The following is a 112,938-nucleotide window of genomic DNA, read 5'->3' as shown; positions in this document are numbered from 1 at the left end:
TGGATCGCATGCAGCAGCAGCGCGAGCAGCATGCCGCCCAGGCCCGCGCCAAGACCGGTCAGGACCGTGACGACGGCCATCCGCGCGAACGGGCTGGCAGGCGGCGGAGAGGATGCGGGAGCGGACGGCAGATCGAGGCGCATGAGGTCGGCGAACGGGATCGAAAGGACGGCGCGCAACACGCGCACCGTCGTCAGGACCGCATCGTAGGCCCGCACCGATCATGAGACAAACGTATTTTTAGCATCGACTCATGCATCTGATGAATACATGAGATCGGACGAGGCCGTGCGCCCCGCCTTCCGCGTCAGTCCGGATACGTCACGCGCTCCGGTTCGCGCCGCATGATCACCTTCCCGTGGCGAACCGACAGCGTGGCCTTCGCCTGCCGGCGCACGGCTTCGTAGTCGCTGTCCGCGTCGAGCACCACGAGATTCGCCGGACGCCCGGCCGCGATGCCGTAGCCGTCGCCGAGATGCAGCGCCGTCGCGCTGTGGTCGGTCACGAAGTCGAGGCACCGCTGCAGGTCCTCGTAACCCATCATGTGGCAGATATGGAGGCCCGCGTCGAGCACGCGCAGGATGTTGCCGTTGCCGAGCGGATACCACGGATCCTTGATCGAATCCTGCCCGAAGCACACGTTGAGCCCGGCGCGGTCGAGTTCGGCGACGCGCGTGACGCCGCGCCGCTTCGGAAACGTATCGAAGCGTCCTTGCAGGTGGATGCTCTCGGTCGGGCACGAGATGAAGTTCAGGCCCGCGCGCTTCAGCAGCCGGAACAGCTTCGAGCAGTACGCGTTGTCGTACGAGCCCATCGCGGTCGTGTGGCTCGCGGTCACGCGGGCGCCCATCCCGCGCACGCGCGCGGCTTCGGCGAGCACTTCCAGAAAGCGCGAATGCGGGTCGTCGGTCTCGTCGCAATGCACGTCGACGAGGCAGCCGGTGCGTTCCGCGAGGTCCATCAGGAAGCCGATCGAGCTGACGCCCTGCTCGCGCGTGTTCTCGAAATGCGGAATGCCGCCGACGACATCCGCGCCGAGGTCGATCGCCTGCTCCATCAACGCGCGGCCGCCGTCGAACGATTCGATGCCCTCCTGCGGAAACGCGACGATCTGCAGGTCGATCAGCCCGCGCGCCTCGTCCTTCACTTCCAGCATCGCCTTCAGCGCGGCGAGCGTCGGATCGGTCACGTCGACGTGCGTGCGCACGTGCTGGATTCCATGGTCGCGCAGCATGCCGATCGCCGCATGCGCGCGCGCTTTCGTGTCCTCGTGCGTGATCGTCGCCTTGCGTTCGGCCCAGCGCTCGATGCCCTCGAACAGCGTGCCGCTCATGTTCCATGCCGGCTCGCCGGCCGTCAGCACCGCATCGAGGTGGATATGCGGCTCGACGAGCGGCGGAATCGCGAGCCGGCCGCCGCCGTCGATATCGCCGGGGTTCGCCGGCGCGATCGGCGCGGATTGCGCATCGATCCGCGCGATCGTGCCGCCGTCGATGCCGATCGTGAACAGGCCGTCGCGGCCGCGCAAGCGTACGTTGAACAGATTCATGTGGAGGCCCCTTGTTGTATGCATGACGCGCGCCGCGCGATTGGCGCCGGCGGCCGTGCGATCCCGGTGACCAGTATGGATGAAAAACATCGATGCGCGCACGCGCCGCGCATGTTGCGTCGGCACGACAGCCGGCCACGGCCGGACGGAAGCCCGGCGTCGGCGATCACGTGAAAACCGCCGGCCTCGCGCGCACGCCGCGCGACATGTCGGTTTTGTGAAGGACTCTTGCCGGATCCGGAAAGGTGCGCTCGCCGCGCCGGCGGCCGCGCGCGCGCAGCGCGTTCCTATACTTGCGCCGAACTTTGGTTTCCCCTCCCACACGCAGGAGCTTCACCATGAAAAAAACCCTGATCGCCGGTGCATGCGCGGCCGCCCTGTTCGCGCCGCTCGCCCATGCGCAGAGCTCGGTCACGCTGTACGGCCTGATCGACGCCGGCATCGCCTATACCAACAACGTGAACGGCGCGTCGCAGTGGCGCATGGCCAGCGGCACGGTCAACGGCAGCCGTTTCGGCCTGCGCGGCACCGAGGATCTCGGCGGCGGCCTGAAGGCGCTGTTCGTGCTCGAGAACGGCTTCAACGTGAACAACGGCGGCCTCGGCCAGGACGGCAAGCTGTTCGGCCGTCACGCGTACGTCGGCCTGAGCCAGGCCGGCTACGGCACGCTGACGCTCGGCCGCCAGTACGACACGATGGTCGACTTCGTCGCGCCGCTGTCCGCGACGGCCGGCGATTTCGGCGATGCGGGCTTCGCGCATCCGTTCGACAACGACAACCTGAACCACTCGCTGCGCATCAACAACGCGGTCAAGTACACGAGCGATTCGCTCGCCGGTTTCAAGGTCGGCGCGATGTACGCGTTCTCGAACTCGACGAACTTCAGCGCCAACCGCGCGTACAGCGTCGCGGCGAGTTACACGAACGGCCCGCTCAAGCTGGCCGGCGCGTACCTGCAGATGAACGGCACGAAGGGCTCGACGAGCGCGAGCCCCGGCGCGACCGATTCGGCCGAGGCAAAGAGCGTGAACCAGGGCGGCTGGTCGATCGGTTCGGACCGCATGCGCGCCTACGGCGGCGGCGTCGGCTACGTGTTCGGCCCGGCGACGGTCGGCTTCGTCTACACGCGCTCGCAGTACGACAACACGGGCTCGTTCGGCGCCACCGGCCAGGTCGCATTCAACAACTACGACGTGAACGTGCGCTACGCGGTCACCCCGGCGGTCAGCCTCGGCGTCGCCTACGTGTACACGGACGCCAGCGTGTCGAATCCCGACAGCAAGCACGGCTCGGATCCGAAGTGGCACCAGGTCGACCTGCAGGCCGTGTACAAGCTGTCGCGCCGCACCGACCTGTACGCGGAAGCGATGTTTCAGCACGCGTCGGGCCGCGGCTACCAGGCGTTCATCAACACGTCGGGCGGCGCATCGAGCACGGCGAACCAGGTCGTCGGCACGATCGGCATGCGCACGCGCTTCTGAACGGCGTGATGCCGCGTCGCGCGTGGCGCACGGAACGTCGGTTCGTGCGCCGCGCGCGACGCGCCGCCAATGTTGTTCCATCTGGAAGGCAGCCTGCCGGGAATCGGGGTTTTTGTGCGTGCGACCGCTACGTAGACTGGCGTCGAAGGCTCGGGTCATGCATCACGCATCGATCCGTCCACCTACCCCGTATTCAGGAGAACCCCGTGAAATCGCTCGTCGTTACCGCCGCCGCTGCCGTCCTGCTTGCCGCACCGGCCCTGTCGTTCGCCCAGCAGGCACAGGCGCCCGTCACGCGCGCGCAGGTGCTGCAGGAACTGATCGATCTGGAATCGGTCGGCTACAACCCGGCGCGCGGTGAAGCCGACAACTATCCGGACGACATCATGGCCGCGCAGCAACGGCTGCAGGCGAAGCGCCTCGCGGAACACAAGGCCGCGCAGGCCGCGTACGGCCCGGCCGGCCAGCCGGCCACCGAATCCGGCGCGGCGGCGAAGCCCGCGCCGTGACGACGTGACGACGCGCCTCGCCCGCGAGAGGGATGTTCCGCGGGCAACGCGCGTCTCGCGCATGCGTGAAGAAGCCGGACAGGACACGGCGCCCCCGTGTGCGCCCGGCGTGCAGGCCTTCAGGCAGCCTGCGGTTCGCGGTCGATCGCGTTCAGCATCTCGACGTCGCGCGCGATCATGCCCGGCACCTGCGCACGCAGCATCTCGACCCAGGTCCGCACCTTCGCATCGACGAAACGGCGCGACGGATACAGCGCGTACACGTTCATCTTCTGCAGGATGTGCGCGGGCAGCACGCGCACGAGCGTGCCGTCGCGCAGTGCGTCGATCGCCGCGTACAGCGGCAGCATGCCGATCCCGATGCCGTCGCGGATCGCCAGTGCGAGCGATTCGGCCGTATTGGTCTGCACCGGCCCCGAGACGTGGATCTGCTCGACGCCTTCGGGGCCCTCGAGCACCCACTCGTGCGTCGGGAACGCGGGCGTGCACAGCGTCAGGCACGCATGCGCGGCGAGATCCTGCGGACGGGCCGGCGCACCGTGCCGTTTCACATAGTCGGGCGACGCGCACAGGATGCTGAACGTGGAGCCGAGCAGGTGCGACACGAGTTCCGAATCGGGCAGTGACGACGCGGTCACGACGGCCATGTCGCTGGTGCCGTCGAACAGGTCGGGCATGCGCTGCGACAGCGACAGCTCGATCGACACGTCCGGGAACTGCGCGTGATAACGCGTCAGCGCGGGCAATACGTAGTGGTGACCGACGCTCGCGAAGCTGTGCATGCGCAACACGCCGGCCGGCCGTTCGTGCGCGCAACTCGCTTCTTCTTCCGCACGGTCGACGTCGGCGAGGATCTGGCGGCAGCGCCGCAGATAGCTTTCGCCGGCCGACGTGAGCGCGAGACGGCGTGTCGAGCGATTCATCAGACGGGTGCGCAGCCGCGCCTCGAGTTCCGACACCGCGCGCGACATCGCGCCCGTCGTCGAATTCAGCGATTGCGCCGCGGCCGTGAAGCTGCCCGTCTCGACGACGCGCGAAAACACCCGCATGTTTTGTAGGGTATCCATTCCTGTGAGCAACCTGTAGCGGAACCGCTATTTTCCTCCACTGGATGCGACAGATTGTTACTCCGGCTGCAACTATCGTTTCCCCGGAGCTGCGTTAATGCGCACGCGCCGCACTCCTACAATCGGCGCCTCACCAGTCGAACGGACCCGTTCGGATGCGCCGCGGCCCCGCCCCGGCCCCGCCTCGGCCCCCTCTTTTCATGAAGCCACCACCTGCGATCGAGCAATCTTCCATCGAACCCGCGCGATGGAGGGCCTGGCTCGAACCGCTCGGCGACGCCGCGCGCGACTGGGCAACCCGCGACGGGCTGATCTGGCTGCATCTCGCGAAAACCGTGCTTGCGGCACTGCTGGCGATGGGCATCGCGATGCGCCTCGAGATGTCCCAGCCGCGCACTGCGATGACGACCGTGTTCGTGCTGATGCAGCCGCTCTCGGGCATGGTGTTCGCGAAGAGCTTCTATCGCGTGCTCGGCACGGCGGCCGGCCTCGTCGCCGCGCTCGCGCTCGGCGGACTGTTCGCGCAGCAGCCCGAGCTGTACATGGCCGGCATCACGCTGTGGATCGGCGGCTGTATCGCGCTCGCGGTACGCAACCGCCACTTCCGCTGGTACGGCTTCGTGCTCGCCGGCTACACGGCCGCGCTGATCGGCCTGCCGGCCGTGATGACGCCGCAGACGCTGTTCCAGTCCGCGCTCACCCGCGCCGCGGAAGTCGCGCTCGGCATCGCCTGCTCGGGCGCGGTCAGCGCGCTGATCCTGCCGCTGAGTTCCGCGAAGGCGCTGATGCGCTCGCTGAGCGCGCGCCATGCGACATTCGCGGCGTTCGCCGCCGGTGCGCTGGCTGGCGACGTCGCGCGCGGCGATTTCGAGCGGCGCTTCGCCGATTTCGTCGACGACATCGTCGGTTTCGAGGCCAACCGCGCGTTCGCGTCGTTCGAGGATCCGCACATTCGCGCGCGCAGCCGCCGCCTTGCGCGGCTGAACAGCGAGTTCATGAATGCCTGCACGCGGCTGCATGCGCTGCACCAACTCGTCAAGCGCCTGCGCGCGAACCAGTCGGACGCGGTGCTCGCTGCGCTCGCGCCGCACGTCGACGCGCTCGCCCTGCGCTTCGCGGCACTGCGCGACGAGCGGCCGCGCGGCATCACGCCGGCCACCGGCGCGCTGCTCGAACTGCGCCGCTTCCACGGTGCATTGCCGAAGGCCGCGCGCGCGTCGCGCCGAACCATCGAGGAACATGCCGCGGGCGGCCTGCTCGACTTCGATACCGCGATCGAGCTGATGTACCGCTTCATCGGCGAATACCTCGGCTACGCCGATACCTACGCGTCGCTCGACCAGGACGATCACGCGTTCGAGCGCTCCGTCACGCATTACGCAGTGAAGACCAATGCGTTCTTCGTCGGCTTCGCGTTCCTGCGCACGGTAGTGGCCGTCGGCGCGATGAGTGCGTTCTGGATCGCGTCCGAATGGCCGAGCGGCTCGCTCGCCGTGATCGCCACCGCGATCGCGTGCGCGCTCAGCTCGACGTCGCCGCGCGCGCCGAAGTTCGTCGCGCAGATGAGCGTCGGCGCGGCGTTCGCGACCGCCGTCGGCTACGTGTTCCTGTGCTACGTGTATCCGAACATCGACGGCTTCCCGCTGCTGTGCGCAACACTCGCGCCGGTGCTCGGCCTCGGCGCGTTCCTGGCCATGCGGCCCGGCCTGTCCGGCTACGGGATCGGCTTCGCGGTGTTCTTCTGCCTGCTCGCCGGCCCCGACAACGCGATCGCGTATACGCCCGAAGTGCTGATCAACAACGGGCTGGCGATCGTCGTCGCGATGCTCGCGTGCTCGCTCGTGTTCGCGGTCGTCTTCCCGACCCACATGCCGTGGCTCACCGGCCGCATCGCCCACGACCTGCGCCGCCAGGTCACGCTCGCGTGCGAAGGCGCGCCGGTCGGCCTCGCGCAGCGTTTCCAGTCGAGTACGCACGACCTGATGGCGCAACTGCGCACGCTGCTCGTGCGGCGTACCCGGCAGCACCGCGACGCCATGCGCTGGATGCTGTCGACGCTCGAGGTCGGCCACGCCGTGATCGACCTGCGCGACGAGCTGCGCGCGTTCAGTGCCTCGAAACCGCCGCAGACGCTGCGCTGGACCAACTCGATCGACGCGGTGCTGCACGAGCTGCCGCGCTTCTTCGACGACCCGACGCCCGGCCATCACGCACGCACGCTGAAATCGGTGAATCTCGCGATCCGCGCGGCGCAGCACACGCTGCAGGCCTGGTACGCGGTGCCCGATGCGCGCCGGAGCATGCAGCGGATCGTCGGCTGCCTGCACTTCATGCGCACCGCGCTGCTCGACAAGGATGCGCCGTTCAACCGGCGCCGCCATTGAGGATCGATGCGTGCGCAACGGGATCCTTGTTCCGGATGGAAATAAGCTCTACAGCCCCGGTGATTAATCTTTAAGCAGTGCGAGCCTATAGTTTCCTCACTGCCAGCGCGACTGGCACTCACCCAGGAGAACCCAAAATGAAGCCGCTGCACCTCGCCCTCGTTGCCCTGTCGCTCACCGCCGCTGTCGCCCACGCACAGCCTGCGCCGGCGGACGCCGCACCGCAACAGGCGAACCGCGCCGAAGCCGTCAAGGCCGCGGGCCGTGTCGATCGTTCGCAATCGAAGCAGGCAGACCCGAACGCCTGTGTCGGCCCGGTCAGCTTCTGCAACATCTACTTCGGCAGCTGAGCATGACGCCGCGTCGTCACGGCCAGGCCCGCATCGCCCGCACGGCATGCATCGCATGCGCGGGCGGACGGCGGTCCGGCCGATCGCCGCATCGCCGCCCCGTTCCACGCCGCTTCGATTGAAGCGGCGCTCGCCGTTTCAGGCGCCGCGCCCCGGCCGCCACCCCACTTCGCGCAACGCATCGAGCAGGCGCGCCTGCCCGAGCCCCTCGACCCGCGCACCGCGCGATTCGACGTCGCCGCCCGCGACCAGCGCATTCACGATCGCTTCCTCCACCGCTTCCGCCGCCGCGACGAACAGCGCGGAAATGTGGTCGTTGTTGACCATCTTCAGATCGGTGGTCGGCGCGCCCTTGCTGCCGTAGTTCGCCGCGGGCAGGCCGTCGTTGCCCGTTGCGAATGCCAGGAAGACGTCGCCGCTCGAATCCTCGGTACCGCCGCCGACGCGTGCGAGTCCGACGCTCGCGCGCTGCGCGAGGCGCGTGCACTGATGCGGCAGAAGCGGCGCATCGGTCGCGAGCGTCACGACGATCGATCCCATGCCCGGCTCGCCTTTGGCGCCCTGGTCGCGGAACGGCGAATGCACGTGCCGCAGCACTTCGCCGACCGGGTAGCCGGCCACCCGCAGCATTTCGCGCACGCCGTAGTTTGCCTGGACGAGCGCGCCGACGGTCCAGCCGCCCGCATCGTTCGCGAGCACGCGCGAGGCGGTGCCGATGCCGCCCTTGAACTCGTGGCAGATCATCCCCGTGCCGCCGCCGACGCCGCCTTCCGCGACCGGCCCCGACTGCGCGGCGGCCAGCGCGCGCTGCAGGTGCGCGGCGCTCACATGCTGCCCCCAGATGTCGTTCAGCAGCCCGTCGTAGGTTTCCATCACGACCGGCATGCACCAGTACACGCGGCCGGCCGCCGCTGCACGCTCGTTCGCGACGAGCGCGTCGCGCACCGTGCCGACGCTGTGCGTGTTCGTATAGGCGATCGGCGTCGTCAGCAGGCCGGCCTCGCGGATCCATTCGAGCCCCGTCGCGTCACCGTTGCCGTTCAGCACGTGCACGCCCGCGAAGCACGGCGAATCGTGCGCGGCGCCCGCGCGCGGCTCGATGACGGTCACGCCGGTGCGGATCGATGCGTCGCCGTTCTCGACGTTCAGCGTGCAATGTCCGACCCGCACGCCCGGTACGTCCGTGATCGCGTTGAAGCGGCCCGGCGTGCCGAGCCCGATGCGGATGCCGAGATCCCTCGTGCGCATGATGCAGTTCCTCCAGTCTTTCCGTGGTTCGGTATGTCGATGCTGCAAGGTGTCGATCCGCCGCTCAGAGCGCGCGGAACGCTTCGCTGTGGCGCGCCCATACCCCGTACATCACGAGTGCGGCGGCCAGCAATCCCGCGATGATGATCAGGTCGGTCGACTTCGTCGCGGTCGCCAGCGTCGTGTACAGCGTGTAGGCCGCGCCGGCCACCGCGACGAGCGGCGTCACGGGCCACAGCGGCATCCGGTAATGATGCTCGACGTCGCGACGCACGAACCGGCTCGCGAGCGCGGCCAGCCCGACGACCAGGTAGATCAGCAGCAGCAGGTCGACCGTGAACGCGGTCAGTTCGTCGAGGCTCGACACGAACACGAGCCCGGCCGACGGCACCGCCAGCGCGAGCGTCGCGAGCCACGGCGATTGGAGGCGCGGATGGATCGTCGAGAATGCGCGGTTGCAGGCGCGCGACCAGAGTGCATGCCGGCCGCTGCTGTACAGCAGGCGGCCCATCGTGATCACGATCGCGATGATCGCGTTGAACACCGACAGGAAGATCCCGCCGCTGACCACGCGCGACACGGCCGGGTTGCTCAGCGAACGCACCACATAGCCGATCGGGTCGGCACTCTTCGTCAGTTCCGTGAGCGACGGCGCGCCGAGCACGATCGCGGTGAGCGGCACCAGTTCGACGACGAGGATCACGAGCAGCGAATAGATCACCGCCTTCGCGACGTTGCGGTTGCCGCCGCGCAGGTCTTCCGCGAGATACGCGGCCGAGCCGAAGCCGTTGTAGCAGAAGATCGCTGTGCCGATCGCCGGCACGATGGCCGCGAGCGTCGCCGGCACGAGCGCGTTGCCGCTCGCGACGACCGGCGCGATCAGCACGTCGGCGCCGCGATGCGGCGAACCGAAGCCGAGCCCCGCGATCAGCATCAGCACGCCGATCTCGACGACCAGGAACGCGCCGGTGATCCACGCGTTCGTCTTGATGTTCAGCATGCCGAGCAGGTAGCTGAGCAGCACGATCGTCAGCGCGACCGACTGGTTGCCGAAGTGCGTGCCGAGCGCGTTGTTCAGGTAGGGCGCGGCGCCGCTCGCGAGCACGGCCGGGATGAACACGCTGACGGACAGCACCGTGATGAAGGTCAGGTAGCCGGGCAGCGTGCCGAATACGCGCTTGGCCATCACGTATTCGCCGCCCGCGCTGCGGTGCGCGGCGCTGAGCTCCGCGTAGCAAAGCGCGAACGCCAGTGCAAGCACGCCGCCGAGCACGAACGACAGCACGGCACCGCTGCCGGCCTGCTGGATCGCGAACGGCGCGATCACGAAGATCGAGCTGGCAGGCGTCACGCCCGATACGGTGATCATCACCGCGTCGCGCACGCTGAGCGTCTGCGACAGCGCGCGCGGCGCGTCTTCCGTTGCAGGCGCCGCTTGCAGGCTACCCGTCGATTCCGACATCATCGCCATTTCGTTCTCCTGTGCTCCTTTGCTGCCAATTTTTGAACACCCATACTCGGGCCCGATTGATTGCGTGGCAGTCTAGGAAGCCAATTTCAGGACCGCTATTCCCCCTTCGTGTTACGCCCTTCCGGTGGTGGTATGGATCGTCTCTTTTCCGAAATCGCGATGCATCAGGCGCTTGGCCGCGCGATCGATCATCTCGGCCAGCCGCGCTTCTGGCGGTTCCTGGTGCTGCTGCTCAACGAAATGGTGCCGTTCGACAACGCGCTCGCGACCGCGGTCGGCCGCGACGGCGTGCCGCTCGTGCTCGACGAATACGACACCGGCGGCACCGACAACGCATCGCCCGTGCCGCTCTACCTGAACGGCGTGTATCTGCTCGACCCGTTCCTGCAGGCCGCGCACGACGGGCTCGCCGACGGCTGCTACCGGCTCGAGGAAGTCGCGCCCGACCTGTTCCGGCAAAGCGAATATTTCCTCAGCTATTTCCGCGATGCGGTCGGCGACGACGAGATCCAGATTCTCGTGCGGCCGAACGCCGATACGCTGCTGTCGCTGTCGCTCGGCGCGGCCGCGCGCTTCGACGTCGAGCCGCTCGGCAAGCTGACGGCCGCGATGCCGTGGGTGCTCGCGGCGATGCGGCAGCACTGGCGGCTGGTGGGCGACGCCGCACGCGCGACGCCCGACGCCGATCTCGGCGCGCGCGTCGAGCAGGCGCTCGCGCGCTTCGGCGCTGGCGTGCTGACCGACCGCGAGATGTCGATCGCGCGCATGGTGCTGCGCGGCAATTCGTCGAAGGCGATCGCCGAGCGGCTGGCGATATCACCCGAAACGGTGAAGGTGCATCGGCGCCATCTGTACGCGAAGCTCGGGATTTCATCGCAGCCCGAGCTGTTTTCGCGGTTCATCCGGGCGCTCGGGGAAGATGCGGCCGGGTGAGCGCCCCGATCGCGGCGGATGGCAACGGGCGCGGAATCGGGCACTATCCGTGCATCGACTCGCGCCGTGATCGGCCGGTGAAGCAGGCACGGAGGTTTCGCCGACCACGCGGCCGCCCCGATACAGGAGACCCGATTCATGTCGCTCGTTCCGCTCATCGGACTTGGCTGGCTGCTGCTGTGTGCCGTCAGCGCCGCTTCGATCGTGCTCGTGCCGCCCGTGGTGCTGGCCGCCTGCCTGATGGGCAAGGACGTCTGGTCGATCCTGACGCGCGGCCGGCTGCAGTTCGCATTCCTCGCCTACCTGGGCTCCGCGCCGGTGCCGGCGGTCTTCACGTTCCTGCTCGAAGCCGGCACCACGGCCGGAAATGCCGGCGGCGTGGCATCCGACAGCCTGAACGCATGGAACGCGCGGTGCTTTTTCGTTTTCCTCGGCGCGGCGGCGCTGAGCGGGCTGCTGTTGCTGTGCCGGCCGAAAGACCGGCCGGCGGCACACGTCGAGCCGTCGCGGCCTGCGCGATAGTCGGCACGCGAACGCCGCGCCATGCCTCCCGCCCCGTTGTCGGGCAGGGGCACGGCCATGCGCGGCATCCTGCTACCGCCACTTCGCGCCGAGTTGCGCGAGCCCGGCGTTCCGCAGATCGTCCGGCAGCATCACCACGCGGAACTCGCAGTCCGCATTCAACATCAGGAACCACGGCTCCGCGAGCGCCGGGATTTGCGACGGGTCGTCCAGATTGACGATCACGACCGCGCCGCGCCCGCCGCTCTGCTCCGTGAAATACACGGCCTCCGGCTTGACCGCCTCGAGTATTCGCGAGATCACGTCGCCGACGCTGCCGTCGCGCACCAGCGTATTGAACGGCTCGTGAGGAATTCGTATGTTGAGAAGCATGCGCATGACCGTCCTCCGTTGGGTCCGCCCGGCCTGGGCCCTTCAAGCATAGGTGCTGCGCGACGCCGCGCCAGGACGCCGAACACCGTTGCCGGCATGCATTCACGTTCCGACGATTCGACGACACGGCATCGCTCGCACGGTCGTCACTCGCGCGATGCGCGCGTGACCGGCTCGGTCACGCCGGCCCTTGTGCCGAGGCCGCCTCGGCCGTCAGCCCCGGCGACGCGATCGCCAGATGCAACGCCTGCCGCGGCCGCAGCGTCACGTTCAACACCGGTCGCGGCGGCGCCATGCCGGGCGGAACCGACAGCACGTAGCGCTGCAGGAGCATCGCGGCCACCACGGTCATCTCCGTCATCGCCAGATACTGCCCGAGGCACACGCGCGGGCCGGTGCCGAACGGCATGTACGCGCCGCGCGGCAGCGGCGGCGCGTCGTCGGCGAAGCGCGCCGGCCGGAACGCATGCGGCTCGGGAAACCAGCGTTCGTCGAGATGCATCAACTGCAACGGCAGCATGAACAGCGTCCGCGCGGGAAACTGCCAGGCGCCCAGCGCAACCGGCCGCGATGCGCGACGGCTGATCAGGATCGGCGCCGCCGGGTACAGCCGCATCGTTTCCTCTAGCGTCTGCGTCAGGTAGCGCAATGCCGGGCGCGTGTCGGCGCTCGGCGCGCGGCCGTCCAGCACGCGCACGACCTCGTCCCGCGCGGCAGCCTGCACGTCCGGATGCGCCGCCATGCTCCACGCCCACCAGGTCAGCGTGGCAGCGGCCGTCTCGTGTCCGGCCAGGAACACCGTCATGCATTCGTCGCGCACGGCCTGCAGCGGCCAGACGCGCGCGTCGGCGCGATGCAGCCGCAGCAGGCGCGACAGCAGATCGTCGGGCCAGCCGTGCTCGGGCCGGTCGAGACGCGCATGCAGTTGCCGGTCGATCAGCCCGTTCAGCACCGCGAGCGCCCGCGCCTTGCCGCGCTTCCACGGCATCCAGTCCGGTGCGCTCACCGGCTGGTAGAACTCGGCATTGGACACGGCGCTCACCGTGCGCACGGCGGCCTCGGCCACGCGCGCATCCTCGCCGATCGCATCGGAAAACATCGCGCGCATGATCACGTCCATCGCGAGCGACGTCAGGGCGCTTTCGATCGGCCAACGCGCGTCGTGCGCGGGCCATTGCGCGAGCGCATGGCCGGCCGTCGCGGCGATCGCCGGAACGAACGCCTGTACCGGCTTCGGCATGAAATTCGGCTGCAACGCGTGCCGCTTGTCGCGCCATGCGTCGCCTTCGGCCATCAGCACGCTGTGCCCGTGTACCTGCGAGAACACGCGGATGCCGCGCTCCCAGCGCACGAGCGCATCGTGATGCGTGACCAGCAGTTCGCGCACGAGCGCGGGATCGGTCACGGCCACCACGTGCTCGGGCCACATGCGCAAGTGCACGACGTCGCCATGCTCGCGCTGCCAGCCCGCGAGCGTGCCGAGCAGGTCGCGCGACATCGCGCGCAGCAATGACCACCCCGTCAGGCCGGCGCGCGGCCCCGGCGGCCATACGCCGGGCGGGTGAAGCACGGGCGCCGGTGCTGCGGCGCCCGCATGGAAGGGACATGGGGAGGAGGTTCGCGGGTTCATGCGGCGGATTGTCCGCGGCGACGCGGCGGCGGTCTTGAACGCAAACGACATCGACACGCATGCAGGCCGTCCCTATACTCCGGCGTCATGTGCTCCGGCCCGCCCCCGATCCTGCCGCCATGCCCCGATCCGCTCGCGCGCGCGCCGCGCGTGCTGCGCGGCGGCCGCGCGCCGCATGCGCGGCTGTATCCGGCGCCGGCCGCGTTGCAAGGCGCGGTGGTCGCGATCATCTGCCGCGACACGCGCGGCTTCGCGCTGGACGCAGCGCAGCGGCTGACGCACTTCCCGGCGTCACCGCTCGTCTGTCTCGCGTGGTATCGCGCTCTCGACGCGGGGCTCGTCGAGAGCGCGCCCGACGGCCCGCGCTGGCGCGCGTTCGGCGCGTCGGCGACGCTGTCCGGCAGCCAGTCGGCGCCGACCGTCAGCTGGGCGCCGACCACCGGTCAGGGCGGCATCGTCTGCTTCCATGCCGACGCGGCCCGCGTGCTGTTCGGAATCGGGCTGCCCGAGATTCACGACCGCTTCGTCGATGCGCGTGTCGCGCTCGACGACGGCTGGCGGCCGCTGCTCGACGCATTGGCCGAGGCGGACGGCGACGCCGCGGCGCTGGCCGCGCTCGACCGCCACCTGGCGCCGCGCTGGCGCGCGCTGCGCGGCGGCACGACGCCGCTGTCGTCGCTGCGCGACGCGGGCCGCAGCTGGGCCGAACGGCTCGCGCTGCAGGCACGCGAATGGCGGCACACGCACAGCGCGCGCCAGGTCGAGCGGCGCATCAAGGCGTACAGCGGGCGTTCGTTGCGCGACTGGCATACGCTGGTGCGCAGCGAAGGCGCGTTCTTTGCCGCGCGGGCGCGGCAGGAAGCCGGCGAGCCGGTCGACTGGGCGGCGCTGGCGCTGGATGAAGGCTTTGCCGACCAGGCCCACCTGAGCCGCGCGACGCGGCGCATCACGGGCTTTGCGCCGACCGAATTCGTGCGGCGCTTCGCCGACGACGAATCGTTCTGGATGTACCGGCTGTGGGTGTAGCCCGCGCCGCCGTGTTCACGAACCGGGTGCCCGTGTTCGGCGTACTGCTGTCGGTCGCGCTGCTCGGCGAACCGCTGTCGCCGTCGATGCCGGCCGGCGGCGTGCTCGTGATCACGGGCGTCGCGCTGACCAATCGCGCCAGACGCTGACGCGCCGGCGTGCGCCGCGCGTTCGGGGACGGAATACCGGCGCGCCGGCAATCGCCGCGCCGTTGCGCGATGCCTACGCGCGGCCGATATGCCCCCCGATCTTCTCGCAGCCCCGCGCAAAACCGCCTATCGTGAAGAAGGCGCCCCGTTTGCCGCCATGCGATCCCGCGTCAAGCTCGCGAACGGCAACGGCATCGCGTTCCGGCACCATTCATCGCGATCGTCGCGCACGCTTGCCCGTGCGCGCGGTTGCGGCCGCCCACCGGACTATCAGGAGGCACACATGAAAGCCGTGCTGCTCGTCAGCTCCGCTCTGCTCGCCATTGCATCCGCTTCGGCTACGGCCCAGGGTTCCATCACGAAGGAAGAAAACGGCGCGCTCGTCGCCGCCAACGGGATGACCGTCTACACGTTCGACCACGACAAACCCAATGCCGGCACCAGCGCCTGCACGGGCCAGTGCGAATCCTTCTGGCCGCCCTACAAGGCCAGCGCGACCGACGTCCCGGTCGGCCCCTACACGATCGTCAAGCGCGACGACGGCAGCCCGCAATGGGCCTACAAGGGCAAGCCGCTGTACTTCTTCTCGAAGGACATGAAACAGGGCGACCGCAACGGCGACAACTTCAAGAACATGTGGCACGTGGTTGCGCCGTAAGCGTCCTTCCGCCGCCTTCCGCCCGATCCGTGCACAAGCAAAAAAGCCTGCCCCGATCGTCGACCGGGGCAGGCTTCGGCACGTCGCGCCGGCTGCGTGCAGCCGGCTTGCGCGTCAGCGGCTCGACGGGAAGCTGAATACCGTCCCTTCGCGCACGCCGGCCGACGGCCAGCGCTGCGTGATCGTCTTGCGTTTCGTGTAGAAACGCACGGCGTCCGGGCCGTATGCGTGCAGGTCGCCGAACAGCGAACGCTTCCAGCCGCCGAACGAGTGGTACGCGACCGGCACCGGCAGCGGCACGTTGATGCCGACCATGCCGATCTGGATGTTGTCGCTGAAGTAACGCGCGGCCTCGCCGTCGCGCGTGAACAGGCACGTGCCGTTGCCGTATTCGTGCGCGTCGATCAGCGCCATCGCCTCGTCGAGGGACTTCAGGCGGATCACGCCGAGCACGGGCCCGAAGATCTCGTGCTGGTAGATCGGCATGCCGGGCTTCACGTTGTCGAACAGGCACGGGCCGAGATAGTAGCCGCCGTCGTGGCCGTCGACCTTCACGCCGCGGCCGTCGACGACGAGCGTCGCGCCCGCCGCGACGCCCGCATCGACGAAGCCGGTGACCTTCTCGAAGTGCTGCCGCGTCACGAGCGGGCCCATGTCGACACCCGCGCCGTTGCCCGGGCCGACCTTCATCTTCTCGATCTCGGCCTTCAACCCCGCGACGACCTGGTCGCCCGTCTCGTCGCCGATCGCGACGACGAGCGGAATCGCCATGCAGCGCTCGCCGCACGAGCCGTACGCGGCGCCCATCAGCGCGTTCACCGCATTGCCGATGTCGGCGTCCGGCATCACGACCGCGAAGTTCTTCGCGCCGCCGAGCGCCTGCACGCGCTTGCCGTGCGCGCAGCCGGTCGAGTAGATGTATTCGGCGATCGGCGTCGAGCCGACGAAGCTCACGGCCTTCACGCGCGGGTCGGTCAGGATCGTGTCGACCGCTTCCTTGTCGCCGTTCACGACGTTCAGCACGCCCGGCGGCAGGCCGGCCTCGAGCGCGAGCTCGGCCATGCGCAGCGTCGACGACGGCGTGCGCTCGGACGGCTTCAGCACGAACGTGTTGCCGCACGCGACGGCCATCGGCCACATCCACAGCGGCACCATCACCGGGAAGTTGAACGGCGTGATGCCGGAGACGACGCCGAGCGCCTGGAACTCGCTCCACGAATCGATCGCGGGGCCGACGTTCTTGCTGTGCTCGCCCTTCAGCAGCTCGGGCACGTACGTCGCGTATTCGACGTTCTCGATCCCGCGCTGCAGTTCGCCCATCGCGTCGGCGAGCACCTTGCCGTGCTCGGCCGTGATCAGCGCGCACAGCTCGTCGGCATGCTCTTCGAGCAGCGTCTTGAAGCGGCTCATCACGCGCGCGCGCTTCAGCGGCGGCGTGTTGCGCCACGCCGGGAACGCGGCCTGCGCGGACGCGATCGCGGCTTCGACGGTCGGCTTGTCGGCGAGCGCGACGCTCTTGTCCGATTCGCCGGTGGCCGGGTCGAACACCGGCTGGACGCGGTGGCCGCCGTCGACGCGCTTGCCGTCGATCAGGTGGCCGATGGTGGAGGTGACGTTGCTGTCGTGTTTCATCGTTGAGGCTCTTTCGTGAATGCGGTTGTCGCGGGGGCGAGCCGCGGCTCAGTCCACTTCGTTCAGTGCGTCGGACAGCGCGTTGACCAGGTTGTCGATCTCGCGCTTCTCGGCGATGAACGGCGGCGCGAGCTGGATCGTGTCGCCGCCGTAGCGCACGTAGAAGCCCTTCGCCCAGCAGCGCATCGCGATCTCGTACGGACGTCGTGCCGGCTCGCCCGGCAGTGCCGCGATCGTCAGGCCGGCCGCCAGCCCGTAGTTGCGGATGTCCGCGATGTGGCGCTGGCCCTTCAGCCCGTGCACGGCCGCCTCGAAATGCGGCGCGAGATCGCGCACGCGGGCCACCGCGTCCTCCTTCACCAGCAGGTCCAGCGCCGCGACGCCGGCCGCGCACGCGACCGGGTGCGCCGAATACGTGTAGCCGTGCGGGAACTCGAGCATGTACTCGGGGCCGCCCGCGGCCATGAACGTGTCGTAGATCTCCTTCGTCGCGATCACGCCGCCGAGCGGCTGCGCGCCGTTCGTCACCTGCTTCGCGAAGTTCATGATGTCCGGCACCACGCCGAATGCGTCGGCGCCCGTCATCGCGCCGGCACGGCCGAAGCCCGTGATGACCTCGTCGAAGATCAGCAGGATGTCGTGCGCGGTACAGATGTCGCGCAGGCGCTTCAGATAGCCCTTCGGCGGCACGACCACGCCCGCCGAACCGGAAAACGGCTCGACGATCACGGCCGCGATGTTCGACGCGTCGTGCAGCGCGATCAGCTCGAGCAGGCGGTCGGCCAGCTCGGCGCCGTGCTCGGGCATCCCGCGCGAGAACTTGTTCTCGGCGAGTTGCGTGTGCGGCAGGAAATCGGCGTCGAGGCCCTGGCCGAACAGCTTGCGGTTCGGCCCGATCCCGCCGACCGAGATGCCGCCGAAGTTCACGCCGTGGTAGCCCTTCTCGCGGCCGATCAGGCGCGTCTTCGTGCCCTTGCCCTTCGCGCGCCAGTATGCGCGGGCCAGCTTCAGCGACGTGTCGGCGGCTTCCGAACCCGAGCCCGTGAAGAACACGTAGTCGAGGCCGGCCGGCGTCAGTTCCTTGATCTTGTTCGCGAGTTCGAACGATTTCGGGTGGCCGAACTGGAATGCCGGCGCGTAGTCGAGCTGCGCGATCTGGCGGCTCACGGCCTCGACGATCTCCGTGCGGCCGTGACCGAGGCCCGTGCACCAGAGGCCCGACAGGCCGTCGAAGATCTTGCGGCCTTCGGCGTCCGTGTAATACGCGCCCTTGCCCGACACGATCATGCGCGGATCGGCCTTGAACTGGCGATTGGCCGTGAACGGCATCCAGTGCGCGTCGAGCCACGCGGCGTCGGTGCGCAGGTTCGTGTCGTCGTGCTGGGCGGTGGTGATGTCGGTCATGTCGGTCGGCGCGGCGCGCCCCTCTTCCTTGTGATGATGTTGCACATTGTCGGGACGCCAATTAGTCTTTTGAATATCGCAATATCAATGTTCACTTGCTCAACTATGCAAGCAAAGAAACCGAAGAGCCGCGCGCTGCTGGGGCAGCTCAGCGACATGGACCTGCGCCTGCTGCGGGTCTTCAAGGGCGTCGTGCAGTGCGGCGGGATGGCGGCGGCCGAACTGGAACTGAATATCGGCATCTCGACGATCAGCCGGCACGTGAAGGATCTCGAAACGCGCCTCGGCCTGGTGCTGTGCCGGCGCGGCCGCGCCGGCTTCACGCTGACGCCGGAAGGCCAGACGGTGTACGAGGAGACGCTGCGCCTGCTGGCGTCAATGGAAGCATTTCGCAGCAGGATCGACGGCATTCACGACAAGATGGGCGGAGAATTGCACGTCGCCGTGTTCGACAAGACGGCCACCAACCCGCATGCGCGCCTCGGCGACGCGATCCGCCAGTTCGCCGACGAGGCGCCCGACGTCACGCTGAACCTGCATGTCGCGTCGATCAACGAAGTCGAGCGCGGGATCATCGACGGCAGCTATCAGGTCGGGATCATTCCCGCGCACCGCAATTCGGGCAGCCTCGAGTATGCGGAGCTGTTCGACGAACGGATGCTGCTCTACTGCGGCCGTCAGCATCCGCTGTTCGATGCGCCGCACGGCAAGCTCACGTGGACGACGATCCGCGACCACGCGTTCGCCGGGCTCGGCTTCCATTCACCGAACATGGAGCTGAGTCATCGCGCGAAGCTCACGCGCAGCGCGACCGCGTCGGACCAGGAGTCGATCGCGACGCTGATCCTGTCCGGCCGCTACCTCGGCTTCCTGCCCGACCACTACGCGGAAAGTTTCGAAAACAAGGGGCTGATGCAGCCGATCGCGCCGCACCGGTTCAATTACCGGTGCCGGTTCGTGAGCCTGCTGCGGCGCTCGCCGCGGCCGTCGCGGGCCGCGCTGCTGTTCCAGTCGTGCCTGGAAGCCGCGCATGCGGCCGTGCGGCCGGCGGCGTAGACAGCTCGCGCGGGTCATCCCGGCGGCGGCATCGCATGACGGGCGGACGCGCCGCCCGCCGCCTTGCGTGCATCACGCGGCGTCGCGCTGTTCGACCGCGCGTCCCGCGCGCAGCGTGTCGCGGTTGCGCTTCACGAAATGCGTCGCGACGAGCGCCGCGGCAAAACCGGACGCCGCGCCGACGCCGAGCGCCCAGCGCGGGCCGAGATGGTTCGCGACCCAGCCGGCCACCGGCGCGCCGATCGGCGTGCCGCCGAGCGCGACCGCGAGGCGCAGCGCCATCACGCGGCCGCGCATCGCCGGCTCGGTGGACAGCTGCATCAGGCTGTTGGTCGAGTTCATGAAGGTGATCGCGGCGACGCCCGTCAGCACGAGCGCGGCCGCGAACAGCCAGTAGCCGGGCGCCAGCGCGGCGAACGTGCAACCGAGCCCGAACAGCGCCGCGCCGAACCACAGATGCCCGAAGCGCGGCTGCTCGCGGCGGGCCGCCAGCAGCGCGCCGGACACCGTGCCGACCGCCATCATCGACGACAGGAACCCGAACCCGCGCGCATCGACATGAAACACGCTGGCAGCCATCGTCGAGATGAACAGCTGGAAGTTGAGCCCGAACGTGCCGATCAGGAACAGCATCACGAGGATCGCCTTCAGGTCCTCGCGGTGCCACACGTAGCGGAAGCCGTCGAGCAGCCCGCCGCGCGAGCGGCCCGCGCGCAGGTTCGCGCGCAGTTCGTCCTCCCGGAGCAGCAGCAGCGATGCCAGCACCGCGAAGAAGCTGAGCCCGTTGGCAACGAATGCCCAGCCCGTGCCGACCGACGCGATCATGAACCCCGCCGCCGCCGGGCCGATCATCCGCGCGGCGTTGAACGACGTCGAATTGAGCGCGACCGCATTCGCCAGCTCGCGATCGCCGACCAGTTCCGCGACGAAGGTCTGCCGCACCGGCGCGTCGAACGCCGACGCACAGCCGAACAGGAACGCAAAAACGTACACGTGCTCGAGCCGTGCGGCGCCCGTGACCGTCAGCATGCCGAGCGCCAGCGCCAGCACGCCCATCAGCGCCTGGGTCGTCATCAGCAGCTTGCGCTGGTCGAAGCGGTCGGCCGCGTAGCCGGTCCACGGCAACAGCAGCAGCTGCGGCCCGAACTGCAGCGCCATCACCGTGCCGACGGCCGACGCGTCGTGATGCGTGAGTTGCGTGAGGACGAGCCAGTCCTGCGCGGTACGCTGCACCCAGGTGCCGATGTTCGACACCAGCGAGCCGATCGCCCAGACGCGATAGTTGAAGCTGCGAAGCGAGCGGAACACGCCCGCCGCCGGCACGCTCATGGCCGCTTCCGGCCGGGCTCGTTGCCGCCGTGCAGGGTGCCGAAGTGCCACGCGAGGAACAGGCCGAGCGCGAGGATGCCGAGCCCGAGCGCCGCGGCGTCGGCCGTGCTTCTCAGATCGAAATCGCCGACGCGGCACACGAGCGCGTAGGCGATCGCGAGGTTCACGACGCCCCACACGACATTCACGGTGGACGACGACAGCCCGCGGCCGGACGGATTCGCGAACGGCGTCTGGAACGGCTCGCCGCGCAGCCCGCTGACGAGATGCGGCACGACGTTCGCGAGAAACGCGCCGCCGAAGAAGTACGACACGAGATGCAGGAGGTTCATGGTCGGGCGGTCCTTTCGGCGTGCGGGCCGAGGCGGTTCACGGGCGGGCGGGATCCTGGAATTCGGCGAGCCGCTGCAGCAGCTTCACGGCAGCGGCGAGCTCGGCCTGTTCCGCCGCCGACAGCTGCGCGTGCAGCGCGCGGAACAGCCAGTCGTCCTTGGCTGCACGGTTGGCCTGCAGCATCTTGCGAAACCCGGGGGTGAGCGTGATCAGCGTCTGCCGGCCGTCGGTCGGGTCGGGCGCGCCGCTGACGGCGCCGAGCGCCTCGAGCGTCGCGACCGTCACGCGCATCGACTGCGGGCGCACGCTTTCGGCACGGGCCAGCGCCGATACGGTAGCCGGGCCGTCGCGGTCGAGCCGCAGCAGCACCGATTTCTGCGATGAAGTGAGGTCGTTCGGATGGGTCTGCTCCCGCATGCGCCGTATCAGCTTGCCGACCGAGATGCGGAGTTCGCCGGCGAGCCCGGCAAGCGGGCGCGCATCGGAGGGGGACGATCGCGTGTTCATGGCGCCACGATATCACATCGACAGTTTAACTGTACAGTTTGGCTGTATATTTCAGGCTGTCAGGATCGTGCGCCCGGCCAGACCCGCGTCGCCGAGAACGGCCGCGTTCCGCCGTGCGAAGCGGCTCTGCGATAATGCGGGCTCCCCATTTCCGCTCCGCCTCCCGCCATGACGCAGCCGCCCGCCCCGCCCTCCACCGACCTGCCGCCGATCTCGTGCCTGCCCGGCGACGCGCTGCCGTGGCTGCCGATGAGCGCCGACCTGCCGGGGCTCGCGATCAAGTACCTGCACATCAATGCGGCCGAGGACACGCTCACCGCGCTGCTGAAGATGCCGGCCGGCGGCACGCTGCCGCGCCACCGTCACGACGGCGAGGTGTTCGTCCATACGCTGCAGGGTGCGTGGCGCTACCTGGAGTACGACTGGGTCGCGCACGCCGGCTCGACCGTGCTCGAACCGGCCGGCTCGGTGCACACGCCGGAAACGCTCGGCGCGCCGGGCGAGGACGTGATCACGCTGAACGTGATGCGCGGCGACCTCGTGCTGCTCGACGACGACGGCCGCGAGACCGCGCGCGAGAATTGCCGCGTCGCGCTGCTGCGCCAGCGCAAGCATGCGCGCACCGCGCCGGACGACGCCGCGCCGTTCGTCACGCGGTAAGCCAGACGGCCCGGCCGCGCATTACCGAAACCGCCGGAAGAATCGCCGCACGTCGTCGGCCAGCAGATCCGGCTCCTCCATCGCGGCAAAATGGCCGCCGCTCGGCATGTCGGTCCACTGCACGACGTCGAATACGCGTTCGAGCCAGCTGCGCGGCGGCCGGCCGATTTCCTTCGGGAAACGCGCATACGCGACGGGCACCGCCACGCGTTGCCCGGCCGCGAAGCGCATCGGCTGCAGCCGGTTTTCCCAATACATCTGCATCGACGAGCCGATGCAGCCGGTGAACCAGTAGAGCGAGATGCCGGTCAGCAGCGTATCGTGCGAAAACCGCCGCGCGACGTCGCCGTCGCAATCGCTCCACGCGCGGAATTTCTCGGCGATCCATGCGGCCAGCCCGGCCGGCGAATCGTTGAGCGCGACGGCCAGCGTCCGCGGCTTGGTCATGTGCATATGGGCGTATCCGCCTTCCAGCGCGGCCCACTCGCCGCACTGCGTCAGGAAGGCCTGCTCATCTCCGGTCAACGGCAACGCCGCGTCGGCCGGCGGCTCGTAACTGCCGGGCAGGTAGTTCAGATGGATGCCGTCCACCCGGTCGGCATGTCGCGCGCCGAGCGCGATCGACACGCCCGCGCCGAGATCGCCGCCCTGCGCACCGAAGCGCCGATAACCGAGACCGGACATCAACGCCGCCCAGCGGTCGGCGACCTGGAATGCCGCCATGCCCGGCGCCCCGGGCGCGGGCGAAAACAGGAAGCCGGGCAACGACGGCACGACGACGTCGAACGCATCGTCGGGATCGCCGCCGAAGGCCGCCGGGTCGCACAGGCGGTCGATCAGCGCGTCGAATTCGAACACGGAGCCCGGCCAGCCGTGCGTGATGACGAGCGGATAAGGTTTCGGTCCCGCCCCGCGCCGGTGAATGAAATGCACGCGCTGCCCGCTTACGTCGGCAACGAACTGCGGCAACCGGTTCAGCGCACGCTCCACCGCACGCCAGTCGAAGCCTTCGGCCCAGTATGCAACCAGTTCGCGCAGCCACGCGCCGTCGACGCCCTGCTGCCACGGCTCGGCGGGTGTCAGCAGCGGCGGGCGGCTGTCGCGCAGCCGCCGGCGCAGGTCGTCCAGCGCATGGTCGGGTATCGCAATGTGGAACGGCTCGGCGGGCATGGCGTCTCCTCACGAAGGGTGCCGGAGATTTTGCGCGCTTTTCCCGGGCCGCGCTGGCGCCCGCGTCAGCCCGTTTCCCGTTCGTCCAGCCGCGCGTCGCGCCGCATTGCCTGCGGCGGCACGCCGAACCCGCGCACGAACGCCTCGCGCATGTGCCGGCGGTCGCGAAAGCCGTTCTCCTTCGCGATCACGTCGAGCGGATGGCGGCTCTGCTCGATCATCAGCCGCGCGGATTCGAGCCGCAGCCGTTCGATCGCCTTCGCCGGCGACTGCCCCGTTTCGAGCGTGAACACCCGGCTGAACTGGCGCGGGCTCAGGTGGACGGCTTCGGCGAGTTCCTCGACGGTCAGCGCGCGGCCGAGGTTGCGCCGCGCATAGTTCAGCGCGTTCTGGATCCGGTCGGATTTCGGCGCGAGATCGAGCATTTCGGAATGCTGCGACTGGCCGCCGCCGCGGCGCTGGTGCATCACGAGCTTGTGCGCGACCGAGCGCGCGGCGTCGGCGCCCAGGTCCTTTTCCACCATCGCGAGCGCGAGGTCCAGCCCGGCCGTCATCCCGGCCGAGGTCCAGATCGGCCCGTCGACGATGTAGATCCGGTCTTCCTCGACGCGAATCTCCGGGTAGTGCCGCTGCATGTCGCGGCCGAACGCCCAGTGCGTGGTCGCGCGGCGCTGCGCGAGCAGCCCGGCCTCGGCCAGCACGAACGCGCCCGTGCAGATGCCGGCGATCCGCCGCGCGCGCGCATTCGCGCGCCTCAGGTAGGTGACGACGCCGGCCGGCGCCGGCGAGACGAGCGGATCGTTGACGCCCGCGACGATCCACGTATCGACGTCGATCCGCCCGCGCAGCGCGCGCGTCGCGACCGTCAGCCCGAGCGACGAGCGCACGTCGCCGCCGTCGACCGAATAGCTGTCCATCACGTAGAACGGCTCGCGCGTGCCCATGTTCGCGTACTCGAACACCGACTGCGCGGCGAGCGCCATGATCTGGAAGCCGTCGCTGATCAGAAAGCCGATTCGGTGCATGAGCATTCTCCGGTCCCGGGCGCGGTCATCGGCCCGATGTCCTGAATCATACCCATCTACGTCATTTGTGTCGCCGCACTTCGGCGCCAGAATGGCTTCACGCCATCCGGCCATTCCCACCGAAACGGAGCACATCATGACGCAAGCACATCGCGGTACCGCCCTCATTACCGGCGCCTCGTCGGGCATCGGCGCCGTCTACGCGGACCGCCTCGCGCGCCGCGGCTACGACCTGATCCTGGTCGCGCGCAATCGCGACCGGCTGAGCGCCCTCGCCGAGCACATCACGAACGACACGCAGCGCAGCGTCGAGATCGTCGACGCGGACCTCAACGACCGCGCGGCGCTCGCCGCCGTCGAGGCGAAGCTCAAGCAGGACGCGAGCATCACGCTGCTCGTGAACAACGCGGGCATCGGCACGCATGCGCCGCTGCTCGACAGCGACGTCGACGCGATGACGCGGATGATCGACCTGAACGTGACGGCGCTCACGCGCCTGACCTACGCGGCCGTGCCCGGCTTCGTCGCGCGCGGCGGCGGCGCCGTGATCAACATTTCGTCGATCGTCGCGATCTCGCCGGAAACGCTGAACGGCGTGTATGGCGGCAGCAAGGCGTTCGTGCTCGCGTTCAGCCAGTCGCTGCATCACGAACTCGCCGACAAGGGCGTACGGGTGCAGGCCGTGCTGCCGGGCGCGACGGCCACCGATTTCTGGCAGACGGGCGGCCTGCCGCTCGAGCACCTGCCGAAGGAAATCGTGATGACGGCGCCCGACATGGTCGACGCGGCACTCGTCGGCTTCGATCGCGGCGAACTCGTGACGATCCCGTCGCTGCACGCGGGCGACGAATGGGACGCATACGAGACCGCACGCCGCACGATGGCGCCGCACCTGTCGTCCGATACGCCCGCACCGCGCTACGCGAGCTGATCGATCGCGCCGGCCCCGCGCCGAGCGGGGCCGGCCAACGGATCGAACGCCGGCAAACGTGACGGAACACGGCGATGCCCGGCGACGACTCGACCGACGGTCGCCCGGCGTTCGGCGGCAGGTTGACGGGCCGGCGCGGAACGCTCGATTCGTCTGCGGGAACGCTCTCGCGAATTCGTTCCCCGACGGCACAAATGACCGGTGCCACCCATCGATTCCGACACGCTTGCCACGCATTCCGCGCGACAGTAAGCTCTGCGATTGCAGTCCCCACGCAACCTCGTCCGATCACGAGGGCAATCGTCCGTTGCGGAATTCGACCAGGCGGTTCCGTATGTTCATCACCGAGACCGGCGACGCGCCGGCCGCCGCACGCGATCCCGCCGACAAGCAGCCGGCGCTTGCGGCGCTGCCCGAACTCGTCGCCGTCTGCCGTATTGCGCGTGCGCATGCACGCGCGGCCGGCGCGTTCGTCGCGCGCGCCGGCCGCGGCACGCAACGCGTGCTGGCGGCCGACGGAGCCGTGCCCGACCCGCTTCCGGCCGACTGTTTTCCAGCGCGCGTCGAACGCGATCCGTCCACCGGCAGACGCTACGTCATACACGACCTGCGATGCGACGACGGCCCGCCGCACGCGCCGCAGATCGTCGCGGCCTGTGAGCTGACCACCGCCGACGGCACGACGCTCGGCACGCTGTGCATCGCCAACGACACCCCCCTGACGCTCGACGGCACGCCATGCGCGCTGCTGCTCGATCTCGCGGTCGTGGCCGAGCGCGCGCTGGCCCGCGCCCTCACGGAAACCGCGTTGCGCGAACGGCTGGCGCGCGTCGAGGAGCACAGCACGCTGACGGCGCTGGCGCTGACCGAAAGCGGCACCGGCGTGTGGGATCGCAACGTGGAAACCGGCGAGATCCATTATTCGCCGGCGTGGAAGGCGATGCTCGGCTATGCGCCGCACGAGCTGAGCAACCGGATCGAGGACGCTTACGAACGCCTGCATCCGGACGACGCCGACGACGTGAAGGCCGCGATGCTCGCCCATTTCGAGAGCCGGACCGACAGCTACGAAGTCGAGCACCGCATCCGCTGCAAGGACGGCACGTACAAGTGGATCCGCAGCCGCGGCAAGGTGATCGCGCGCGACGGCAACGGCCGCGCGCTGCGGATGGTCGGCACGACCACCGACATCACCGCGCTGCGCGAGCTCGCCGAGCGGCTGCTCGACTCGGCCGCGCTCGTCACGGACCTCACCGACCAGGTTCCCGGGCTCGTATTCCAGTTGCGGCAGACCGCCGGCGGGCGCCGCTTCTTCTCGTATGCGAGCGCCGGTGTCCGCGACATCTACGAACTGACGTCCGAGCAGCTCGCCCGCCAGGCGGACACGGTCGAGATGCGGATCCATCCGGCCGACCTGGCCGCCTATCGGCAGTCGCTGCAGGAATCGTCGGTGCACCTGACGCCGTGGCGTCTCGAGTATCGCGTGCTGCTGCCCGGGCAGGGCCTGCGCTGGCGCGAAGGCGATGCGCGCCCGCAGCGCACGATCGACGGCGGCACCGTGTGGCACGGCTTCATCACCGATGCGACCGACCGCAAGCACATCGAGGCCGAATTGCACCGGATGGCGACGACCGACCATCTGACGCAACTGTCGAATCGCCATGCGTTCATGCGGCAAAGCGAAGCGGCGCTACGCGGCGTACGCGCGACCGGCCACGCTGCCGCCGTGCTGATGCTCGACCTCGATCACTTCAAGGCGCTGAACGACCGCTGGGGCCACCCGCTCGGCGACCGCGCGCTGCGGCATTTCGCGCGGCTGCTGCTCGCGGAAACCGGGCCGGACTGCATCGTGGGCCGGGTCGGCGGCGAGGAGTTCGCGATCGTGCTGCCGGGATCGGACCTCGAGACGGCACTGGCCTTTGCGCGGCGCGTGCAGCAGCGCGCGCGGCAGACGCAGCTCACGCACGAGGACGAGCAGATCGTGCTGACCGTCAGCATCGGCATCGACGCGATGCGGGAATCGGACCTGGGTGCCTACCAGGCGCTGTCGCGCGCCGACAAGGCGCTCTATCTCGCGAAGGAACGCGGCCGCAACCGGATCGAGGTGTATCGGGCGTAGCCGCGGCGCCCGCTTCCGCCGGGAACGGGACGACGGCATCCCGCCGCCGCCCGGTCACGCGGCCTCGCCGTCAAGGCGCGGCGTCCGCCCGCGCACCCGCCTCGCCGGGCCGCACGCCCAGCAGCATCGCGATCGCGCACGCGGCCAGCAGCGCCGCGATCATCAGCATCGCCGGATCCATGCTGCCGGTTCGCGTACGGATCAGCCCGACGAGCCAGGGCGTGATCATCCCGCTCGACACGCCGATGCTGCTGATCAGCGCGATCCCGCCGGCCGCGCCGGCGCCCGAGAAATACGCGGACGGCACGGCCCAGAACACCGGATGCGCGGCGAAGATCAGCGTCGCCGCGATCGACAGCAGCGCCATCATCGCGACGATGCTCGGCAGGTGCAGCGTCAGCAGCGCGAGCGCCGCCGCGCCGCCGAACGCACAGGCGGCGAAGTGGCGGCGCCGTTCACGCTTGCGGTCCGAGCGCCGCGCGATCGCGATCAGGCCGGCCGCGCCGATCGCATTCGGCACGACCGACAGCAGGCTGATCCGCACGACGTCGTGAATGCCGAATTCGCGGATCATCAGCGGCATCCAGAACAGCAGCATCAGCAGCGCGGTGGTCAACGAGAAGTAGATGAACGCGAACAGGTACGTGCGCGGTTCGGCCAGCACCTGCCGCAGCGAATGCGGCGCCGGCGCGCCCATGCGGGCGCGGTCGGCGGCCAGGTCCGCCGCCAGCCGCTCGCGCTCGGCGTCGGACAGCCAGCGCGCGTGCTCCGGCCGGTCGCACAGCCAGAACCACGCGACCACGCCGAGCAGGATCGCGGGCGCGCCTTCGATCGCGAACATCCATTGCCAGCCGTGCAGCCCCATCACGCCGGACATCCCGCGCATGAGCCAGCCCGACAGCAGCCCGCCGACCATCCCGGCCACCGCGACGCCCGCGTAGAAGATCGACAGCACCGACGCGCGCCGCCGCGCCGGGTACCAGTACGTCAGGTAGAACACCACGCCCGGAAAGAACCCGGCCTCGAACAGCCCGAGCAGGAAGCGCAGCACGTAGAAGTGCCGGGCGCTGTCGACGGTGATCATCGCAACCGACACCGCGCCCCACAGGCACATGATCCGCGCGAACGTGCGGCGCGCGCCGAAGCGGCGCAGCAGCGCGTTGCTCGGCACCTCGAACAGCACGTAGCCGACGAAGAACAGCACCGCGCCGAGGCTGTACATCGCGTCGGTCAGGCCGAGATCCTGCCGCATCTGCAACTGCGCGAAGCCGATGTTGCTGCGATCGAGGATCGACACGATGTAGCAGATGAACAGGAACGGCACGATCCGCAGGCCGATACGGCGGTACAGCGCATCGTCGTCGGCCGCATCCGTCGAACCGGCGGCGGACACGGCGGCCGGTGCGGCGTGCGCGTGAAGAGGGGCTGACATCGATCGTCTCCTCGATGGATTCGGGTGCGGGCGAAGAGGAAGCGCCGGCCGCCGCCGCCCGCGGGCCGCGACCGGTCGTCACGTGCTCAGCCGCGTGGCGCGCTTTCGCCCTTCACGCCGAGCATCAGCGCGGCGCCGCTGGCCACCAGCAGCGCGGCGAGCAGGTACACGGCGAGATCCATGCTGCCGGTGCGCGTGCGGATCATCCCAATCACCCACGGGCTGACGATGCCGCTCGTGATCCCGAGGCTGCTGATCAGCGCGATCCCGGCCGCGGCCGCGTTGCCCGACAGGTAGCGGGTCGGTACGGCCCAGAAGATCGGCAGCGCGGCGAAGATCAGCGTCGCCGCGATCGACAGGCACGCGAGCATCGCCGCGAAGCTGTGCAGGTGCAGCGTCAGCGCCGCGAGCGCGAGCCCGCCGCCGATCGTGCAGCACGCGAAGTGCTTGCGGCGCTCGCCGGTGCGGTCCGAGCGGCGCGCGATCAGCACCAGCCCGACCGCGCCGACCGCGTTCGGCACGACCGTGTAGAGGCTCACCGCGACGACATCGGTCACGCCGAAGTCGCGGATCATCAGCGGCATCCAGAAGTTGAGCGTCAGCGACGCGCAGGTCAGCGAAAAATAGATGAACGCGAACAGGTACACGCGCGGGTTCGCGAGCGCGGCTATCACGCTGCGCCCGTCGTACGCGCTGCCGTGCCCGCGGCCTTCGGCGCACAGCGCGGCGACGCGCGCCTTGTCGTCGGCCGTGAGCCATGCGGCGTCCTGCGGCCGGTCGACCAGGAACGTGAACGCGGCGAACGCGAGCAGGATCGCCGGCGCGCCTTCGATCGCGAACATCCATTGCCAGCCGTGCAGCCCGAGCACGCCGCTCATGTCGCGCATGATCCAGCCCGACAGCAGGCCGCCGAGCACGCCGGCCACCGCGACGCCCGCGAAGAACACCGAGATCGCCGCCGCGCGCCGGTTCGCCGGGAACCAGTAGGTCAGGTACAGCACGATGCCGGGGAAGAAGCCGGCTTCGAACACGCCGAGCAGGAAGCGCAGCACGTAGAAGTGCGACGGCTGCGACACGAACATCATCCCGGTCGACGCGAGACCCCACAGCAGCATGATCCGCATGAATGTCCGGCGCGCGCCGAAGCGCGCGAGCAGCATGTTGCTCGGCACTTCGCAGAATACGTAGCCGACGTAGAACACCGCGGCGCCGAGGCCGTACATCGCATCGCTGAAGCCGAGATCGTGCTTCATCTGCAACTGCGCGAAGCCGATGTTGATGCGGTCGAGAAACGACACGACGTAGCAGAGGAACAGGAACGGGACGATCCGCCACGCGATCTTGCGGAACAGTTGCGCGTCGCTGAATTCGGATACCGAAGCCGGCGCATGCGCGTGCGCGAGCGTCGCTCCGGCGGGAAGCGATTGGGGCATGTCTCTCTCCAAACGGGCCGCGCGATTCGCGCGCGCGGCAGTCTCCGAGGGCGTGCGTGCGCCCTGCTTTCTTGTGAGACCGGATCCGGCTGCCGGCACCGCGGCGCACTGCCGCCGCGGATGCCGCAACCGTCGGGGAAACGGCGATGCCTACGTCAGCGCTCGCCGTCGTGTGCCGCTCAGTCCTGCAGCGCGGCCCACATGTCCTTGTCGCGCTGCGCGGTCCAGATGCGCGGATGCGCGATGCCGCTCGCTTCGTCGAAGGCGCGCGACACGTCGAACGGCAGGCAGTGTTCGTAGATGAACACGTGGCCGAACTTCGGGTCCATCGCTTCGCGCGTGAGCGCCATCGCCGCCTTCAGGTCGAGATTGCGCTCGACGGCCTTGCGGCCCTGCGCGAGCAGCGTCGTGACGAAATCCTTCGTGTAGTCGAGGCCCTTGTTCACCTCCGCCGGGTTCAGCAGCGCGGGGCCGCGGCCCGGCACGAGCTTCTCGGCGCCGAGCGCGCGCAGCGCCTCGAGCGTGGCCGGCCACTGTTCGAGCTGCGCATCGCCGCAGTAGCACGCGGCGTCGTACTCGACGAGGTCGCCCGAGAACAGCACCTTCTGCGACGGCAGCCAGACGATCGTGTCGCCCTTCGTGTGGCCCGAGCCGACGTGCATGATCTTCACCTCGAGCTTGCCGAGGAACAGCGTGATCTCGCGCTCGAACACGAGCGTCGGCCAGGTCAGGCCCGGCACCGTCTCGACGCCGGCGAACAGGCGCGGGAAGCGTTCGATCTCCGACTTCATGTCGGCCTCGCCGCGCTCGACGATCATCTCGTACGTGCCGCGGCTCGCGATCACGTGCTGCGCGCCTTCGTCGAAATACGCGGACGCGCCGAGCACGCGCACCGCGTGGTAATGCGACAGCACCACGTGCTTGATCGGCTTGTCGGTCACGCTGCGGATCTTCGCGATCAGGTCCTGCGCCATCGCGGGCGTCGCGGTCGTGTCGACGATCAGCACGCTGTCGTCGCCGATGATCACGCCCGAGTTCGGGTCGCCTTCGGCGGTGTACGCGTAGGCGTTCTCGGACAGCTTCGTCCAGGTGACTTTCTTCTCTTCCAGATCGGCTTGGGAGGCGAATGCTTTGGCCATGTTGCGTTCCGTGGCTGCGAGCCATGTGTTGAGGGGAGTGAGCGGATCATCTTCCCGCATCGAATATTTGTCAATGACAAAGTCGCTTGCTATTGTCTAATACGGGTAAACCTGCGGGCTGGCGCGATAAATGGCGTCGGATACCATGCGGGGTTTCGTCAAGGAAGAATCATCGCGTGCAGAACCACGAAGTCAGCGCGGACGATGCGCCGCCCAAGGCGCAGCGCGGCATCCAGAGTGTCGAGGTCGGCGGCCGGCTGCTCGACGCGCTCGCGCGCCGGCGCAAGCCGCTCGGGCTGTCGGAACTGGCCGCGGCGGCCGACTTGTCGACCGCGCAGGCGCATACCTATCTCGTCAGCCTGACGCGGCTCGCGCTCGTGAAGCGCGACGCGATCACCGGCAACTACGAGCCGGGCCCGCTGTCGCTGCGGCTCGGGCTGATGTCGATCGAGCGCCAGCCGGCCTACCGCGCGACGCTGCCGCACGCGGTGCGACTCGCCGAAGCCGTGGGCCTGAGCGTCGCGCTGTCGGTGCCGGGCGCGCTCGGCCCGACGATCGTGCGCATCGAGCACCGTGGTTATCCGTTGCATGTGAACCTGCACGTCGGCTCGGTGATGTCGCTCGACACGACGGCGACCGGCCGCGTGTTCCGCGCATTCGGCGAACCCGCGCAGCTCGACGCGATGGCGGCGAGCCAGGCCGGCGCGGGCGAGACGCTCGCGGGCGCCGAGGGCGTGCAGCCGGCGCCGGACGCGGACGTGCAGCAGGCCGAACGCGAGGCGATCCGCGCACGCGGCATCGAGCGCGGCATCGACCGGCCGAGCCCCGGCGTCAGCGCGATGTGCGTGCCCGTCCTCGACGCGCATGGGCGTCTGCAGCTTGCGTTGACGGTGATCGGTTCGAGCGGGTCGATCGATGTCGACTGGCACGGCCCGACTGCGACGGCCTTGCGCGAAGCAGCGCGGCAGGCCACCGCGTCGCTCGGCGCGGAAAGGGCGAACCAGGCCGAACCGCTGCCCGCGCCGGCAGCGGGCCCGGCTCGCGTGCCGCCGGCACTGGCCGACGACGCGAAGGCGCAACGCGGGATCAACGCGCTCGACAGCACCGGCGACCTGCTGCTCGCGCTGGTGTCGGCGGGCCGCGCGCTGCCGTTGCGCGATCTCGCGGCGGCAGCCGGCATGCCGGCCGCGAAGGCGTTCCCCCATCTCGTCAGCCTGCAGAAGATCGGCCTGCTGAGCCGCGACGACGCCGGCTGCTTCGACGGCGGCCCGCTCGCGCAGGCGCTCGGCCTGATCGCGATGCAGCGCGTGTCGCCGACGCGCGACGCGGAAGCCGAGATCGTCGCGCTGGCCGCCGCGACCGACATGAGCGTCGCCGCCGCGACGCTCGGCCCGCTCGGCCCGACCGTGATCCGTCTCGAGGAATCGGCACGGCCGCAGCACGTGAGCCTGCAGGTCGGCACCGTGATGTCGCTCGTCAATACGGCGATCGGCCGGATCTTCGCGTCCGGCATGTCCGAGGACGTGCTGGCCGACCTGCTCGCCAACGAGCCCGTGCGCCTCGCGGGCAGCCGCACCGCGCCGGACGACGCCGCATTCCGTGCGCGGCTCGCGGCGATTCGCGCGGACGAACTCGATTTCGCATTCGACGCGCCGGTGCCGGGCATCGGCACGGTCGCCGCGCCCGTGTTCGATCACACCGGCAGCATCCGGCTCGTGATCGCGATCATCGGCTCGTCGCGCGGCTTCCCGCGCGGGCCGGACAGCGACCTCGCACAGGCACTGCTCGCCGCGACGCGGCGACTGTCCTGGCGGTTCGGGTGGATCGGCCGGTAATCGCGCCCCGTTTCCCCTACGCTCGACTTCCCCTGTCCCGCTTCCCGCGAAGCCTGGCCGGGACGGCCTCGGCACGCCTGTCCGCGACGCAAACGCGGTCAGACATGCATGTTGCGCGGCAGCAACATAAAGTGTCAGGAATTCTCATATAACGAAATCGCATTTCACAAGGCGGTGATGCTCCGCTATGATTAGGGTTATCCCTAACTCGCCACCTATACGGGGCTTCACCATGCAAACGTCCAACGTCTCCAACCGTTCCACCCAATCCACCGGCTGGCTCGCACGTGTGAGCGAGCTGCTTGCAGAAGCGTGGGCGCTCCACCTCGAGAACTGCGAAATCATCGCGCAAGCACACGCGCGCCTGCCGCGCTGAGCAGGCCGACCGGCCGCCAGCGGCCGCTGCGTCGGGCATCGGAACATGGCGGTGCCGGCGTGGAAACAGGCCGGGCTCGTCCCGGCCGGCCGTGCTCACCGCGCCGCGAGCGTTTGAAGGTCATCTCGAGGCCGCTTCAAGGCCGATAGCCGGCGCACGATTGCGCCGGACCGCCGCCACCGGAAGATTCATCCGTTTTGCGCGCTCGCCTGCGGACTCCGCCGGCGAGCCCTGCCTGTCGGCCCTTTGGCGGTTTTCTCCGCGCCCCGCCCGCAGCCGCACGCGCCGTCGTTTCAACGACGGCCAGCCTCCCTCCGCACCCCATCACACCTGGATCGAAGGCACGTCCTTCATGCAACGCAGCGCGAACATCGAGCGGCTGTGGCGGATGCTCGAAATCCGGTACAGCTTTTCGCGCAGGAAGCGCTCGTAGCCGGCCGTGCCGTCCACCGCGACCTTGATCCAGTAGTCGTACTCGCCGGACACCAGATACGCCTCGAGCACTTCCGGCAGCGCCGCCAGCTCCGAACCGAAACGCGCGAGCGCGTCGTCCTCGTGGCGATCGAGCGTGACTTCGAGGATCACGATGTCCGCGTAGCCGAGCATGCGCTGGTTGACCAGCGCGACGTACCCGTCGATGTAGCCGTCGAGTTCGAGTTGCCGCGTGCGGTTCCAGCAGGCGGTGGTCGACATGCCGATCTGTTCGGCGAGTTCGGCGTTCGACAGGCGCGCGTTTTTCTGCAATGCGCCCAGGATCTTGCGGTCCTGGTTGTCGAGCGTTCTCGGCGTGCGTTCGCGGGTAGCCATGATGAAAAGAATCTTCTACTTAAAATTAGCATTCTAGCTGAACAGGATTCTGGTTTCAGGCCCATTTAGCCGGAAAACAGGAAGCCTTTTAACCGGGCCGCTTGATACATTTTCACCATGCCTGCTGCCCGGCACGCTCCCCGCGACCACCCCTTCGCAGCGGGACGCACGGCCGCAATCACGAGTTGCGGTGCCGGGCCGCAGGCATGCGATTCCCCGCCGCCCGCACGCCTATCCGACCGCGTGCGGGGCCGGTGCCCGCGGCCCTGTTCCTGCACTCCCGTCATGTCGTTCAAGCTTTATCTGTCGTTCCTCGCTGCTTCCGTCGTCCTGATTTACGCCCCCGGTCCCGTCAACCTGCTCACGATGAACCAGGCGCTGCGCGCCGGCTGGCGCCGCGCGCTGCCGTGCGTGTGGGGCGGCACGCTCGCGGTGCTGCTGCAACTCGCGCTGACCGCGCTGTGCCTGAATTCGCTGGTGCATGTCAGCGCGCATGCCTTGACCGCGCTGCGCTGGGCCGGCGCCGCGTATCTCGTGTGGCTCGGCGCCAGGCAATGGCTCAGCCGGGCGCCGGCCAACGCATCCGCTCCGTCCACCGATGCCGCGGCCGGAGCCGCGATCGCCCGGCGGGACACCGACACCGACCGCGCGCTGTTCTGGCGCGGCGTCGCGACCTCCGGCCTGAATCCGAAAACGCTGCTGTTCTTTCCGTCGTTCTTTCCGCAGTTCATCAGCCCGAATGCCGACTGGAGCCTGAACCTTCAATTCCTCCTGCTCGCGACGACGTTCGCGTTGCTGTTCGCGGGCGGCGTCGCGTCGATGGCGCTGTTCTCGCACCGGCTGAGCCGCGCGCTGCAGCGGCCGGCGCGGATGCGCGCGATGAACCGCATGACGGGCGGGCTGCTCGTCGGAATGGGCGCGATGATGGTCGGGTGGAACTGAACGGCCCGGTCTGCCGGCTTCGTCGCGGCCGCCGTCGAGCCCCGCGAAAAAGCAGCCGCTCGCCGAATGCTTTAGGGTAGCGGCTGGTTCGTTGGACATGCCCGGGCCGCCGGGCGACTGAATGAAGCACGTCACTACCCGCCTGCGGCGCCTGTTCGCGCCGATCGGCCTGCACTGGTATCTCGCCCTCCTTCTCGCGCTCGATGCGTTGATGGTGCTGCGCCCCGTCGTCGAGCATGCGCGGCTCGGCCTGCATCACGCGTGGCTCGCCGATGCGCTGAACCTCGTCGACACCGCGGGGCTCGTCGTGCTGCCGCAAGTCGTCGTCGCGGCCGGCCTCGCGACGATGGCCATCGGCATCGTGCTGCGCGCCCGCGTCGCGTGGGTGCTGTCGATCGTGCTGCTGGTCGCGGCCGCCGCGATCAGCATGCTCGGCGGCTATCGCAGCCACGCGGTGTTCGTCTACACGGCCGTGCTGGTCGTCGCGCTGCTCTATTACTGGCGGCACTTCGACCGCGCGAGCATCGCCGCGAGCAGCCTGTTCGCGTTGCTGAGCATCGTGTCGCTGCTGATCTACGCGACCTTCGGCGTGCTGTACCTCGGCGACGAATTCACGCCGCCCGTCCACGATCTCGCCACCGCCGTCTATTTCTCGATCGTGTCGATGTCGACGGTCGGCTACGGCGACATCGTCCCGCACGCGCCGACCGCGCGGCTGTTCACCGCCTCGGTGATCGTGCTCGGCATCACCGTGTTCGCGACATCGATCAGCGCGGTCGTCGGCCCCGTGATCGGCGGCAATCTGAAACGGATCGTCAAGGGAGGCCTGTCGAACGTGATCCGCAAGCATCATTTCCTGATCGTCGGCGCGACGCCGGTTGCGCACGCGGTACACGACGGGCTGCGCAAGCGCGGCTACGCGGTGACCGTCGTCGTGCCGGCCGGCGTCGAGCACAACTACGCGGCCTCGACCGACCTGATCGTCGGCGACGCGGCCGATCATGCGGTGCTGGAAAGCGCCGGCGCGGCGACCGCGCGTGCCGTGCTCGCGCTGCGCTCCGACGACGCCGAAAACGCGTTCGTCATCCTCGCGATCCGCGAGATCGCGTCGACGGTGCGAACGGTCGCGCTCGTGAACCAGCAGCGCAACCTCGAACGGCTGCGCCTGCTGAAACCCGACATGGTGTTCTCGCCGCAGCAACTCGCGGGCGAACTGCTCGCCAGCACGCTCAACGACGAACCGGTCGACAAATCGTTGATCTCGCACCTGCTGTTCGGCACGACCGGCGCCACCTAGCATCGTGCGCCCGTGATCGCCTGATCCGGGCCGGTCGGCATTCGGCCGGTACAATCGCGCGATGTCCGAATTGCTCACTTACGGCGGCCTGTTCGCCGTGTCGATGGTCGCCGCGACCCTGTTCCCGCTCCAGTCCGAAGCCGTGCTCGCGGGCCTGCTGCTCGCCGGGCGCGAACCCGTGTGGGCGCTGGTGCTCGTCGCGAGCATCGGCAACGTCGCCGGCTCGGCGATCAACTGGGCGCTCGGGCGCGGCATCGAGCACTTCCGCGACCGCCGCTGGTTTCCGGTCAAGCCGTCGGCGCTCGCGCGCGCCGAGCGCTGGTACGGGCGCTACGGCCGCTGGTCGCTGCTGCTCAGCTGGGCGCCGGTCATCGGCGATCCGCTGACAATGATCGCCGGCGTGCTGCGCGAGCCGCTGCCGACCTTTCTCGTCATCGTGACGATCGCGAAAGTCGGCCGCTACCTGGCCGTCGCGTGGCTCGTGACGCACTGACCCGCTGACCGGCCGACGCGCGCCACCGACCTCCGGCAACGCCCGTTCGCGGCGCCGCCGGCTTCGTCCCGCTAAAGATTTCGCCGAATCTGCCGTTTTCCTTACGGACTGCGGTGACGCGTGCGTTCCGCCCCTCTCACTCTCCCCACTCAGGATGTTTCATGAGATCGACCCAATTGGGCCGGGTGAGCGTCGGCGCGCGTCTGGCCGCGCTGGCGTGCGTGCTCGTCGCCCTGCTGTTTACCGTGTTCGCGTGGACGCTCGCCCATTTCGCCGGCCAGCAGCTCGCTGAAGAAGCCCATCTGCGGATCGCCGACAAGGAGCAGTCGATCCGCGCGATGGTCGACCTGTTCGACAAGGCCCTGACCGCCGAAGCGAACCGCTCGATGACGCTGTTCGCGAGCTTCCTGCCGGCCGATTTCTCGCTCGACGCGGCCCGCACGGTCGACATCGGCGGCGTCGCCGCGCCGACCCTCCTCGCGGGCGGCCAGCCGCTCGACCTCGACTACGCGATTCCCGACCAGTTCCTGAAGAAAAGCGGCGCGATCGCGACGATCTTCGCGCGCGACGGCGACGATTTCGTGCGCATCACGACGTCGCTGAAGAAGCAGGACGGCGCGCGCGCCGTCGGCACCCGGCTCGACCGCGCCGGGCCCGCGTATGCGCCGCTGGTCGCCGGGCGCAGCTATACCGGCCTCGCGAGGCTGTTCGGCCGGCCGTACATCACGCAGTACAAGCCGGTGACCGACGCGAGCGGCCGCGTGATCGGCGCGCTGTTCGTCGGCCTCGACATCGGCAACGAACTCAAGCTCGTCGAAGACGGCATCCGCTCGCTGAAGATCGGCGACAACGGCTACTACTTCGTGCTCGATGCGTCGCAGGGCCCGTCGCGCGGCACCTTCGTCGTGCATCCCGATGCGGCCGGCCAACCCGCCGACGACACGCGTGCGCCGTATGCGCGGATGCTCGCGGCCGGCCAGGGGCGGCTCGCGTACACGTCGACCGACCCGGCCGCGCACGACAGCGGCCCGACCGCGAAATTCGTGTCGTTCACGACGATTCCGCAGTGGCAGTGGCTCGTCGGCGGCATCGCGCTCGACGACGAACTGCTCGCCGCCATGCGCGCCACCCGCAACCGCTTCCTGATGATCGGCGCGGTGCTCGTCGCGGCGTTCGCGACGCTGTTCGTGATCGTCGTGCGGCGTGTCGTGAGCCGGCCGCTGGAAGCCGCCGCCCGCGCCTCCGAGCGCTACGCGGCGGGCGATCTCAGCGTGCGCATCCGCGACGGCGCGCACGCGCGCGGCAGCGCCGGCAACGACGAGATCGGCCGGCTCGTGCAGGCGGTCGACGGCATCGGCGACGGCCTCGCGCGGATCGTCGCGCAGGTACGCAACAGCTCGGCCGACATCGCGCACGGCACGGTCGGCATCGCGGCCGGCAGCGGCGACATCGCCGCGCGGATCGCGACGCAGGCGAGCAGCGTCGAACAGACGGCCGCCAGCATGGAACAGATCACCGCCGCCGTGCAGCAGAGCGCCGAGCATGCGGCGCAAGCCAACATGCTGGTCGCGGACGCGTCGGCCGCCGCGACGAACGGCGACGCCGCGGTGCAGCGCGTGGCCGCGACGATGGACGACATCGGCCGCGCGACGCGCCGGATCGCCGAGATCACCGGTACGATCGAAGGCATCGCGTTCCAGACCAACATCCTCGCGCTGAACGCGGCCGTCGAGGCCGCCCGTGCGGGCGAGCACGGCAAGGGGTTCGCGGTGGTCGCGGCCGAGGTGCGCGCGCTTGCACAGCGCAGCGCGGCCGCTGTCAAGGAGATCGACGCGCTGAGCGCCGAATCGTCGACGACGGTCGAACAGGGTTACCGGATCGCGGACGCCGCGCGCGGCACGATGCGCGAGATCGTCGCGCGGGTCGACCAGGTCCGCACGCTGATCGGCGAGATCAGCGCCGCGTCGCGCGAGCAATCGACCGGCATCGAGCAGGTCAACCTCGCCGTCACGCAGATCGGCGACGCGACGCAGCAGAACGCGATGCTGATCTCGGACGCCGAGCGCGCGGCCGTCGCGCTGCGCGACCAGGCCGCGCAGCTGTCGGACGCGGTCAGCGTGTTCCGGCTCGAGCGCGACGCGTGACGGACGCCGGATGATCGGCCGGGGCCCGGCGCCGCGCCTACTTCTTGTCGCCCGCCAGGTCGATCGCCTTGTCCGAGCCGACCGCGTTGCGCAGCTGGAACTTCTGGATCTTGCCGGTCGACGTCTTCGGCAGCTCGCCGAAGCGCACGGCCTTCGGCACCTTGAAGCCCGCCAGCAGTTGCCGGCAATGCGCGACGATCTCCGCCTCGGTGGCGCTCGCGCCTTCGCGCAGCTCGACGAACGCGCACGGCACCTCGCCCCATTTCGGGTCGGGCATCGCGACGACCGCCGCGACGGCGACGGCCGGATGGCGGTACAGCGCGTCCTCGACCTCGATGCTCGAGATGTTCTCGCCGCCCGAGATGATGATGTCCTTCTTGCGATCCTTGATCCGGATATAGCCGTCCGGCATCAGCACCGCGAGATCGCCCGTATGGAACCAGCCGCCGTGGAACGCCTCGTCGGTCGCCTTCGGGTTCTTCAGGTAGCCCTTCATGCAGATGTTGCCGCGGAACATGATCTCGCCGAGCGTCTCGCCGTCGGCCGGCACCGGCGTCATCGTGTCGGGATCGAGCACCGTCGCGCCCGCCTCGAGGTGGTAGCGCACGCCCTGGCGCGCATTGAGCCGGGCGCGGTCCTCGTCGGGCAGTTCGTCCCAGTGCGCCTGCTTCGCGCAGACGGTCGCCGGGCCGTAGACCTCGGTCAGCCCGTACACGTGCAGCAGGTCGAAGCCGATCTCCTTCATCTTCGCGATCACGGCCGGCGCGGGCGCCGCACCCGCGACCATCGCGTGCACCGTGTGGTCGATTCCGGCGCGGAATTCCGCCGGCGCGTTCGCGATCGCGCTCTGCACGATCGGCGCGCCGCAGTAATGCGTGACGCGCTCGCGGCGGATCAGGTCGAACACGGTCTTCGCGTCGAACCTGCGCAGGCACACGTTCACGCCCGCGCGCGCGGCGACCGCCCACGGGAAGCACCAGCCGTTGCAGTGGAACATCGGCAGCGTCCACAGATACACCGCGTGCTTCGGCATGTCCCATTCGAGGAGGTTGCTGACCGCCGCGAGATACGCGCCGCGGTGATGGTAGACGACGCCCTTCGGGTCGCCGGTCGTGCCGGACGTGTAGTTCAGCGCGATCGCGTCCCACTCGTCGGCGGGCGGCGTCCACGCGTAGTCGGCATCGCCGCCGGCCACGAACACCTCGTAGTCGGTCGCGCCCGCGAACCGCTCGGGATCGGCCGGCATCGCGTCGGCCACGCTGACGATCTTCAGGCCCGGCACCTCGAGCGCCGCGCGATGCGCGAACTCCGCGTACTCGGTGTCGACGATCAGCACCTTCGCCTCGCCGTGACGAAGCATGAACAGCACCGACGGCACGTCGAGGCGCGTGTTGATCGTGTTGAGCACCGCGCCGGCCATCGGCACGCCGAAGTGCGCCTCGACCATCGCCGGGATGTTCGGCAGCATCGCCGCGACCGTGTCGCCGCGCTCGACGCCGGCCCGCGCAAGCGCGCTCGCCAGCTGCTTCGCACGCGTGTAGGTCTCGCCCCACGTGCGCCGCACGTCGCCGTGCACGATCGCCACGCGCTCGCCGTAGACTTCGGCCGTCCGGACCAGGAAGTCGATCGGGGTGAGCGGCACGTAATTGGCGTCGCGGCGGCCGAGTCCGGCCTCGAACATCTGCGTCATGATCCTGTCTCCCGTATTCTGCCGACCGGCGTGCATGCACCCCGGATCGTTTTGATGTGGTTCAATTGCCGACAGCCTAACGGGCGTTATTGTGAGCCGTCTGTCATCGAAACGACAGAGTGCCTTTCGAGCGCTGCGCGTTATCCCTATCCTCGCAAACCCGCACCCATGCACGATCACCCCGTAGCGCCGCTCGACGCGGCCGCCCGCCCGGCCGACCCGCTTCCCGAACCGGGCCCGCTGCCCGCCCTGGCGACGCTGTTCGGCCAGTGCGCGTGGTTCCGCACGCTCGCGCCCGAGCACCAGGCGCTCGTGCTCGCGCAGTCGCACGTCGAGCAATGCGAGGCCGGCGACGTGATCGCGCGCCGGCTCGCGCCGTCCGAATACTGGATCGGCGTGCACCAGGGGCTGCTGAAGCTCGCGATCTTCAACGTGTCGGGGCGCGGCTGCACGTTTTCCGGCGTGCCGTCGGGCGGCTGGTTCGGCGAAGGCAGCGTGATCAAGCGCGAGCTGCGCAAGTACGAGGTCGTCGCGATCCAGCGCTCGACCGTGCTGTTCGTGCCGGTCGATACCTTCCACGCGCTGCTCGATACCAGCCTGCCGTTCACGCGCTTCGTGATTCATCAGCTGAACAACCGGATGGGCGAATTCATCGCGTCGATCCAGAACAGCCGGCTGCTCGACGTCGACGCGCGCGTCGCGCAGGCGCTCGCGCAGCTGTTCAACCCCGACCTGTATCCGGACACCGGCCCGTCGCTGTCGATCTCGCAGGAGGAACTGGGGATGCTCGTCGGCGTATCGCGGCAACGGATCAACCAGGCGCTGCAGCAGCTCGAGAAGCTCGGCGCGTTGCGGCTCGCGTACAACCAGATCGAGGTCGTCGATCTGCGTGCGCTCGCGCGCTTCGGGATGGAGCAGCTGTGAACGCGGCACGATCGGCGAAACCGCCGCCATCGCGACGCATGCCTTCCGTCTGCGGAATCGGCCGACCACCCGCCCGCCCCAACCTGACAGTTCCGCCAGTTTCGCGACAGTAACCCGTTCCACGCCGACGCCTATCATTCGGGTTCCCTTCACCGACGCCTGATCACCGCCTGTCCCGCCGCCTCCATGTGGATCGTCAATCTCGCGCTCAGGCGCCCCTACACGTTCATCGTCATGGCCATCATGATCGTGCTGGCCACCCCGCTGGCGCTGACGCGCACACCGGTCGACGTGCTGCCCGCGATCAACATCCCCGTGATCAGCGTCATCTGGAATTACAGCGGCTTCTCCGCGACGGAGATGACCAACCGGATCACGTCCGTCCATGAACGGATCCTGACGACGACCGTCAACAACATCCAGCACGTCGAATCGACGTCGCTGCCCGGCATCGCCGTCGTGAAGGTGTTCCTGCAGCCGGGCGCCAACGTGCAGACGGCGATCGCGCAGACGGTGTCCTCCGCGCAGGCGATCGTGCGACAGATGCCGCAGGGGGCGACGCCGCCGCTCGTGATCACCTATTCGGCGTCGAGCATCCCGGTGATCCAGCTCGGGCTGTCGAGCAAGACGCTCAGCGAACAGTCGCTCGCCGACATCGCGCTCAACTTCCTGCGCCCGCAGCTGATCACGGTGCCCGGCGTGCAGATCCCGTTCCCGTACGGCGGCCGCACGCGCGTGGTCGCGATCGACCTCGATCCGCAGGCGCTGCAGGCGAAAGGCCTGACGCCGGCCGACATCGTCAACGCGGTGAACGCGCAGAATCTCGTGCTGCCGACCGGCACCGCGAAGATGGGCCCGACCGAATACCGGATCGACACGAACGCGTCGGCCGACACCGTCGCCGACATCAGCAACCTGCCGATCCAGACCGTCAACGGCGCGACGACCTACCTGCGCGAGGTCGCGGCGGTGCGCGACGGCTTCGCGCCGCAGACCAACGTCGTGCGGCAGAACGGCCAGCGCGGCGTGCTCATCTCGATCCTGAAAAGCGGCGACGCGTCCACGCTGAAGGTCGTGTCGGACCTGAAGGCGCTGCTGCCGAAGGTGATCCCGACGCTGCCCGAAGGGCTCACGATCACGCCGTTGTTCGACCAGTCGGTGTTCGTCAACGCGGCCGTCCAAGGCGTGATCCACGAGGCGCTGATCGCCGCCGTGCTGACCGCGATGATGATCCTGCTGTTCCTCGGCAACTGGCGCAGCACGCTGATCATCGCGATCTCGATCCCGCTGTCGATCTTCACGTCGCTGATCGCGCTGTCCGCGCTCGGCGAGACCATCAACATCATGACGCTCGGCGGGCTCGCGCTCGCGGTCGGCATCCTCGTCGACGACGCGACCGTCACGATCGAGAACATCGAGCGGCACCTGCATCTCGGCACCAACCTGCACGACGCGATCCTCGAAGGCGCGGGCGAGATCGCGGTGCCCGCGTTCGTGTCGACGCTGTGCATCTGCATCGTGTTCGTGCCGATGTTCTTCCTGACGGGCGTCGCGCGCTTCCTGTTCGTGCCGCTCGCCGAAGCCGTCGTGTTCGCGATGCTCGCGTCGTACGTGCTGTCGCGCACGCTGGTGCCGACGCTCGCGATGCTGCTGTTCCGCCCGCAGCAGGCGGGCACCGGCCCCGACCATTCGACGTCGCGCTTCGCGCGCATCCATCACGCGTTCAACCGCGCGTTCGAGCGGCTGCGTGCGTGGTACATCGTGCTGCTGAGCATCCTGCTGGTGCGCCGCCGCTTCTACGCGATGTGCTTCCTCGGCTTCTGCGTGCTGTCGACGGGCCTGGTTTTCGTGCTCGGGCGCGACTTCTTCCCGAACGCCGATTCCGGCAACATCCGCCTGCACATGCGCGCGCCGACCGGCTACCGGATCGAGGAAACCGCGCGCCTCGCCGACCAGGTCGAGCGTGTGATCCGCGAAACCGTGCCGGCCGACGAGCTCGGCGCAATCGTCGACAACCTCGGCCTGCCGGTGAGCGGCATCAACCTGTCGTACAGCAACGCCGGCACGATCGGTACGCTCGACGGCGAGCTGCTGATCGCGCTGAAACCGGGCCACCGCGCGACCCAGCACTACGTGCAGACGCTGCGCACGCTGCTGCCCCAGCGCTTCCCGGGCGTCGAGTTCTTCTTCCAGCCGTCGGACATCATCACGCAGATCCTCAACTTCGGTCAGCCGGCCGCGATCGACGTGCAGGTGCTCGGCAACGATCTCGCGAGTAACATGACCATCGCGAGCAGCCTGATGAAAAAGTTCAGGCAAATCCCCGGCGCCGTCGACGTGCACGTGCTGCAACGCAACGACGAACCGACCCTGCTGGCCGACATGGATCGTACGCGCATGCAGCAGCTCAACCTCTCCGCGCAGAACGTCGCGCAGAACATGCTGATCTCGTTGTCCGGCAGTTCGCAGACGACGCCGTCGTTCTGGATCAACCCGCGCACCGGCGTGCAGTACCCGCTGCAGATCCAGACCCCGCAATACAGCATCTCGTCGGTCGACGACCTGCTCGGCACGCCGATCTCGGCGAGCGGCCGCACGGGCACGCCGCTGCAGCTGCTCGGCAACCTCGTGCAGGTGCGCAGCACCGCGAACCCGGCCGTGATCACGCACTACAACATCCGCCCCGCGATCGACGTGTACGTGAGCGTCGAGGGTCGCGACCTCGGCGCGGTCGCGGGCGAGATCGACCGGATCGTGGCGGATGCGCGCGCGACGCTGCCGCGCGGCACCGACCTGACGATGCGCGGCCAGATCGAGACGATGCGCACGTCGTATCTCGGCCTCGGCGCGGGCGTCGCGATGGCGATCGTGCTCGTCTACCTGCTGATCGTCGTCAACTTCCAGTCGTGGCTCGACCCGCTGATCATCATCAGCGCGATGCCGGCCGCGCTCGCCGGCATCGCGTGGATGCTGTTCATCACCGGCACGCACCTGAGCGTGCCCGCGCTGACCGGCGCGATCATGACGGTCGGCGTCGCGACCGCGAACAGCATCCTGGTCGTGTCGTTCGCGCGCCAGCGCCTCGCGGCCGGCGCGCCGCCGCTCACGGCCGCGCTGGAGGCCGGCGCGACGCGGATCCGGCCGGTGCTGATGACGGCGCTCGCGATGATCATCGGGATGGTGCCGATGGCGCTCGGTCTCGGCGAAGGCGCCGAGCAGAACGCGCCGCTCGGCCGCGCGGTGATCGGCGGACTGCTGTTCGCGACCGTTTCGACGTTGCTGTTCGTGCCGCTCGTGTTCGGCGGCGTGCATGCGCGGCTGGCCCGCCGCCGTGCGCGTCAGGCCGGACACTGACTTTCGTCCCCCCTACCCGGTTGAATTGGTTGAATTCATGGAAGAGAAACATCACAGCGCCGTCGGCATCCAGGTGGACGAACACGGCATGCATCTGCCGACGCGCACGTCGGTGTCGCGGCGCGGGCGCATCGTCCTGATCGTGATCGGCGTGCTGCTGGCCGCCGGCGCCGCGCGGACGATCGTCGTCAACGTGCTGAACGGCCACCGGCTCGACGCTGTCGCCGAGCAGAACACGCGCCAGTACGTGACCGTCGTGCACCCGGTCGACGCGGCCACCGGCGGCAAGCTGACGCTGCCCGGCACGCTGCGCGGCTTCGTCGAGGCGCCGATCTATGCGCGGGCGAGCGGCTACGTGCTGCGCTGGCAGGCCGACATCGGCACGCACGTGAAGCAGGGGCAAACGCTCGCCGAACTCGACACGCCCGAGTTGAACCAGGAACTCGCGCAGGCCACCGCGCAACGCCAGCAGGCGCAGGCCGCGCTCGCGCTCGCGAAGACGTCGTTCGACCGCGCGCAGCAGCTGCGCCAGCGCGATGCCGTGTCGCAGCAGGAACTCGACGACCGGCAAGGCGCGTTCAACCAGGGCACCGCGAACCTCGCCGCGGCCGATGCGAACATGCGCCGGCTCACCGAGCTGAAGGGTTTCCAGCGGATCGCCGCGCCGATCGACGGGATCGTCACGCAGCGCAACGTCGACGTCGGCGATCTCGTCAGTTCCGGCAACGCGGGCCGTGCGCTGTTCACGGTCGTGCAGGCCGACCGGCTGCGCCTGTACGTCCAGGTGCCGCAGGCCTACGCGCAGCAGGTGAAGGTCGGCCAGCACGTGAGCGTCGCGCAGGCCGAGCTGCCGGGCCGGACCTTCGACGGCACGATCACGCGCACGTCCGAGGCGATCGACGTCGCGACGCGCTCGCTGCAGATCGAGATCACGCTGCCGAACCCCGACGGGCGGCTGCTGCCCGGCGCGTACGTGCAGGCCACGCTGCCGATGACGCCGATCGGCCGCCTGCAGGTGCCGGCCAATACGCTGCTGTTCCGCGGCGAAGGCCCGACGGTCGCGACCGTCGATGCGAACGGCCAGGTCCACCTGAAGCAGGTGACGGTCGTGCGCACGATCGGCCAGACGCTCGAAGTCGACGGCCCGCTCACGCCGAACGACCGCCTCGTCGCGAACCCGAGCGACGCGCTCGCGAACGGCGACAAGGTCGTCGTGCAGGCACCGGCCGCGCAGCCCGCCTCCTCCGTCGCGGGAGCGAAGTCGTGATCGCGTCGCGCGCACGCGTGCGGCCCGCGGCGCTCGCCGCCGTCGCGGCGGCAACCGTCCTCGCCGGCTGCACGGTCGGCCCCGACTACCAGCGCCCGGCCGTCGACACGCCGGCCGCATGGCGGCTCGACCCGGCCGACGCGTACTGGCACCCGGCCGCGCCGGCCCGCGCGCCGCTCGACCCCGCGTGGTGGACCGCGTTCGGCGATCCGCAACTCGATGCACTCGAAACCGACGCGCTGCGCAACAACCAGAACCTGAAGGCCGTGGCCGCGCGCTACGACCAGGCGAAAGCGACGCTCGCGTCGGTCGCGTCGGCCCAGTATCCGGCCGTCGGCCTGACCGCGAGCGGCCAGCGCTTCAAGATCTCCGCCGACCGGCCGCAGACCAACTACGCGACGCAAAGCATGTCGACCGTGCAGAACGACGTCCAGGTCGGCGCGGCCGTCAGCTACGAACTCGACCTGTTCGGCCGCGTGCGGCGCAGCGTCGAATCGGCACAGGCAACCACCGAGCAGGCGCGCGACGATTTCGCGAACGCGCGCCTCGTGCTGAGCGCCGATCTCGCGTCGAGCTATTTCGCGCTGCGCGAGCTCGACACCGAGATCGACGTCGTCAAGCGGTCGATCGACCTGCAGCAGAAGGCGCTCGACTACGTGAGCGCGCGCCACGACCTCGGCGCGGTGTCGGGTCTCGATCTGCTGCAGCAGCGCGCGCAGCTCGACGCGACGCGCACGCAGGCGCAGTTGCTGATCCAGCAGCGCGCGCAGGTCGAAACCGCGATCGCGACGCTGGTCGGCACGCCGGCCCCCGCCTTCTCGCTGCCCCCGCGCGTGGTGCCGATCAACGCGCCCGCGCTGCCGACCGGCATGCCGAGCGACCTGCTGCAGCGGCGGCCCGACGTCGCGTCGGCCGAGCGCGCGATGGCCGCCGCGAACGCGCAGATCGGCGTCGCGCGCGCCGCGTATTTCCCGCGCATCACGCTGTCGCCGGACATCGGCTGGGACGCGACGCGGTTCGCGGGCCTGTTCACCGTGCCGGCGCTGCTGTGGTCGGTCGGCGGGTCGCTCAGCCAGCCGCTGTTCGAAGGCGGCAGGCTGAAGGCCGGCGTCGATTTCGCGCAGGCCGGCTACGTCGCCGCGCAGGCCAGCTACCGGCAAACCGTGCTCACCGCGTTCCAGGAGGTGCAAAATGCGGTCACGGGCCTGTCGGTGCTCGCCGACGCCGCGCAGCAGGCATCGGCGGCCGTCGACGACGCGCGCAAGCTCGTGTCGCTCGCGCAGGACCGCTACGCGGGCGGCCTGACGCCGTTCATCGACGTGCTGACGGCCCAGCAGCAACTCCTGACGAGCGAGCGCCAGGCCGTGCAGATCCAGGGCCAGCGCGCGGCGCTCGTCGTGTTTCTCGCGAAGGCGCTCGGCGGCGGCTGGGACGGCGCCGCGCCGTCCGACGTCGCGGCCGCGGCCCCGCCGCGCGCCGAGAGCGTCGGCCCTTAACCCGATTAGGCGGACAACCCCATGAAAGTCCTGATCGTCGAAGACGAACCGAAAGTCGTCGAATACCTGAAGAGCGGCCTGACCGAGGAAGGCTGGGTCGTCGATACCGCGCTCGACGGCGAGGACGGCGCATGGAAAGCCGTCGAATTCGACTACGACGTGGTCGTGCTCGACGTGATGCTGCCGAAGCTCGACGGCTTCGGCGTGCTGCGCGCGCTGCGCACGCAGAAGCAGACGCCCGTCATCATGCTGACCGCGCGCGACCGCGTCGACGATCGCGTGCGCGGGCTGCGCGGCGGCGCCGACGACTACCTGACCAAGCCCTTCTCGTTTCTCGAGCTGATCGAACGGCTGCGCGCGCTGACGCGCCGCGCGCGCGTGCAGGAGTCGACGCTGATCTCGATCGGCGACCTGCGCGTCGACCTGATCGGCCGCCGCGCGACGCGCGACGGCACGCGGCTCGACCTGACCGCGCAGGAATTCCAGCTGCTCGGCGTGCTGGCCCGGCGCAGCGGCGAGGTGCTGTCGAAGACGACGATCGCCGAACTGGTGTGGGACGTGAACTTCGACAGCAACGCGAACGTCGTCGAGACGGCGATCAAGCGGCTGCGCGCGAAGCTCGACGGCCCGTTCGCGGACAAGCTGCTGCACACGATCCGCGGGATGGGCTACGTGCTCGAGGCGCGCGAGGACGGCGACACGGAGCGGCGGGCATGAAGCGCTCGATCATCCTGCGGCTCTCGGCGATGTTCGGCATCGTGTCGCTGCTCGTGTTCACGCTGGTCGGCTGCGGGCTGTTCGTGATGATGGAGCGCCAGCTGTTCGCCGAGTTGCGCGCGACGCTCGACACGCGCGCCAAGGTCGCCGCGATGATCGTGTCGCACGCGACCACGGCCGCGCGCGGCCGCCTGATGCAGGAAAAACTCGCCGATCTCGAACCGCCCGACGGTTCGACGCATTATCAGGTGGTCAGCGACAACGCCGCGTTCCGCTTCGGCAGCCCCGTCGACGGCGTGCCGCTCGACCCGCCGTTCGGCGCGTTCCAGCGCTACCAGCTCAACGACAGCAGCTACGCGGTGATGACCAAGACCGTCACGCTGCCCGGCGCCGACGAGCGGCCGACGCTGCAGCTGGTCGTCGCGACCTCGTGCGAACGCACGCAGCGGATGCTGCGCCGCTTCGGCTGGACGCTGGCCGCGCTGATCGCGACAGCGACCGTCATCACGCTGCTGCTGAGCCGCGCGGTCGCGCGCTTCGGGCTCGCGCCGCTCGACCGGCTGTCGCAGGACGCGGCGAGCGTGAGCGCGACGAACCGCCGCCAGCGGCTGCAGACCGACGCGCTGCCCACCGAGCTGCGCGATCTCGCGACATCGTTCAACGGCGCGCTCGAACGGATCCAGCAAACCTACGCGCGACTCGAGGCGTTCAACGCGGACGTCGCGCACGAGCTGCGCACGCCGATCAGCATCCTGATCGGCCAGACCCAGGTCGCGCTGACGAGCCGTGACCGCTCGGTCGACCGGATGCGCCAGACGCTGCAGTCGAACCTCGAGGAATTCGAGCGGCTGCGCGTGATCATCAACGACATGCTGTTCCTGTCGCGCAGCGACCGCGGCGAACGCGCGGCCGACCTGAAGGACGTGTCGCTCGCCGACGAGGTGCGGCGCATGCTCGATTTCCTCGAGATCCCGCTCGACGAGGCGCAATTGCACGCCGAACTGCACGGCGATGCGCGCGCGGCCGTCGATCCGTCGCTGTTCCGCCGCGCGATGACGAACCTGCTGATCAACGCGATCCAGCATTCCGTGCCCGGCGCGACGTTACAAGTGACGATCACGCGGCGCGACACGCTCGTCGAGATGGCCGTGTCGAACCCCGGCGAGCCGATCGATCCGGTGCAGCGCTCGCACGTGTTCGAGCGCTTCTACCGGCTCGAGGAAGCACGCGCGAACAGCAAGGAGAACCACGGGCTCGGACTGTCGATCGTCAAGGCCGTGGCCGAGATGCACGGCGGCGGCGTGTTCGTCGCGTGCGCGGGCGGCGTCAATACGTTCGGCTTCTCGGTGTCGACGGAACCCTGCGCGGGCGGACCGCTGCGCGCGGGCGACGCAACCGGTGCAACCGGCGTGGTCGACTCCGCCGATTCGCGGCCGGCGCACGCGCCGCGGGCGCTGCACTGAAGTCGGCCGAGCCTGTCGACGTCCGGCCGCCGCGATCGGCGCTGGCCGGCCACGAACGCGGCACGGGACGCATTACGCGCGCGGCTTGCCGCCCTGCTCGCGCCACGCCCGCGGCGACATCGCGAACCGCTCGCGAAACACGCGGCTGAAATGCGACATGTCGTTGAAGCCCCAGCGCAATGCGACGTCGGACACGCGCAGCGCCGCGCATTGCGGATTCGCGAGATCCTGCGCGCACCGTTCCAGCCGCAGGTTCCACACGTAACGCATCAGCGACGTCTCCTCGGCCTCGAACAGCTTGTTGATGTACCGCGACGAAATCCCGATCGACTGCTCGATCAGCATCGGGTTCAGCTCCGGGTCGTGCAGGTGCTCGAGCACATGCCGCTTCACGCGCGTCAGCGTCAACGCCTTCATCCTCGATTGCGCGAGGTCGTTGCGCTGGATGCCCCCCAGCGTCATCGCGATCAGCGAGATCGCGGTATCCGACAACTGCCGCATCTCGTCCTCGGTCACGCTGCGGATCTGCGACGACATCTGCTCGAGAAACGCACGCATGACGCTGCCGACGCCGTCCCCGGTTTGCGTCGGGCACGCCGTGCGGTGCTCCATCCCGACGACGAGCTGGTTCAGGGTCGCGCGGGGAATGCTGACGACGATCTCGCGCCACGACTGGCCGAACTGCAGGTGGTGAGGCCGTGTCGCGTCGTAGATCGCGAAATCCCCGGGGTGCAGCGTGACGATCTTGCCGTCCTGCTCGACCGACTGGCTGCCCTCGAGCATCAAGACCCCGAAATACTTGTCCTCGTACTCGCTGCGCGCCTGGCGATAACGCCGGATCACGGCCTGCTCGCTCGCGTGGATTTCCGAGATTCGCATCTTTTCGCACTTGCGCTGCCGCACCCGGCCGAAGAAATCGGCTTTCTGCACGGCGGCGATCTGCACGTCCGCGAACAGGCGCAGAATCGTCTCGCGCCAGAATTCGATACGCTGGCTGACCGAGCCGTCGATCGGCACCTCGATGGCCGCGTTCGTCCGTTCGTCCAGCGGGCTGCCGGACGCCGGACCGGGCGCGTCGCCGCTTGCGGCGCGCGGGAGAGGACGCATCGTCATGATCGTGCCCTACAGGGGTTGGCAAACACGCAGCCGATAGCGTGCCCGTTCAAAAGCGCCTTGTCCAATCGATGACCGCGCACGCCGCGTTGCCGGTCGAACCGGCACGCGGCGCGGCGGCCGCGCGCTACCGCGCCGGGCATGTCACGCGTACGTCGTCCGACGCCAGTCGGACGACTGTTCATACGCATACGCCACGCGGTAGAGCGTCGCTTCGTCGAAACGGCGCCCGACCAGTTGCAGCCCGATCGGCAGGTCGTCGGCGACCCCGCACGGCAGCGACATCGCCGGATGCCCGGACACGTCGAACGGCGCGGTATTCGCGAGCATCTCGAACGCCCGCGTCAGCGACTCGGACATCGCGCAACCGGGCGCCGGCAGCTTCGACGCGCGCATCGGCACGGTCGGCATCAGCAATACGTCATACGACTGCAGCGCCGCGTCGTAAGCCGATCGCAAGCGCCGCGCGAGGTTCTGGCTCTTCGCGTAGTAGCGCCCGCGATACCGGCTCGTGAAATATTCGCCGAGCAGCATCGTCACCTTCACGGTATCCGGCAACTCGTCGGCGCGCTCGCGCCAGCCCGCGTGGTGATCGATCATGCCGGTCACGTACAGGCCGCCCCAGTTGAAACCGTGGCTGTTGCCCTTCATCATCTGCTGCGTCGCCCCCTCGGCCGCGATCGGCAGCCAGATCGCGGTGCCGGCCGCATGCAGCGGCACCGACACTTCGTCGACGCGCGCGCCGAGCTTGTGCAACCGGTACGCGGCGGCCCGCACGGCCTCGTCGACCACGTTCTCCGAATTCGCGAGCCCGAACGCCTCGCGCAGGATGCCGATCCGCAGTCCCGCGATGCCGTCGCGGATCGCGCCGAGATAATCGGCGCGCGGCGGCAGCGCCCGCTGGCGCGGATCGAGCCCGTCGTCGCCCGCGATCACGTCGAGCAGCAGCGCGTTGTCGAGCACGTTGCCCGTCATCGGTCCCAGATGATCGACGGTCGCCTCGATCGGCATCGCGCCGGTATACGGCACGAGCCCGTGCGTCGGCTTCATCCCGTAGATGCCGCAATAGGCGGACGGGATCCGGACCGAGCCGCCCTGGTCGCCGCCGAGCGCCATGTCGACCTCGCCGCTCGCAACGAGCGCGCCGCTGCCCGACGACGAGCCGCCGGACGAGTGCCCTGCCTTGCGCGGATTGTGCACCGGCCCCGACGCGCTCGTGTGCGAGCCGCCGGAAAAGCAGTAGTACTCGCAGGTCGACTTGCCGGCGATCGTGCCGCCGGCGTCGAGCACCCGCGTGACGACGGTCGCATCGACGTCGGGCACGTAGCCCTCGAACGTGGTCGAGCCATTGCGCATCGGCACGCCGGCGACGCAGATGTTGTCTTTCACGACCACCGTCTTGCCGCGCAGCTTGCCATCGGCGGCGCCGTGGATCGTGCTCTTGCGCGCCCACGCGCCGTAACGGTTCTCGTCGCCTTCCGGGCGGTAGCCGGGCGTGCGCGGATACGCGACGACGGGCAGATAGTCGGGCAGCGCGTCGATCGCATCGTAGGCGTCGAAGTTCGCCTGCAGCGCATCGTCGTAGTCGGCGAGTTGGCGGGAATCGAGATGAAAGCCGAAGCCGGCTGCAATATCGGACAGTTGTTCGCGGGTCGGGCGTTTGATGGCCATCGACGTTCTCCAGTTCGGTAAGCGGCACCGCCGGCCCCGGCGGTGCCGGCGGGATTCAGCGGGCGATGGCGACGGCGTCGCGCATCATCCCGGTGCGCGGATGGCAGTTCACGTATTCGTAGACCTGATGCTTCGCGTCGAAGACGGAAACCTCGTGATACAGCCGCAGTTTCGACAACCCGGTGACGACGCGGAAGAAGGTGACGAAGATCCGCAGGTGCGTCGGATGGGATTCGGCCCATCGTTCGAGGCGGTCGAGCGAGCGCCAGTGGCCGATGTTGTAGCTCTCGTCGAGCACGTTGCCGTCGAGATCGATCGAGCGCACGTAGCGGTTGCTGTAGCAGCCGACGTCCGTGCCGTTGTCGCGCAGGAAGTCCATTCCGCTGCGCAGCGTCGGCTCGATCTCCTCGAGATACAGCCGGCGCTCGTCGTGTTCGGCCGCGCGCCAGTCCTGGCCGGAGCGAATCAGCGCGATGTTGTCGTGCGCCAGCACGACCACGCGGCCGCCGCGGGCCGGATCGCCCTCGACGATGCGCAACTCGCCGTCCGCGCGCATCCAGTCCGTCTGCGAGATCGGGAACCGGTCGCGCATCGATCCCCAGTAACCGTGCTCCTCGATCTCGCCGCTGACGCCGTCCATGATCGCGCCGACGCCGGGGAAATCGTTCGTGAATGCGTAGAGCGTCTCGAACTGCTCGGCGCGCGGCGCGACGATTTCCCGGAAGTAGCCGATGCCGTCCGCGAGGCGCGCGTCGGAGGTCCACCATTCGACGAGTGCCGGCGACGCGATCCAGCGCGCATACGCGGCCGGATCGCGCCAGTAGCCGACGGCGATCAGGTTCTCGTAACCCTGGTCGTCGGTGTGTTGCGTCAGATCGAAGTTGTTCGGGCCGTCCTGCACGCCGAAATCGGCGACGATCCGGCGCAACGCGGCCAGCGCCGCCGCGCGCTTGTCGGCGCCGCTGTATTGCACGCCGAAATAGCCCATCACGACCTGGCTCAGGTCTTCGGCGGCCCGGGCGACGTACATCGGGAACGGCGGCTGGTAGTCATCGGCGACGCGGCGCGACAGCGTCCGCGGGCAGACCAGGTGTTTGTCGATGGCGGATTCCATGCATGACCTCTCTGGAAAGGGAATCGGGTGTCGAGGTATCGACGTTGGGGACACGGAGCGACATGCACCGGGCGTATCCCGGCGCATGCGGCCGGTCAGAAGATGTGCGCGTAGCGCAGGCCCGCGAGCACACTGTTCTTCGGGCCGTTGCGCACGCTCAGGTCGGTGCCGAGCTGGATTTGCACCTGATCGGACTTCGTCACGAATTTCGCCGCGGTGAGCCGCAGGCGCGTCGTGCGAAGCGCGTCGTTGTTGTCCGCACCGTCGACGCTCGTTTCACCGCCCCACAGCTGGGTGATGCCGACCGCGAGCGACGTGCCCGGATCGGGCATGTAACGCACCATCGCCTGTGCGCTGTAGCTCATCCGCTGATGCAGCGTCGCGCCGCTCGCGCCGTACGACGTGTTGTTGCCGTACCAGATCGCGTCGCCGACGAGATCGAGCGCCCACTGCGGCGAAAAGTGCTTGATGTAGGCCGCCTGGAAATCGAGCGACCAGCGGTTGGCGCCGAGATTGAGACCGCGGTTCTGGTCGTAGCTCCCGGTCGGCGCGTAGACGTAGACCGTCGCGGCGACGACGTCCTTCGCGTCGTTCAGGCGGAATTTCAACGGCGCGGTCAGGATCACGTCGCCGACACCGTTCGTACTGCCAAGCGCGCCGGCGTTGCCGAAGCTGCTGATGTGACCGAACGGCAGCAACACCTGCGGATCGATCGTGAGCCTGTCGGTGAGCTGGAACACGTGCAGCAGGCGGGCGATGCCGACATTAGACTGCAGGTCGAAATCCGACGTCCGGTGGCCGTTCGCGTAGTACGCGTTCGTCGCGGAATAGTTGTAGTACAGCACGCCGATCGTCGCGCCGGCCGGATACTGCTCGTAGTCGCCGGGATCGACCTCGACCGCGCCCGCGTAATGCGATGCGACGGCGATCAGCGACAAACCGATCCAGCGCGCGATTCGCTTCAGTTTCATTCTGTTGACGTTGTCCATCATGCTCCTCACCTGGTTGCGCAGACACCGCCACGCTCGACGCACGACGAACGGGAACCGTCGCCGGATGGTGGAATCGCGGGGGTGCTGGCTGACTGTTGTTCCGCCGGTCCATCGGGGATGCCGGCGATTCGCGACATCGAACGGCCGTCGCTTGAGGATGAGAATAGGAAGGCAAAATCCGCAGTTCTGTTTTCCGGCGGAACAAGAAATTGGCTGTGGCGGACCTGCGCTTCCGATGTCATGCAGCGGTCGCAAAACGTGCGCCGGCTGCCACGGTTTTCGTGTCGGGTGCCCCGCCCATTGCCGTCCATCGCCGTGCATCCGTGCGCGCCGGCCCCACGCCGCGCCACGGGGCCGTCTCAGCATAGTTTCCGATCCGTGCCGGCAAAGAACCGTGCTTTTTCTCTTCTTACCCTGCTCGTCGAGCGTGACCGACACCACGCGGCCACCCCCGCCAGGGCCGTCCCGACGCCGTGGCGGCGGTCAACCCGAACCACCACAAGGAGCCCCCACGATGAGTACGACCCCTTCCGCGGAAACGGTCTCGACGCCCGGCGAACGTGCCTGGGCGCTGTTTCGCGTGATGAAAGAGAAGAACCTGATCCCCGACGGCTATATAGAAGGCCTGACCGAGCTGATGTCCACGACCTGGGATCCGGCCAACGGCGCGCGCATCGTCGCGCGTGCGTGGGTCGACCCGGCGTTTCGCGAACTGCTGCTGAAGGACGGCACGGCCGCATGCGCGCAATTCGGCTACACCGGCCCGCAGGGCGAATACATCGTCGCGCTCGAAGACACGCCCACGCTGAAGAACGTGATCGTCTGCAGCCTGTGCTCATGCACGAACTGGCCGGTCCTCGGGCTGCCGCCCGAGTGGTACAAGGGCTTCGAATATCGTGCGCGACTCGTCCGCGAGGGCCGCACTGTGCTGCGCGAACTCGGCACCGACCTGCCTGACGACGTCGTCGTGAAGGTCTGGGATACGACCGCCGAGACCCGCTATCTCGTGCTGCCCGTGCGGCCGGCCGGCAGCGAGCAGATGAGCGAGGAACAACTGCGCACGCTCGTCACGAAGGACGTGCTGATCGGCGTGGCGCTGCCGCGCGCGCACTGACTCGCCCCCCGTTTCGCTTTCGTCCTTCATCTCGGAGATCACATATGGACGGCTTTCACGACCTCGGCGGCTTCCAGGGTTTCGGCCCGGTGCCGCATACGATCAACAGTCTCGGCTACAAGCCGGTCTTCAAGGAAGACTGGGAACATCTCGCGTACAGCCTGATGTTCGTCGGCGTGGACCAACTGAAAAAATTCAGCGTCGACGAGGTACGTCACGCGGTCGAACGCATCGATGTACGCCAGCATGTCGGCACGCGCTACTACGAGCGCTACGTGATCGCGACGGCGACATTGCTCGTCGAAACCGGCGTGCTCACGCAGGATGAACTCGACCGCGCGCTCGGTTCGCATTTCCGGCTCGCGAACCCGCCGACATCCGGCGGCCGCGCGGCTCCGCCCGACTCGACGCGGTTCGAGGTCGGCGAGCGTGTCGTCGTTCGCGACGAATACGTCAGCGGACACATCCGCGCGCCGGGCTACGTTCGCGGCAAGGAAGGCGTCGTGCTGCACCGGACGACCGAATCGTGGCCTTTCCCGGACGCGATCGGCCACGGCGACACCGGCGCCGCGCATCAGCCGACCTACCATGTCGAGTTCCGCGTGAAGGATCTGTGGGGCGACGCCGCCGACGACGGCTACGTCGTGGTCGACCTGTTCGAAGGCTACCTGGATCGCGCGTCCGGGCCGAGCGCATGACGACGCCGGGGACGCCAGGCGCACCGGCCGCCCCCGGCCCGAGGATTCCGGTCACCGTGCTGTCCGGCTTCCTCGGCGCCGGGAAGACGACGTTGCTGAACCACATCCTGCGCAATCGCGCAGGACTGAAGGTCGCCGTGATCGTCAACGACATGAGCGAAGTGAACGTCGACGCCGACGACGTGCGGCGCAACGTCGAGCTGCATCGAGGCGAGGACGAACTGGTCGAGATGAGCAACGGCTGCATCTGCTGCACGCTGCGCGCCGACCTGCTCGAGCAGATCAGCACGCTCGCGCGGCAGCGCCGCTTCGATTATCTGCTGATCGAATCGACCGGCATCTCGGAGCCGATGCCGGTCGCGGAGACGTTTGCGTTTCTCGATCGGGACGGTTTCAGCCTGAGCGAGCTGGCACGGCTGGACACGCTCGTCACGGTGGTCGACGGCGAGACGTTCGAGGACATGATCGCGTCGGCCGAACCGGTCGCGCACGACGCGGCGCTCGCGAACGACGGCCATTCCGGCCCGCCGCGCAAGCTGTCGGACCTGCTGCTCGAGCAAGTCGAATACGCGAACGTGATCCTCGTGAGCCGTCTCGACCGGATCGGCCATGCGGGTTTCGACCGGCTGCGCGCGATGCTTGCGTCGCTGAATCCGGCTGCGCGAATCCTGCCGATGCAGCACGGCAAGGTCGATCCGTCGGACGTGCTGGATACCCGGCGCTTCGATCTGCCGGCGCTGGTCGAATCGCCGGGATGGATGCAGCGCATGCAGATCGACGAACGCCCGTCGGAATCGGATGCGTACGGGATCGCGTCGTGGACCTATCGCGAACGTGCGCCGTTTCATCCGGCGCGCCTGCTCGCCTGGCTGCGTCGTCCGTGGGACAACGGCCGGCTGCTGCGCTGCAAGGGTTATGTCTGGGCTGCGCATCGGTATACCGACATCGCCATGCTGGTGCAGACGGGCGGCGCGTTCCAGTGGGGTTACGTCGGGCGATGGTGGCGATTCATCCCGCAGTCGGACTGGCCGCACGACGACTATCGCCGCGACGGCGTGCTGAAGAAATGGGAGGAGCCGGCAGGGGATTGTCGGCAGGAAATCGTGTTCATCGGGCAGTCGGTCGATCACGACCGGTTGCGTCGCGAACTCGATGCGTGTCTGCTGACGGTCGAGGAAATCGACGCGGGCCCGGAATCGTGGCTGCGGCTTCCGGAAGCCGACGTGTTCGACGCGCTCGCGGCGGCCGCCCGTCCGTGACGTGAGACGCGATGCCTTCGGTTGCAACGCCTGCGTCCAACGACTTTCGAGCACCGGTGAGCGCTGTGCCGGGTTCGGCGTTACCCGAATCCCGGCAGCGCCGCCGAGGGCAGTTTTCTTCAATACCGGCACGCGCGGCTTCTTTAGTCTCGATGCGACTTTGACATTCGCATGGAGGCAATCAATGAGCATGCTGGTTTCGATGGCCGCATTCGCGCTGGCGTCCTCGATCACGCCCGGTCCCGTCAACATCGTCGCGCTCAGCGCGGGCGCGCGCCACGGTCTCGGCGCAAGCCTGCGGTATGCGGCCGGCGCGACGCTCGGCTTCGTCGCGCTGTTCCTGCTGATCGGCCTCGGGCTGCACGCCGCGCTCGCGCGCTGGCCGATGCTGACGACGGCCACGCAGTGGTCGGGAATCGCGTTCCTGCTCTACCTGGCGCTGCGGCTCGCGCTCGACGACGGCCGGCTGTCGGCCGACCCGGACGTGGCCGGCCCGTCGGCGGCGGCCGGCGCCGCGATGCAGTGGCTCAATCCGAAGGCATGGCTCGCGTGCGTGGCCGCGATGGGCGCGTACGCGGCCGATGGCGACCGTGCACAGGTCTGGCAATTCGCCGCGCTGTATCTGGTGATCTGCTTCGCGTCGATCGCCTGCTGGGCGTACGCGGGCGCGTCGCTGCGGCACCGGCTCGCGAACGCGCGGCGCATGCGCGTGTTCAACCGGTTGATGGCGCTGCTGCTCGCGGGCAGCGCGCTGTTCCTGCTCGACGTGTAGCCGCGCCGCCGGTCAGCGCATCGCGCTGCGGTACTGTCCGGGCGTCGCGGCCGCGATGCGCCGGAACGCGCGCTGGAAATGGGCCTGGTCGGCAAAACCGGCGTCGAGCGCGACTTCGGCGATCGGCCGGCCGCGGCGCAGCTCGGTACGGCCGTACTGGACACGGCGATCGATCAGGAACGCGTGCGGCGTCATCCCGTAGCGCGCGTTGAACGCGCGGATCAGGTACGACGGCGACAGGTCGGCGGCCGCGCAGATCGCATCGAGCGTCACGCCCTCGCGGCAATGTGCCGCGATGTAGTCGGCCGCGCGCGCGAGCTTGGCGTTGTCGTCGCCCGGCCGCGGGTCGGGCGGCTCGCGATCGAGCGCGCCGTGCAGTTGCGTGAAGAATTCGACCGCCGCGCTTTCCTTGCCGAGCGGATCGCCGAAAGGCGACAGGAGCGTGCGATAGAAACCGCCAAATTGCGCGAACAGATCACTCCGTTCCGTCAATTTCGGCGAAAACCCGCGAAAGTCGCCATTCGGATCACGGCCCAGCGCATGCTGCAGCCGTGTGAGCCACGGCACGTCGACATAGACCATCCGGTACGCCCACGCGTCGGGGCCGTACGGGTTGCACGCATGCACCTGTTCCGGATCGATGATGACGAGCACGCCGCGCCCGACGTGCGCGCGCGTCGCGCCGTTCACGTAGGTGCTCGTGCCGCCGACGATCGCGCCCACCGAAAACGTGTCGTGCGTATGTTTCGCGTAACAGATCTCGCGGCCGTCGTCGACGGTGCGCGCTTCGATGAACGGCAGCGCCGCATCGCGCCAGAACGGCGACGGATCGATGGATTGGTTGGCGGTACGGCTCACGCGGCGGGCTCCCGGTTCGGACGGCGAACGCTCACCGTACAAGACTGTGCGGCGCCGCGCAACCTGCGCCCGCCTGCAGGATTCGCGGCGGCAAACAAAAACGAACGGGCTGCCGTCAAACGTGCATTGTGCCCACGGAAATTCCCGTGGGCACAACCCTGCCTCAGCCGACGCCTCGACACTGACGAAGACACGGCTCCCACATGCCCGCGCTTCGCCCGGTGTCGACACGCATTTCCCGTTGCTCCCGCGCTCGAGTCGAGCGGATGAGGTCAGGCCGGAACGTAGATCTTCGGATCCCACCAGTAGTAGCCGAACAGTTCCTGCTTCTGCCCGCCGACGAGCTTGTAAAGCGCGAAGCAAACGCCGAAATACTCGGTGCCGCTGTTCCTGACCGACGAGTCGAAGGTCGCGAACGTGAGCTGCTTCTGCTTGGCCGGGAGGCCATTTCGGGTATGCGATTCCGGATCGGGTTCCACCGCACCGTTGCGGACGACCGTGTTGCAGTTGAACTGGTTGAACACCTGATCACCCTTGTAGTGCTTGATGTCGTAGATGATCACGGCGTCGTCGGAGTTGTCGTAGATCGACACGCCGGTGAACATGATGCGGTCACGCGGGTAGGCGGTGATTTCCAGGTCGGCCGTACCCTGCCCCTTGATGCCGCGCGCGCCGGTGCAAATCATGAACTGGCCATTGTGAGCGATGCCCGTCGGACTGCCCGGGTTCTGGCTCGGAGTCGGGTACGTTCTCTTGACCCATTCCGTGTCGATAACCACGATGATGTTGATGTCCTGCGCGCTTGATGCAAGGGTGACTTCGGAAGCCATGGTTAACCTCCAATCATTCAACGTTGGTAATTGAAATCCGACGACACGTCATTAGTGCGTCACGATCAATATCCTTATTTTTACCGGAACAATCAATTACAACCAATTACACGATAACGATCATTGCAACCCACAATCAATAATCCAATTTCCGGTAGCAGGAAAATCACAAAAATCAATTACAGCCAATTACACAAGTCGAAGCGCACCCGCGCCCTGCTCACAAACAATATCGCGCGAACACGTAATGGAAGGATCACACCATCCCCGCCAGCACGTTGATTCCACGACCTCGCCAGAACCACCTCCCGCCCCTAAATAAATAAAATACGCGCTACTAAAATAGATCCCCCATCAAACCTGACAGGTACAAAGATGAATATAAATTGACGATACTGAAAGAGCGCATCGCCGATGCGCCATTCGCACCAAACGGGCAATTGACCTACCACGGAGGCATTCCAATGAAAGTCGACCTGGACAGCATCAACCTGGAAAAGACCGCTCAATTCATTCACATTCTTGCGGTTATCGACACGCATTATGTCAAGGCACATTATCCCAACCCGAGCAGGAACGCATCCGCCCCGACGGCCATCACCAGCAATGCCGCGTTCATGCTCAGCAGCCGCCTGCCGGGCGTGAGCAGTTCGGAAGGAACGGGCACGCTGGGCCTGAAGCTGCAGGTTCACGACAGCGTATCCCTGATGGGGACGTCGCTGTCCGACAACTCGGGCGATGCGGCGGTGATCTACGACGTGCGGCACTTCTCGGGGGATCGGGTCTTCAGCCGGTTTGCCGTGCACAACATCGTCGAGGCCGACGCACCGAGCGCCGCTGAGACGCCCGACGTCATCGCGATCTCGGCGCAATCCCAGGCGTTTCAAAGCCTCAATGCCGTAGCAGGTTCTTCCGGATCCGAGAACCTCGGTGCGTGTTTCGCACTTTATACGCGGGATCAAAACAAGAAGACGTTGTTCGGCTACTTCTTCTGGACCTGGCAAGCCACCGCCAGTTGAGGCAAGCGCCCCGGCCACTCGCTCCGAAGCCGGACGGAGGCGATCCAGCCGGCAAGTCTTGCACGGCGCCTGACCGGGCGCCGCCCCTTTCCGCGACAGAACCCGAATGGAGCACCACGTATGACAGCCGATCTTGGAAGCATCAATCTCGACCCGACCGCGCAGCAAATCGACATCCTGGCCGTAATCGACACGGAATACATCAAGACGAGGTACCCGAATCCGAGCAAGCAGCCCGGGGCACCGACCGCCATCGACCATCGCGCCGTACGCCTGCTTTACACCGGGGCACGCGGTGGGGCGATCGGAAATGGCGCCGCTGAATCACGTCTGACGCTGTTACCGGGCGACACCGTTTCACTCAGGGCGGTGTCCCTCTATGGGAACGCGGACGAGGCCGTGCTCGTTTATCAGGTTTCGCACCTCTTCGGCCAGCAGGTTTTCAACCAGTTCACGCAGGACTTCCTTGAAGTGACGGCCGTGCAGTTGAACCCTGAAACGTCCGACGGCCTGCCGCCGCTGAAGAAGTCGCACACTTTCGTCAGCATCGGTGCCAAGGCACGAACGAGCGGGATAGAAACGCTTGGCGCCTGCTTCGGACTCTATACGCTGGAACGAAGTACACAGGAGCTGGTGGGATACTACTGGTGGGACTGGTTCGTCATGTGCTCGTGATATTTGCCTGCCATTGGCGTGCTTCGCAAAGGCTGCGAGCAAGGGGCACGAGACGGACCGGCGGCATCCGCGACATCCGCCAGCGTCGGCTGTGGCGCCGATCCATCCGCACCGGATGCACACATGCCGCCATCGCAGCCCGCAAACGCGTCATTGGCGGGGTTCCCCGCGGGCGAAGCACGCGCGCGATCCCGGTCTCGCGCTCAGCCAACCTGAGCCGACCGGGATCGCGCGCACCCGCGACTCACGAACGGGCAGCGCTTCACGTCCGCATCCGGAGTGTGTGCGTCAACGCCGCCGCCCCACGGGCGGGATGGCCTGTTGCTCGAAATTCTCCTAAGCTTTGAGTTTCGTCCGCCGCGGCACACGCGGCGGTTCCCGTTCACTCCTCTCCCGTCACGCTCATGCACATCGATCTGAAAGGCAAGACCGCGGTCGTCACCGCTTCCACCGCCGGCATCGGGCTCGCGATCGCCGAAGGGCTCGCGCGCGCCGGTGCGCGCGTCGTCGTCAACGGCCGCAGCGACGCGTCGGTGCAATCGGCGCTCGCGCAACTGCGCGCGGCAGTGCCCGGCGCAAGCTTCGAGGGCGTCGCCGCCGACCTGTCCGACGCAGCCGGCGTCGCGCGCATCACGCAGCACACGCCCGAGGCCGACATCCTCGTCAACAATGCGGGCATCTACGGCCTGAAGGCGTTCTTCGAGATCGACGACGCCGAGTGGGAACATTACTTCCAGATGAACGTGATGTCCGGCGTGCGGCTCGCACGGCATTACCTGAAGGGGATGATCGAACGCAATGCCGGGCGCGTCGTGTTCATTTCGTCGGAATCGGGCCTGAACATCCCGGTCGACATGATTCATTACGGGTTCACGAAAACCGCGCAACTGTCGATCGCGCGCGGCCTCGCGAAGCTCGCGGCCGGCACCAGCGTCACCGTCAATTCGGTGCTGCCGGGGCCGACGATGTCGGACGGCGTGCGCGCGATGCTGAAGGAAACGGCCGACGCATCCGGCCGCAGCGTCGACGACGTGGCCGTGGAGTTCGTGCGCAATCACCGCTCGAGCTCGATCATCCAGCGGCCCGCGACGCCCGAGGAAGTCGCGAACCTGGTGGTCTACGTGTGCTCGCCGCAGGCTTCGGCGACGACCGGCGCCGCGCTGCGTGTCGATGGCGGCGTGGTCGATACGATTGCGTAACGGCCGGCGCCCGCGGGCCGCCGCGCACTAGCGCGAAGCGGCCTTGCCCGGCTGGAGCGCGCCCTTGCGATCGGCGTCCATGCAGGTGTCGAAGCCGTACTGCGTGACGACGCCGGCCTTGTCGAACACGACGAAGTACGTCCGGTGATCGTTGCCGTGCTCGATGAAGTAGTTGTAGCAGACGCCGCTGCCGTTGCGGACCATCCAGACGCTGCGCGGGTTGCCGGCCGCGCGGACGACATCGGCGCGCGTCGCGCCGTGCCGCGACGCGGCCCGCGCGAGCGGCGTGCGCGAATACGAGAACGGCAGCCACGCGTCGAACCAGGCGCAACCGTGCAACATCAGGCAGCCTGCGGCCAGAGACAGCATCGCTGCGGGACGGGACATCGGAATCAATCGCATGCTTGGGGAAAATCTGCTGCGCCATGCCGGCGTGATCGAAAGCCCCATGCTACTCGACCTTTGGGTCCGGATCGAAAAGAAATGTAGAGATCTTTATACGAATCCCTGCAGGTCATGCCCGCGCGCAAGCCCGGTCGTTGCGGCCCGCGCATGCTTGTACGCGCATCGAACCCGCCGCGCCGATGCGTCAAATCGGCACAACGTCGCGCATCGTCACGCGATCCACTCGGCCCACAGCATCGTCAGCACCGTCATCAGCGCGGGGCCGACGAACAGCCCGATCAGGCCGAACGTCTCGGCGCCGCCGAGGATGCCGAACAGCACCAGCAGGAACGGCAGCCGCGTCGAGCCGCCGATCAGCACCGGCCGCACGAAATGCTCGGCGACGAACACGACGACGAAACCGAGCACGGCCACCACGACGGCCCACACCGTCGCACCCTGCACGAACAACCAGAGCGCCGCGCCGCAGAACACGATCGGCGCGCAGAACGGCAGCATCGCGGCAATCGCCGTGACGAGGCCGAGCAGCGCCGCGTGCGGGACGCCGGCCAACGCATACGCGATGCCGAGCAGCGCACCCTCGCCGAGCCCGACGACGACGAGCCCCGTCACGGTGCCGTACACGGCCTTGACCATCCGGTCGATCAGTTCCGCGCCGTTGTGCCCGAACGCGCGCCGCGCGCCCTGCAGCAATGCGCCCGACAGCTTGTGGCCCGCGCGCAGGATCACGAACAGCGTGACGAGCATGAAGCCGAATTCGAGCAGCACATGCGCGACCTTCGTGCCGAACTGCCGCCCGTACGCGAGGAATTTCTCGCTGCTGACGCCGTGCATCGCGCTGGCCGCATGCAGCGGATGGCCGAGATTGGCCTGCCACCATTCGGTGATCTGCGCCGAGCCGTAAGGCAGCCGGCTGACGACGTCCGGCAACGGAATGCCGCTGTCCTGGACCGACTTCAACCACTCGCGCAGGTCGTGCGCCTGCCCGATCGCCTGGATGGTCGCGACCGCGACCGGCAGCACGACGAGCAACGAGATCGCGGCCGTGATGACGGTCGCGATCAGCGTCGGCCGGTCACGGAACAGCCGATGCGATTCGAAGCGTTTGAGCAGCGGCCACATCGCGATGGCGATCACGCAGGCCCATGCGATGGCGGGAATGAAGTCGCGGATGATCCACAGCGCGAGCACCAGCAGCGCCGCATACAGCACGACGCGGGCAATCTGCTGCGCGCGCGGCCGTGCGGCGGAATCGGGAGACGACGGGACATGTGCGCCCATGGCACCTCTGTCGAAATGAAAAATGGCGGTTCGCGCAGGCAACCGGCCTGCTTGAACCGCCATTCTATCCATCGGCGCCGGATCGGCGACGCGCAATATGCGCGCGCCGTGTCGTGAAGGCGGCTCAGGCCGCCTTGTCGGCGATCCGGTAACGCTCGAGCCAGTGCGCGTACGGCGCGGGCAGCGTCCACGACGGACGCTCGACGCCGAGCTGCTTGGCCGCGTAGTACGGCCAGTGCGGATCGGCCAGATGCGCGCGGCCGACCATCACGAGATCGAGCTGCGCGTCGGCCACCACGCGGTTCGCCAGTTGCGGCGTGTCGATCCCCCATGCGGACGACACCGGCAGCCCGGCCTCGCGGCGCACGCGCTCGGCGATCGGCGCGAGGAACGCCGGGCCCCATGGAATCTGCGCGGCGGGTGTCGAGAAGCCGACCGACACGCTCAGCATGTCGAGCCCTTCCCGCTTCATCCGCTGCGTGAGCGCGATCGACTCGGCAAGCGTCTCTTCGTCACGGCCGTCGTATTCGATCACGCCAAGGCGCGCGGTCAACGGCAGGTGCTCGGGCCAGACCTTGCGCACGGCCGCGAGCGTGTCGACGAGGAAGCGGCCGCGATTCTCCGCCGAGCCGCCATATTCGTCGGTACGGTGGTTCGAATGCACCGAGAAGAAGCTCTGGCCCAGGTAACCGTGCGCGAAGTGCAGTTCGAGCCACTCGAAGCCGAGATCGCGCGCACGCTTCGCCGATGCGACGAAATCGGCCTGCACGCGGGCGATATCGTCGTGCGTCATTTCACGCGGCACTTTCGGCAGGTGCGCGCCGAACGGCACAGCCGACGGTGCGATGGTCTGCCAGCCGCGCGGATCGCCGTCGGCGATATGGTCGTCGCCTTCCCACGGACGGTTCGCGCTCGCCTTGCGGCCCGCATGCGCGATCTGGATGCCGGGTACCGAGCCGGCCGCCTTGATCGCCGCGACGGACGGCGCGAACGCTTCGGCCTGCGCATCGTTCCACAGCCCCGCGCAGCCCGGCGTGATGCGCCCTTCCGGCGACACGGCCGTCGCCTCCGCGATCACGAGACCCGCGCCGCCGCGCGCGATGCCGGCCAGATGCACGTGATGCCAGTCGTTGACGACGCCGTCTTCGGCGACGTACTGACACATCGGCGGCACCGCGATACGGTTGCGCAGCGTGACATCCTTGAGTTTGAACGGTTCGAACAGGGCAGACATCCACGACTCCTTTGCTTGGTTCTGCAAAACGACAGGGAACGCGCCGCGCGATGCGCACGGCGGAACGATACGAGCCGTCGGCGGGCCGGCCGTGCCCGGCGACGAAACGGGAACGGCGCCGGGCCGGCCGGCGCCATGCGGTCAGCGGCGGCCGAGCTTGGCGAGCAATGCCTCGGCAGCGGGCGCCGACGACGCGGGGTTCTGCCCCGTGATCAGCAGCCCGTCGGTGACGACGTGCGGCGCCCAGTCGGCGCTGCGCTCGAATTCCGCGCCGTTGGTCTTCAGCATGTCCTCGACGAGGAACGGCACGACTTCCGTCAGTTCGACGGCCGCTTCCTCGCTGTTGGTGAAACCCGTCGCGCGCTTGCCGCGCACCACCGATTCGCCGGTCTGCGGGTTCTTCACGTGGCGCAGCACGCCCGGCGCGTGGCAGACGGCCGCGACCGGCTTGCCGGCGGCGAGCGCGCGCTCGATCAGGCCGATCGAATGCAGATCCTCGGCGAGATCCCACAGCGGGCCGTGGCCGCCGGGGTAGAACACGGCGTCGTAGTCGTCCACCGACACGTCGGTCAGCTTGTGCGTCGACGCGAGCTGCGCCTTGGCTGCCGCATCGGCGTCGAAGCGGCGCGTGGCGTCGGTCTGCGCGGACGGATCGCTGCTTTTCGGGTCGAGCGGCGGTTGGCCGCCCTTCGGCGATGCGAGCGTCAGTTCGACGCCCGCATCCTTGAACGCGTAGTACGGCGCGGCCAGTTCCTCGAGCCAGAAGCCGGTCTTCTTGCCGGTGTCGCCGAGCGTGTCGTGCGAGGTCAGGACAACCAGAATCTTCATGATCGGACACTCCTTCGAAAATGAACGGGGGAACAGGGCCGCGCAACCGGCGATGGCCGGTCGGCGCGGTACGCCTGTCGGTTAGTCAGCGCTGGCGCGTCATCGTGCGATCGATCGAGCCGAATACCACGCCTCTATTAGACCAGTCGTCTAGAAATGGACCAAATAAAACGACGGCGTCTCGCCGCATGGACAGCATCGCAGCACGAAATGGCATTTTCGCGTCCGTGTCGTCCACGCCCCGAATACGTCGTCGCATTCATGAGGACGGATGATAGGCCGGATTAGACCGGTCGTCTAGAAAAACGGGTATTCGCCCCTGCCGCCGTCATGGCCTTTCCATCACGCCCGATGCCGGACCCGGCCCGGCAACGCGCGCGGGGCCGATCGCGCCCCGCACCGTTCCCGCGCCGGCTAGCCGCGCAGCGGGCCGTCGGTGTCGCCGGTCTCGATGACCGGCGCCTCGAGCCGATGCTCGTGCACGCCGTCGCCCAGCAGCCGCAGCATGAGTTCCGCCAGCGCGCGCCCCGACGCATGCCCGGTCGGCTGCACGACGGCCGTCACGCGATACGGATGCGTGATGTCCGGCGGCACGCCGTCATAGACGATCAGCGACATGTCCGCGCCCAGGCGCAACCCGCTGTCCGCGAGCGCACGGAACGCGCCGCCGCCCGCGATGTTGTTGTCGACGAGCAGCGCCGTCGGCCGCTCGTCTCGCGCGAGCAATGCCCGCATGGCCTGCCACCCGCCATCGTGCGTGAACGGGCACTCGACGAGCAGCGCCGGATCGGGTTCGATGCCCGCTTCGCGCAACGCCGACAGAAAACCGGCGCGCCGCTGTGCGGCGAAATTCAGCACCAGCGGCGCGCTGATCATCGCGATGCGCCGATGCCCGAAGGCGATCAGCCTGCGCACCGCATCGCGCGCGCCGGCCTCGTTGTCGAAATCGAACCACGCGTACGGTTCGGTCGCCTGCGTGCGGCCGTACGCGACGTACGGAAACGCGCTCGATTGCAGGTACGCGATGCGCGGATCGTCGACGAGCGTGCGCGCGACGATCAGCCCGTCGACCAGTTTGCCGTCGACGATCCGCCGATAGGTCTCCAGCTCCGCGTTCGGTCGCGCGGACGCGATGATGAAATCGAGATTGCGCTCGGCGAGCCGCTCGGTCACGCCCGCGACAACCTCGCCGAAACGCGGATCGCCAAGATCGCCCGCACCGAACGGATAAACGATTCCGATCATGTCCGCTCGACCGGTCGCCAGCCGGCGCGCGGTCGGATCGGCCACGTAGCCCATTTCCCGCGCCGCCCGCGCGACGCGTTCGCGGGTTGCCTCGCTGACGTCGTCGTAACCGTTCAACGCGCGGCTGACCGTCGTGCGCGACAGCCCGAGCGCATCCGATAGCGCCTTCAGATTCACCTTCACCGTCGTTCCTCGCCCTTCATGCGCCGCACGGCATGCCGATTGGCGGCAATTGTTTCCTGTCGGTAGTGATTACCGTCAAATAATTATCTTTTGACGTCCAAACCGGTTTGAAATAGCATCCAAACCGGTTTGGACATCGATGCCCACTCAGCCGTTCACTTTCACCTTCCCAGGAAACGACGACGAGATGACATACTTTCCCTTTTTCCGCCCGGCGACGACCCGGCGTTTGCTGCTCGCTGGCGGCGCACTCGCCGCCTTCGCGTCCGTCGCGCACGCGCAGTCCGGCGGCACGGGCGCGCCCATGCCCACGCCTCACTCCCAGCAAGCCTACGACCCCGAAGGCAACTTCACGATGCGCTGGACGCGCGCGGACATCCGCCAGATCGTCGCGCAATCGCACACCGCCGGCGCCGACCGGAACTCGCTGCCGCAAGCGCTGACGATGCCGGACATCCCGCAGGATTTCCCGCTGATCAACTCGAACGTGTGGGTGTGGGACACCTGGCCGCTGGCCGACCTGCGCGCCAACCAGCTCAGCTACAAGGGCTGGGAGGTGATCTTTTCGCTCACCGCCGATCCGCACGCGGGCTACACGTTCGACGACCGTCACGTCCATGCGCGCATCGGCTTCTTCTACCGCCGCGCGGGCATCCCCGCGTCGCAGCGCCCCGCGAACGGCGGCTGGACCTGGGGCGGCCACTTGTTCCCGGACGGCGCGAGCGCCAGGGTGTTCGGCACCGCGCCGATGACCAACAACGCCGAATGGTCGGGCTCGGCTCGCCTCACGCACGGCGACAACGTCAGCCTCTACTACACCGCGACGTCGTTCAACCGCTCGGCGCCCGGCGGCGCCGACATCACGCCGCCGCAGGCGATCATCACGCGCACCGACGGCCACATCCATGCCGACGACAAGCACGTGTGGTTCAGCGGCTTCGACGATCACAAGGCGCTGCTGGAGCCGGACGGCAAGTACTACCAGACCGGCCAGCAGAACACCTACTTCTCGTTCCGCGATCCGTTCGTGTTCACCGACCCCGCGCATCCGGGCAAGACCTACATGGTCTTCGAAGGCAACACGGGAGGCCCGCGCGGCGCGCGCACCTGTACCGACGCCGACCTGGGCTACGCGGCGAACGATCCGTACAAGGAGGATCTCAACGCGGTGATGAATTCGGGCGCAGTGTATCAAAAGGCCAATGTCGGCCTCGCGATCGCCACGAACCCGCAACTGACCGAGTGGAAGTTCCTGCCGCCGATCCTGTCGGCGAACTGCGTCGACGACCAGACCGAGCGGCCGCAGATCTACCTGAAGGACGGCAAGTACTACCTGTTCACGATCAGCCACCGCACGACGATGGCGGCCGGCGTCGACGGCCCGGACGGCGTGTACGGCTTCGTCGGCAACGGGATCCGCAGCGACTTCCTGCCGCTGAACGGCGGCAGCGGGCTCGTGCTCGGCAACCCGACCGATTTCTCCGCGCCGGCCGGTGCGCCGTATTCGCAGGATCCGAACCAGAACCCGCGCGAATTCCAGTCGTATTCGCACTACGTGATGCCGGGCGGGCTCGTCGAGTCGTTCATCGATGCGATCGGCCCGCGCCGCGGCGGCACGCTCGCGCCGACGGTGAAAGTGCGCATCAACGGCACGTCGACGGCGGTCGACCGCGCCTACGGAAGCGGCGGGCTCGGCGGCTACGGCGACATCCCCGCGAACCTGCCTGCAACCGGGGCCGGCCACAACGACGGCAGCAGCCAGGTCAATTAGGATAACCAACTATAAAGAAAGCCGGTAAAGCCCGGGGTCGAGGAGGCGCATATCGCGCGTGTCGCGTGTGCGCCTCCCTTTTTTTTCGAACACACGCGCGTGCCGCCGTCGAACGCGGCATGCGCCCCTTGCCCGCTTCGCCCGACGAAGCACGGTACCGCGCATGAATTCGACGTCTTTCCGCCTTACCTTCCGGATCGCCCGGTTGCTGCTCGCCTGCCTGGCGTGCTCGCAGGTCGCCGCCGCCCCGTGCGACGCACCGGCCGGCCAGGGCACGCCGCAATGGCGGCCCGCGCTTCACTACACGCCGCAGCGCAACTGGATGAACGATCCGAACGGGCTCGTCTACGACAACGGTCGTTATCACCTGTTCTATCAATACAATCCGCTCGGCAACGACTGGGGCAACATGTCGTGGGGCCATGCGACGAGCACCGATCTCGTCCACTGGCGCGAAGAGCCGGTCGCGATGCGCGCGAACGCATCGGAGGAAATCTTCTCCGGCTCGATCGTCGCCGACACGCTGAACACGTCCGGTCTCGGCAAACCGGGCCGCACGCCGCTCGTCGCGCTGTATACGAGCGTCTACAAGCCCGGCTCGGGTCACGCACCGGGCGTCCAGGCCCAGTCGCTCGCGTACAGCCTCGACCAGGGCACGACCTGGCAGCCGTATGCGCACAACCCGGTGCTCACGCTCGATCCGGAATCGAAGGAATTTCGCGACCCGAAAGTGTCGTGGTATGCGCCGGGCGGCTACTGGCTGATGACGACGGTCGTCGCCGACGCGCACGTCGTGAAGCTCTATCGCTCCGACGACCTGATCCACTGGAATTTCCTGAGCGACTTCACGCGGCCGGGCGTGCCGCACGACGGCGCGCTGTGGGAAATGCCGGACCTCGTGCCGCTGCCGCTCGACGACGATCCGCAACGCATCAGGTGGGTCATGATCGTCAACGTCAACCCGTGGTCGATCGCGGGCGGTTCCGGGGCGATGTATTTCGTCGGCGATTTCGACGGCCGCACGTTCGTGCCCGACCACATTGCGCCCGCCGGCTCCGATCCCGCGCAATTCCGCTGGGTCGATCACGGCGCGGACTTCTACGCGGCCGGCACGTTCTCGGGCGCGCCCGGCGCGCGGCCCGTCGCGATCGCGTGGATGAGCAACTGGGATTACGCGGCGAAAGCGCCGACTGCGCCGTGGCGCGGCGCGACCACCTTGCCGCGCGAACTGTCGCTGAAGACGATCGACGGCGAACCGACGCTCTTCGTCACGCCGGCGGCCGCATTCGATGCGTGGGCGGACAGCCGGCCCGTCGTGCACGAAGGCGACCTCACGGTCGACTCCGCGACGCGCGTGCTGCCGGCCGCGACGCGCGGCGTGGTCCAGCGCATCACGGTGACGATGGCGCCGCGGCAAGCGGCGCGCGCCGGCCTGATCGTCCGGGGTTCCGCCGACGGGTCGACCGGCACCCGGATCGTCTACGACACGGCGAAACGCACGCTGACGCTCGACCGTTCCCGCTCGGGCGAAACGCATTTCGCCGACAAGTTCAGCCGCGAGCACATCGTGGACCTGCCGCTCGAGCGCGGCCAAGTGCGGCTCGAGATCGTCGTCGATCGCGGCTCGGTCGAAGTGTTCGCGAACGGCGGCCGCGTGGCGCTGACCGACCTGGTCTTTCCGCCGCTCGATGCGGACCGCGTCGCCGTGTTCGCCGAGCACGGCCGCGCGACATTCTCCGGGCTCACGGTGACGCAGCTCGAAGCCGGCGCCTGCGCCGCCCGCTAGGCGCGGTTCGCCTGCTCCGTCCCGCGCGTGGCGGGGCCGTCCGCCCGGGCGCCGCGGCGCCCGGCGAACGGCCTTCGTCGGTGTCGCGGATCAGAGCAGACCCATCCCGCCCGACGCGATGATTTCCGCGCCGACGATGAACGCCGATTCCGCCGCGCTCAGGTGCAGCACCGTCGACGCGATTTCTTCCGGCGTACCGAAACGACCGACCGGGACGAGGCCCTTGATCTTGTCGGCCGTCTCGTCGAGCGTCGCCGCATCGAGCCCGAGCTTGCCGTACAGCGGCGTCTGCACCGGTCCCGGGCTGACGACGTTCACGCGCACGCCGTGCGGCAACAGTTCCGTCGACAGCGTCTTCGCGAACGAATTGACGGCCGCCTTGCTCGCCGCGTACACCGACGAGCCGGGCATCCCGATATGCGCGTTGATCGAACCGTTGATCACGATCGACGCGCCGCGGTTCAGCAGCGGCACCAGCGACTGGATCTGGAAATACGCGCCCTTCACGTTGGTGTTGAACACGAGGTCCCACATGGCCTCGTCGCTGTCGGCGAACGGCGCGAGCTTCGCGACGCCCGCGTTGACGAACACGGCGTCGAGCCGGGCGCCCGCCGTCGCGATCGCGTCGGCCAGCGCGCGCGCCGACGCGACGCTGCCGGCCTCGTTGCGGATCGCCAGCGCGCCTTCGCCGAGCGATTGCCGGACGGCTTCCAGCGTCTGGGCGTCGCGCCCGGTGATGATGACCCGCGCGCCTTCGGCCGCGAATGCCTTGGCGGCCGCCAGGCCGATGCCGCTGTTGCCGCCCGTGACGAGGACCGTTTTTCCTTCGAAGCGTTGCATGATGTTCTCCTGTGAACCGGTGAGTTGACCGTGAACACAGGATGCGCCCGGCGCGCGCCCTTGCCGTACGACGGGCGCGACGAACATGTTCGAAAACATCGAACATGTTTGGGCGGCCGCTTCAGCCGACGACGTCGATCCCGTCGAGCAGCCGCTGCGCGAGGCGCGGCTCGCGCAGTTGCTCGAGCCACCATTGCAGCGCGCGGCCGTCGCGTTCGCCATGCCACGCCACGTAAAGCAGGTTCGGCTCGCGCGGATCGGCCGTCTGTTTCTCGACCAGTTCGCCGCGCGCAAGCAGCGACGTGACACGCCGGCGCGGCACCCAGCCGACCCCGAGCGCGTCGCGCTGCGCGAGGATCTTCGCGCGCATCGACGGCACCGCGAGCACGGGCTGGCCGCCGAGCAGCCCGTACGCACGGCCGGCCGCGCGCCGCGACGAATCGGCGACGACGACCGCGCGATGTGCGCCGATCGCGTCGCGCGTCAGCACGCCGCCCGCGGCGGCCAGCGGATGGCGCGGCGACACCGCGAACACCCATTCCATCGCGCCGAGCTCGAACCATTTGAAGCCGGGAATCGCCGGCGGCTCGTTGGTCGCGCCGACCACCAGGTCCGCGCGGCCGTCGCGCAACGCTTCCCAGGTGCCGCCGAGCACTTCGTGCGTGAAGCGCAGCGACACGCCGGAATCGAGCGCGTCGAACGCGCGGACGACCGGCAGCAGCGTGTCGAACTCCAGCACCTCGTCGCTGACGATCCACAGCCGGTCCTCCCAGCCGCTCGCGATCTGCCGGACGCGCTGCGTGAGCCGCGCGACGTCCAGCGCCAGCCGTGCCGCCTCGTCGGCCAGCACCTGTCCGGCCGGCGTGAGCTGCAGCCGGTAGCCGCGCCGGTCGAACAGCAGCGCGTCGAACCGCGTTTCGAGCTGGCGCGCCGCGTGCGACACCGTCGACGGCGCCTTGCCGAGCCGCGCGGCCGCTCGCGACAGGCTGCCGGTGGCACGGATCGCGTCGAGCAGCGCCAGTTCGTCTTCGGACAGCATGAGGTCGCTCCAGGGGTAAGGGTGTCGTGGATCGTAAGGCAGCGGCGGCCTGCGGTCCAATCGCGCGATGCGGGCGGCGCTCGCGCCGGCACGCTGCCGATCCGTCCGCCGACTTCCGGTATCCTGATCGGCATTGAATCGTCACGATCGAGGTAACCACCGCGATGGACATCGCGATCCGCATCGAAGGCCGTCACGACCTGACGGGGCAGATCTTCCGGCAGCTGCGCACGGCGATCGTCGACGGGCGCCTCGAAGGCGGCGCGCGGCTGCCGTCGACGCGCGATCTCGCGAAACAGCTCGGCGTGTCGCGCAAGACGACGCTCGACGCGTTCGAGCGCCTCGTCGCCGAGGGCTACCTGACTACGCGCGCGGGCGACGGCACGTTCGTCGCGGACGGCCTCGCGCGCGTGCCGCACGCGGCGGCGATGCCGGCGCCGTCGATCGTCGACGCCACGCCGCGTGTCGATGCGGTCGACGCCCGCGCGCTGTGGAACGACCTGCCCGACGCGCTCGCGATGCCCGCGCCGCAGGATGCGCCGGGCTTCGACTTCCGCGGCGGCGTGACCGACAAGACGCTGTTCCCGTTCGACGCATGGCGGCGCTGCCTGCATCACGCGCTGCGCCAGCAGGCGCGCGGCCGCGGCCAGTATCACGACCCGGCCGGCGACCCGCAGCTGCGCGGCGCGATCGCGCGCTACGTCGCGTTCAGCCGCGCGGTCGCGTGCGGCTGGGACGACGTGCTCGTCACGCACGGCGCGCAACAGGCGCTCGACCTGCTCGCGCGTGTCGTCGTGCGGCCTGGCGACGTCGTCGCGGTCGAGGATCCCGGTTATCCGCCCGCGCGCGCCGCGTTCGCGTCGCTCGGCGCGACCGTGATCGGCGTACCGGTCGACGCGCACGGCCTTGTCACCGGCCGCCTGCCCGACGAAGCCCGGCTCGTCTACGTGACGCCGTCGCACCAGTTCCCGCTCGGGATGCCGATGACGCTGGAACGGCGCATCGCGCTGCTCGAATGGGCGCAGCGCCGCCGCGCGGTGATCATCGAGGACGACTACGACGGCGAATTCCGCTTCGAGGGCCGGCCGGTCGAATCGCTGAAGAGCCTCGACCGCACGGGCCTCGTCGCGTACGTCGGCACGTTCTCGAAGACGATCTTTCCCGAACTGCGGATCGGCTACGCGATTCCGCCGCGCGCGCTGCGCGGCGCGCTGGCCAAGGCGAAGCAGATCGTCGACTGGCACACCTGCACGCTGACGCAGGCGGCGCTCGCGCGCTTCATGCTCGAAGGCGATTTCGCCCGGCACCTGAAGCGCGTGCAGAAGCACTACGACGCGCGACGCAAGATGCTGATCGCGCATCTGCGCGGCGAACTCGCGCCGTGGTTCGACGCGATCGTGCCGACCGCCGGCATCCACCTCGCCGCGCACCTGAAGCCGGGCCTCGACGAAGCGGCACTGGTCCGCGCGGCGCGTGCGCAGGACATCGGCCTGTACGGAATCTCGGCGTTTCACGTCGGCGTGCCGGTGCGCGCGGGGCTGCTGTTCGGCTATGGCGGGATCGACGCGCTGCGCATCGACACGGCGCTCGCGAAACTGGCCGGGCTGCTCGGCGCGGGCGGGGCCGGCGGACCATCACTGGTTACCTGAATTTCCACAGAATTGGCTATTCAAGCAGGCCAGTCGGTTTCGTAAAGTGGGTCCTGTCGCGCCGCCCCGGCGCCACCCACCGAAAAGGACCTGCCATGCAACCGCGCCTGAACTTCTATACCGCCAGCCCGAACGCCATCAAGGTGATGCGCAACGCCGAGGACTTCATCGCGAAGAGCTCGATCGAGAAGCCGCTCGCCGAACTCGTCCGCCTGCGCGCGTCGCAGATCAACGGCTGTGCATTCTGTGTCGACATGCACACGACCGACGCGCGCAAGGGCGGCGAAACCGACCGCCGTCTCGCGACCGTCGTCGTGTGGCGCGAAACGCCGTTCTTCACCGAGCGCGAACGCGCGGCGCTGGAATGGACCGAGGCGCTGACGCTGGTGGCCGACAACCACGTGCCGGACGCCGTCTGGGAAGCCGTCAAGCCGCACTTCACCGACGAGGAACTGTTCGACCTGTCGATGCTGATCGCGACGATCAACACGTGGAACCGCTTCGCGATCGCGTTCCGCAAGATGCCCGAGTAAGGAACCGGCAATGACCCGCTCCCCGCTCCATCGCACCGTTCTGGGCGCCGCGCTCGTGCTCGGCGCCGCGCTGCCGGCCGCCGCCTTCGCGCACGATGCCGGCGACAGCGTTCACGCGATCATGCAGCAGGCCGTGCCCGAAGCGCCCGGCAAGCGCGTCGTCGTCGCGACCGTCGACTATGCGCCCGGCCAGGCGTCCGCCCCACACCGGCACCTCGGCTCGGTGTTTGCCGTCGTGTCGAAAGGCGAAGTGCTGTCGCAGGTGAACGACGGCCCGCTGCGCCGCTACCGCGCCGGCGAGGGCTGGTACGAGGCACCCGGCTCGCGCCACCCGGTGTCGCGCAACGCAAGCGCGACCGAGCCCGCGCAGCTCGTCGTGTTCGGCCTGACCGGCGAGCACGAACCGCTGAAGTCGCCGATCGATCGGTAACCCCTTGGCGGGGCGCGTGCGCTACCGCTGGCGCGCGCCCGCTCGCCCTTTTCCCCGTTAACTGCTCCCTACATGCCACCGGCGGCGCACTGCGTGCCGCGACGTGGCGCCCCGCGCGTCCGTGGCCGGATTCGACGCGCGCCTGATCGAGATCAAGGGCGGCGAAAACCCTTCCTTGAAATTAACTAACTCATCAATTAGCGTCGATTTCATGAACGCGAAAGCCACCGTCGCCAGGCCGCGCGGGCGCCGCCCGTCGGTGGACGATTTCGACCTGCGCGGCCATATGCTCGACGTCGCGATCGCGTTGTTCGCCGAGCGCGGCATCGCCGCGACGACGGTCGCGCAGATCGCGGCGGCCGCCGGCGTCACGTCGGCGATGGTCCACTACTACTTCACGAACCGCGAGCAGTTGCTCGACGCGATCGTCGAGGAGCGGCTCGCGCAGGTCATCGCGTTCGTGTGGCGGCCGACCGAACCGCGGATCGAGAACGATCCGTTCGCGCTCGTCGCCGAACTCGTCGACCGCTTCTTCGACGTCACGCACCGCATGCCGTGGCTGCCGTCGATCTGGCTGCGCGAGATCGTCCACGAAGGCGGGTTGCTGCGCGAGCGGATGGTCCGGCGCATCCCGCTCGACCATATCGGCGGCTTCGCCGAACGCATCCGCGCCGCGCAGCAGGCCGGCACGCTGAATCCCGCGCTCGAACCGGCGTTCCTGTTCCACTCGATCATCGCGCTCGTGATGCTGCCGCTCGCCACCGCGAAGCTGTGGCACAGCGCGCGCGGCCTGCCGCCGATCGACCGCGACACGTTGCACCGGCACGTGCGCGCGCTGCTCGGCTCGGGCATGCAGCCGCCCGCGGCCGCGCCGCGCGCACGCGGCCCGTCGCCGCGGAGGCCGTCGTGAACGCGACCCGCTCGCGCCTGCCGGCGCTGGCCGCCGCGATCGCGCTGCTCGCCGGCTGCGAACGCTCGACGGGTAGCGGCACGACCTACCAGGGTTATGTCGAAGGCGAATTCGTGTACCTGTCGTCGTCGCAGTCGGGCACGCTCACGCAACTGGCGGTCGAGCGGGGTCAGGCCGTCGCCGCCGGCACGCCGGCGTTCTCGCTCGAAGCCGTCAGCGAAACGGCCGCGCTGCGCCAGGCGCAGCATCAGCTCGAGGCCGCACGCGCGCAGCTGGCCGACCTGCAGACCGGCAAGCGTCCGCCGGAAATCGCCGTCACGCAGGCGCAGCTCGCGCAGGCCAGCGCACAAGCTGCGCGGGCCGCCGCGCAATTCGCGCGCGACGAACGCCAGTACGCGGCCGGCGGCCTGTCGAAGCAGCAACTCGACGATTCGCGCACGGCCGCGCAGACGACGGCCGCGCAGATGCGCGAGCTGCAAAAGCAGGTCGACGTCGCGCGCCTGCCGGGCCGCGCGCAACAGGTCGCCGCGCAAGCCGCACAGGTCGACGCCGCGCAGGCGGCCGTGGCCGAAGCGCAATGGAAGCTCGACCAGAAGCGCGTTGCCGCGCCGGGCGCCGGACGCGTGTACGACACGCTGTACCGCGTCGGCGAATGGGTGCAGGCCGGCAACCCGGTCGTGCAGATGTTGCCGCCGCAGAACCTGAAGGTGCGCTTCTTCGTGCCGGAAGCGGCCATCGCCTCGCTCGCGCCGGGGCACACGGTCGCGATCCATTGCGACGGCTGCGCGGCCGACGTGCCCGCGCGCATCACCTATGTGTCGAGCGAGGCCGAATACACGCCGCCCGTGATCTACAGCAACGAGAGCCGCACCAAGCTCGTGTTCATGATCGAGGCGCGCCCCGCCGCCGCCGATGCGCCGAAGCTGCATCCGGGCCAGCCCGTCGCCGTGAGCGTGCGATGAACGCGCCGCCCGCCCCGTACGCGATCGACGTCGACCGGTTGAACAAGCGGTTCGGCGACAAGCACGTCGTGAAGGACGTGTCGCTGCGCGTCGCGCGCGGCGAGATCTTCGGTTTTCTCGGACCGAACGGCAGCGGCAAGACGACGTCGATCCGGATGATGTGCGGATTGCTCACGCCGGATGCGGGCAGCGGAACCTGCCTCGGCTACGACATCGTGCGCGACAGCGCGCAGATCAAGCGGCGCGTCGGCTACATGACGCAGCGCTTCTCCTACTGGGAAGACCTGTCGATCCGCGAGAACCTCGACTTCGTCGCCCGCGTGTACGGGATGCGCGACCGCAAGGCGGCCGTCGCGCGCGCGCTCGACGGGCTCGGCCTCGCGAGCCGCGCCGACCAGCTCACGGGCGCGCTGTCGGGCGGCTGGAAGCAGCGCCTCGCGCTGGCCGCGTGCATGCTGCACGAGCCCGAGCTGCTGCTGCTCGACGAGCCGACCGCCGGCGTCGACCCGGCCGCGCGCCGCGATTTCTGGGAGGAGCTGCACCGGCTCGCCGCGCGCGGGATCTCGGTGCTCGTCAGCACGCACTACATGGACGAGGCCGAGCGCTGCCACAAGCTCGCGTACATCGCGTACGGCGAACTGCTCGCGCAAGGCACGTCGGCCGAGATCGTCGCATCGCAAGGGCTTGCGACCCGCGCGATCGCCGGCGAGCACCTGACCGAATTGTCCGCGCGGCTGCGCACGATGCCGGGCGTCGACCAGACGGTCGTGTTCGGCTCGGCGCTGCACGTGAGCGGCCGCGACCGCGCGCGGCTCGACGCGACGCTCGAACAGGTCGCCCGCGATACGCCGCTGCAGGTCGTGCCGATCGACACCGGGCTCGAGGACGTGTTCATCTACATGATGGGCCGCGCGTCCGCGCCGCCCGGCCGGGTGTCGCCATGAACGCGTGGGCGGGCCTGCGTGAATCGTTCTCGGTCGCGCGCTGGTGGAGCATCGTGCTGAAGGAGTTCCTGCAGCTGCGCCGCGATCGCGTGACCTTCGCGATGATCGTCGGCGTGCCGATCATCCAGCTCGCGCTGTTCGGCTTCGCGATCAACACCGATCCGAAGCACCTGCCGACCGCCGTGATCGTCGCCGACGGCAGCCCGTTCGCGCGCAGCTTCATCGCCGCGATGCGCAATTCCGCGTACTTCGACATCGTCGACACCTTGCCCGACGAGGCGGCCGGCCGCCGTGCGCTCGCACGCGGCGACGTGCAGTTCGTGCTGAGCGTGCCGGCCGATTTCTCGCGGCGGCTGCTGCGCGGCGAGCGCCCGGCGCTGCTGGTCGAGGCGGACGCGACCGACCCCGTCGCCACGGCGTCGGCGATCGGCGCGCTGCCGGGCCTCGTGCAACCGGTCGCCAACAAGGACCTGACGGGGCCGCTCGCGCACCTGAACGGCCGCCCGGCCGCGTTCGACGTCGTGCTGCACCGGCTGTACAACCCGGAAGGCATCACGCAGTACAACGTCGTGCCGGGCCTGATGGGCGTGATCCTGACGATGACGATGGTGATGATGACGGGTCTCGCGATCACGCGCGAACGCGAGCGCGGCACGATGGAGAACCTGCTCGCGACGCCCGTGCGGCCGCTCGAGGTGATGACGGGCAAGATCGTCCCGTACGTGCTGATCGGGCTGATCCAGGTGTCGATCATCGTCGCCGCGTCGCGCTTCGTGTTCGACGTGCCGTTCGTCGGCGGCGTGTTCGCGCTGTACCTGTCGGCACTGCTGTTCATCGCCGCGAACCTGACGGTCGGCATCACGCTGTCGTCGCTCGCGCAGAACCAGTTGCAGGCGATGCAGCTCGCGGTGTTCTACTTCCTGCCGAACATCCTGCTGTCGGGTTTCATGTTCCCGTTCGCCGGCATGCCGAAGTGGGCGCAGGTCATCGGCAACCTGCTGCCGCTCACCTACTTCAACCGCCTCGTGCGCGGCATCCTGCTGAAAGGCAACGGCTGGGCCGACCTGTGGCCGTCCGTGTGGCCGGTCGCGCTGTTCACCGTCGTCGTGATGGGCGTCGCGCTGCGCTTCTACCGGCGCACGCTCGATTAGGCCGCATGCGATGACACCGGCCCCGCATCGCCCCTTCCGCACTGCCGCCGGCTGCGCATTGGCCGCCGCGGCGCTGCTCGTCGCCGGATGCGCGGTCGGGCCGGACTTCCGCCCGCCCGCCGCACCGGCCGCGCGGCAGTACACGCGCGGCGAGCTGCCCGCGACGACGGCCGCCGCCAGCGGCCCGGCCGGCGACGCGCAGATTTTCTCGTCGGCCGACCACACGCCGCGGCGCTGGTGGACACGGTTCGGCTCCGAACCGTTGAACCGGCTCGTCGACACCGCGTGGCAAAACAGTCCGACGCTCGCCGAAGCCCGCGCGCGGCTCGACGAAGCGCGGCAGAACCATGCGGCCGAAGCCGGCGCGACGATGCTGCCGCGTGTCGACGCGAACCTGTCCGCCACGCGCGAGCAAGTCGATACCACCGCGTTCGGGCTGCCGGCCAACGTGCCGAACCCCGGGCCGTTTACGCTGTACGACGCGTCGGTCAGCGTGTCGTACGTGCTCGATGTGTTCGGCGGCAACCGGCGCGCGCTCGAAGCACTGCGTGCGCAGGTCGACTATCAGGCCTACACGCTCGACGCCGCACGGCTGACGCTTGCGGGCAACGTCGTCGCCACCGCGATCCTGCGCGCCTCGCTCGCGCAACAGGTCGCGCTCACGCGGCAGCTCGTCGACGCGCAGGCGCGGCAGTTGCGCATCGTCGAAGCGCGTTATGCGGCAGGCGGCGTGTCGCAAGCCGACGTGCACGCGCAACGCGCGCTGCTCGCGCAGACGCAGGCGTCGCTGCCGCCGCTTGCGGCCCGCCTCGGGCAGGCCGGCCACCGGCTCGCGATCCTGCTCGGCGCGGCGCCATCGGATGCCGTGCTGCCCGAACTCGCGCTCGATGCGCTGGCGCTGCCGCGCGCGCTGCCCGTCGCGCTGCCGTCGACGCTCGCCCGCGAACGGCCCGACATCCGCGCGGCGGAAGCCGTGCTGCATCAGGCGAGCGCGAACGTCGGCGTGGCCACCGCGAACCTGTATCCGCGTTTCTCGATTTCGGCGGGAATCGGTTCGGAGCGCACGCGCATCGCGGATATCGTCGGCGGGCTCAATGTATGGAATGTCGGCCTCGGTCTCACGCAGCCGCTTTTCCACGGCGGCGAACTGCGCGCGAGAAAGCGCGCGGCGGAGGCGGCCTACGACGCGGCATTCGCGAGTTATCGGGAAACCGTATTGCTGGCGCTTCAACAGGTGGCCGACGCGATGCGCGCGGTCGAACACGATGCGGCCGCCTTGCAGGCGCGGGACACGGCCGCACGGGAAGCGGCCGCCACCCATGCGATTGCCGGCGACCGCTACGCGGCGGGCGGGATCGGCACGTTCGAGCTGCTCGATGCACAGCGGCAGGCGCTGCAGACGGCGCTCGACCGCACGCGCGCGCAGGCCAACCGGCTGGCCGATACGGCGGCGCTGTTCCAGGCGCTGGCGGGGAACTGGACGGACGAGACGGTGAAATGAACGAGACGGCAGCACCCATGAAAAAACCGGCCCGAAGGCCGGTTTTTTCGTACCGCATGCCGCAAGCGGCGCTCGCGCGCCGCGCGACATCAGAAGCGGTGGATCAGGCCGACGCCGACGCCGATCTGGTTCTGCTTCGAACCTGCGCCCACGCCGTCGCCGATCGACGTCGTGGCCACCTGGACGCCGCCAGTCTTGCTCAGCGTGTTGCCGCTGGCGTGCTGGTAAGCCTCGACCGCGTACAGGCCCGTGCGCTTCGACAGGCTGTAGTACTGCGACAGCGTGACCTGGTGGTACTTGGCCGAGCTCGTGATGCCGTTCGACTGCGTTGCCGCCGTGTACGAGTAGCCCGCCGCGAAGTCCCACTGAGCCGCTGCCTTCCAGTGCAGCACGGCGCCAGCCGTGTTGAAGATCGCCGTGTTGCGGAACGACGAACCGACGCCCGGCGTGTACTGGACGTTCGAGTACGACGCCGAAATGTCCCATGCCGGCGTGAACTGGTAGCCCGCCGTCACGGCGACACGTTGCTGCGATTGCGCGGTCGCGTAGCCGTTGTTGATCGACGAGACTGCCGGCTGGTTGCCGTCGCCCGTTGCCGTCAGGCCGTTCTGGACCGTCGAGTTCGCGCCCCACGCGCCGCCACCCAGCGTCGCGTTGTTGACCTTCTGGTAGCCGACCGCGATGCCTGCCGGGCCGTTCAGGTACTGGATCGCCGCGCTCCACGTCGAGCCGCGGTTCGTCGCGCCTGCCACGCCGCCGAACGAGTACGAACCGCCGACCGTGAAGCCGTAGAACTTCGGCGACATGTAGACGAGCGAGTTGTTCGCGCGGTAGCTGGTATCCAGCGAATCGATATCGCCCGGGTGCGCGCCGTAATAGCCGGTCAGCCAGGTCGTCGGGCTGTACGGCGACAGCAGCGTGTAGTACGCGGTGTACTGGCGGCCGGCCGTCAGCGTACCGTACGTGGCGTTGGTCATCCCGACCCATGCCTGGCGCGTGAAGATGCCGTTGGTCCACTGCGACGAGCCGTTAGCCGTGTTGACGCCGGCTTCCAACTGGAAAATCGCCTTCGTGCCGCCGCCGAGATCTTCGCTGCCCTTCAGGCCGAAGCGGCTGCCTGCCCACACGCCGGTGGACATTTGCACCTTCGAGTGACCACCCGAGACCGCGCCGGTGCTCGACGAGTTGTTCTGCCAAGCGATACCGTTGTCGACGATACCGTACAGGGTCACGCTGCTCTGGGCGTGGGCGGCGGTAGCGGCTGCAAGGCCCACTGCCGTCATGGCGAAAGCGACGCGCTTTTTCATTGATTCTCCGTCCTCAAAGAATGATTTCTTTTCTGGTGTGGTTTTATGACTGACACATGTGCGAGTACATGCCGACGCGATTCTGACGGATTACCAATCGTTTCCCAACATGTGCAGTCGGTCATCGTATGATCGACGCAACGCGCGGGTTCACCAAGCGGTTACATAACACCTGAAAACGCTTACGCGGTGGGCCTTTCCGGCATTTCCCGGTGAAAACCCTAGCTTTACATTTTTACTGGTGCAACACGACCGTCCGATGTTGTCAGACGCCTTCGGCAAAAAATCATCTTACAAATGCGCGATCGCAGCTGACGCAGCGATTCACGCCGCCGCGCAGGATCGCTGACGTTCATGACACCCATGTTTCGCGAAACGAAATCATGAAAACGTTTCAGTTCGTGTGGGGAAAATCGGACAGGACGGGCCCGGCGAACGCGGGCCGAAGGGGATGCCGGCGCGCCGCGCCGGCGCGTGTCAGCGTGATGCCGGGCCGGCGAGCCGCGCGGCCACCGCGTCCGCCAGCGCGGTCGTGCGCGCCCGGATCGCCGCGTTCGAGCCGACCAGCGCGAGCGACGACGCCATGATCCGGTAGATGCGCTTTCTCGGCACCTTGGCCGGCTTCGCCGGATCGAGCCAGGCATCGTGGCCGGCCAGCAGCTCGAGCGTTTCGAGGCCGATCATGATCGGCCACAGGCACGCGAGCCGCAGCCGCACGAAACGGCGCGGGATCGCGAGTGTGTACCGGCACGCGTCGCGATACTGGTCGAGCGTCACGCGCAACAGGTCGACCAGCACGCCGCGCGCGCGCGCCGACGCGTCCGGTTGCATCAGGTCGGCCACGCTCAGCCCGTGCGCGCCCAGCACGTCGTCCGGCAGATAGCAGCGGCCGATGCGCAGGTCCTTCGCGCAGTCGCGCAGGATGTTGGTCATCTGCAGCGCCTTGCCGAACCGGATGCCCTTCCCGCGCATGTCCGGCAGGTCCCAGCCGCGCGCGGCGCGCGTGTGCGCGCCCGTCATGTCGGTCCAGAACTCGCCGACGCAGCCGGCGACGAGGTACGTGTAGCGGTCGAGCGCGTCGCGCGTCGGCAGCGACGCGACCTGCCCCGACTGCTCGTCGGGGAACGTGCGCAGGTCGAATTCCATCCCCGACGTGAGCGTCGCGACGACCTTGCGGATCGACGCGCGATCCGCATCCGGCTGCGCGCGCAACAGCGCGAGCATCGGCGTCATCGAGCCGAGCAGCACATGTTCGTGCGAATCGGTCTGCATCCGCGTCACGTCCTCGAGCGCGCGCGACAACGCCACGCCGTGGCCGAGGCGCTCGATCTCGTCGCGCAGGCCGGTCAGCAGCGCCGCACGGCGATCGGGCGCGACGAGCGCGGTGTCGGCGATCGTGTCGGCCGCGCGCGCGAGCAGGTACGCGAGGCCGACCGGGTCGCGCATGCCGTCGGGCAGCACGCGCAGCGTCAGGTAGAAGGAGCGGGAAACGTTCTTCAGCAGGTCGCCGAGCAGGAAGGCGGAATCGGTTCGAGTCGTCATGGGTCGGGGAAAATCGGCCGGCGCGGGCCCCGGACGCCCACGGGCGCCGGGCGCCCGCGCCGGCCGCGAGTCGCCGCATCGTCGCGTCAGGCGGGCGTCCGCCCCGGCGCGGCGATGCAAAATTCCCGCAAGTTTAGTGCATCCGGCGCGCGGGCCGCCGGCGGCGGCCGGATCGCGGCGCCCGCCAGGCCATCGTCGACGCCCCCGCCACGCGCATCGCGACCTGAAAAAGCAGAATGGAAAGGTCGAAGTAATACATATGTAATTATTCGGTGCGACGATCGCGCACCGTTCGATCCCGTGCGGCACGGCCCCCTGCCGCGCCGACGGACCGACCGCCCCTTTTCCGACTCCCGTTTCGAAGGTTCATCGACATGCTCTTCAAGCGCCCGACCTCTCCGCGCTACGTCCCGTTCGCCTGTGCCGCCGCGTTCCTGCTCGCCGCGTGCGGCGGCGACGATCTGACGCGCGATCCCGCCCAGCCGATTTCCGCGAAGGTCCAGGTGGTCGGCCATCGCGGCGCGAGCGCGCTGCGCCCCGAACACACGCTGGCGTCGTACCGCAAGGCGATCGAGGACGGCGCGGACGTGATCGAGCCCGACCTCGTGCCGACGCGCGACGGCGTGCTCGTCGCGCGCCACGAGAACGAGATCTCGGGCACGACGAACGTGTCCGCGCTGCCGCAGTTCGCGAGCCGCAAGGCGACCAAGACGATCGACGGCGCGCAGCTGACCGGCTGGTTCACCGAGGATTTCACGCTCGCCGAACTGAAGACGCTGCGCGCACGCGAGCGCATTCCGCAGGTGCGCCCCGCGAACACCGCGTACAACGACCAGTTCGAAATCCCGACGTTCGACGAGATCGTCGCGCTCGCGAAGCAGATGTCCGCGCAGACCGGCCGCACGATCCACCTGTATCCGGAAACCAAGCATCCCACCTACTTCCAGTCGATCAACCTGCCGCTCGAGGACCGTCTCGTCGACGCGCTGCTGAAGGATACCTATACGTCGCGCACGGCGACCGTCTACATCCAGTCGTTCGAGGTCGCGAACCTGAAGACGATCCGCAACCGGATCAAGTCGACCCAGCCGAACTGGAAGCTCGTGCAGCTGATGGACGAAGCCGGCCAGCGCCCGTACGACTTCGTGAAGGCGAACGACAAGCGCACCTACGGCGACCTGTCGACGCGCGACGGCATGCGCGAGATCGCGACCTATGCGAACGGCGTGGGGCCGTACAAGACGTCGATCATCGCGGTCGCCGCGGACGGCACGCTGCAGCAGCCGACACCGTACGTGCGCGACGCGCACGAGGCCGGCCTCGTCGTGCATCCGTACACGTTCCGCCCGGAGAACAACTTCCTGCCCGCGTCGCTGAAGGATGGCGGCACGCCGGCCACGCGCAACACGGCGGGCTCGGTGCGCGAGATCCAGGCGTACCTGCGCGCGGGTATCGACGGCTTCTTCACCGACGATCCGGCCGTCGGCCGCACGGCCGTCGATACGTTCAAGCGCTGACACGCGCGAACCGGGCGCGGCGCGCCCGGTCGCACCGTATCGGTCAGATCACGTTGAAGTGGTGCGTGCCGTCCCGCTTCAACTGGTCGACCAGCCCGTATTCCCAGTCGAGATACGCCTGCATCGCGGCGGCCGCATTGTCGGTGCCTTCGTACGGGCGCCGGTAGCGGTCAACGCGCGGCGACGCGAGACGCGTCTCGCCGCTTTCGAGCGGCAGTCCGGCGTCGATCCACGCGGCCGTGCCGCCGGTCAGCACCGCGATGCCGGCCGACGCCGGCAGCAGCGCACGCGCATCGTCCGCCGCGAACCGCGCCAGCAGGCTCGATCCGCACGTGAACACATAGCGCTTCGCCGGCGGGATCGCGGCAAGCGCGTCACGCAACTGCGCACGCACGGCGAACCACGCGCCCGGAACATGGCGCTTCACGTAATTCGCGCTGGCCGTCACGTCGACGATCGCGAGTTCGCCGGGCGCCGCTTCCTTCAGCCAGCCCGCGAGCGTCGCGGGCGACACCTCGGTCGCGGGCGGCGTCGCCGGCACGTCGCGCGGCGGCTGGCCGCGCTCGCCGAACGCCGCCGCGCCGGCCGGTTCCACGACGCGCACGTCCCAGCCCATCTGCGCGAGCCACGACGCGGTCATGTCCGCGCGCACGCCGTCGTCGTCGGCGAGCACGATCCGCGCGCCGCGCACGGCCGCGTGATGATCGGTCTCCTGCACGAGCTGGCCGCCCGGCGTGCTCAGGAAGCCCGGCAGGTGGCCGGCCTCGTATTCCTCCGGCGTGCGCACGTCGAAGCGGTACAGCGTGCGGCCCGGCTCGTCGAGCGCCGCGACGTCGGCCAGCGCGATCCGCGGCACGCCGGCGCGTTCGGCCACCGCCCGGGCGGCCTGGCGCGCTTGCGCGCGCTGCGTCGCGTCGATCTCGTCCGGAAAGCGACGCGCCGCGCCATGCTCGAGCGTCTGGCCGGCCAGCGTCCAGCCGATCGTGCCGTTGCGCAGTGCCGCGACCGGATTCGGCAGCCCCGCGTTGACGAGCGACTGCGTGCCGATGATGCTGCGCGTGCGGCCCGCGCAGTTGACGATCACCTGCGTCGCCGGATCCGGCGCGAGCGCGCGCACGCGCAGCACGAGTTCCGCGCCCGGCACGCTCGTCGACGTCGGGATGGTCATCGTCTGGTATTCGTCGAACCGGCGCGCGTCGACGATCACGACGTCGGCCTTCGCATCGATCAGCGCCTGCACCTCCTGCGCCGAAAGCGACGGCGTATGACGCTCGGCTTCGACCCATTCGCCGAACGACTTGCTCGGCACGTTCACGTCGATGAACAGTTCGCCGCCCGCGGCCAGCCAGCCGGCGAGACCGCCGTCGAGCAACCGCACGTCGGTGTAGCCGAGCTGCGCGAGCTTCTCGGCCGCGCGCGGCGCGAGATCCTCGCCGCCCGCTTCGCCGAACACGACGATCGGCGTGTCGCGGCGCGGAATCCGCGTCCACGCGTCGAGTTCGAGTTTCGACAGCGTAAAATTGGCGGCCCACAGCGGATGGCCCCGCGCGTACGGATCTTCCTCCCGTACGTCGATCAGCGCGAGCTCGTCGCGGGCCAGCAGCCGCGCGCGCACCTCCTGGTACGACGCGACGGGAAAACGGGAAAGGGAATCGGCGGATTGCGTCACGATGTCTCTGAAAACGTTGAAGTCGGTGAAAAAAGCGAAACGGGTCGATTCTGGTGCTGCCGGCGCATGCCCGCAACGGGCCGCGCCGACGGGCTCCGCGTCAGGCATTCGAATAACCCGACACGAAAGGCTTCACGGTGCCGTCGTCCAGGAACACGGCACGCTCGACCTTGCCGATGTTCGCGCCGTACACGTGGATGCTGATCGACACGCGATCGGCGAACGCGTTGGTCACGCGATGCACGTCGCCGATGCGCGGCGACACGGCTTCGACCTCGCCCGGCGCCAGCCGCACGGCGTCGCCGGCCGGCACCGGCTTGCCTGCCGCGTCGAACCGGTAAGGCTGCGAGAACTCGCCGCCGCGCAGCATCCCGATCAGCCCCCACACCGTGTGGTTGTGGATCGGCGTCGTCTGGCCGGGCCCCCACACGAAGCTGACGACCGAGAACCGCTCGTCCGGGTCGAGATGCAGCAGGTATTGCCGATAGCGCTCGGGATCGGGCTGCGCGAACGCGTCGGGCAACCAGTCGTCGTGTTCGACGAGGGCGGCGAGCAGCGCGCCGCCCTCGTCGAGAATGCGCGCCTCGTTCGCGCCGGACGCGAGCAGCGTGCCCAGACCGTCGACGAACGGACGCAGCGGCGTCTGCTGCAACGAAAGCGTACTCATCGGCCGTCTCCTCGAATATGATGCCGAATATGATGGATCGTCATGATGCACCCGAAAGACCATGCAGAACAAACATGAAAATTAGCGATATCGATGCTTTTGCAGCGGTCGTCCGCTGCCAGACCCTGAGCCAGGCCGCGGCCGAGCTCGGGATGACGCAGCCCGCGATCACGCGGCGCGTCCAGAATCTCGAGGAAGCGCTCGGCGTGACCCTGCTCGACCGCAATACGAAGCCGCCGCGCCCGACCGACATCGGCCGGCGGGTCTTCGAGCAGTGTCGCGCGATCCTGCGCGAGGTCGATGCGCTGCGCGAGCTGACGGCCGGCGAGCAGCCGCCCGCCGGCGAATTCCGGCTCGGGCTCACGCAGGGACTCGGCGAACTGATGCTGCCCGCCCTGATCGCCGAACTCGCCGCGCAGTGGCCGGCGCTCGCGACCCAGGTCGCGACGGCCTGGGGCGGCGCGCTCGTCGAGCGCGTCGCGCGCCGCGAACTCGACGCGGCGCTCGTATTCCTCGCACGCGAGATGGTGCTGCCGGCGCACGTCGAGGGCGAACGGCTGCTCGCCACGCGGCTCGTCGCGGTCGGCCGCAAGGGCGACTGGCCGCGCCGCAGCTACCGGCTCGCCGATTGCCACGCGCGCGGCTGGGTGCTCAATCCCGACGGCTGCGGCTTTCGCGCGGGGCTGCGGCGCGCGCTCGACGCGCAGGGCCTGCCGATGCCGGTCACGCTCGACGCCTACGGCCGCGACCTGCAACTGCAGAGCGTCGCGAACGGCTTCGGTATCGGGCTGATGCCGCTGCCGCTCGTCGAAGGCAGCCCGCTGCGCGACGCGCTCGACATCGTGCCGCTCGCCGATTTCAAGCCGCAGATCGATCTGTGGCTGCTGCGCCGGCACGATGCGGCCCGCTTCGACGCGCCGCTCGCGGCCGTCGCCGCGCACGCGCGCACGGCGTTCGCGGTGCCCGAGCAGTCGCACGGCAAGGCGGCTTGACCGGACGGGGCGGCGCCTGCTGCGCGCCGCCCGGTTTCCCTGCGCGGCAACCCTGCCGCGCTCACGCATCGGGTCGACCACGTTCGGCGTCGTCGCGTGGCGCTGCGCCCGCCCCGGCCGTCGTGTCGCTCGCGCTCGCCGCGTCGAGCGCTGCCCGCCCCGCCGCCACCGCGATCGCGTCGTCCTGCGGCGTATGCACGCGGCTGCACAGCACGTCGCGATAGTGGCGTTCGAGCGGATTGGCGCGGCTCAGCCCATGATTGCCCGACAGCTTCAACGCCTGCTCGACCGTGCGGATCGCGTGCTCGGTCACGGTTCGCTTGACGAGGCCGCTCGTCGTGACCGACGGCGCATTGCCCGCATCGGTGCGCGCGACGAGATCGTCGAGCAGCACGCGGTTCGTGTGCAGCCAGCCCTCGATTTCGCCGACCGCTTCCTGCACGCGCGGCAACGTCGCGAGCGGCGCACCGAGCCCGCTCGGCGCACGCGTCGTCGCGAATTCGACCAGCCAGTCGCGCGACGCCCGCGCGACCGCGTCGTACAGGCTGCCGAGCAGCACGACCATCCACGCCTGCTGGTCGGCCTGCGCGTCGGCATCCGCATGGGTCGCGGCCGACACGGCCCACTCTCCCGGTGCACGCACGTCGACCGCGTGATCGGCCGGCAGCCGCACGTCGTCGAAGACGACTTCGTGGCTGCCCGATGCGCGCAAGCCGAGGTGGTTCCAGCTTTCGATCACGCGGATGCGCTCGCCATCGGCGTCACGGTCGCGCGGCACGAGGAACACGCCGACGCGCGGCTCCCGTTCGTCGGTGCGCGCCCACACGGCCAGCCAGCGCAGTGCCGGAATGCCGGTGCTGTAGAGCTTGTGGCCGGACAGCCGCCAGCCGTCGCCGTCGCGGCGCGCGATGGTGGCCGGCAGCCCGCCGCGCGACGGCGATCCGAGCGCCGGCTCGACGCGCAGCGCGTTGATCAGCGCGCCGTGCGCAACCGCGCTGCCGAACACCGCGCGCCGCACCGGGGCCGGCCAGCGGTTGTCGGCGCGGCCGAGCGCGCGATGCTGCAGATAGGTCATCGTCAGCACCAGCGCGGTCGCCGGATCTGCCCGCGCGACGGCGGCCACGATCCGGCTCGCCCGCGCGAGCGTCGCACCGCCGCCGCCATGCTCGCGCGGCACGACCTGCGCGATCAGCCCCGCGCGATGCAGCCGCGCGAAGTTCTCGTGCGGAAAACGGCCGTCGGCGTCGTTGCGGGCCGCATCGGCGGCCAGGTCGGGCGCGAGGCGGTCGAGCAGCGCGGCGACGCGTGCGTCGTTCGCATCGTCGGCCGGGTCGGCAGGCAGGAGACGCAGCGCAGGCTGCGGTGACGGCGAGGAAGCGGCAAGGCTGGCGGACATCGAGACGGATTCCCTGGGGAGTGCAAACACGGCGCCAACGCGCGCCCGATCATTCACGAGCCCACAGCGTATGCGTAACGCAATCCGGCCCAAACCATGCAAATCTGATATTCAAATCGGGATTGATTATTTCCGTTCCGCATGATCCCGGCGTTAACCTGCGCTCCATTCCTGCCCGGCCGTGCGCCGGGACATCCCCGCACCGGAGACCCAGATGAGCGTCGAATTCATCGGCATGATCCAGAGCCAGAAGCAGTCGGAAATCCACCCGGCGTCCGGCCCCGTGGTCGATCCCGACTACGTGCGCGACTTCGCGCGCGCCCACGAAACGGCCGGCTTCGACCGGATCCTCGTGCCGCATCATTCGACCGGCCCGTCGGCGACGCTGACGATCGCGTTCGCCGCGGCCGCGACCGAGCGCATCCACTTCATGCTCGCGCATCGTCCGGGCTTCACCGCGCCGACGCTCGCCGCGCGGCAGATCGCGACGCTCGACCAGTTCAGCCGCGGCCGGCTCGCCGTGCACTTCATCTCCGGCGGCTCGGACAGCGAGCAGCAGCGCGACGGCGATTTCCTCGACCATGACGCGCGTTATGCACGCACCGACGAATACCTCGGCATCCTGCGGCGGATCTGGACCGAAGCGCAGCCGTTCGATCACGACGGCGCGCACTATCGGTTCACGCAGGGTTTTTCGGAAGTGAAGCCGTTCCAGCAGCCGCATGTGCCGATCTACTTCGGCGGCGCGTCGGAAGCCGCGCTCGCGGTGGCCGGCAAGCACGCGGACGTCTATGCGCTGTGGGGCGAGTCGCTCGACCAGGTGCGCGACCTGACCACCCGCGTGCGCGCCGAAGCCGCGAAGCACGGCCGGCAGGTGCGCTTCTCGGTGTCGTTCCGCCCGATCCTCGCCGCGACCGAAGACGAAGCGTGGGCGCGCGCGCACCGCATCCTCGACGAAACGCGCCGCCTGCGCGAAGCGGCCGGCCTCGGCGCCGGCGGCCCGCAGCAGAGTGAAGGCGCGCGCCGCCTGCTTGCCGCGGCCGATCGCGGCTCGCGCGTCGACAAGCGGCTGTGGACCGAGATCGCGAAGCTCACCGGCGCGCGCTCGAACTCGACGGCGCTCGTCGGCACACCCGAGCAGGTCGCCGATGCGCTGCTCGACTACTACGACCTCGGCGTGACGACCTTCCTGATCCGCGGCTTCGACCCGCTGGAAGACGCGATCGACTACGGCCGCGAACTGATTCCGCGCGTGCGCGGCGCCGTCGCCGCCCGCGACGCCGCACGTCGCGCCGCCTGAGCCCAACGGAGCGATACCTCATCATGTCCGCCGTCCTGTCCTCGCCCGTGCGCACCGCATCGGGCCTCGAACTCGCCGAAGCGCCGCGCCAGCATTTCTGGTTCGACCCGACCGCGCCGCGCATCGACGTCGCCGCCGAGCGCCGCCACCGGCAGGAGCGGCTCGCGGCCGCGTTCCGCTTGTTCGCGCGCTTCGGTTTCGCGTCGGGCCTCGCCGGCCACATCACCGCGCGCGATCCGGAGCTGCCCGATCACTTCTGGGTGAACCCGCTCGGCGTGCATTTCTCGCAGATCAAGGTGTCCGACCTGCTGCTCGTGAATGCCCGCGGCGAGACCGCGATCGGCACGCGGCCGCTGAACAAGGCCGCATTCGCGATCCATGCGGCGATCCACGAAGCCCATCCGCACGTCGTCGCCGCGGCGCACACGCACTCGACCTACGGCAAGGCGTGGTCGACACTCGGCCGTCCGCTCGATCCGCTCACGCAGGACGCATGCGTGTTCTACGAGGATCACGCGCTGTTCGACGATTTCACGGGGATGGTCGTCGATACCAGCGAAGGCGCACGGATCGCCGATGCGCTCGCGAAACCGGACGGCAGCACGCACAAGGGCGTGATCCTGAAGAACCACGGGATCCTGACGGCCGGCCCGACGGTCGAGGCCGCCGCATGGTGGTACATCGCGCTCGACAACGTCGCGCACACGCAGTTGCTGGCGGAAGCGGCCGGCACGCCGCAGCCGATCGATCACGCCACCGCGCGCCACACGCACGGCCAGATCGGCGGCCCCGACGGTGCGCTGCATGCGTTCGACAGCCTGTTCGCGCGCGTCCTCGCCGACGAACCCGACCTGCTCGACTGAGCGCCTTTCCGCAAGACCGGAGACCAGACGATGACCCACACCACCGCACCCGCGCCCGCCGGCGCGCACGACGACAAACGCCGCCGGCTGCTGCGCGCGGCCGGCGCCGCCGCGCTCGCCGCGCCGGCGATCACGCTTGGCCGCAAGGCATGGTCCGCGCCGCCGCTGAAGAAGCTCACGTTCGCGTGGAACCAGAACGCGTTCTGCCTGACGCCGATCGTCGTCGCGCAGGAGCGCGGCTTCTTCGAGAAAAACGGCCTGAAGGTCGAGCTGATCAACTACAGCGGCTCGACCGACCAGCTGCTCGAATCGATCGCGACCGGCAAGGCCGATGCGGCGGTCGGGATGATCCACCGCTGGCTCAAGCCGCTCGAAGCCGGCTTCGACGTGAAGATCATCGGCAGTTCGCACGGCGGTTGCGTGCGGCTGCTCGGCGCGAAGGCGGCCGGCGTCACGACGCTGCAGGCGCTGAAGGGCAAGACGGTCGGCGTCAGCGATCTGGCCGCGCCCGGCAAGCACTTCTTCTCGATCCTGCTCGCGAAGAACGGGATCGATCCCGAGCGCGACATCACCTGGCGGCAGTATCCGGCCGACCTGCTCGGCGTCGCGGTCGACAAGGGCGAGATTCACGCGATCGCCGACGGCGACCCGAACCTCTATCTGCTCGAGAAGCGCAGCAACGGCGCGTACACGGAACTCGCGACGAACCTGTCCGGCGAATACGCGCGCAAGGTGTGCTGCGTGATCGGCGCGCGCGGCGATCTCGTCCGCAACGACCGGCCGTCGGCCGCCGCACTCGCGCGCTCGATCGTGCAGGCCACCGAATACACGCACGACAACCCGAACGAAGCCGCGAAGGTGTTCGCGAAATACTCGCCGAAGATCGACCCCGAGGATCTGCGCAAGCTGTACGCGACGCTCACCTATACGCATCACCCGACCAACGTCGACCTGCAGCAGGAGATCGCGTTCTATGCGGACGACTTCCGCCGCATCAGCGTGCTGAAGAAGAGCACGGACCCGCAGCGCTTCGCGCAGCAGGTCTACGCCAACGTACTGGGGTAACGCGATGTCGACGATCGAGCACGCTTCCGCCGCCCGCACTGCGCCGGTACCTGCCGGCGGCAGTGCCGCCCCGTCCGCGCGCGTCGCCTGCACGGCCTGCGAAGCCACGCAGGCCGCCGAAGCGCGCCGCGCTCGCCTCTGGCCGACCGGGATCGTCGCCGCATTCGCGTGGGCCGCGCTCGGCGCGCTCACGCAACTGTGGCCGAACCGCATCGTCGGCTTCAGCGACTGGGCGTACACCGACACGTTCGGCACGGCCGCGTGGACGATCGCCGCACTGCTGCTGGCCGCCGCGACGCTCGGCCATCTCGTCCCCGCCACGCGCACGCGGCTCGCCCGCGTACGCCCGGCCGGCCCGTGGCTCGTCGCGTTGCCGCTCGTGCTCGCCGCGTGGGAGATCGTCACCGCGAAAACCGGCTGGCTGCCGACGCCGTTCTTCGCGCCGCCGCAGGCGCTGATCGAGGTCTACGTCGACGACTGGCCGCGACTCGCGGGCAGCGCCGGCAATACGCTGAGGCTGCTCGCGCTCGGGTTTGCGTACGGCGTCGCGGTCGGCTTCGCGGTGGGCGTGTCGATCGGCTGGTCGCGCCGGATCGGCTACTGGGTGCATCCGGTGCTGCGCGTGCTCGGCCCCGTGCCGGCCACCGCGCTGCTGCCCCTCACGTTCTACTTCTTCCCGTCGAGCTATTCGGCCGCCGCGTTCCTGATCGCGCTCGCCACCGGCTTCCCGGTCGCGGTGCTCACGTGGTCGGGCGTCGCGAGCGTCAACAAGCAGTACTACGACGTCGCGCGCACGCTCGGCGCGAACGCGCGCTTCCTCGTGCTGCGCGTCGCGATTCCGGCCGCGCTGCCGCACGTGTTCGTCGGCATCTTCATGGGGCTGAGCGCGTCGTTCACGGTGCTGGTCGTCGCGGAAATGATGGGCGTGAAATCGGGGCTCGGCTGGTACCTGAGCTGGGCGCAGGGCTGGGCGTCGTACGTGAACATGTATGCGGCGCTGATCGTGATGGCGCTGCTGTTTTCCGGGCTGATCGCGCTGCTGTTCGCGGTGCGCGACCGTGTGCTCGCGTGGCAGAAAGGAACCGTCAAATGGTAAGCGCCGCCGTGCTGGACTCCCCCGTTGCCGCCGCACCCGCCGTCACCGCGCCGCGCGGCGCGCGCATCGACATTCGCCGCGTGAGCCATGCGTTCGACGGGCCCGGCGGTGCGCTGCCGGTGCTCGACGACGTCACGCTGTCGGTCGCGGCCGGCGAATTCGTCGCGCTGCTCGGCCCGAGCGGTTGCGGAAAATCGACGCTGCTGCGCCTCGTCGCGGGGCTCGACGCGGCACGGCAAGGCCGCATCGCGCAGGACGGCGTGCCGATCGAGCGCCCCGATCCGTCGCGCATCGTCGTGTTCCAGGACCCGACGCTGTACCCGTGGCGGCGCGTGCGCGCGAACGTCGCACTCGGCCTCGAAGCGCGCGGCGTGGCGCGCACCGCGCAGCATCGCGTCGACGATGCGCTCGCGCGCGTCGGGCTGCAGGACTTCGCGAACGTGTTCCCGCATCAGCTGTCCGGCGGGATGGCGCAACGCGTCGCGCTCGCCCGCGCGCTCGTCAACGATCCGCGCCTGCTGATTCTCGACGAGCCGCTCGGCAAGCTCGATTCGCTGACGCGGCTCACGATGCAGGCCGAGCTGACCGCGCTGTGGCAACGCGACGGTTTCTCCGCGCTGCTCGTCACGCACGACGTCGAGGAAGCGCTGTTCCTCGCGCAGCGCGTGATCGTGTTCGGTCCCCGCCCGGCACGGATCGTCGCCGAATTGCACGTCGACCTGCCCTACCCGCGCCATCGCGGCGACCCGCGCCTCGCCGAATTGCGCCACGACGCGCTGCGGCATCTCGGACTCGACGCGAGCTGGTAGATGCCGGGTGCCGTTCGACGTCCGGTCGCTGCCCGGCTCTGGCGCGTGCGATGAACGCACCGCTCTTCTCCGACTGGGCGATCGCGTTCCTGCAACTGCTGTATCGCGCGCAAATCGCGCTGGCACGTGTGCTGCACGCGCTCGGCCTGACGGCGGACGCGGACGGTCAGGGCGCGTGGCCATGGGCGCACCGTATCGCGCTCGAAACGCTGCGCATCGATGCCGGACTGACGCGGCAACTCGCGTTCGCGTGCGCAGCGACGGCACTGGCGGTCGTGCTCGCGTGCATCGCGCTCGTTTCGCGCAGGCGGCGTGTCGCCTCCGCGCTCGCCGCGCTGGCCGTCGCGTGGTTCGCGCCGTGGCCGCCGTTGTCGCTGTGGCTCGCGCCGGCCGTGCCGACGAGCTTCCAGCGCGATCCCGCGCCGTTTTCCGTATCGAGCGTGATGCGCGGCGCGCACCTGTATGCGCAACACTGCGCCGCGTGCCATGGCGCGGACGGCCGTGGCGAAGGGCCGCTCGCGGCCACGCTCGCGCACTGGCCGCCGACCTTTGCCGGCACGCTGCTCGCGCGGCGCCTCGACGGCGAACTGTTCTGGCGCGTGCGGCACGGCACACGCGACGAGCACGGCGCGTCGACGATGCCCGGGTTCGCCGCGACACTCGGCCCGCAGGACACGTGGGCCGTGCTCGACTACCTGAAGGCGCTGGCCGCGGGCAGCGGCGCACAGGCGGAAGGCGCATGGCCGGTGCCCGTCCCACTGCCGGCGCTCGACGTGCGCTGCGGCGACGCCGCGCCGCAACCGCTCGATCGCTGGCGCGAAGGCCAGCGCGTGCGGATCGTCGCGCTCGCGCCGGGCGCGCCGCCGCCGCCGGAAGACGCGCGCTGGCAAACCTTGCTCGTCACCGAACGCGGCGCGTCCGTCGCGGCGCCCTCGACCGGCACGCGCGCGAACTGCGTCGCGACGACGCCCGATACGTGGCGCGCGTTCGCCACGATTGCCGGCATCGCGCCCGATGCGCTCGGCGGCACGCAACTGCTCGCCGATCGCCGAGGCTGGCTGCGGGCGCGCGCGTTGCCGGGCAGCGCCGGCTGGTCGGATACCGACCTGCTGTGCCGCTCGAGTGCGGCGGCACGACCGACCGTGCCGGCCGCCGGCGGCGACGCGCTGACCGCCCTGCTGCTGCGCGTCGACACCGAACCCGTGCGCGACGTGCAGGCCGGGCTCCCGCATTGAATCCCTGAACCCGTTCTTCCAACCGAACTCCACGATGAATCCGACCCGACGCCATTTCCTCGCACAGGCGAGCGCCCTCGCCACGATCGCCGCGGCGCCTGCCGCACTGCGCGCGCAATCGGGCGCACGGCCGCTGCTGCGCGCCGGCGACCAGAAAGGCGGGCTGCGCGCGCTGCTCGAAGCGGCCGGCGAACTGAACGGCCTCGCGTACGACATCGCGTGGACCGAATTCCCGGCCGCCGCGCCGCTCGCCGAAGCCCTGAACGCGGCGGCCGTCGACTGCGGCCCGATCGGCGACGCGCCGGTGATCTTCGCGCTCGCGTCGGGCGCCCGCATCAAGGTGATCGGCGCGAACCGTTCCGATCCGTACGGCACGGCCGTGCTCGTGCAACCCGACGCGGCGCTGAAAGGCGCGGCCGACCTGAAGGGCAAGCGCATCGGCACCACGCGCGGCTCGATCGGCCATTTCGTCACGCTGAAGGCGCTCGACGCGGCCGGCCTGCCGCCCGATGCGGTGTCGTTCCGCTTCCTGCCGCCGGCCGACACGATGCTGGCGCTCGCCACCGGTTCGATCGACGCATGGGCGACCTGGGAGCCCTACACGGCGCTCGCCGAAACGAGCGGCCGCGCACGCGTGCTGGTCAACGGCCGCGGGCTGTGGTCGGGCCTCAGCTATCTCGCGGCGACCGACGCGGCGATCGCGTCGAAGCGCGACGTGCTGCACGATTTCCTGCGGCGCGTCGTGCGCGCGCAGACGTGGTCGTACCGGCACGTCGACGCGTATTCGGCGGCGCTCGCGCGCATCATCGGCATTCCGCCGGCCGCCGCGAAGCTGCAGTTCGAGCGCCGCAACACGCGCTGGCTGCCGATCGACGCGACGGTGATCGCCGAACAGCAGCGCACGGCCGACTTCTACCTGAAGGCCGGGCTGCTGCGCCAGCCGCTCGACGTGCGCACGACGTTCGATACGGGCTTTCCGCTCGCCTGAACGGCCGCGCGGCAGCGTGCAACGGCCCAAACGGCTTCGGCACGATCTGGCACAATCGCGATTCGACCATCCCGCGTTCAGCCAGCGTCATGCCAGCCATCACCGAACTCTTCGTCTATCCGATCAAATCCTGCGCCGGCATCGCGCTGACGCGTGCGCAACTGCTCGAAACGGGCCTCGCGTACGACCGCCACTGGCTGATCACCGATCCCGACGGGCAGATGATCACGCAGCGCACGCACCCGCGCCTCGCGCTGATCCGCACGGCATTCGACAACGACGCGCTCGTGCTGAACGCGCCGGGCATGCCGGAAATCCGCACGCCGCTCGACGGCGACGCATCGCCCGCGACGCCCGGGATGGCGGCGACCGTCTGGCGCGACACCGTCGACGCGATCGACACGGGCGCCGACACGGCCGCCTGGCTCACCGAATACCTCGGTACGCCGACGAAGCTCGCGCGCTTCGGGCCCGACGCGCGCCGCGGCTGCAACCGCAAATGGACCGGCGAGATCGAGACGCACACGCAGTTCGCGGACGGCTATCCGCTGCTCGTGATCGGCCAGTCGTCGCTCGACGACCTGAACGCGCGGCTCGCCGCGAAAGGCGCGCCGGCGATTCCGATGAACCGCTTCCGCCCGAACATCGTCGTGTCGGATCTCGACGCGTACGAGGAGGATTTCGTCGAACACCTCGACGCCGACGGCGACACGCCGGTGCGGCTGCGCCTCGTGAAGCTGTGCACGCGCTGCCCGATGCCGACGATCGACCAGGCCACCGGCGCGCCCGACCCCGCGTGGCCGCACGAGCCGACCGACACGCTGCAGACCTATCGCGCGAACCCGAACCACGACGACGCGCTGACGTTCGGCATCAATGCGATCGTCGTCGAAGGCGCCGGTGCGTGGCTCGAAATCGGCCAGCCGGTCGAAGCGGAGATCGGGTTCGGCGACTGAGCCGGACCACCGCCCTTTCCCGTCCCGCGTTCTCACGCGCGATCACGCGGCGCGCGGCACCGCCTCGGTCGCCGCCGCCGGTAGCCGGATCGTCACGATCAGTCCGCCGCCGGCCGCATCGGCCAGCGTCACGCTGCCCTGATGCACGCGTGCGATCTCCCGCACGATCGACAACCCGAGCCCCGTTCCCTCGACCGTCTGCGTCTTGCTGCCGCGATGGAAACGCTCGAACACCGCGTCGCGCTCGTCCGCCGGGATGCCCGGCCCGTTGTCGATCACGTCGAGCCGCGCGTGCTCGCCGTCGCGCGACACGCGCACCGTGATCACCGCGTGGTCGCCCGCATAGCGGATCGCGTTGTCGATCAGGTTGCCGACCATCTCGCCGAGCAGATCGGGCTGCCCGAGCACGTCGACATCGGCCTCGTGCTCGAAGCCGAGATCGATGTCGCGCGCCCGGGCGACCGGCGACCAGTCGAGCGTCACGCTGCGCGCGAGCCGGTGCAGTTCGACCGGCTTGTGCGCGACCGCATGGCCGCTGTCCGAATCGAGCCGCGACAGCGACAGCAGTTGCTGGACGATCTTCGCGGCCTGCCGCACCGCGCCGTTCGCACGCCGCAGGTGCCCGTTCGCGCGCGGCTGCTCGTCCGGCCGCAGCGCGAGTTCGACGCCGGCCTGCACGGCCGCGAGCGGCGTCTTCAGCTGATGGGCCGCATCGGCGAAGAAGCGGCGCCGCGCGACCTGCATCCGCTGCGTGCGGCCGATGTACTGGTTGATCGAATCGACGAGCGGCGTGAGCTCGCTCGGCATCGCACCGGTATCGAGCGGCGTCGTGTCGTCCTCGCTGCGCGCGGCCACGGTGGCCGACAGCCGGTTCAGCGGCCGCAGCCCGCGCCCGACGCCGAGCCACACGATCCCGAGCGCGAGCACGACGAGCAGGCCCTCCTGCAGCAGCGACCCGACCAGGATCTCGCGCGCGAGCGCCTGGCGCGCCTCGATCGTCTCGCCGACCATCACCCACACGATGCGCGACTGCGCGGTCGGCACGTCGTGCACCGGGATGCGCAGCGCGGCCATCCGCAACTGCTCGCCGCGATACACGACGTCGTAGTAGCGCGTGACGAACAGTTCGCCGTCGCCCGCGTCGCGTCCCTGCGGCAGCGGCAAGTCCGGGTAGCCGGTGATCGTGTGGCCGTTGTCCTCGCGGATCAGGTAGTAGATCTTGCCGCCGTCGCTCGATTCGAGCATTTCGAGCGCGAGATACGGCAGGTCGACCTCGATCTCGCCGTCGTTGAGCCGCACGCCTTCGCGGATCGACTTCAGCGACGACGACAGCGTACGGTCGAATGCGACGTGCGCGGCGTTCATCGCGCGCTGGTACGTGAGCCACGAGTCGAGCGCGAGCAGCCCGAGCAGCGGCAGCAGCAGCCACAGTGCGACCTGCGTGCGCAGGTTCGGGCGAATCATTCGTCGTTCTCCGCCTTCGCTTCGAGCAGATAACCGAGCCCGCGCAGCGTGACGATCGCGACACCCGTGTTCTCCAGCTTCTTGCGCAACCGGTACACGTAGATTTCGATCGCATCGGCATTGACCGACTCGTCGAGCCCAAAGATCTTCTCCGACAGCGTGTCCTTGTTGATCGCGCGGCCGTTGCGCAGGATCAGCACCTCGAGCACCGAGCGCTCGCGCGGCGTGAGCGACAGCGGCTCGCCCGCGAGATGGAAGCTGCGATCGATGCTGTCGTACGAAAGCGGCCCGCATGCCACGAGCGAATGCTCGTGACCGAGGCTGCGCCGGATCAGCGCGCGGGCGCGCGCCTCCAGCTCGGTCAGCTCGAACGGCTTCGCGAGATAGTCGTCGGCGCCGAGATCGAGCCCCTTCACGCGGTCCTCGACCGACCCGTGCGCGGTGAGGATCAGCACCGGCACCGGGTTGCGGCGCGCGCGCAGCCGCCGCAGCACCTCCAGCCCGTCGAGCTTCGGCAGCCCGAGATCGAGGATCACCAGCGCGTAATCCTGCGTGCGCAGCACGTGGTCCGCCGCCTCGCCGTCCGCCATGTGATCGACCGCGAAGCGCGCGGCGCTCAGCGCATCGCTCAGCGACTGGGCCAGGTTCGGATTGTCTTCGACGAGCAGCACGCGCATGGGGATTCCGGTAAGGTCAGCGACAGGCCGCTACATTACATGATCCTTTCCATGTCGACGCCTCGCGGAAACACGGGTTGCGCGGGGGCCGCCAAGCCGCCGCGCGCGCCGCCGACGGCCGCCGCTCAGCGTTCCGCCGCGGGATGACCGGGCGCCGCGAAGCGCGCATCGCCGGCCGCGCGCCGCTCGCGAAAGCCGACGACCACCGCGACGAACGCGACGCTCGCGCCGGCCGTCACGACGATCATCGGGTGCGCGGTGCCGTCCGACAGCCACGCCAGCACGCCGCCGCACGCGGCCGTGATCGCCATCTGGATAAAGAAGAACAGCCCCGATGCGGTGCCGGCGATCTGCGTATACGGCTGCATCACCGCGAACTGGCACGCCGGAATCGCGATCCCGACCGCGATCATCACGACGAACATCGGCACGACCAGCGCGGCCACCGACATCGGGGCGAGCGCGCCGCCGGCCCACAGCATGGCGGCGCCGGCCAGATTCACGGCGGCCGCCGCCGCGATGACCGAATCGGCTTGCCAGCGCCCGCCGGTCCGCGCGAACGCGCTCGAGCCGATCAGGTAGCCGAACACGGTCACGCCGAAGATCGCCGCATAGACCGGGCCGGACACGCCGATCTGCCGCTGGAACAGCGTCGACGATTCCGCGATGAACGGGTAGTACGTGCAGTAAACGAAGCTGATCGTGAGCGAGTAGCGCAGGAAACGTCGCTCGCGCAGCAGGCCGGCGTAGGTCCGCAGGAGCCCGGGGCCCGGCGCCGGCCGCGCGACCTGTTCGCGCGTCTCGGGCAGCGCGCGCAGCACCATCGCGGTCGCGACCAGCCCGCCCGCCGCGAGCCATCCGAACACGCCGCGCCAGCCGAGCCACGCGGCGATCGCGCTGCCTGCCAGCGGCGCGACCACCGGCGACAGCGCCATGCCGGCCGAGATATGGCCGAGCATCGTGGCCTGCGTCGCGGCCGGAAAGCGCTCGCGCACGATGACGCGGCCGATCACCGTGCCGGTGCAGCCGCCCAGCGCCTGAAAGATGCGCGCGACGATGAGGGCCGCGACGCCGCTCGACAGCGCGCACGCCACGCTCGCGACGACGTACACGCACAGACCGCCGAGCAGCACGGGACGGCGCCCGTAACGGTCGGACAACGGCCCCGACACCAGCATCGACAGCGCATAGCCGACCATGTAGAGGGTAAGCGTGAGCTGCAATTGGGCGTCGGTGCCGTGCAGCGCGTCCGCCATCGCGGGCAGCGACGGCAGGTATGCATCGATCGTGACGCGCGGCAGGCACACGACGAGCATCAACAGGAACAACCAGCCCCGCTGGGGCAATGAGCGTGTCTTCATGCGGCAAGTCCGTTTCCGGTCCGAGGAGAAAGGGTCGACAGCAATCTAAGGGGAAAGTGATATAAGCTGAAGGGCCATTAAATCGACCACCTACTGGACCACTATGCCGCGAGGCAAAGCCGCGATTCCGCTCGACCTGCCGCGCCCTTCCGGGCTGTCGGCCGGCAGCCCGTCGTCGAAGCAGGAATGCATTGCCGACACGATTCGCGACGCGATCCTGAAGCGCCTGCTGCCTGCCGACAGCCCGCTGCCGTCCAGCCGGACGCTGGCCGTGCGCTGGGACATCGCGCGCGGCACCGTCGAAGCGGCGTACGACATCCTGTGCGCCGAGGGCTACATCGCCCGCACGCGAGGGTCCGGCACGCGCGTCTGCGCGGTGGTGCCGGACAGCTATCTGCGCGCGGCCGCGCAGCCTCGTCCCGGCAACGCACACCGCGAGCCGGCAGGCGGCCCGGACGAGTCCGAATCCGAACACGGCGTGCGCCCGGGCGTCCCGTTCGTCGCGCGGCTCGCCGATCCCGGCCTGATGCCGATGCAGCAATGGAAGAAGGCGCTCGGCGCGAGCCTGCTTGCCGCGACGGCCAACGAGCTCGGCGCGACGCCCGCGCAAGGCGTCGACAGCCTCCGCGACGAAATCGCCGCGTACCTGCGCGAATATCGCGGCATTCCGTGCGACGCCGGCGACATCTTCATCACGACCGGCATCCGCCATTCGATCGACCTCGTCGCGCGCACGGTGCTCGCGCCGGGCTCGACGGTACTGATGGAAGATCCCGGCTACGTGTCGGCGTGGCAGATCTTCACGATCGCGGGCGCGACCGTGATCGACGTGCCGGTCAATCGGGAAGGCATCGACACGGCGTCGCTGCACCGGCATCCCGATGCGCGTGCCGTCTACGTGACGCCCGCGCATCAGGCACCGCTCGGCGTCACGATGTCGGTGTCGCGCCGGCTCGAACTGCTCGACTGGGCGCAGCGCGGCCGCACGTGGATCGTCGAAGACGACTACGACGGCGAATTCAGCTACCAGACCGCCCCGCTGCCCGCGCTGAAATCGCTCGACGCGTGCGACCGCGTGATCTACTGCGGCTCGTTCAACAAGACGCTGTTCTCGGGGCTGCGCATCGGCTTCATGGTCGTACCGAAAGCGCTGCGGCCGGCGCTGTCGGCCGTGTGGCATGCGACCGCGCGCGCGGTCGGCGCGGCGCCGCAACTGGCGCTGGCCCGCTTCATCGCCAGCGGCGATTTCGCGAAGCACCTGCGCGCCGCGCGGCACGCGTACCGCCAGCGGCGCGACATCGTGCTCGAGCAGCTGGCGAAGCACGCCGGCGGACGGTTCGCGGTATCCGGCGAGCACGCGGGCTTTCATTTCGTGCTGTGGCTGCCGCCCGGGACGGACGACGCGACGGTTGTCGCCCGGGCCCGCGCGGCCGGCATCGCGTTGCAGCCGATCCGCGAATTCTGCCGAAGCGCCCGGCGTGAAGCGGGTGTCGTCGTCGGATATTCCGCGCTGACGGCCGCGCATGCACGGCATGGCGGCCGGATCCTCGGCCAGTTGCTGGCGGCCTCCGCCTAGCGGTCGTTGCGGTCGTTGCGGGCGTTCCCGCGCCTGCCCGGCCCCGCTTCTGTTCCCGTCCGAACCATGCCGCACGCCGCGCAACCCGCGGCGGCGGCCGCCGCGACCTCGGGAAATCCATGACGCAAACGACGCGATTGTGAACGGGAATGAAAGCAGGCTGAAAGTGCCCCGCAATTAACATCCGCGTCACTCGAACAACACCACGCATAACTGGAGGAAGACATGTCGTTTGCACCGAAGCGCGTTGCCGCCGCACTGGCGATCGTCCTGGGCACTGCCGCCGGCGGCGCCGTCGCGCAGGTTCCGGCCGGGTATCCGGGTAATTACCAGGGCGTGATCGACGCCGCGAAGAAGGAAGGCAAGCTGATCGTCTACTCGACGACCGACACGGGCCTCGTGCGCCCGCTGATCAAGGACTTCGAAAGCCTGTACGGCGTGAAGGTCGAGTACAACGACATGAACAGCACCGAGCTGTACAACCGCTACATCAGCGAAAACGCGGCGAGCAGCACCAGCGCCGACGTGCTCTGGAGCTCCGCGATGGACCTGCAGGTCAAGCTCGTCAACGACGGCCTGATGGCGGCCTACGATTCGCCCGAAAGCCCGAACGTGCCGCAATGGGCGCAGTACCAGAAGCAGGCGTACGGCACGACCTTCGAGCCGCTCGCGATCGTCTACAACAAGCGCCTGATCCCCGAGAACGAAGTGCCGAAGACGCGCGCCGAGCTGATCAAGCTGCTCGCGTCGCAACCGGACAAGTTCAAGGGCAAGCTCACGACGTACGACGTCGAGAAATCCGGCGTCGGCTTCAACGCGCTGACGCAGGACGCGCACCTGAACGAGAAGGTCACGTGGGAACTCGTGAAGGCGATCGGCGCGACGGGCCCGAAGCTGCAGTCGAGCACCGGCGCGATGATGGAGCGCATCTCGTCGGGCGAGAACCTGATCGGCTACAACATCATCGGTTCGTATGCGTACGCGAAGGCGAAGAAGGACAAGTCCATCGGATACGTGTTTCCGAAGGACTACACGCAGATCGTGAGCCGCCTCGCCACCATCTCGAAGAAGGCGAAAAACCCGAACGCCGCCAAGCTGTGGGTGGACTACCTGCTGTCGAAACGCGGCCAGACCATGATCGCGAACCAGGCGAACCTGTACGCGATCCGCACGGACGTGACCGGCGAGACGTCGGCCGCGAGCCTCACGAAGGAACTCGGCGATTCGCTGAAGCCGATCCAGATCGGCACCGGCCTGCTCGTCTATCTGGACCAGTCGAAGCGGCTCGCGTTCCTGAAGCAATGGCAGCAGGCGATCAAGAGCTGATCCGCTGACCGGCTCCGGCCGACCCACGGCCGCCCGCCGCACGTCGCGCGGGCGGCCCTTCCCCTTACCGACTTCCTTGAGGCGGCCATCCGGATGGCCGCAGGGGCGAACTCATGCTTTCAACCAGCACCCGCGGCACGGCACCGGCCGCGCCACCCGCCGCCGGCCCGCGCGACGCGATTCCCGCGCTGCCGGTCAACAGCCTGCAGCCGCTCGCCGGCATGCTGCGCTGGATCGTCGTCGCGGTACTCACCATCGCGGTCGCACTGCCGCTCGGCTTCATCCTGTTCCAGAGCCTGCTGTCCGCGCCGTTCTTCGACGCGAACAAGACGCTCGGCATCGACGGCTTCCGTTTCGTCTTCAGCGATCCCGATTTCTGGTCGGCCGTGAAGAACTCGTTCATCATCGCCGGCGGGATGCTGTTCATCTCGATCCCGCTCGGCGGCATCCTCGCGTTCCTGATGGTGCGCACCGACCTGCCCGGCCGTCGCTGGCTCGAACCGCTGCTGCTCACGCCCGTGTTCGTGTCGCCGATGGTGCTCGCGTTCGGCTACGTGGTCGCGGCCGGACCGGTCGGCTTCTACTCGGTGTGGTTCAAGGAACTGTTCGGGGTACAGAACATCCCCTGGAACGTGTACTCGGTCTTCGCGATCACGGTGATCGTCGGCCTCACGCACGTGCCGCACGTGTACCTGTATTCGTCGGCCGCGTTGCGCAACCTCGGCTCGGACGTCGAGGAAGCCGCGCGCGTGGCGGGCGCCCGCCCGTTCCGCGTCGCGCTCGACGTGAGCCTGCCGATGACGATGCCCGCGCTGCTGTTCGCCGGCGCGCTCGTGTTCTTCCTCGGCTTCGAAGTGTTCGGGCTGCCGCTCGTGCTCGGCGATCCGGAAGGCCACCTGGTGCTCGCGACCTACCTGTACAAGCTGACCAACAAGCTCGGCGTGCCGTCGTATCACCTGATGGCCGCGGTCGCCGTGTGCATCGTCGCGATCACGTTCCCGCTCGTGCTGCTGCAGCGCCGCCTGCTGAAGACCGCGAACCGCTTCGTCACCGTGAAGGGCAAGGCCGGCCGGACGACGGTGCTGCCGCTCGGCGTGTGGCGCTGGGTCGCGCTCGCGATCGTCGTGCTGTGGCTGATGCTGACCGTGATCGTGCCGATCTCGGGCATCGTGCTGCGCGCATTCGTGACCAACTGGGGCGAAGGCGTCGCGCTCGCCGAAGTGCTGACGCTGTCGAACTTCATCGAGCTGTTCGAGCAGGACAACCTGGTGCGCGCGATCGTCAACACGCTCGGCATCGGCGTGATCGGCGGCGCGCTCGCGATCGGCTTCTACTCGCTCGTCGCGTTCGCCGGCCACCGCCGCCCCGACTGGGCGACCAAGCTGCTCGACTACCTCGTGCTGCTGCCGCGCGCGGTGCCGGGCCTGCTCGCCGGTCTCGCGTTCCTGTGGATCTTCCTGTTCGTGCCGGGCCTGCGCGAACTGAAGAACTCGATGTGGAGCATCTGGATCGCGTACACGGTCGTGTGGCTCGCGTACGGGATGCGCCTCATCCAGAGCGCGCTGCTGCAGGTCGGCCCGGAACTCGAGGAAGCCGGCCGCAGCGTCGGCGCGACGCGCAGCCGCGTGTCGCTCGACGTGACGCTGCCGCTCGTGCGCTTCGGCCTGCTCGCCGCGTGGCTGCTGATCTTCATGATCTTCGAGCGCGAATACTCGACGGCCGTCTACCTGCTGTCGCCCGGCACCGAAGTGATCGGCGCGCTGCTCGTGTCGCTGTGGGCGACCGGCGCCGTCGACCAGGTCGCCGCGCTTTCTGTCATCAACATCGCGATGGTCGGCGCCGGTCTCGGCGTGGCCCTGCGCTTCGGAGTGAAACTTCATGGATAAGCTCATCGTCGACGACCTGCACCTCAGCTACGGCGCCAATCCGATCCTCAAGGGCGTGTCGTTCGAACTGAAGGCCGGCGAAGTCGTGTGCCTGCTCGGCGCGTCGGGCAGCGGCAAGACCACGCTGCTGCGCGCGGTGGCCGGCCTCGAACAGCCGTCCGACGGCCGCATCCAGCTCGACGACCGCGTGTTCTTCGACGGCGCGAAACGCGTCGACCTGCCCGTCGAGCAGCGCTCGCTCGGCCTCGTGTTCCAGTCGTACGCGCTGTGGCCGCACCGCACCGTCGCCGACAACGTCGGCTACGGACTGAAGCTGCGCCGCGTCGCCCCGGCCGAACAGAAGCGCCGCGTGCAGACCGCGCTCGATCAGCTCGGCCTCGGCCATCTCGCGGAACGCTTTCCGCACCAGCTGTCGGGCGGCCAGCAGCAGCGCGTCGCGATCGCACGCGCGCTCGTCTACAACCCGCCGGTGATCCTGCTCGACGAGCCGCTGTCGAACCTCGACGCGAAGCTGCGCGAGGAAGCGCGTGCGTGGCTGCGCGAGCTGATCGTGTCGCTCGGGCTGTCGGCCCTGTGCGTGACGCACGACCAGACCGAGGCGATGGCGATGTCCGACCGCATCCTGCTGCTGCGCAACGGCCGCATCGAACAGGAAGGCACGCCGGCCGAGCTGTACGGCGCGCCGCGCTCGCTGTACACGGCCGAATTCATGGGCAGCAACAACCGGATCGATGCGCGCGTCGCCGCGATCGACGGCGAATGCGTGACGCTCGCCGGCGACGGCTGGGAACTGCGGGCGCTGGCCCGCGACACGCTCGCGCCGGGCCAGGACGCGCAGGCCGTGATCCGCCTCGAACGCGTGCAGGTCACCGACGGCCCGGGCGCGAACCGGCTGCAGGCCGACCTCGTCACGTCGATGTATCTCGGCGACCGCTGGGAATACCTGTTCCATTGCGGCGACATGCGCCTGCGCGCGTTCGGCCACGTGCCGCGCGCGGCCGGCAAGCACTGGATCGAATTCCCGACCAACGACTGCTGGGCGTTCGCGAAAGCGGGCTGACCCGGTCGCGGCGGCTCACGTGCCGCCGCGCATCCCGCCACGCATGGACTTCCCGTCCGGCGGACGCCTCCCGGTGTCCGCCGCGGGCGGATGCGCGCCTAACCGACTCACCCAACCCACAAGAACCAAGGAGACACCGTCAATGAAATCACGCGCAGAGCGTTCCCTTCGCGCCGCCGTCCTGACCGGATCGGCCGCCGTCGCCGGACTCGCGGCAGGCGCCGCGCACGCGCAGTCGTCGGTCACGATGTACGGGATCATGGATGCCGGCATCGAATACACGAACCATGCGGCGCCCGAAGGCGGCAGTTCGGTCAAGCTCAAGTCGGGCAACAAGAACACCTCGCGCTGGGGCTTGCGCGGCGTCGAGGATCTCGGCGGCGGGCTGAAGGCCGTGTTCCGACTCGAAAGCGGGATCGACCTCGCGAACGGCGCGCTCGACGACGGCCCCGACTCGATCTTCGCGCGCCGCGCGACGGTCGGCCTGAAGAGCAAATGGGGCGAACTGACGCTCGGCCGCAACTACACCGTCACCTACGACTACATGCTGCCGTTCGACCCGATGGGTTACGCGCAGAACTACTCGTGGGCCTCGGCGTCGACGGCAACGGGCGGCCGCAAGGACGGCATGTTCACGCGCTCGTCGAACGCGGTGCGCTACGACGGCGAATTCAGCGGCTTCAAGTTCGGCGCGTTGTACGGCTTCGGCAACGTGCCGGGCAGCGTGAAGACCAGCTCGAAATACGACTTCGCGGTCGGCTACGAGAAAGGCCCGTTCGCGGCGGTCGTCACGTTCGACCGGCAGAACGGCGCGGCCGACAGCGTCACGCCGGCCGATACGGTCAACTATATCCAGGGCGTCCATGCCGGCCTGAGCTACGACTTCGGCAACCTGAAGACGATGGCCGGCTACCGCAACTACAAACGCACGTTCCGCACCACGGCGGCGAACCAACTGAGCGACACGTACTGGCTCGGCGGGTCGTATCAGTTCACGCCGGCGTTCTCGCTGATCGCGGCCGTCTATCACCAGAACATCAAGGGCGGCAGCGATGCCGATCCGACGCTGGTGTCGATGCGCGCGAACTACGCGCTGTCGAAGCGCACGGTGCTGTACGCGGCCGGCGCGTTCGCGATCGCGAAACACGACCAGAAGGTTGGCGTGTCGCGCGATTTCGCGGGATACGGCACGACCCAGGTCGGCGTCACGGCGGGGATCCAGCAGCGGTTCTGACACCCGGGCCGGCGGGCGGCGGCAGTCGGTCGACCGCCGTTCAGCCAGGCCACGCGCGGCGGCATCGCGGCGAACCGCCGGCCGCCGCCGCCCAGCGTGCCCCTCGCGTCACGTCCGGCGCGCTGCGTTTCGATGCGCCGCTCACTCGCCGCGCATCGTGAACACCGGGCGCACGAGACTGTTCGTATCGCCCCAGTGTTCGCCCACGGCCGACAGCGGCACCGTGCGCGTGTCGATCGCGAGGCCGGCCGGCCCGGCCGCGTCGAACACACCGCGCACCGACGCCAGCAAGCGGGGCAGCGACACGCTGCCGATGCCGCTGCCCATCAGTTCGATCGCGGTCGCCCGCAGCACCGCGCCCGGCAGCAGCACGTCCGCGCCGCCGATCGAGCCGATCTGCACGAATCGCAGCCGGCGGCCGTCGGGCGTCGCCTTCGCGGCGGCAAGCAACAGCGTCTGCGCGCTGGCGCCCCACAGATAGTCGAGCACGACGTCCACACCTTCACGGAAATGCGGTTCGAGCGCGCGTGCCAGATGTGCGTCGTCCTGCTGCAGCGACACGACCGCATCCGCACCGGCGCTCGGCAACGCCTGCAGCGCGGCTGCGTTGCGGCCCGTCGCGATCACCTTCGCGGCGCCGAGATGCTTCGCGATCCGCACTGCCAGCCGCCCCGACGTACCCGTCGCACCGTTGACGAGTACCGTCTCGCCCGCGACGAGCCGCGCGCGCTCGGTCAGCGCCGCCCACGACGACATCCCGGGAATCGCGATCGCCGCCGCCGTGACGTCGTCGAGCGAATCGGGCAGCGGCACGCACCGCGTATCGGGCGCGATCGTGCGCTCGGCCATCGCGCCGAACGGGGCGGGCGCGCCGAAGAAGTAGACGCGCTGCCCGTCGTCGAGACGGCGGCCCACCCCGTCGACGCCGACGACGAACGGATAACGCCCGTCCGACGAGTAATGCGTGCCGGCCGCGCGCGCCTGCGCGAGCCGGCTCAGCGCGGACGCCGTCACGTCGATCAGGCTGTGGCCCGGCATCGCGCGCGGCGCATCGAATTCCATCTGAACGGGACGCTCGCCGGCGCCCGTCACGACTGCTGCTTTCATGGTGACTCCTTGAATCGGGGATCTCGATCGACGGTTCAGCTGCGCATCAGCGTGCGTCGAGCCACGCGCGCAGCGCGGGATCGCGCACTTCCAGCACGTCGAACAGGCCGAGCGCGCGCAGCGCCGGCAATGCGTCGATCGCGTCGGCCTCCGCGCGCGCCCTGTCGGCGGGCTCGGCGTGCGGGTCGGTCAACACGCGCGCGTTGACCAGGAACGCGCCGACGGTCCCCTTGCGGATCGTCGTTCCGCCGGTTTCGATCCGGTCGGCATGGTCGGGAAGCATCTGTTCGGCTCGCATCGCGTCGTACTCCGGTTGTCATCGATGGATGCAGTGTAGGCGTGCGAAGCCGGCCAATCTCCGGTATAACAGCCATTCGATACCGATATCCGGCCATGTCCGATCCGCTTCTGCCCGCCCGATTCGTCACGTCCGACGACGGCCCGTTCGTGGTCGCCGCCGTGCTGTCGCAACGCGACCCGCGCGTGACCGCGCCGCATTCGCATGCGCGCGGCCAGCTCGTCGGCGCGCTGAGCGGGCTGCTGACGATCGGCCTCGATGACCAGGCCTGGGTCGTGCCGGCCATTCACGCGATCTGGATTCCGCCGCATTGCCGGCATTCGTTGCGTTCGTTCGGGCCGATTTCCGGCTGGTCGGCGTTCGTCGCCGAAGCACGCTGCGCGGCACTGCCGGCCGCGCCGCGCGCGATCCGCACGACACCGCTGCTGCGTGAAGCCGTGCAGCGCGCGGCAAGCTGGGGCGATTCGGAACTGGATGCCGCGCAAACGCGCATCGCCGACGTGATCCTGGACGAAATCGCGTCGTCGGAGGTCGAGGCACTGGGACTGGTACGGCAGCGAGACGCGCGGCTGATGAAGATCACCGATGCGCTGGCCACGAATCTCGCGGACAACCGGCGGCTAGAGGAATGGGCCGCATGGGCCGGCATCAGTGCGCGAACGATGAGCCGCCGCTTCGTCGCCGAGACGGGGCTGACGTTCGCGCAGTGGCGTCAGCAGGCCAGGTTGCTGCGGGCGCTGGAGAGAATCGCCGATGACGTGCCGGTGACGACGATCGCGCTCGATCTCGGGTACGACAACGTGAGCGCGTTCATCGACATGTTCCGGCGGGCGTTGGGGACGACGCCTGGACGGTATATGGAGAACGGGGGGACATCGACAATCGACGTACGGTAACAACACGCGACCGGCTTGAAACGTCAAACGATTCGCGGAATCCGGTTCAATTCAGATGATCGTCCGGTAGGCGCGCTGCCCTTCGACAGCCGCCCGCATCTCGCGCTCGACGGGCAGATCGTAGCGGACATCGTGGTGTGGGGCATCGCGCGCTCCAAACTGGGGTTCTGGATGGCGTGATTTTTTCGCAATAAACGAAAAGTGATATCGCCCTCTATAAACGGTCTGTCCGTTTCGTTCAATACGTGCCGTCGCCCTTCTCCGCGGCCTTGCCCCCCTTCCCCTTGAACTGCGCCGCCAGCCGCTCCGCGCTCCTCGCGA

102 protein-coding genes (2 of these 102 running past the window's edge) are annotated in these 112,938 nt (G+C 68.9%); 59 read left to right on the top strand and 43 right to left on the bottom strand.

Annotation, left to right across the window (positions count from 1 at the left end; genetic code table 11):
* Positions 1–143, bottom strand: partial view of a chloride channel protein gene (locus AC1VVG_RS26465; protein ID WP_124669419.1) — the 5' portion only. The gene continues 1,192 nt to the left of window position 1, outside the view; only the first 143 of its 1,335 coding nucleotides appear in the window; the start codon lies at positions 141–143; the stop codon falls past the left edge of the window.
* A 164-nt stretch (positions 144–307) separates the two neighbouring features.
* Entirely contained in the window at positions 308–1,549 is a 1,242-nt protein-coding gene (codA, locus tag AC1VVG_RS26460; RefSeq protein ID WP_034191446.1) for a cytosine deaminase, read from the bottom strand.
* 338 nt (positions 1,550–1,887) lie between these two features.
* On the opposite strand from codA, the gene AC1VVG_RS26455 reads away from it, so the two are divergent.
* Together AC1VVG_RS26455 and AC1VVG_RS26450 are read left to right on the top strand one after the other, a co-directional pair.
* Entirely contained in the window at positions 1,888–3,030 is a 1,143-nt protein-coding gene (locus tag AC1VVG_RS26455; protein WP_069705345.1) for a porin, read from the top strand.
* A gap of 206 nt (positions 3,031–3,236) precedes the next feature.
* The gene (locus tag AC1VVG_RS26450; protein WP_059556501.1) at positions 3,237–3,539 is read left to right on the top strand and encodes a DUF4148 domain-containing protein; all 303 of its coding nucleotides are present in this window, start codon (positions 3,237–3,239) and stop codon (positions 3,537–3,539) included.
* A gap of 119 nt (positions 3,540–3,658) precedes the next feature.
* On the opposite strand, the gene AC1VVG_RS26445 is transcribed toward AC1VVG_RS26450, so the two are convergent.
* Positions 3,659–4,606, bottom strand: a complete 948-nt coding sequence (locus AC1VVG_RS26445) for a LysR family transcriptional regulator (protein ID WP_034191449.1) — start codon at positions 4,604–4,606, stop codon at positions 3,659–3,661.
* 200 nt (positions 4,607–4,806) lie between these two features.
* Here AC1VVG_RS26445 and AC1VVG_RS26440 point away from each other — a divergent pair, with 200 nt between their 5' ends.
* Together AC1VVG_RS26440 and AC1VVG_RS26435 are read left to right on the top strand one after the other, a co-directional pair.
* Positions 4,807–6,990, top strand: a complete 2,184-nt coding sequence (locus tag AC1VVG_RS26440) for an FUSC family protein (RefSeq protein ID WP_124608367.1) — start codon at positions 4,807–4,809, stop codon at positions 6,988–6,990.
* Positions 6,991–7,127: 137 nt separating this feature from the next.
* A complete protein-coding gene (locus AC1VVG_RS26435) occupies positions 7,128–7,340 on the top strand; it encodes a hypothetical protein (protein WP_124608368.1) in 213 nt (70 codons plus the stop codon).
* Positions 7,341–7,478: 138 nt separating this feature from the next.
* Here the strand turns inward: AC1VVG_RS26435 and AC1VVG_RS26430 are convergent, their stop codons facing one another.
* Positions 7,479–8,588 carry a DmpA family aminopeptidase gene (locus tag AC1VVG_RS26430; protein WP_049028341.1) on the bottom strand — a complete coding sequence of 370 codons (1,110 nt, stop codon included), beginning with the start codon at positions 8,586–8,588 and terminating at the stop codon, positions 7,479–7,481.
* 64 nt (positions 8,589–8,652) lie between these two features.
* Complete coding sequence (locus AC1VVG_RS26425) at positions 8,653–10,059, bottom strand: APC family permease (protein WP_049028342.1); 1,407 nt, start codon at positions 10,057–10,059, stop codon at positions 8,653–8,655.
* Between the two features lie 132 nt (positions 10,060–10,191).
* On the opposite strand from AC1VVG_RS26425, the gene AC1VVG_RS26420 reads away from it, so the two are divergent.
* Complete coding sequence (locus AC1VVG_RS26420) at positions 10,192–10,992, top strand: helix-turn-helix transcriptional regulator (RefSeq protein ID WP_034191454.1); 801 nt, start codon at positions 10,192–10,194, stop codon at positions 10,990–10,992.
* A 138-nt stretch (positions 10,993–11,130) separates the two neighbouring features.
* Positions 11,131–11,514 carry a hypothetical protein gene (locus AC1VVG_RS26415; RefSeq protein WP_034191455.1) on the top strand — a complete coding sequence of 128 codons (384 nt, stop codon included), beginning with the start codon at positions 11,131–11,133 and terminating at the stop codon, positions 11,512–11,514.
* A gap of 72 nt (positions 11,515–11,586) precedes the next feature.
* Here the strand turns inward: AC1VVG_RS26415 and AC1VVG_RS26410 are convergent, their stop codons facing one another.
* Positions 11,587–11,892, bottom strand: coding sequence for a panthothenate synthetase (locus AC1VVG_RS26410; protein WP_034191456.1), 306 nt, complete (start codon positions 11,890–11,892; stop codon positions 11,587–11,589).
* Positions 11,893–12,064: 172 nt separating this feature from the next.
* Positions 12,065–13,516, bottom strand: a complete 1,452-nt coding sequence (locus AC1VVG_RS26405) for a cytochrome P450 (RefSeq protein WP_482836701.1) — start codon at positions 13,514–13,516, stop codon at positions 12,065–12,067.
* 87 nt (positions 13,517–13,603) lie between these two features.
* Here AC1VVG_RS26405 and AC1VVG_RS26400 point away from each other — a divergent pair, with 87 nt between their 5' ends.
* The 3 genes from AC1VVG_RS26400 (at position 13,604) to AC1VVG_RS26390 (ending at position 15,349) form a co-directional block, all read left to right on the top strand.
* Positions 13,604–14,542 carry a helix-turn-helix domain-containing protein gene (locus tag AC1VVG_RS26400; protein WP_343727348.1) on the top strand — a complete coding sequence of 313 codons (939 nt, stop codon included), beginning with the start codon at positions 13,604–13,606 and terminating at the stop codon, positions 14,540–14,542.
* Positions 14,533–14,691, top strand: a complete 159-nt coding sequence (locus AC1VVG_RS26395; RefSeq protein WP_343727347.1) for an EamA family transporter — start codon at positions 14,533–14,535, stop codon at positions 14,689–14,691. Before AC1VVG_RS26400 ends, AC1VVG_RS26395 begins: the two co-directional genes overlap by 10 nt.
* 283 nt (positions 14,692–14,974) lie before the next feature.
* Complete coding sequence (locus tag AC1VVG_RS26390; protein ID WP_049028502.1) at positions 14,975–15,349, top strand: COG4315 family predicted lipoprotein; 375 nt, start codon at positions 14,975–14,977, stop codon at positions 15,347–15,349.
* A 114-nt stretch (positions 15,350–15,463) separates the two neighbouring features.
* Here AC1VVG_RS26390 and AC1VVG_RS26385 read toward each other — a convergent pair whose 3' ends face one another.
* A complete protein-coding gene (locus AC1VVG_RS26385) occupies positions 15,464–16,981 on the bottom strand; it encodes a CoA-acylating methylmalonate-semialdehyde dehydrogenase (protein WP_059556496.1) in 1,518 nt (505 codons plus the stop codon).
* 48 nt (positions 16,982–17,029) lie between these two features.
* A complete protein-coding gene (gene aptA / locus AC1VVG_RS26380) occupies positions 17,030–18,385 on the bottom strand; it encodes an omega-aminotransferase AptA (RefSeq protein WP_034191682.1) in 1,356 nt (451 codons plus the stop codon).
* 105 nt (positions 18,386–18,490) lie between these two features.
* Here aptA and AC1VVG_RS26375 point away from each other — a divergent pair, with 105 nt between their 5' ends.
* A complete protein-coding gene (locus AC1VVG_RS26375; protein ID WP_049028381.1) occupies positions 18,491–19,441 on the top strand; it encodes a LysR family transcriptional regulator in 951 nt (316 codons plus the stop codon).
* A gap of 72 nt (positions 19,442–19,513) precedes the next feature.
* On the opposite strand, the gene AC1VVG_RS26370 is transcribed toward AC1VVG_RS26375, so the two are convergent.
* From AC1VVG_RS26370 to AC1VVG_RS26360, 3 genes are read right to left on the bottom strand one after another with little or no spacing between them, the layout of a single operon-like run.
* The gene (locus AC1VVG_RS26370) at positions 19,514–20,770 is read right to left on the bottom strand and encodes an MFS transporter (protein WP_034191460.1); all 1,257 of its coding nucleotides are present in this window, start codon (positions 20,768–20,770) and stop codon (positions 19,514–19,516) included.
* Positions 20,767–21,102, bottom strand: a complete 336-nt coding sequence (locus AC1VVG_RS26365) for a hypothetical protein (RefSeq protein WP_034191461.1) — start codon at positions 21,100–21,102, stop codon at positions 20,767–20,769. The genes AC1VVG_RS26370 and AC1VVG_RS26365 overlap by 4 nt, the downstream gene beginning before the upstream one ends.
* Positions 21,103–21,139: 37 nt before the next feature.
* Entirely contained in the window at positions 21,140–21,610 is a 471-nt protein-coding gene (locus AC1VVG_RS26360; RefSeq protein ID WP_482836697.1) for a MarR family winged helix-turn-helix transcriptional regulator, read from the bottom strand.
* 168 nt (positions 21,611–21,778) lie between these two features.
* Here AC1VVG_RS26360 and AC1VVG_RS26355 point away from each other — a divergent pair, with 168 nt between their 5' ends.
* Positions 21,779–22,270 carry a 2,4'-dihydroxyacetophenone dioxygenase family protein gene (locus AC1VVG_RS26355; protein WP_059556494.1) on the top strand — a complete coding sequence of 164 codons (492 nt, stop codon included), beginning with the start codon at positions 21,779–21,781 and terminating at the stop codon, positions 22,268–22,270.
* 21 nt (positions 22,271–22,291) lie between these two features.
* Here AC1VVG_RS26355 and AC1VVG_RS26350 read toward each other — a convergent pair whose 3' ends face one another.
* Together AC1VVG_RS26350 and AC1VVG_RS26345 are read right to left on the bottom strand one after the other, a co-directional pair.
* Positions 22,292–23,440, bottom strand: coding sequence for an epoxide hydrolase family protein (locus tag AC1VVG_RS26350; protein ID WP_482836695.1), 1,149 nt, complete (start codon positions 23,438–23,440; stop codon positions 22,292–22,294).
* A gap of 65 nt (positions 23,441–23,505) precedes the next feature.
* Complete coding sequence (locus AC1VVG_RS26345; protein ID WP_124608373.1) at positions 23,506–24,465, bottom strand: GlxA family transcriptional regulator; 960 nt, start codon at positions 24,463–24,465, stop codon at positions 23,506–23,508.
* Between the two features lie 136 nt (positions 24,466–24,601).
* Between AC1VVG_RS26345 and AC1VVG_RS26340 the strand changes: the two genes are divergently transcribed.
* Entirely contained in the window at positions 24,602–25,396 is a 795-nt protein-coding gene (locus AC1VVG_RS26340) for an SDR family NAD(P)-dependent oxidoreductase (RefSeq protein WP_482836694.1), read from the top strand.
* 334 nt (positions 25,397–25,730) lie between these two features.
* Positions 25,731–27,515: a sensor domain-containing diguanylate cyclase gene (locus AC1VVG_RS26335; RefSeq protein ID WP_482836693.1), complete on the top strand. Its 1,785-nt coding sequence runs from the start codon at positions 25,731–25,733 to the stop codon at positions 27,513–27,515.
* A gap of 70 nt (positions 27,516–27,585) precedes the next feature.
* On the opposite strand, the gene AC1VVG_RS26330 is transcribed toward AC1VVG_RS26335, so the two are convergent.
* From AC1VVG_RS26330 to AC1VVG_RS26320, 3 genes are all read right to left on the bottom strand, one after another.
* A complete protein-coding gene (locus tag AC1VVG_RS26330; RefSeq protein ID WP_482836692.1) occupies positions 27,586–28,947 on the bottom strand; it encodes an MFS transporter in 1,362 nt (453 codons plus the stop codon).
* A gap of 86 nt (positions 28,948–29,033) precedes the next feature.
* Positions 29,034–30,380 carry an MFS transporter gene (locus AC1VVG_RS26325; protein WP_482836690.1) on the bottom strand — a complete coding sequence of 449 codons (1,347 nt, stop codon included), beginning with the start codon at positions 30,378–30,380 and terminating at the stop codon, positions 29,034–29,036.
* Positions 30,381–30,559: 179 nt separating this feature from the next.
* The gene (locus AC1VVG_RS26320; protein ID WP_006482658.1) at positions 30,560–31,519 is read right to left on the bottom strand and encodes an MBL fold metallo-hydrolase; all 960 of its coding nucleotides are present in this window, start codon (positions 31,517–31,519) and stop codon (positions 30,560–30,562) included.
* Positions 31,520–31,695: 176 nt separating this feature from the next.
* On the opposite strand from AC1VVG_RS26320, the gene AC1VVG_RS26315 reads away from it, so the two are divergent.
* Together AC1VVG_RS26315 and AC1VVG_RS26310 are read left to right on the top strand one after the other, a co-directional pair.
* A complete protein-coding gene (locus AC1VVG_RS26315; protein WP_482836689.1) occupies positions 31,696–33,354 on the top strand; it encodes an IclR family transcriptional regulator in 1,659 nt (552 codons plus the stop codon).
* A 232-nt stretch (positions 33,355–33,586) separates the two neighbouring features.
* On the top strand, positions 33,587–33,730 hold the full coding sequence (locus AC1VVG_RS26310) for a hypothetical protein (protein ID WP_167361898.1): 144 nt from the start codon (positions 33,587–33,589) through the stop codon (positions 33,728–33,730).
* A 324-nt stretch (positions 33,731–34,054) separates the two neighbouring features.
* On the opposite strand, the gene AC1VVG_RS26305 is transcribed toward AC1VVG_RS26310, so the two are convergent.
* A complete protein-coding gene (locus AC1VVG_RS26305) occupies positions 34,055–34,537 on the bottom strand; it encodes an Lrp/AsnC family transcriptional regulator (protein WP_034191471.1) in 483 nt (160 codons plus the stop codon).
* A gap of 285 nt (positions 34,538–34,822) precedes the next feature.
* Between AC1VVG_RS26305 and AC1VVG_RS26300 the strand changes: the two genes are divergently transcribed.
* The 4 genes from AC1VVG_RS26300 to AC1VVG_RS26285 all read left to right on the top strand — a co-directional run bounded on the left by AC1VVG_RS26300 (position 34,823) and on the right by AC1VVG_RS26285 (position 39,413).
* Positions 34,823–35,479, top strand: coding sequence for a LysE family translocator (locus tag AC1VVG_RS26300; protein WP_482836688.1), 657 nt, complete (start codon positions 34,823–34,825; stop codon positions 35,477–35,479).
* A gap of 121 nt (positions 35,480–35,600) precedes the next feature.
* A complete protein-coding gene (gene kch / locus AC1VVG_RS26295) occupies positions 35,601–36,776 on the top strand; it encodes a voltage-gated potassium channel protein (RefSeq protein ID WP_175027972.1) in 1,176 nt (391 codons plus the stop codon).
* A 61-nt stretch (positions 36,777–36,837) separates the two neighbouring features.
* Positions 36,838–37,269 (top strand): YqaA family protein, encoded by a 432-nt coding sequence (locus AC1VVG_RS26290; RefSeq protein ID WP_049031149.1) that lies wholly within the window; start codon positions 36,838–36,840, stop codon positions 37,267–37,269.
* Positions 37,270–37,430: 161 nt separating this feature from the next.
* Positions 37,431–39,413 carry a methyl-accepting chemotaxis protein gene (locus AC1VVG_RS26285; protein ID WP_059556488.1) on the top strand — a complete coding sequence of 661 codons (1,983 nt, stop codon included), beginning with the start codon at positions 37,431–37,433 and terminating at the stop codon, positions 39,411–39,413.
* 37 nt (positions 39,414–39,450) lie between these two features.
* On the opposite strand, the gene AC1VVG_RS26280 is transcribed toward AC1VVG_RS26285, so the two are convergent.
* Positions 39,451–41,103 carry an acyl-CoA synthetase gene (locus AC1VVG_RS26280; protein WP_482836686.1) on the bottom strand — a complete coding sequence of 551 codons (1,653 nt, stop codon included), beginning with the start codon at positions 41,101–41,103 and terminating at the stop codon, positions 39,451–39,453.
* A gap of 168 nt (positions 41,104–41,271) precedes the next feature.
* Here AC1VVG_RS26280 and AC1VVG_RS26275 point away from each other — a divergent pair, with 168 nt between their 5' ends.
* The 6 genes from AC1VVG_RS26275 to AC1VVG_RS26250 all read left to right on the top strand — a co-directional run bounded on the left by AC1VVG_RS26275 (position 41,272) and on the right by AC1VVG_RS26250 (position 50,324).
* Positions 41,272–42,027 (top strand): Crp/Fnr family transcriptional regulator, encoded by a 756-nt coding sequence (locus AC1VVG_RS26275; RefSeq protein WP_482836684.1) that lies wholly within the window; start codon positions 41,272–41,274, stop codon positions 42,025–42,027.
* Positions 42,028–42,213: 186 nt separating this feature from the next.
* Entirely contained in the window at positions 42,214–45,381 is a 3,168-nt protein-coding gene (locus AC1VVG_RS26270) for an efflux RND transporter permease subunit (protein WP_482836682.1), read from the top strand.
* A gap of 37 nt (positions 45,382–45,418) precedes the next feature.
* Complete coding sequence (locus AC1VVG_RS26265) at positions 45,419–46,648, top strand: efflux RND transporter periplasmic adaptor subunit (RefSeq protein WP_059556485.1); 1,230 nt, start codon at positions 45,419–45,421, stop codon at positions 46,646–46,648.
* Complete coding sequence (locus AC1VVG_RS26260) at positions 46,645–48,144, top strand: efflux transporter outer membrane subunit (RefSeq protein WP_034191480.1); 1,500 nt, start codon at positions 46,645–46,647, stop codon at positions 48,142–48,144. The genes AC1VVG_RS26265 and AC1VVG_RS26260 overlap by 4 nt, the downstream gene beginning before the upstream one ends.
* 21 nt (positions 48,145–48,165) lie before the next feature.
* Positions 48,166–48,861 (top strand): heavy metal response regulator transcription factor, encoded by a 696-nt coding sequence (locus tag AC1VVG_RS26255; protein WP_034191481.1) that lies wholly within the window; start codon positions 48,166–48,168, stop codon positions 48,859–48,861.
* Positions 48,858–50,324, top strand: coding sequence for a heavy metal sensor histidine kinase (locus AC1VVG_RS26250; protein ID WP_482836680.1), 1,467 nt, complete (start codon positions 48,858–48,860; stop codon positions 50,322–50,324). Before AC1VVG_RS26255 ends, AC1VVG_RS26250 begins: the two co-directional genes overlap by 4 nt.
* A 72-nt stretch (positions 50,325–50,396) precedes the next feature.
* On the opposite strand, the gene AC1VVG_RS26245 is transcribed toward AC1VVG_RS26250, so the two are convergent.
* From AC1VVG_RS26245 to AC1VVG_RS26230, 4 genes are all read right to left on the bottom strand, one after another.
* Positions 50,397–51,437: an AraC-like ligand-binding domain-containing protein gene (locus AC1VVG_RS26245; RefSeq protein WP_482836678.1), complete on the bottom strand. Its 1,041-nt coding sequence runs from the start codon at positions 51,435–51,437 to the stop codon at positions 50,397–50,399.
* A 144-nt stretch (positions 51,438–51,581) separates the two neighbouring features.
* Positions 51,582–53,108 (bottom strand): amidase, encoded by a 1,527-nt coding sequence (locus AC1VVG_RS26240; protein WP_034191484.1) that lies wholly within the window; start codon positions 53,106–53,108, stop codon positions 51,582–51,584.
* Positions 53,109–53,163: 55 nt separating this feature from the next.
* The gene (gene oxdA / locus AC1VVG_RS26235) at positions 53,164–54,222 is read right to left on the bottom strand and encodes an aliphatic aldoxime dehydratase (protein WP_069705332.1); all 1,059 of its coding nucleotides are present in this window, start codon (positions 54,220–54,222) and stop codon (positions 53,164–53,166) included.
* Positions 54,223–54,317: 95 nt separating this feature from the next.
* Complete coding sequence (locus AC1VVG_RS26230; RefSeq protein WP_034191486.1) at positions 54,318–55,214, bottom strand: transporter; 897 nt, start codon at positions 55,212–55,214, stop codon at positions 54,318–54,320.
* A gap of 514 nt (positions 55,215–55,728) precedes the next feature.
* Between AC1VVG_RS26230 and nthA the strand changes: the two genes are divergently transcribed.
* The 4 genes from nthA to AC1VVG_RS26210 all read left to right on the top strand — a co-directional run bounded on the left by nthA (position 55,729) and on the right by AC1VVG_RS26210 (position 59,057).
* The gene (gene nthA / locus AC1VVG_RS26225) at positions 55,729–56,328 is read left to right on the top strand and encodes a nitrile hydratase subunit alpha (RefSeq protein WP_034191487.1); all 600 of its coding nucleotides are present in this window, start codon (positions 55,729–55,731) and stop codon (positions 56,326–56,328) included.
* A 44-nt stretch (positions 56,329–56,372) separates the two neighbouring features.
* Positions 56,373–57,026 carry a nitrile hydratase subunit beta gene (nthB, locus tag AC1VVG_RS26220; RefSeq protein WP_034191488.1) on the top strand — a complete coding sequence of 218 codons (654 nt, stop codon included), beginning with the start codon at positions 56,373–56,375 and terminating at the stop codon, positions 57,024–57,026.
* Entirely contained in the window at positions 57,023–58,285 is a 1,263-nt protein-coding gene (locus AC1VVG_RS26215) for a GTP-binding protein (protein ID WP_482836675.1), read from the top strand. The genes nthB and AC1VVG_RS26215 overlap by 4 nt, the downstream gene beginning before the upstream one ends.
* A 184-nt stretch (positions 58,286–58,469) precedes the next feature.
* The gene (locus AC1VVG_RS26210) at positions 58,470–59,057 is read left to right on the top strand and encodes a LysE family translocator (protein ID WP_049031615.1); all 588 of its coding nucleotides are present in this window, start codon (positions 58,470–58,472) and stop codon (positions 59,055–59,057) included.
* Between the two features lie 12 nt (positions 59,058–59,069).
* On the opposite strand, the gene AC1VVG_RS26205 is transcribed toward AC1VVG_RS26210, so the two are convergent.
* Positions 59,070–59,915 (bottom strand): helix-turn-helix domain-containing protein, encoded by an 846-nt coding sequence (locus tag AC1VVG_RS26205; RefSeq protein WP_482836673.1) that lies wholly within the window; start codon positions 59,913–59,915, stop codon positions 59,070–59,072.
* Positions 59,916–60,187: 272 nt separating this feature from the next.
* Complete coding sequence (locus AC1VVG_RS26200) at positions 60,188–60,745, bottom strand: inclusion body family protein (RefSeq protein ID WP_034191491.1); 558 nt, start codon at positions 60,743–60,745, stop codon at positions 60,188–60,190.
* Between the two features lie 386 nt (positions 60,746–61,131).
* Here AC1VVG_RS26200 and AC1VVG_RS26195 point away from each other — a divergent pair, with 386 nt between their 5' ends.
* From AC1VVG_RS26195 to AC1VVG_RS26185, 3 genes are all read left to right on the top strand, one after another.
* Positions 61,132–61,764, top strand: a complete 633-nt coding sequence (locus AC1VVG_RS26195; RefSeq protein ID WP_226227561.1) for an AidA/PixA family protein — start codon at positions 61,132–61,134, stop codon at positions 61,762–61,764.
* A gap of 120 nt (positions 61,765–61,884) precedes the next feature.
* Positions 61,885–62,439: an inclusion body family protein gene (locus AC1VVG_RS26190; protein ID WP_034191493.1), complete on the top strand. Its 555-nt coding sequence runs from the start codon at positions 61,885–61,887 to the stop codon at positions 62,437–62,439.
* Positions 62,440–62,843: 404 nt separating this feature from the next.
* A complete protein-coding gene (locus AC1VVG_RS26185) occupies positions 62,844–63,638 on the top strand; it encodes an SDR family NAD(P)-dependent oxidoreductase (RefSeq protein ID WP_049029691.1) in 795 nt (264 codons plus the stop codon).
* Between the two features lie 27 nt (positions 63,639–63,665).
* Here the strand turns inward: AC1VVG_RS26185 and AC1VVG_RS26180 are convergent, their stop codons facing one another.
* From AC1VVG_RS26180 to AC1VVG_RS26160, 5 genes are all read right to left on the bottom strand, one after another.
* Positions 63,666–64,040 (bottom strand): hypothetical protein, encoded by a 375-nt coding sequence (locus tag AC1VVG_RS26180; RefSeq protein WP_034191495.1) that lies wholly within the window; start codon positions 64,038–64,040, stop codon positions 63,666–63,668.
* Positions 64,041–64,253: 213 nt separating this feature from the next.
* On the bottom strand, positions 64,254–65,324 hold the full coding sequence (locus AC1VVG_RS26175; protein ID WP_034191496.1) for an AI-2E family transporter: 1,071 nt from the start codon (positions 65,322–65,324) through the stop codon (positions 64,254–64,256).
* A 124-nt stretch (positions 65,325–65,448) separates the two neighbouring features.
* Positions 65,449–66,558: an NADH:flavin oxidoreductase/NADH oxidase gene (locus AC1VVG_RS26170; protein WP_034191497.1), complete on the bottom strand. Its 1,110-nt coding sequence runs from the start codon at positions 66,556–66,558 to the stop codon at positions 65,449–65,451.
* A gap of 141 nt (positions 66,559–66,699) precedes the next feature.
* On the bottom strand, positions 66,700–67,386 hold the full coding sequence (locus AC1VVG_RS26165; RefSeq protein WP_059556477.1) for a type 1 glutamine amidotransferase domain-containing protein: 687 nt from the start codon (positions 67,384–67,386) through the stop codon (positions 66,700–66,702).
* 414 nt (positions 67,387–67,800) lie between these two features.
* Positions 67,801–68,814: a substrate-binding domain-containing protein gene (locus AC1VVG_RS26160; RefSeq protein WP_069705327.1), complete on the bottom strand. Its 1,014-nt coding sequence runs from the start codon at positions 68,812–68,814 to the stop codon at positions 67,801–67,803.
* Positions 68,815–69,001: 187 nt separating this feature from the next.
* Between AC1VVG_RS26160 and AC1VVG_RS26155 the strand changes: the two genes are divergently transcribed.
* Together AC1VVG_RS26155 and AC1VVG_RS26150 are read left to right on the top strand one after the other, a co-directional pair.
* The gene (locus tag AC1VVG_RS26155) at positions 69,002–70,585 is read left to right on the top strand and encodes a glycoside hydrolase family 68 protein (protein ID WP_034191500.1); all 1,584 of its coding nucleotides are present in this window, start codon (positions 69,002–69,004) and stop codon (positions 70,583–70,585) included.
* Positions 70,586–70,748: 163 nt separating this feature from the next.
* Positions 70,749–72,371: a glycoside hydrolase family 32 protein gene (locus tag AC1VVG_RS26150; RefSeq protein WP_301740861.1), complete on the top strand. Its 1,623-nt coding sequence runs from the start codon at positions 70,749–70,751 to the stop codon at positions 72,369–72,371.
* Between the two features lie 90 nt (positions 72,372–72,461).
* Here the strand turns inward: AC1VVG_RS26150 and AC1VVG_RS26145 are convergent, their stop codons facing one another.
* Both AC1VVG_RS26145 and AC1VVG_RS26140 read right to left on the bottom strand, forming a co-directional pair.
* Complete coding sequence (locus AC1VVG_RS26145) at positions 72,462–73,211, bottom strand: SDR family oxidoreductase (protein ID WP_482836672.1); 750 nt, start codon at positions 73,209–73,211, stop codon at positions 72,462–72,464.
* Between the two features lie 121 nt (positions 73,212–73,332).
* Positions 73,333–74,250: a LysR family transcriptional regulator gene (locus tag AC1VVG_RS26140; protein WP_034191502.1), complete on the bottom strand. Its 918-nt coding sequence runs from the start codon at positions 74,248–74,250 to the stop codon at positions 73,333–73,335.
* A gap of 164 nt (positions 74,251–74,414) precedes the next feature.
* Between AC1VVG_RS26140 and pdxR (AC1VVG_RS26135) the strand changes: the two genes are divergently transcribed.
* The 8 genes from pdxR (AC1VVG_RS26135) (at position 74,415) to AC1VVG_RS26100 (ending at position 82,330) form a co-directional block, all read left to right on the top strand.
* Positions 74,415–75,899, top strand: a complete 1,485-nt coding sequence (gene pdxR, locus AC1VVG_RS26135) for a MocR-like pyridoxine biosynthesis transcription factor PdxR (protein WP_059556472.1) — start codon at positions 74,415–74,417, stop codon at positions 75,897–75,899.
* 95 nt (positions 75,900–75,994) lie between these two features.
* Positions 75,995–76,432 (top strand): carboxymuconolactone decarboxylase family protein, encoded by a 438-nt coding sequence (locus AC1VVG_RS26130; protein ID WP_049032701.1) that lies wholly within the window; start codon positions 75,995–75,997, stop codon positions 76,430–76,432.
* Between the two features lie 10 nt (positions 76,433–76,442).
* A complete protein-coding gene (locus tag AC1VVG_RS26125) occupies positions 76,443–76,862 on the top strand; it encodes a cupin domain-containing protein (protein ID WP_049032703.1) in 420 nt (139 codons plus the stop codon).
* A gap of 211 nt (positions 76,863–77,073) precedes the next feature.
* Positions 77,074–77,772 carry a TetR/AcrR family transcriptional regulator gene (locus tag AC1VVG_RS26120; protein ID WP_034191506.1) on the top strand — a complete coding sequence of 233 codons (699 nt, stop codon included), beginning with the start codon at positions 77,074–77,076 and terminating at the stop codon, positions 77,770–77,772.
* Entirely contained in the window at positions 77,769–78,734 is a 966-nt protein-coding gene (locus tag AC1VVG_RS26115) for an HlyD family secretion protein (protein WP_482836671.1), read from the top strand. The genes AC1VVG_RS26120 and AC1VVG_RS26115 overlap by 4 nt, the downstream gene beginning before the upstream one ends.
* On the top strand, positions 78,731–79,678 hold the full coding sequence (locus AC1VVG_RS26110; RefSeq protein WP_034191508.1) for an ABC transporter ATP-binding protein: 948 nt from the start codon (positions 78,731–78,733) through the stop codon (positions 79,676–79,678). Before AC1VVG_RS26115 ends, AC1VVG_RS26110 begins: the two co-directional genes overlap by 4 nt.
* On the top strand, positions 79,675–80,829 hold the full coding sequence (locus tag AC1VVG_RS26105; RefSeq protein ID WP_059556470.1) for an ABC transporter permease: 1,155 nt from the start codon (positions 79,675–79,677) through the stop codon (positions 80,827–80,829). Before AC1VVG_RS26110 ends, AC1VVG_RS26105 begins: the two co-directional genes overlap by 4 nt.
* Before the next feature lie 10 nt (positions 80,830–80,839).
* On the top strand, positions 80,840–82,330 hold the full coding sequence (locus tag AC1VVG_RS26100; RefSeq protein ID WP_482836670.1) for an efflux transporter outer membrane subunit: 1,491 nt from the start codon (positions 80,840–80,842) through the stop codon (positions 82,328–82,330).
* Positions 82,331–82,419: 89 nt separating this feature from the next.
* Here AC1VVG_RS26100 and AC1VVG_RS26095 read toward each other — a convergent pair whose 3' ends face one another.
* Together AC1VVG_RS26095 and AC1VVG_RS26090 are read right to left on the bottom strand one after the other, a co-directional pair.
* The gene (locus AC1VVG_RS26095; protein ID WP_049034896.1) at positions 82,420–83,637 is read right to left on the bottom strand and encodes a porin; all 1,218 of its coding nucleotides are present in this window, start codon (positions 83,635–83,637) and stop codon (positions 82,420–82,422) included.
* Positions 83,638–84,114: 477 nt separating this feature from the next.
* Positions 84,115–85,179, bottom strand: a complete 1,065-nt coding sequence (locus tag AC1VVG_RS26090) for a phytoene/squalene synthase family protein (protein ID WP_482836668.1) — start codon at positions 85,177–85,179, stop codon at positions 84,115–84,117.
* A 374-nt stretch (positions 85,180–85,553) separates the two neighbouring features.
* On the opposite strand from AC1VVG_RS26090, the gene AC1VVG_RS26085 reads away from it, so the two are divergent.
* On the top strand, positions 85,554–86,696 hold the full coding sequence (locus tag AC1VVG_RS26085) for a glycerophosphodiester phosphodiesterase (protein WP_482836666.1): 1,143 nt from the start codon (positions 85,554–85,556) through the stop codon (positions 86,694–86,696).
* A 43-nt stretch (positions 86,697–86,739) separates the two neighbouring features.
* Here the strand turns inward: AC1VVG_RS26085 and AC1VVG_RS26080 are convergent, their stop codons facing one another.
* Both AC1VVG_RS26080 and AC1VVG_RS26075 read right to left on the bottom strand, forming a co-directional pair.
* Positions 86,740–88,365 (bottom strand): rhodanese-related sulfurtransferase, encoded by a 1,626-nt coding sequence (locus tag AC1VVG_RS26080; RefSeq protein ID WP_482836664.1) that lies wholly within the window; start codon positions 88,363–88,365, stop codon positions 86,740–86,742.
* A gap of 100 nt (positions 88,366–88,465) precedes the next feature.
* Positions 88,466–89,032 (bottom strand): cysteine dioxygenase family protein, encoded by a 567-nt coding sequence (locus tag AC1VVG_RS26075; protein WP_034191515.1) that lies wholly within the window; start codon positions 89,030–89,032, stop codon positions 88,466–88,468.
* Positions 89,033–89,049: 17 nt separating this feature from the next.
* Between AC1VVG_RS26075 and AC1VVG_RS26070 the strand changes: the two genes are divergently transcribed.
* Positions 89,050–90,024 (top strand): LysR family transcriptional regulator, encoded by a 975-nt coding sequence (locus tag AC1VVG_RS26070; protein ID WP_185733047.1) that lies wholly within the window; start codon positions 89,050–89,052, stop codon positions 90,022–90,024.
* A gap of 61 nt (positions 90,025–90,085) precedes the next feature.
* Here the strand turns inward: AC1VVG_RS26070 and AC1VVG_RS26065 are convergent, their stop codons facing one another.
* Complete coding sequence (locus tag AC1VVG_RS26065; protein WP_482836662.1) at positions 90,086–91,420, bottom strand: acyl-CoA dehydrogenase family protein; 1,335 nt, start codon at positions 91,418–91,420, stop codon at positions 90,086–90,088.
* Between the two features lie 214 nt (positions 91,421–91,634).
* On the opposite strand from AC1VVG_RS26065, the gene AC1VVG_RS26060 reads away from it, so the two are divergent.
* The 8 genes from AC1VVG_RS26060 to AC1VVG_RS26025 all read left to right on the top strand — a co-directional run bounded on the left by AC1VVG_RS26060 (position 91,635) and on the right by AC1VVG_RS26025 (position 99,732).
* Positions 91,635–92,720, top strand: a complete 1,086-nt coding sequence (locus AC1VVG_RS26060; RefSeq protein ID WP_049032552.1) for an LLM class flavin-dependent oxidoreductase — start codon at positions 91,635–91,637, stop codon at positions 92,718–92,720.
* A gap of 23 nt (positions 92,721–92,743) precedes the next feature.
* Positions 92,744–93,583 carry a class II aldolase/adducin family protein gene (locus AC1VVG_RS26055; RefSeq protein ID WP_124608397.1) on the top strand — a complete coding sequence of 280 codons (840 nt, stop codon included), beginning with the start codon at positions 92,744–92,746 and terminating at the stop codon, positions 93,581–93,583.
* A gap of 30 nt (positions 93,584–93,613) precedes the next feature.
* Positions 93,614–94,648: an ABC transporter substrate-binding protein gene (locus AC1VVG_RS26050; protein WP_034191520.1), complete on the top strand. Its 1,035-nt coding sequence runs from the start codon at positions 93,614–93,616 to the stop codon at positions 94,646–94,648.
* Between the two features lie 4 nt (positions 94,649–94,652).
* Complete coding sequence (locus AC1VVG_RS26045; protein ID WP_482836659.1) at positions 94,653–95,744, top strand: ABC transporter permease; 1,092 nt, start codon at positions 94,653–94,655, stop codon at positions 95,742–95,744.
* Positions 95,738–96,553 carry an ABC transporter ATP-binding protein gene (locus AC1VVG_RS26040; RefSeq protein WP_124669373.1) on the top strand — a complete coding sequence of 272 codons (816 nt, stop codon included), beginning with the start codon at positions 95,738–95,740 and terminating at the stop codon, positions 96,551–96,553. The genes AC1VVG_RS26045 and AC1VVG_RS26040 overlap by 7 nt, the downstream gene beginning before the upstream one ends.
* Before the next feature lie 50 nt (positions 96,554–96,603).
* Positions 96,604–97,788 carry a c-type cytochrome gene (locus AC1VVG_RS26035; RefSeq protein ID WP_482836657.1) on the top strand — a complete coding sequence of 395 codons (1,185 nt, stop codon included), beginning with the start codon at positions 96,604–96,606 and terminating at the stop codon, positions 97,786–97,788.
* Between the two features lie 34 nt (positions 97,789–97,822).
* Positions 97,823–98,776 (top strand): ABC transporter substrate-binding protein, encoded by a 954-nt coding sequence (locus tag AC1VVG_RS26030; RefSeq protein WP_034191524.1) that lies wholly within the window; start codon positions 97,823–97,825, stop codon positions 98,774–98,776.
* 89 nt (positions 98,777–98,865) lie between these two features.
* Positions 98,866–99,732 (top strand): MOSC domain-containing protein, encoded by an 867-nt coding sequence (locus AC1VVG_RS26025; protein WP_049029624.1) that lies wholly within the window; start codon positions 98,866–98,868, stop codon positions 99,730–99,732.
* 42 nt (positions 99,733–99,774) lie between these two features.
* On the opposite strand, the gene AC1VVG_RS26020 is transcribed toward AC1VVG_RS26025, so the two are convergent.
* The 3 genes from AC1VVG_RS26020 to AC1VVG_RS26010 all read right to left on the bottom strand — a co-directional run bounded on the left by AC1VVG_RS26020 (position 99,775) and on the right by AC1VVG_RS26010 (position 103,234).
* Positions 99,775–101,196, bottom strand: coding sequence for a sensor histidine kinase (locus AC1VVG_RS26020; RefSeq protein WP_069705316.1), 1,422 nt, complete (start codon positions 101,194–101,196; stop codon positions 99,775–99,777).
* Entirely contained in the window at positions 101,193–101,873 is a 681-nt protein-coding gene (locus tag AC1VVG_RS26015; RefSeq protein WP_069705315.1) for a response regulator, read from the bottom strand. Before AC1VVG_RS26015 ends, AC1VVG_RS26020 begins: the two co-directional genes overlap by 4 nt.
* Before the next feature lie 125 nt (positions 101,874–101,998).
* A complete protein-coding gene (locus AC1VVG_RS26010; protein WP_482836656.1) occupies positions 101,999–103,234 on the bottom strand; it encodes a multidrug effflux MFS transporter in 1,236 nt (411 codons plus the stop codon).
* A gap of 103 nt (positions 103,235–103,337) precedes the next feature.
* On the opposite strand from AC1VVG_RS26010, the gene pdxR (AC1VVG_RS26005) reads away from it, so the two are divergent.
* The 5 genes from pdxR (AC1VVG_RS26005) to AC1VVG_RS25985 all read left to right on the top strand — a co-directional run bounded on the left by pdxR (AC1VVG_RS26005) (position 103,338) and on the right by AC1VVG_RS25985 (position 110,316).
* Entirely contained in the window at positions 103,338–104,810 is a 1,473-nt protein-coding gene (pdxR, locus tag AC1VVG_RS26005; RefSeq protein WP_482836655.1) for a MocR-like pyridoxine biosynthesis transcription factor PdxR, read from the top strand.
* 225 nt (positions 104,811–105,035) lie between these two features.
* On the top strand, positions 105,036–106,136 hold the full coding sequence (locus AC1VVG_RS26000; protein WP_034191529.1) for an ABC transporter substrate-binding protein: 1,101 nt from the start codon (positions 105,036–105,038) through the stop codon (positions 106,134–106,136).
* 113 nt (positions 106,137–106,249) lie between these two features.
* Positions 106,250–108,022: an ABC transporter permease gene (locus AC1VVG_RS25995; protein WP_482836653.1), complete on the top strand. Its 1,773-nt coding sequence runs from the start codon at positions 106,250–106,252 to the stop codon at positions 108,020–108,022.
* Positions 108,015–109,082, top strand: a complete 1,068-nt coding sequence (locus AC1VVG_RS25990) for an ABC transporter ATP-binding protein (protein ID WP_034191531.1) — start codon at positions 108,015–108,017, stop codon at positions 109,080–109,082. The genes AC1VVG_RS25995 and AC1VVG_RS25990 overlap by 8 nt, the downstream gene beginning before the upstream one ends.
* A gap of 142 nt (positions 109,083–109,224) precedes the next feature.
* A complete protein-coding gene (locus tag AC1VVG_RS25985) occupies positions 109,225–110,316 on the top strand; it encodes a porin (protein ID WP_034191532.1) in 1,092 nt (363 codons plus the stop codon).
* Positions 110,317–110,457: 141 nt separating this feature from the next.
* Here the strand turns inward: AC1VVG_RS25985 and AC1VVG_RS25980 are convergent, their stop codons facing one another.
* Together AC1VVG_RS25980 and AC1VVG_RS25975 are read right to left on the bottom strand one after the other, a co-directional pair.
* Positions 110,458–111,423, bottom strand: a complete 966-nt coding sequence (locus AC1VVG_RS25980; RefSeq protein ID WP_034191533.1) for a quinone oxidoreductase family protein — start codon at positions 111,421–111,423, stop codon at positions 110,458–110,460.
* Positions 111,424–111,469: 46 nt separating this feature from the next.
* Positions 111,470–111,721 carry a hypothetical protein gene (locus AC1VVG_RS25975; protein ID WP_034191534.1) on the bottom strand — a complete coding sequence of 84 codons (252 nt, stop codon included), beginning with the start codon at positions 111,719–111,721 and terminating at the stop codon, positions 111,470–111,472.
* Between the two features lie 95 nt (positions 111,722–111,816).
* On the opposite strand from AC1VVG_RS25975, the gene AC1VVG_RS25970 reads away from it, so the two are divergent.
* Together AC1VVG_RS25970 and AC1VVG_RS25965 are read left to right on the top strand one after the other, a co-directional pair.
* A complete protein-coding gene (locus tag AC1VVG_RS25970; protein ID WP_482836651.1) occupies positions 111,817–112,617 on the top strand; it encodes an AraC family transcriptional regulator in 801 nt (266 codons plus the stop codon).
* Between the two features lie 15 nt (positions 112,618–112,632).
* Entirely contained in the window at positions 112,633–112,797 is a 165-nt protein-coding gene (locus AC1VVG_RS25965; protein WP_200089291.1) for a hypothetical protein, read from the top strand.
* 58 nt (positions 112,798–112,855) lie between these two features.
* Here AC1VVG_RS25965 and hpaI read toward each other — a convergent pair whose 3' ends face one another.
* Positions 112,856–112,938, bottom strand: partial view of a 4-hydroxy-2-oxoheptanedioate aldolase gene (hpaI, locus tag AC1VVG_RS25960; protein WP_482836650.1) — the end only. 724 nt of this gene lie beyond the right edge of the window; the window shows 83 of its 807 coding nt (coding positions 725–807); its start codon lies off the right edge, out of view — the gene reads right to left on this strand; its stop codon occupies positions 112,856–112,858.

The sequence above is a fragment of the Burkholderia sp. L-4 genome, from assembly GCF_056856535.1.
Note: the sequence above shows the minus strand (reverse complement) of the source record. Positions and strands in the feature narration are given on the sequence as shown.

Excerpts from the sequence above, each read along its gene's own strand:
- codA (WP_034191446.1), bottom strand. The coding sequence starts at position 1,549 with ATGAATCTGTTCAACGTACGCTTGCGCGGCCGCGACGGCCTGTTCACG.
- AC1VVG_RS26455 (WP_069705345.1), top strand. The coding sequence starts at position 1,888 with ATGAAAAAAACCCTGATCGCCGGTGCATGCGCGGCCGCCCTGTTCGCG.
- AC1VVG_RS26445 (WP_034191449.1), bottom strand. The coding sequence starts at position 4,606 with ATGGATACCCTACAAAACATGCGGGTGTTTTCGCGCGTCGTCGAGACG.
- AC1VVG_RS26440 (WP_124608367.1), top strand. The coding sequence starts at position 4,807 with ATGAAGCCACCACCTGCGATCGAGCAATCTTCCATCGAACCCGCGCGA.
- AC1VVG_RS26435 (WP_124608368.1), top strand. The coding sequence starts at position 7,128 with ATGAAGCCGCTGCACCTCGCCCTCGTTGCCCTGTCGCTCACCGCCGCT.
- AC1VVG_RS26430 (WP_049028341.1), bottom strand. The coding sequence starts at position 8,588 with ATGCGCACGAGGGATCTCGGCATCCGCATCGGGCTCGGCACGCCGGGC.
- AC1VVG_RS26425 (WP_049028342.1), bottom strand. The coding sequence starts at position 10,059 with ATGGCGATGATGTCGGAATCGACGGGTAGCCTGCAAGCGGCGCCTGCA.
- AC1VVG_RS26420 (WP_034191454.1), top strand. The coding sequence starts at position 10,192 with ATGGATCGTCTCTTTTCCGAAATCGCGATGCATCAGGCGCTTGGCCGC.
- AC1VVG_RS26415 (WP_034191455.1), top strand. The coding sequence starts at position 11,131 with ATGTCGCTCGTTCCGCTCATCGGACTTGGCTGGCTGCTGCTGTGTGCC.
- AC1VVG_RS26410 (WP_034191456.1), bottom strand. The coding sequence starts at position 11,892 with ATGCGCATGCTTCTCAACATACGAATTCCTCACGAGCCGTTCAATACG.
- AC1VVG_RS26405 (WP_482836701.1), bottom strand. The coding sequence starts at position 13,516 with ATGAACCCGCGAACCTCCTCCCCATGTCCCTTCCATGCGGGCGCCGCA.
- AC1VVG_RS26400 (WP_343727348.1), top strand. The coding sequence starts at position 13,604 with ATGTGCTCCGGCCCGCCCCCGATCCTGCCGCCATGCCCCGATCCGCTC.
- AC1VVG_RS26390 (WP_049028502.1), top strand. The coding sequence starts at position 14,975 with ATGAAAGCCGTGCTGCTCGTCAGCTCCGCTCTGCTCGCCATTGCATCC.
- AC1VVG_RS26385 (WP_059556496.1), bottom strand. The coding sequence starts at position 16,981 with ATGAAACACGACAGCAACGTCACCTCCACCATCGGCCACCTGATCGAC.
- aptA (WP_034191682.1), bottom strand. The coding sequence starts at position 18,385 with ATGACCGACATCACCACCGCCCAGCACGACGACACGAACCTGCGCACC.
- AC1VVG_RS26375 (WP_049028381.1), top strand. The coding sequence starts at position 18,491 with ATGCAAGCAAAGAAACCGAAGAGCCGCGCGCTGCTGGGGCAGCTCAGC.
- AC1VVG_RS26370 (WP_034191460.1), bottom strand. The coding sequence starts at position 20,770 with ATGAGCGTGCCGGCGGCGGGCGTGTTCCGCTCGCTTCGCAGCTTCAAC.
- AC1VVG_RS26365 (WP_034191461.1), bottom strand. The coding sequence starts at position 21,102 with ATGAACCTCCTGCATCTCGTGTCGTACTTCTTCGGCGGCGCGTTTCTC.
- AC1VVG_RS26360 (WP_482836697.1), bottom strand. The coding sequence starts at position 21,610 with ATGAACACGCGATCGTCCCCCTCCGATGCGCGCCCGCTTGCCGGGCTC.
- AC1VVG_RS26355 (WP_059556494.1), top strand. The coding sequence starts at position 21,779 with ATGACGCAGCCGCCCGCCCCGCCCTCCACCGACCTGCCGCCGATCTCG.
- AC1VVG_RS26350 (WP_482836695.1), bottom strand. The coding sequence starts at position 23,440 with ATGCCCGCCGAGCCGTTCCACATTGCGATACCCGACCATGCGCTGGAC.
- AC1VVG_RS26345 (WP_124608373.1), bottom strand. The coding sequence starts at position 24,465 with ATGCACCGAATCGGCTTTCTGATCAGCGACGGCTTCCAGATCATGGCG.
- AC1VVG_RS26340 (WP_482836694.1), top strand. The coding sequence starts at position 24,602 with ATGACGCAAGCACATCGCGGTACCGCCCTCATTACCGGCGCCTCGTCG.
- AC1VVG_RS26335 (WP_482836693.1), top strand. The coding sequence starts at position 25,731 with ATGTTCATCACCGAGACCGGCGACGCGCCGGCCGCCGCACGCGATCCC.
- AC1VVG_RS26330 (WP_482836692.1), bottom strand. The coding sequence starts at position 28,947 with ATGTCAGCCCCTCTTCACGCGCACGCCGCACCGGCCGCCGTGTCCGCC.
- AC1VVG_RS26325 (WP_482836690.1), bottom strand. The coding sequence starts at position 30,380 with ATGCCCCAATCGCTTCCCGCCGGAGCGACGCTCGCGCACGCGCATGCG.
- AC1VVG_RS26320 (WP_006482658.1), bottom strand. The coding sequence starts at position 31,519 with ATGGCCAAAGCATTCGCCTCCCAAGCCGATCTGGAAGAGAAGAAAGTC.
- AC1VVG_RS26310 (WP_167361898.1), top strand. The coding sequence starts at position 33,587 with ATGCAAACGTCCAACGTCTCCAACCGTTCCACCCAATCCACCGGCTGG.
- AC1VVG_RS26305 (WP_034191471.1), bottom strand. The coding sequence starts at position 34,537 with ATGGCTACCCGCGAACGCACGCCGAGAACGCTCGACAACCAGGACCGC.
- AC1VVG_RS26300 (WP_482836688.1), top strand. The coding sequence starts at position 34,823 with ATGTCGTTCAAGCTTTATCTGTCGTTCCTCGCTGCTTCCGTCGTCCTG.
- kch (WP_175027972.1), top strand. The coding sequence starts at position 35,601 with ATGAAGCACGTCACTACCCGCCTGCGGCGCCTGTTCGCGCCGATCGGC.
- AC1VVG_RS26290 (WP_049031149.1), top strand. The coding sequence starts at position 36,838 with ATGTCCGAATTGCTCACTTACGGCGGCCTGTTCGCCGTGTCGATGGTC.
- AC1VVG_RS26285 (WP_059556488.1), top strand. The coding sequence starts at position 37,431 with ATGAGATCGACCCAATTGGGCCGGGTGAGCGTCGGCGCGCGTCTGGCC.
- AC1VVG_RS26280 (WP_482836686.1), bottom strand. The coding sequence starts at position 41,103 with ATGACGCAGATGTTCGAGGCCGGACTCGGCCGCCGCGACGCCAATTAC.
- AC1VVG_RS26275 (WP_482836684.1), top strand. The coding sequence starts at position 41,272 with ATGCACGATCACCCCGTAGCGCCGCTCGACGCGGCCGCCCGCCCGGCC.
- AC1VVG_RS26270 (WP_482836682.1), top strand. The coding sequence starts at position 42,214 with ATGTGGATCGTCAATCTCGCGCTCAGGCGCCCCTACACGTTCATCGTC.
- AC1VVG_RS26265 (WP_059556485.1), top strand. The coding sequence starts at position 45,419 with ATGGAAGAGAAACATCACAGCGCCGTCGGCATCCAGGTGGACGAACAC.
- AC1VVG_RS26255 (WP_034191481.1), top strand. The coding sequence starts at position 48,166 with ATGAAAGTCCTGATCGTCGAAGACGAACCGAAAGTCGTCGAATACCTG.
- AC1VVG_RS26250 (WP_482836680.1), top strand. The coding sequence starts at position 48,858 with ATGAAGCGCTCGATCATCCTGCGGCTCTCGGCGATGTTCGGCATCGTG.
- AC1VVG_RS26245 (WP_482836678.1), bottom strand. The coding sequence starts at position 51,437 with ATGACGATGCGTCCTCTCCCGCGCGCCGCAAGCGGCGACGCGCCCGGT.
- AC1VVG_RS26240 (WP_034191484.1), bottom strand. The coding sequence starts at position 53,108 with ATGGCCATCAAACGCCCGACCCGCGAACAACTGTCCGATATTGCAGCC.
- oxdA (WP_069705332.1), bottom strand. The coding sequence starts at position 54,222 with ATGGAATCCGCCATCGACAAACACCTGGTCTGCCCGCGGACGCTGTCG.
- AC1VVG_RS26230 (WP_034191486.1), bottom strand. The coding sequence starts at position 55,214 with ATGATGGACAACGTCAACAGAATGAAACTGAAGCGAATCGCGCGCTGG.
- nthA (WP_034191487.1), top strand. The coding sequence starts at position 55,729 with ATGAGTACGACCCCTTCCGCGGAAACGGTCTCGACGCCCGGCGAACGT.
- nthB (WP_034191488.1), top strand. The coding sequence starts at position 56,373 with ATGGACGGCTTTCACGACCTCGGCGGCTTCCAGGGTTTCGGCCCGGTG.
- AC1VVG_RS26215 (WP_482836675.1), top strand. The coding sequence starts at position 57,023 with ATGACGACGCCGGGGACGCCAGGCGCACCGGCCGCCCCCGGCCCGAGG.
- AC1VVG_RS26210 (WP_049031615.1), top strand. The coding sequence starts at position 58,470 with ATGAGCATGCTGGTTTCGATGGCCGCATTCGCGCTGGCGTCCTCGATC.
- AC1VVG_RS26200 (WP_034191491.1), bottom strand. The coding sequence starts at position 60,745 with ATGGCTTCCGAAGTCACCCTTGCATCAAGCGCGCAGGACATCAACATC.
- AC1VVG_RS26190 (WP_034191493.1), top strand. The coding sequence starts at position 61,885 with ATGACAGCCGATCTTGGAAGCATCAATCTCGACCCGACCGCGCAGCAA.
- AC1VVG_RS26185 (WP_049029691.1), top strand. The coding sequence starts at position 62,844 with ATGCACATCGATCTGAAAGGCAAGACCGCGGTCGTCACCGCTTCCACC.
- AC1VVG_RS26180 (WP_034191495.1), bottom strand. The coding sequence starts at position 64,040 with ATGCGATTGATTCCGATGTCCCGTCCCGCAGCGATGCTGTCTCTGGCC.
- AC1VVG_RS26175 (WP_034191496.1), bottom strand. The coding sequence starts at position 65,324 with ATGGGCGCACATGTCCCGTCGTCTCCCGATTCCGCCGCACGGCCGCGC.
- AC1VVG_RS26170 (WP_034191497.1), bottom strand. The coding sequence starts at position 66,558 with ATGTCTGCCCTGTTCGAACCGTTCAAACTCAAGGATGTCACGCTGCGC.
- AC1VVG_RS26165 (WP_059556477.1), bottom strand. The coding sequence starts at position 67,386 with ATGAAGATTCTGGTTGTCCTGACCTCGCACGACACGCTCGGCGACACC.
- AC1VVG_RS26155 (WP_034191500.1), top strand. The coding sequence starts at position 69,002 with ATGACATACTTTCCCTTTTTCCGCCCGGCGACGACCCGGCGTTTGCTG.
- AC1VVG_RS26150 (WP_301740861.1), top strand. The coding sequence starts at position 70,749 with ATGAATTCGACGTCTTTCCGCCTTACCTTCCGGATCGCCCGGTTGCTG.
- AC1VVG_RS26145 (WP_482836672.1), bottom strand. The coding sequence starts at position 73,211 with ATGCAACGCTTCGAAGGAAAAACGGTCCTCGTCACGGGCGGCAACAGC.
- AC1VVG_RS26140 (WP_034191502.1), bottom strand. The coding sequence starts at position 74,250 with ATGCTGTCCGAAGACGAACTGGCGCTGCTCGACGCGATCCGTGCCACC.
- pdxR (WP_059556472.1), top strand. The coding sequence starts at position 74,415 with ATGGACATCGCGATCCGCATCGAAGGCCGTCACGACCTGACGGGGCAG.
- AC1VVG_RS26130 (WP_049032701.1), top strand. The coding sequence starts at position 75,995 with ATGCAACCGCGCCTGAACTTCTATACCGCCAGCCCGAACGCCATCAAG.
- AC1VVG_RS26125 (WP_049032703.1), top strand. The coding sequence starts at position 76,443 with ATGACCCGCTCCCCGCTCCATCGCACCGTTCTGGGCGCCGCGCTCGTG.
- AC1VVG_RS26120 (WP_034191506.1), top strand. The coding sequence starts at position 77,074 with ATGAACGCGAAAGCCACCGTCGCCAGGCCGCGCGGGCGCCGCCCGTCG.
- AC1VVG_RS26110 (WP_034191508.1), top strand. The coding sequence starts at position 78,731 with ATGAACGCGCCGCCCGCCCCGTACGCGATCGACGTCGACCGGTTGAAC.
- AC1VVG_RS26105 (WP_059556470.1), top strand. The coding sequence starts at position 79,675 with ATGAACGCGTGGGCGGGCCTGCGTGAATCGTTCTCGGTCGCGCGCTGG.
- AC1VVG_RS26100 (WP_482836670.1), top strand. The coding sequence starts at position 80,840 with ATGACACCGGCCCCGCATCGCCCCTTCCGCACTGCCGCCGGCTGCGCA.
- AC1VVG_RS26095 (WP_049034896.1), bottom strand. The coding sequence starts at position 83,637 with ATGAAAAAGCGCGTCGCTTTCGCCATGACGGCAGTGGGCCTTGCAGCC.
- AC1VVG_RS26090 (WP_482836668.1), bottom strand. The coding sequence starts at position 85,179 with ATGACGACTCGAACCGATTCCGCCTTCCTGCTCGGCGACCTGCTGAAG.
- AC1VVG_RS26085 (WP_482836666.1), top strand. The coding sequence starts at position 85,554 with ATGCTCTTCAAGCGCCCGACCTCTCCGCGCTACGTCCCGTTCGCCTGT.
- AC1VVG_RS26075 (WP_034191515.1), bottom strand. The coding sequence starts at position 89,032 with ATGAGTACGCTTTCGTTGCAGCAGACGCCGCTGCGTCCGTTCGTCGAC.
- AC1VVG_RS26070 (WP_185733047.1), top strand. The coding sequence starts at position 89,050 with ATGATGCCGAATATGATGGATCGTCATGATGCACCCGAAAGACCATGC.
- AC1VVG_RS26065 (WP_482836662.1), bottom strand. The coding sequence starts at position 91,420 with ATGTCCGCCAGCCTTGCCGCTTCCTCGCCGTCACCGCAGCCTGCGCTG.
- AC1VVG_RS26060 (WP_049032552.1), top strand. The coding sequence starts at position 91,635 with ATGAGCGTCGAATTCATCGGCATGATCCAGAGCCAGAAGCAGTCGGAA.
- AC1VVG_RS26055 (WP_124608397.1), top strand. The coding sequence starts at position 92,744 with ATGTCCGCCGTCCTGTCCTCGCCCGTGCGCACCGCATCGGGCCTCGAA.
- AC1VVG_RS26050 (WP_034191520.1), top strand. The coding sequence starts at position 93,614 with ATGACCCACACCACCGCACCCGCGCCCGCCGGCGCGCACGACGACAAA.
- AC1VVG_RS26045 (WP_482836659.1), top strand. The coding sequence starts at position 94,653 with ATGTCGACGATCGAGCACGCTTCCGCCGCCCGCACTGCGCCGGTACCT.
- AC1VVG_RS26040 (WP_124669373.1), top strand. The coding sequence starts at position 95,738 with ATGGTAAGCGCCGCCGTGCTGGACTCCCCCGTTGCCGCCGCACCCGCC.
- AC1VVG_RS26035 (WP_482836657.1), top strand. The coding sequence starts at position 96,604 with ATGAACGCACCGCTCTTCTCCGACTGGGCGATCGCGTTCCTGCAACTG.
- AC1VVG_RS26030 (WP_034191524.1), top strand. The coding sequence starts at position 97,823 with ATGAATCCGACCCGACGCCATTTCCTCGCACAGGCGAGCGCCCTCGCC.
- AC1VVG_RS26025 (WP_049029624.1), top strand. The coding sequence starts at position 98,866 with ATGCCAGCCATCACCGAACTCTTCGTCTATCCGATCAAATCCTGCGCC.
- AC1VVG_RS26020 (WP_069705316.1), bottom strand. The coding sequence starts at position 101,196 with ATGATTCGCCCGAACCTGCGCACGCAGGTCGCACTGTGGCTGCTGCTG.
- AC1VVG_RS26015 (WP_069705315.1), bottom strand. The coding sequence starts at position 101,873 with ATGCGCGTGCTGCTCGTCGAAGACAATCCGAACCTGGCCCAGTCGCTG.
- AC1VVG_RS26010 (WP_482836656.1), bottom strand. The coding sequence starts at position 103,234 with ATGAAGACACGCTCATTGCCCCAGCGGGGCTGGTTGTTCCTGTTGATG.
- pdxR (WP_482836655.1), top strand. The coding sequence starts at position 103,338 with ATGCCGCGAGGCAAAGCCGCGATTCCGCTCGACCTGCCGCGCCCTTCC.
- AC1VVG_RS26000 (WP_034191529.1), top strand. The coding sequence starts at position 105,036 with ATGTCGTTTGCACCGAAGCGCGTTGCCGCCGCACTGGCGATCGTCCTG.
- AC1VVG_RS25995 (WP_482836653.1), top strand. The coding sequence starts at position 106,250 with ATGCTTTCAACCAGCACCCGCGGCACGGCACCGGCCGCGCCACCCGCC.
- AC1VVG_RS25990 (WP_034191531.1), top strand. The coding sequence starts at position 108,015 with ATGGATAAGCTCATCGTCGACGACCTGCACCTCAGCTACGGCGCCAAT.
- AC1VVG_RS25985 (WP_034191532.1), top strand. The coding sequence starts at position 109,225 with ATGAAATCACGCGCAGAGCGTTCCCTTCGCGCCGCCGTCCTGACCGGA.
- AC1VVG_RS25980 (WP_034191533.1), bottom strand. The coding sequence starts at position 111,423 with ATGAAAGCAGCAGTCGTGACGGGCGCCGGCGAGCGTCCCGTTCAGATG.
- AC1VVG_RS25975 (WP_034191534.1), bottom strand. The coding sequence starts at position 111,721 with ATGCGAGCCGAACAGATGCTTCCCGACCATGCCGACCGGATCGAAACC.
- AC1VVG_RS25970 (WP_482836651.1), top strand. The coding sequence starts at position 111,817 with ATGTCCGATCCGCTTCTGCCCGCCCGATTCGTCACGTCCGACGACGGC.